Source organism: Chloroflexus islandicus, from assembly GCF_001650695.1.
GTDB lineage: Bacteria > Chloroflexota > Chloroflexia > Chloroflexales > Chloroflexaceae > Chloroflexus > Chloroflexus islandicus.
The window spans coordinates 1-115343 of record NZ_LWQS01000114.1 but is presented as its reverse complement, the minus strand read 5'-3'; the positions used below and the strand labels follow the sequence as shown (position 1 = coordinate 115343).

Annotated in this window: 85 protein-coding genes and 1 tRNA gene; 45 read left to right on the top strand and 41 right to left on the bottom strand. The window is 61.4% G+C overall.

Going from position 1 to position 115343, the window contains the following annotated elements; genetic code table 11:
- Positions 1-603 precede the first annotated feature (603 nt).
- The 6 genes from alr to A6A03_RS19210 all read left to right on the top strand — a co-directional run bounded on the left by alr (position 604) and on the right by A6A03_RS19210 (position 8093).
- Positions 604-3036, top strand: a complete 2433-nt coding sequence (alr, locus tag A6A03_RS19235) for an alanine racemase (protein ID WP_066791490.1) — start codon at positions 604-606, stop codon at positions 3034-3036.
- Positions 3037-3326: 290 nt separating this feature from the next.
- On the top strand, positions 3327-3605 hold the full coding sequence (locus A6A03_RS19230) for a hypothetical protein (RefSeq protein WP_172812341.1): 279 nt from the start codon (positions 3327-3329) through the stop codon (positions 3603-3605).
- Positions 3606-3684: 79 nt separating this feature from the next.
- On the top strand, positions 3685-4050 hold the full coding sequence (locus tag A6A03_RS21125) for a PIN domain-containing protein (RefSeq protein ID WP_425394396.1): 366 nt from the start codon (positions 3685-3687) through the stop codon (positions 4048-4050).
- Between the two features lie 362 nt (positions 4051-4412).
- Complete coding sequence (gene rpsO / locus A6A03_RS19220; RefSeq protein ID WP_066791488.1) at positions 4413-4682, top strand: 30S ribosomal protein S15; 270 nt, start codon at positions 4413-4415, stop codon at positions 4680-4682.
- A gap of 237 nt (positions 4683-4919) precedes the next feature.
- Complete coding sequence (gene pnp, locus A6A03_RS19215) at positions 4920-7208, top strand: polyribonucleotide nucleotidyltransferase (protein ID WP_066791486.1); 2289 nt, start codon at positions 4920-4922, stop codon at positions 7206-7208.
- Positions 7209-7238: 30 nt separating this feature from the next.
- Positions 7239-8093 (top strand): alpha/beta fold hydrolase, encoded by an 855-nt coding sequence (locus A6A03_RS19210; protein WP_245669065.1) that lies wholly within the window; start codon positions 7239-7241, stop codon positions 8091-8093.
- A 6-nt stretch (positions 8094-8099) separates the two neighbouring features.
- Here A6A03_RS19210 and A6A03_RS19205 read toward each other — a convergent pair whose 3' ends face one another.
- The 5 genes from A6A03_RS19205 to A6A03_RS19180 form a co-directional block, all read right to left on the bottom strand.
- A complete protein-coding gene (locus A6A03_RS19205; RefSeq protein ID WP_066791481.1) occupies positions 8100-8975 on the bottom strand; it encodes an ABC transporter permease in 876 nt (291 codons plus the stop codon).
- Between the two features lie 413 nt (positions 8976-9388).
- Entirely contained in the window at positions 9389-10369 is a 981-nt protein-coding gene (locus A6A03_RS19200) for a 2-dehydropantoate 2-reductase (RefSeq protein WP_066791475.1), read from the bottom strand.
- A gap of 421 nt (positions 10370-10790) precedes the next feature.
- The gene (coaA, locus tag A6A03_RS19195; protein ID WP_066791474.1) at positions 10791-11747 is read right to left on the bottom strand and encodes a type I pantothenate kinase; all 957 of its coding nucleotides are present in this window, start codon (positions 11745-11747) and stop codon (positions 10791-10793) included.
- Positions 11748-12117: 370 nt separating this feature from the next.
- Positions 12118-13632, bottom strand: coding sequence for an acyl--CoA ligase (locus tag A6A03_RS19185; protein WP_066791472.1), 1515 nt, complete (start codon positions 13630-13632; stop codon positions 12118-12120).
- 37 nt (positions 13633-13669) lie between these two features.
- Positions 13670-15280, bottom strand: a complete 1611-nt coding sequence (locus tag A6A03_RS19180) for a gamma-glutamyltransferase family protein (protein ID WP_066791471.1) — start codon at positions 15278-15280, stop codon at positions 13670-13672.
- 449 nt (positions 15281-15729) lie between these two features.
- On the opposite strand from A6A03_RS19180, the gene A6A03_RS19175 reads away from it, so the two are divergent.
- The 3 genes from A6A03_RS19175 to A6A03_RS19165 all read left to right on the top strand — a co-directional run bounded on the left by A6A03_RS19175 (position 15730) and on the right by A6A03_RS19165 (position 21689).
- Complete coding sequence (locus tag A6A03_RS19175) at positions 15730-18102, top strand: RelA/SpoT family protein (protein ID WP_066791464.1); 2373 nt, start codon at positions 15730-15732, stop codon at positions 18100-18102.
- A 17-nt stretch (positions 18103-18119) separates the two neighbouring features.
- Positions 18120-19046 carry an A/G-specific adenine glycosylase gene (locus tag A6A03_RS19170; protein WP_066791462.1) on the top strand — a complete coding sequence of 309 codons (927 nt, stop codon included), beginning with the start codon at positions 18120-18122 and terminating at the stop codon, positions 19044-19046.
- A 246-nt stretch (positions 19047-19292) separates the two neighbouring features.
- Positions 19293-21689, top strand: a complete 2397-nt coding sequence (locus A6A03_RS19165) for a hybrid sensor histidine kinase/response regulator (RefSeq protein ID WP_066791460.1) — start codon at positions 19293-19295, stop codon at positions 21687-21689.
- 877 nt (positions 21690-22566) lie between these two features.
- On the opposite strand, the gene A6A03_RS19160 is transcribed toward A6A03_RS19165, so the two are convergent.
- Genes A6A03_RS19160 through A6A03_RS19145 form a run of 4 tightly spaced genes read right to left on the bottom strand, consistent with a single transcriptional unit; the run spans position 22567 to position 25230 of the window.
- Positions 22567-23298 (bottom strand): ABC transporter permease subunit, encoded by a 732-nt coding sequence (locus tag A6A03_RS19160; RefSeq protein ID WP_066791455.1) that lies wholly within the window; start codon positions 23296-23298, stop codon positions 22567-22569.
- Positions 23288-24229, bottom strand: a complete 942-nt coding sequence (locus A6A03_RS19155) for an ABC transporter ATP-binding protein (protein ID WP_066791454.1) — start codon at positions 24227-24229, stop codon at positions 23288-23290. The genes A6A03_RS19160 and A6A03_RS19155 overlap by 11 nt, the downstream gene beginning before the upstream one ends.
- Before the next feature lie 42 nt (positions 24230-24271).
- Positions 24272-24622 carry a winged helix-turn-helix domain-containing protein gene (locus A6A03_RS19150; RefSeq protein WP_066791453.1) on the bottom strand — a complete coding sequence of 117 codons (351 nt, stop codon included), beginning with the start codon at positions 24620-24622 and terminating at the stop codon, positions 24272-24274.
- 2 nt (positions 24623-24624) lie between these two features.
- Complete coding sequence (locus A6A03_RS19145) at positions 24625-25230, bottom strand: hypothetical protein (RefSeq protein WP_066791452.1); 606 nt, start codon at positions 25228-25230, stop codon at positions 24625-24627.
- A gap of 594 nt (positions 25231-25824) precedes the next feature.
- On the opposite strand from A6A03_RS19145, the gene A6A03_RS19140 reads away from it, so the two are divergent.
- A complete protein-coding gene (locus tag A6A03_RS19140; RefSeq protein ID WP_066791451.1) occupies positions 25825-26994 on the top strand; it encodes a radical SAM protein in 1170 nt (389 codons plus the stop codon).
- A gap of 51 nt (positions 26995-27045) precedes the next feature.
- Here A6A03_RS19140 and A6A03_RS19135 read toward each other — a convergent pair whose 3' ends face one another.
- The 7 genes from A6A03_RS19135 to A6A03_RS19100 all read right to left on the bottom strand — a co-directional run bounded on the left by A6A03_RS19135 (position 27046) and on the right by A6A03_RS19100 (position 36828).
- Positions 27046-28275 (bottom strand): zinc-ribbon domain-containing protein, encoded by a 1230-nt coding sequence (locus A6A03_RS19135; RefSeq protein ID WP_066791450.1) that lies wholly within the window; start codon positions 28273-28275, stop codon positions 27046-27048.
- Positions 28276-28434: 159 nt separating this feature from the next.
- Positions 28435-29511: a histidinol-phosphate transaminase gene (hisC, locus tag A6A03_RS19130; RefSeq protein ID WP_066791449.1), complete on the bottom strand. Its 1077-nt coding sequence runs from the start codon at positions 29509-29511 to the stop codon at positions 28435-28437.
- Positions 29512-29895: 384 nt separating this feature from the next.
- On the bottom strand, positions 29896-32091 hold the full coding sequence (locus A6A03_RS19120; protein WP_066791442.1) for a GAF domain-containing sensor histidine kinase: 2196 nt from the start codon (positions 32089-32091) through the stop codon (positions 29896-29898).
- Entirely contained in the window at positions 32088-33032 is a 945-nt protein-coding gene (locus A6A03_RS19115) for an NAD-dependent epimerase/dehydratase family protein (protein WP_066791520.1), read from the bottom strand. The genes A6A03_RS19120 and A6A03_RS19115 overlap by 4 nt, the downstream gene beginning before the upstream one ends.
- A gap of 61 nt (positions 33033-33093) precedes the next feature.
- On the bottom strand, positions 33094-34341 hold the full coding sequence (locus tag A6A03_RS19110; RefSeq protein ID WP_066791441.1) for an ABC transporter permease: 1248 nt from the start codon (positions 34339-34341) through the stop codon (positions 33094-33096).
- An 18-nt stretch (positions 34342-34359) separates the two neighbouring features.
- Complete coding sequence (locus A6A03_RS19105) at positions 34360-36186, bottom strand: efflux RND transporter periplasmic adaptor subunit (protein WP_066791439.1); 1827 nt, start codon at positions 36184-36186, stop codon at positions 34360-34362.
- 120 nt (positions 36187-36306) lie between these two features.
- Positions 36307-36828, bottom strand: coding sequence for a MarR family winged helix-turn-helix transcriptional regulator (locus tag A6A03_RS19100; RefSeq protein WP_066791438.1), 522 nt, complete (start codon positions 36826-36828; stop codon positions 36307-36309).
- Between the two features lie 206 nt (positions 36829-37034).
- Here A6A03_RS19100 and purB point away from each other — a divergent pair, with 206 nt between their 5' ends.
- Entirely contained in the window at positions 37035-38435 is a 1401-nt protein-coding gene (gene purB, locus A6A03_RS19095) for an adenylosuccinate lyase (protein WP_066791437.1), read from the top strand.
- Positions 38436-38901: 466 nt separating this feature from the next.
- A complete protein-coding gene (locus A6A03_RS19090) occupies positions 38902-39144 on the top strand; it encodes an NAD(P)H-dependent oxidoreductase subunit E (protein WP_066791435.1) in 243 nt (80 codons plus the stop codon).
- Positions 39145-39823: 679 nt separating this feature from the next.
- Here the strand turns inward: A6A03_RS19090 and A6A03_RS19085 are convergent.
- The 10 genes from A6A03_RS19085 to A6A03_RS19040 all read right to left on the bottom strand — a co-directional run bounded on the left by A6A03_RS19085 (position 39824) and on the right by A6A03_RS19040 (position 53551).
- The gene (locus tag A6A03_RS19085) at positions 39824-40771 is read right to left on the bottom strand and encodes an ABC transporter ATP-binding protein (protein ID WP_066791433.1); all 948 of its coding nucleotides are present in this window, start codon (positions 40769-40771) and stop codon (positions 39824-39826) included.
- Positions 40772-40787: 16 nt separating this feature from the next.
- Complete coding sequence (locus A6A03_RS19080; protein ID WP_066791430.1) at positions 40788-42659, bottom strand: hypothetical protein; 1872 nt, start codon at positions 42657-42659, stop codon at positions 40788-40790.
- Positions 42656-44347, bottom strand: a complete 1692-nt coding sequence (locus A6A03_RS19075) for a PH domain-containing protein (RefSeq protein ID WP_082909018.1) — start codon at positions 44345-44347, stop codon at positions 42656-42658. Before A6A03_RS19075 ends, A6A03_RS19080 begins: the two co-directional genes overlap by 4 nt.
- Before the next feature lie 258 nt (positions 44348-44605).
- Positions 44606-45298 (bottom strand): (d)CMP kinase, encoded by a 693-nt coding sequence (cmk, locus tag A6A03_RS19070; RefSeq protein WP_066791427.1) that lies wholly within the window; start codon positions 45296-45298, stop codon positions 44606-44608.
- 33 nt (positions 45299-45331) lie between these two features.
- Positions 45332-46873, bottom strand: coding sequence for a glutamine-hydrolyzing GMP synthase (gene guaA, locus A6A03_RS19065; protein WP_066791424.1), 1542 nt, complete (start codon positions 46871-46873; stop codon positions 45332-45334).
- 119 nt (positions 46874-46992) lie between these two features.
- Positions 46993-47388 (bottom strand): isoamylase early set domain-containing protein, encoded by a 396-nt coding sequence (locus A6A03_RS19060; protein ID WP_066791423.1) that lies wholly within the window; start codon positions 47386-47388, stop codon positions 46993-46995.
- Positions 47389-47537: 149 nt separating this feature from the next.
- Complete coding sequence (locus A6A03_RS19055) at positions 47538-49124, bottom strand: histidine kinase N-terminal 7TM domain-containing diguanylate cyclase (protein ID WP_066791421.1); 1587 nt, start codon at positions 49122-49124, stop codon at positions 47538-47540.
- A 423-nt stretch (positions 49125-49547) separates the two neighbouring features.
- Positions 49548-50471 carry a branched-chain amino acid transaminase gene (locus tag A6A03_RS19050; RefSeq protein WP_066791420.1) on the bottom strand — a complete coding sequence of 308 codons (924 nt, stop codon included), beginning with the start codon at positions 50469-50471 and terminating at the stop codon, positions 49548-49550.
- Positions 50472-50565: 94 nt separating this feature from the next.
- A complete protein-coding gene (locus A6A03_RS19045) occupies positions 50566-51783 on the bottom strand; it encodes an MFS transporter (protein ID WP_066791418.1) in 1218 nt (405 codons plus the stop codon).
- A gap of 580 nt (positions 51784-52363) precedes the next feature.
- On the bottom strand, positions 52364-53551 hold the full coding sequence (locus A6A03_RS19040; protein ID WP_066791416.1) for a THUMP-like domain-containing protein: 1188 nt from the start codon (positions 53549-53551) through the stop codon (positions 52364-52366).
- A 127-nt stretch (positions 53552-53678) separates the two neighbouring features.
- Between A6A03_RS19040 and A6A03_RS19035 the strand changes: the two genes are divergently transcribed.
- The 5 genes from A6A03_RS19035 to hutH all read left to right on the top strand — a co-directional run bounded on the left by A6A03_RS19035 (position 53679) and on the right by hutH (position 62243).
- Complete coding sequence (locus A6A03_RS19035) at positions 53679-54932, top strand: hypothetical protein (protein WP_066791414.1); 1254 nt, start codon at positions 53679-53681, stop codon at positions 54930-54932.
- 867 nt (positions 54933-55799) lie between these two features.
- Entirely contained in the window at positions 55800-56525 is a 726-nt protein-coding gene (locus A6A03_RS19030; protein ID WP_066791413.1) for an MBL fold metallo-hydrolase, read from the top strand.
- 103 nt (positions 56526-56628) lie between these two features.
- Positions 56629-58281 (top strand): urocanate hydratase, encoded by a 1653-nt coding sequence (gene hutU / locus A6A03_RS19025; RefSeq protein ID WP_066791412.1) that lies wholly within the window; start codon positions 56629-56631, stop codon positions 58279-58281.
- A 13-nt stretch (positions 58282-58294) separates the two neighbouring features.
- On the top strand, positions 58295-59581 hold the full coding sequence (gene hutI, locus A6A03_RS19020) for an imidazolonepropionase (protein WP_172812340.1): 1287 nt from the start codon (positions 58295-58297) through the stop codon (positions 59579-59581).
- A gap of 1108 nt (positions 59582-60689) precedes the next feature.
- A complete protein-coding gene (hutH, locus tag A6A03_RS19015) occupies positions 60690-62243 on the top strand; it encodes a histidine ammonia-lyase (protein WP_066791411.1) in 1554 nt (517 codons plus the stop codon).
- A 1161-nt stretch (positions 62244-63404) separates the two neighbouring features.
- Here the strand turns inward: hutH and A6A03_RS19010 are convergent.
- Genes A6A03_RS19010 through A6A03_RS19000 form a run of 3 tightly spaced genes read right to left on the bottom strand, consistent with a single transcriptional unit; the run spans position 63405 to position 68029 of the window.
- Positions 63405-64481, bottom strand: coding sequence for a 2,5-dihydroxypyridine 5,6-dioxygenase NicX family protein (locus tag A6A03_RS19010; protein WP_066791410.1), 1077 nt, complete (start codon positions 64479-64481; stop codon positions 63405-63407).
- A gap of 11 nt (positions 64482-64492) precedes the next feature.
- Complete coding sequence (locus tag A6A03_RS19005; protein WP_066791408.1) at positions 64493-66994, bottom strand: U32 family peptidase; 2502 nt, start codon at positions 66992-66994, stop codon at positions 64493-64495.
- Positions 66995-67027: 33 nt separating this feature from the next.
- Entirely contained in the window at positions 67028-68029 is a 1002-nt protein-coding gene (locus A6A03_RS19000) for a radical SAM protein (protein ID WP_066791406.1), read from the bottom strand.
- A gap of 618 nt (positions 68030-68647) precedes the next feature.
- Between A6A03_RS19000 and lepB the strand changes: the two genes are divergently transcribed.
- The 6 genes from lepB to A6A03_RS18970 all read left to right on the top strand — a co-directional run bounded on the left by lepB (position 68648) and on the right by A6A03_RS18970 (position 74808).
- Positions 68648-69358: a signal peptidase I gene (gene lepB / locus A6A03_RS18995; protein WP_066791404.1), complete on the top strand. Its 711-nt coding sequence runs from the start codon at positions 68648-68650 to the stop codon at positions 69356-69358.
- A 15-nt stretch (positions 69359-69373) separates the two neighbouring features.
- A complete protein-coding gene (locus A6A03_RS18990; RefSeq protein ID WP_066791401.1) occupies positions 69374-70507 on the top strand; it encodes a glycosyltransferase family 4 protein in 1134 nt (377 codons plus the stop codon).
- 106 nt (positions 70508-70613) lie between these two features.
- Entirely contained in the window at positions 70614-70802 is a 189-nt protein-coding gene (gene tatA / locus A6A03_RS18985; protein WP_066791399.1) for a twin-arginine translocase TatA/TatE family subunit, read from the top strand.
- Between the two features lie 378 nt (positions 70803-71180).
- Complete coding sequence (obgE, locus tag A6A03_RS18980) at positions 71181-72500, top strand: GTPase ObgE (protein WP_066791397.1); 1320 nt, start codon at positions 71181-71183, stop codon at positions 72498-72500.
- Positions 72497-73981: a S10 family peptidase gene (locus A6A03_RS18975; RefSeq protein WP_066791395.1), complete on the top strand. Its 1485-nt coding sequence runs from the start codon at positions 72497-72499 to the stop codon at positions 73979-73981. The genes obgE and A6A03_RS18975 overlap by 4 nt, the downstream gene beginning before the upstream one ends.
- On the top strand, positions 73978-74808 hold the full coding sequence (locus A6A03_RS18970; protein ID WP_066791394.1) for an alpha/beta fold hydrolase: 831 nt from the start codon (positions 73978-73980) through the stop codon (positions 74806-74808). The genes A6A03_RS18975 and A6A03_RS18970 overlap by 4 nt, the downstream gene beginning before the upstream one ends.
- A 2-nt stretch (positions 74809-74810) precedes the next feature.
- On the opposite strand, the gene A6A03_RS18965 is transcribed toward A6A03_RS18970, so the two are convergent.
- Positions 74811-75764 (bottom strand): tyrosine-type recombinase/integrase, encoded by a 954-nt coding sequence (locus tag A6A03_RS18965; protein WP_066791392.1) that lies wholly within the window; start codon positions 75762-75764, stop codon positions 74811-74813.
- A gap of 945 nt (positions 75765-76709) precedes the next feature.
- Between A6A03_RS18965 and A6A03_RS18955 the strand changes: the two genes are divergently transcribed.
- Positions 76710-79025 (top strand): RNA-binding domain-containing protein, encoded by a 2316-nt coding sequence (locus tag A6A03_RS18955; protein WP_066791388.1) that lies wholly within the window; start codon positions 76710-76712, stop codon positions 79023-79025.
- A 235-nt stretch (positions 79026-79260) separates the two neighbouring features.
- Here the strand turns inward: A6A03_RS18955 and A6A03_RS18950 are convergent, their stop codons facing one another.
- From A6A03_RS18950 to A6A03_RS18940, 3 genes are all read right to left on the bottom strand, one after another.
- A complete protein-coding gene (locus A6A03_RS18950) occupies positions 79261-80019 on the bottom strand; it encodes a class I SAM-dependent methyltransferase (protein WP_066791386.1) in 759 nt (252 codons plus the stop codon).
- 29 nt (positions 80020-80048) lie between these two features.
- Positions 80049-81947, bottom strand: a complete 1899-nt coding sequence (locus A6A03_RS18945; RefSeq protein WP_066791384.1) for an ABC-F family ATP-binding cassette domain-containing protein — start codon at positions 81945-81947, stop codon at positions 80049-80051.
- Positions 81948-81998: 51 nt separating this feature from the next.
- A tRNA-Gly gene (locus tag A6A03_RS18940) sits at positions 81999-82074 on the bottom strand.
- Between the two features lie 89 nt (positions 82075-82163).
- Between A6A03_RS18940 and A6A03_RS18935 the strand changes: the two genes are divergently transcribed.
- Entirely contained in the window at positions 82164-82775 is a 612-nt protein-coding gene (locus tag A6A03_RS18935; RefSeq protein ID WP_066791516.1) for a hypothetical protein, read from the top strand.
- Between the two features lie 71 nt (positions 82776-82846).
- On the opposite strand, the gene pufM is transcribed toward A6A03_RS18935, so the two are convergent.
- Complete coding sequence (gene pufM / locus A6A03_RS18930; protein ID WP_066791382.1) at positions 82847-83761, bottom strand: photosynthetic reaction center subunit M; 915 nt, start codon at positions 83759-83761, stop codon at positions 82847-82849.
- Positions 83762-83777: 16 nt separating this feature from the next.
- Positions 83778-84713, bottom strand: a complete 936-nt coding sequence (locus A6A03_RS18925; RefSeq protein WP_066791380.1) for a photosynthetic reaction center family protein — start codon at positions 84711-84713, stop codon at positions 83778-83780.
- Between the two features lie 300 nt (positions 84714-85013).
- Between A6A03_RS18925 and A6A03_RS18920 the strand changes: the two genes are divergently transcribed.
- The 19 genes from A6A03_RS18920 (at position 85014) to A6A03_RS18830 (ending at position 105110) form a co-directional block, all read left to right on the top strand.
- Positions 85014-85913 carry a glycosyltransferase family 2 protein gene (locus tag A6A03_RS18920; protein WP_066791379.1) on the top strand — a complete coding sequence of 300 codons (900 nt, stop codon included), beginning with the start codon at positions 85014-85016 and terminating at the stop codon, positions 85911-85913.
- Positions 85867-87354: an undecaprenyl-phosphate glucose phosphotransferase gene (locus A6A03_RS18915; protein ID WP_245669064.1), complete on the top strand. Its 1488-nt coding sequence runs from the start codon at positions 85867-85869 to the stop codon at positions 87352-87354. Before A6A03_RS18920 ends, A6A03_RS18915 begins: the two co-directional genes overlap by 47 nt.
- Before the next feature lie 792 nt (positions 87355-88146).
- Complete coding sequence (locus A6A03_RS18910) at positions 88147-88512, top strand: hypothetical protein (RefSeq protein WP_066791375.1); 366 nt, start codon at positions 88147-88149, stop codon at positions 88510-88512.
- Positions 88513-88590: 78 nt separating this feature from the next.
- Positions 88591-89112, top strand: a complete 522-nt coding sequence (gene tsaE / locus A6A03_RS18905; protein WP_066791373.1) for a tRNA (adenosine(37)-N6)-threonylcarbamoyltransferase complex ATPase subunit type 1 TsaE — start codon at positions 88591-88593, stop codon at positions 89110-89112.
- On the top strand, positions 89112-89798 hold the full coding sequence (tsaB, locus tag A6A03_RS18900) for a tRNA (adenosine(37)-N6)-threonylcarbamoyltransferase complex dimerization subunit type 1 TsaB (RefSeq protein WP_066791372.1): 687 nt from the start codon (positions 89112-89114) through the stop codon (positions 89796-89798). The genes tsaE and tsaB overlap by 1 nt, the downstream gene beginning before the upstream one ends.
- Positions 89799-89817: 19 nt before the next feature.
- Positions 89818-90534 carry an FHA domain-containing protein gene (locus tag A6A03_RS18895; protein ID WP_066791514.1) on the top strand — a complete coding sequence of 239 codons (717 nt, stop codon included), beginning with the start codon at positions 89818-89820 and terminating at the stop codon, positions 90532-90534.
- A 3-nt stretch (positions 90535-90537) separates the two neighbouring features.
- Positions 90538-91002, top strand: coding sequence for an FHA domain-containing protein (locus tag A6A03_RS18890; RefSeq protein WP_066791371.1), 465 nt, complete (start codon positions 90538-90540; stop codon positions 91000-91002).
- 129 nt (positions 91003-91131) lie between these two features.
- Positions 91132-91488 (top strand): NADH-quinone oxidoreductase subunit A, encoded by a 357-nt coding sequence (locus A6A03_RS18885; RefSeq protein WP_066791367.1) that lies wholly within the window; start codon positions 91132-91134, stop codon positions 91486-91488.
- A 2-nt stretch (positions 91489-91490) separates the two neighbouring features.
- Positions 91491-92285, top strand: coding sequence for an NADH-quinone oxidoreductase subunit B (locus A6A03_RS18880; protein ID WP_066791513.1), 795 nt, complete (start codon positions 91491-91493; stop codon positions 92283-92285).
- Positions 92278-92805, top strand: coding sequence for an NADH-quinone oxidoreductase subunit C (locus tag A6A03_RS18875; protein WP_066791365.1), 528 nt, complete (start codon positions 92278-92280; stop codon positions 92803-92805). The genes A6A03_RS18880 and A6A03_RS18875 overlap by 8 nt, the downstream gene beginning before the upstream one ends.
- Before the next feature lie 229 nt (positions 92806-93034).
- The gene (locus A6A03_RS18870) at positions 93035-94144 is read left to right on the top strand and encodes an NADH-quinone oxidoreductase subunit D (RefSeq protein WP_066791364.1); all 1110 of its coding nucleotides are present in this window, start codon (positions 93035-93037) and stop codon (positions 94142-94144) included.
- Positions 94141-95001: a 4Fe-4S dicluster domain-containing protein gene (locus A6A03_RS18865; RefSeq protein WP_245669063.1), complete on the top strand. Its 861-nt coding sequence runs from the start codon at positions 94141-94143 to the stop codon at positions 94999-95001. The genes A6A03_RS18870 and A6A03_RS18865 overlap by 4 nt, the downstream gene beginning before the upstream one ends.
- Positions 95002-95120: 119 nt before the next feature.
- Positions 95121-96446, top strand: coding sequence for an NADH-quinone oxidoreductase subunit NuoH (gene nuoH, locus A6A03_RS18860; RefSeq protein WP_066791363.1), 1326 nt, complete (start codon positions 95121-95123; stop codon positions 96444-96446).
- 58 nt (positions 96447-96504) lie between these two features.
- Positions 96505-97158, top strand: coding sequence for an NADH-quinone oxidoreductase subunit J family protein (locus A6A03_RS18855; protein WP_066791362.1), 654 nt, complete (start codon positions 96505-96507; stop codon positions 97156-97158).
- A 3-nt stretch (positions 97159-97161) separates the two neighbouring features.
- Entirely contained in the window at positions 97162-97479 is a 318-nt protein-coding gene (gene nuoK / locus A6A03_RS18850; RefSeq protein ID WP_012257849.1) for an NADH-quinone oxidoreductase subunit NuoK, read from the top strand.
- Between the two features lie 48 nt (positions 97480-97527).
- Positions 97528-99729: an NADH-quinone oxidoreductase subunit L gene (gene nuoL / locus A6A03_RS18845; protein WP_066791361.1), complete on the top strand. Its 2202-nt coding sequence runs from the start codon at positions 97528-97530 to the stop codon at positions 99727-99729.
- A 3-nt stretch (positions 99730-99732) separates the two neighbouring features.
- Entirely contained in the window at positions 99733-101397 is a 1665-nt protein-coding gene (locus A6A03_RS18840; protein WP_066791359.1) for a complex I subunit 4 family protein, read from the top strand.
- Positions 101398-101466: 69 nt separating this feature from the next.
- Positions 101467-102978, top strand: a complete 1512-nt coding sequence (locus tag A6A03_RS18835; protein WP_066791357.1) for a complex I subunit 4 family protein — start codon at positions 101467-101469, stop codon at positions 102976-102978.
- A gap of 545 nt (positions 102979-103523) precedes the next feature.
- Positions 103524-105110 carry an NADH-quinone oxidoreductase subunit N gene (locus A6A03_RS18830; RefSeq protein WP_066791356.1) on the top strand — a complete coding sequence of 529 codons (1587 nt, stop codon included), beginning with the start codon at positions 103524-103526 and terminating at the stop codon, positions 105108-105110.
- Positions 105111-106240: 1130 nt separating this feature from the next.
- Here A6A03_RS18830 and A6A03_RS18825 read toward each other — a convergent pair.
- The 6 genes from A6A03_RS18825 to A6A03_RS18800 form a co-directional block, all read right to left on the bottom strand.
- Entirely contained in the window at positions 106241-107116 is an 876-nt protein-coding gene (locus tag A6A03_RS18825; protein WP_066791351.1) for a sulfurtransferase, read from the bottom strand.
- 614 nt (positions 107117-107730) lie between these two features.
- Complete coding sequence (locus A6A03_RS18820; protein WP_066791349.1) at positions 107731-109035, bottom strand: dihydrolipoamide acetyltransferase family protein; 1305 nt, start codon at positions 109033-109035, stop codon at positions 107731-107733.
- 120 nt (positions 109036-109155) lie between these two features.
- Positions 109156-110151, bottom strand: a complete 996-nt coding sequence (locus tag A6A03_RS18815) for a pyruvate dehydrogenase complex E1 component subunit beta (RefSeq protein WP_066791347.1) — start codon at positions 110149-110151, stop codon at positions 109156-109158.
- A gap of 61 nt (positions 110152-110212) precedes the next feature.
- Positions 110213-111280, bottom strand: coding sequence for a pyruvate dehydrogenase (acetyl-transferring) E1 component subunit alpha (pdhA, locus tag A6A03_RS18810; protein WP_066791346.1), 1068 nt, complete (start codon positions 111278-111280; stop codon positions 110213-110215).
- 282 nt (positions 111281-111562) lie between these two features.
- The gene (locus A6A03_RS18805; RefSeq protein WP_066791345.1) at positions 111563-112030 is read right to left on the bottom strand and encodes a CBS domain-containing protein; all 468 of its coding nucleotides are present in this window, start codon (positions 112028-112030) and stop codon (positions 111563-111565) included.
- A 136-nt stretch (positions 112031-112166) separates the two neighbouring features.
- On the bottom strand, positions 112167-113999 hold the full coding sequence (locus A6A03_RS18800) for a VanW family protein (RefSeq protein ID WP_066791343.1): 1833 nt from the start codon (positions 113997-113999) through the stop codon (positions 112167-112169).
- A 339-nt stretch (positions 114000-114338) separates the two neighbouring features.
- On the opposite strand from A6A03_RS18800, the gene A6A03_RS18795 reads away from it, so the two are divergent.
- Positions 114339-115310: a transposase gene (locus A6A03_RS18795; protein ID WP_156525395.1), complete on the top strand. Its 972-nt coding sequence runs from the start codon at positions 114339-114341 to the stop codon at positions 115308-115310.
- The last annotated feature ends 33 nt before the right edge of the window (positions 115311-115343 follow it).

The following is a 115343-nucleotide window of genomic DNA, read 5'->3' as shown; positions in this document are numbered from 1 at the left end:
GGAAAGGGTCGGTTTGTCATTGCGAGGGAGCGGCGTCCCCCAGCGCTGGGGGGCGCGCGACCGAAGCAATCTCCTGCTTCAGCGGAACTAACCGCTCAGGGCATCCCTCCCGTGCTCGTGGGGGATTGCTTCGCCGCCTGCGGCGGCTCGTAATGACAGTGAGGAGCGGGAACGGCGGCTGAGCGGGAGCGTCCCGTGCGCGGAGGAGATTGCTGCGCTGCGCTGCGCTCCGCTCGCAAGGACAGGGTCGGTTTGTCATTGCGAGGGAGCGGCGCTCCCCAGCAGCGCTGGGGGGCGCGCGACCGAAGCAATCTCCTGCTTCAGCGGAACAAACCGCTCAGGGCATCCCTCCCGTGCTCGTGGGGGATTGCTTCGCCGCCTGTGGCTCGCAAGGACAAAGGGGAGCGGGAACGGCGGCTGAGCGGGAGCGTCCCGTGCTCGTGGGGGATTGCTTCGCCGCCTGCGGCGGCTCGCAAGGACAAAGGGGAGCGGGAACGGCGGCTGAGTGGGAGCGTCCCGTGCTCGTGGGGGATTGCTTCGCCGCCTGCGGCGGCTCGCAATGTAATATTGGCACGTGCATTCGTTGACCTCAGGAGCATTGCTATGCCCATTGATCTCGCTGATCTGATCGCCGCCGGTGGCGCGCTGGCCGGCCCGACGTATACCGATACCTTCACCGATTGGAGTTACGACTCGCGTTTGACCAATGCCGGTGAGTGTTTTATCGCTCTCCGCACGGCACGGGCCGATGGCCACGACTATATTCCGGCGGCGATTGCTGCCGGCGCGCGGGGGGTGCTGTGCAGCCGTCCGCCCCACGATGCTGGCACTGCGACGGTGATCGTCTGCCCCGATCCGCAGGCGTTGTTGTTGCGCTGGGCTAGTGCCCGCTTGCGCGCGCTGCATCCCACTGTGATCGCTGTGACCGGCGGGATCGGCAAGACCCTTGCCCGGCGCACGATTGCCGCTGTGCTGAGCCAGCAGGCCGCTACCTTCCAAAGCCGGCGTAATTTCAATTCGCTGTTGGGGTTGCCGATTGCGCTCGCCCGCCTGCGTGACGGTGATCGCTATGCAGTGCTCGAATTCGCCGGCGAGCACCTTGCCCCGCTTGCGGTTGCGTTTCCGCCCCATCTTGCTGTGATCACGCCCGCCGCCGATCCAACAATGGCGGCATGGGTAGCTGAGCAAGGCGCCCAACTGCTCATTGCCGCCGAGCCGTTCCGCTACACTGGTGCGAACGGGATTGACGTGCGCGCGACGGCGATTGCTTACCGGCGTGATGGCGTCTCGTTCATTGCCCAGAGCAGCGAAGGCGAACTCGCGATCACTACCCCGCTGCTCGGCCCTCCCGGCGTGGCGGCGGCGCTGGCGGCGGTAGCCGTGGGCCGGGTGTACGGAGTGGCGCCGGAAGCGATTCAGCAGGCGTTGGCCCAGCTCGAAGCGCCGGCAGGACGCCTGCGGCCTTTGGCGGGAGCACAGGGCGAGACGATCCTCGACGATAGTTTCAATGCCACGCCGCTGGCGATGCGCGCCGCGTTGCAGACACTGGCCGCTTTGCCGGCGCGGCGACGGATTGCGGTGTTGGGTACGCCTACCGAACTGCCAGCCATTGACCCAACCCCGATCTTGACCGAACTCGGTGCGCAGGCGGCGCAGAGCGCCGATTACCTCGTGCTGAAGGGGAACGGCGCGGCGACGATGGCCCACGCCGCACGCCTTGCCAATCCGGCGGCGAGCATCCACGTCGTGGACACTAACGACGCGGCGCGGGCAGCGCTGCCCGCCGATCGAGGCAGTGACGATCTGGTGCTGGTGTCGGGCAGCGCCGGCGAACGGCTCGAACAGGTGATCGCGCCGCTGCTCGCCGCCGATCATCCGCCCGAACGTGCGCTGGTGCGGCAAGAACCGGCATGGCGCAGTGTGCGGATTGGCGATCCGGGCCGTCCGACGTGGGTGCATCTCGATTTATCCGCCATTGCCGATAACGTCCGCGCTCTCCGCACCCACGCCGGCGTGCCGCTGATGGTCGTGCTCAAGGGCGATGGGTATGGTCACGGCGCTGCGCGGGTAGCGCGGGCGGCGTTAGCTGCCGGAGCGGAAGCGCTGGCCGTCGCAACGCTCGGCGAAGGGCGCGCGTTACGCGCCCAAGGCATCAACGCGCCGATTCTGGTGTTGGGCTATACCCCGCCGTGGCAGGTTGCCGATGCGATCCGGCTTGATCTGATGATCACACTCTTTGACGACGACACCGCACAGGCGCTCAGCGCTGCGGCGGCGGAACTAGGCCGGCCTGCGCGGGTTCACATCAAAGCCGACACCGGCATGGCCCGGCTGGGACTGCCGTCTGCCGAAGTAGGCCCGTTTCTCCACCGGCTCCGCGATCGTCCCGGCATCGAGCCGGTTGGTCTCTACACCCACTTCGCCCGTGCCGACGAAGCCGATCCTGCGCCAACTACCCAACAACTGGCCCGCTTTCAGGCCATCCTCACCGCGATCACCAGCGCCGGCTTGCGCCCGCCAATCGTCCATGCTGCCAATAGCGCCGCCACGTTGCGCTTCCCAGCCGCGCGCTTCGACATGGTGAGACCCGGTCTCGCCTGCTACGGCCTCGCCCCTAGCCCGGATGCACCGCTCTTGCCCGGCATGCGCCCGGCCCTTAGCTTCTACAGCGAAGTCGCCCAAGTGCGTACCCACCCCGCCGGCACACCGATCTCGTACGGCGGCGTCTACGTCACCCCGCGTCCAGCGCGCATCGCCACCATCCCGGTTGGCTACGCCGACGGCCTCCGCCGGTCGCCGCCGTGGCGCGAGGTGCTGATTCGCGGTCGCCGCGCCCCCATCGTCGGGCGCATCTGCATGGACTACATCATGGTTGATGTCACTGATATTCCGGGAGTACAGCGCGGCGATACGGTGACGATCATCGGGCGGCAGGGTGATGATGCAATATGGGTGGATGAAATCGCCGGCTGGCTGGGCACAATCAGTTACGAAGTGTTGACCGGCATCTTGCCGCGTGTGCCGCGTGAGATTTAATATAGAGTGCGGCAGTCAAACTGCCGCACTCCATGCGGTACAGAAATAGCCACAAAGAAACGCAAAAAACACAAAAATGTATATTTTTATTTGTGTATTTTGTGTCTTTTTGTGGCTATCCCTGCAGTCGATCATATTCTGCGGAGGGAGGCTAGTGTCCTTTGCGGCCCTACGCCCTTCCCTTGCCCGCGGCATCGCCGCCAGCGCAGCGCTGGCAATGGCTGCACTGTTTCCCGGCAACGAGGAAGGGAACCGGCAAGGACCTGATACGGTATAATGATGAAAGAAGATTGCTCTGTTCCATTCATCAATCCGATGCGCGGGAAGGCATGGCGATGCGCTACCACGAGATTGTCAACGAGATCCGGCAGTGGCCGCTCGACCAACAACTGCTGTTGTTGGAAGAGATGACCCGGCTCTTGCGTGTGACACTGGCTCAACCGGCGCCGTCTGCGCCGCCAACAGCATCGCTCCTCTGGCGCGGCGTGCTGGCGAGCGATGCGCCGAGCCCGACTGATGCTGAGCTGCAGCAGGCGTATACCGAGTATCTTATGACCAAGTATCAGTGATGCACGTCTTGCTCGACACCAACGTCGTGTTAGACTTCCTCCTCAATCGCGCGCCGTTTGCCGAGGCGGCGGCCTAATTGTGGGAAGCGCAGCGTCAGAGCCGTTTCGTCGCGTATGTCTCGGCAATCACGCCGATCAATATCTTCTACATCGCACGCAAGCTGCGCGGGATTGCACTCCCCAACAAGTTGTGACGGGTTTGGTGCGCGAATGCCGGATTGCCACGATAGATGACGCGGTGTTGCGAACGGCGCTCACCCTGCCTACGCCCGATTTTGAAGATGCGGTGCAACTAGCGAGCGCATTGCATGCGCAGCTCGATACAATTGTGACCCGTGACCCTGCTGGATATCCGGAATCAGCGATCGCCATCCTCTCCCCAACAGCATTGCTTGCGCTCCTATCACAGCGCAACGGCGAGGAAGCCGGGCCAAGCGATGGGTGAATGCCACGGGAGCGTGAGCGTTGATACCGCGCCGGACGGCGCGCGGCGAGCCGGCGAATTTGCATGCCAGTGTGTTACCGCAGGGGACGCCGAGGACGCGGAGGATGAGAGACTTTCCGCCCTGCGCCCTCCGCGTTCTCTGCGGTAAAAAATTCCCCGTGGCCGGTTCCGCAACGCGGATACTATCGGCTCCGGCGGCGCAACCGGTGTGGCGGGTGGTTGCCATCATCTGCTGCGGAGATGCTCTCGTGTGCGCGACATAAGTTGGCAAAACGCAACGATCTATGTTATAATGACGGCGCTTATATCAGGAACGCCGGGCTGCGCCGGCCCGCGCGCGATTACACGAGGAGGAACTGCTCGTGGCGCTTGAAAAAGAGGAAAAGTCGCAAATTATCAACGGCTATCAGATCCACGAGACTGATACCGGTTCGCCCGAAGTTCAGGTCGCGCTCTTGACCGAGCGGATCAACCAGTTGATCGAGCATTTGCGCGTCCATATCCACGACCATCACTCGCGGCGCGGTCTGCTCAAGCTTGTCGGGCGGCGGCGGCGGCTGCTCAACTATCTGCAGTCCAAGGATCGCGAACGCTACCGCAATGTTATCAATCGCCTCGGTCTGCGCCGCTAGTATGATAGGGGCAACCGTCAGTGTAAGCTAAGGTCAACGAGGGCGCCAGCGGCATTCGCCGCCCGGCGCTCTTTGCTTGCAGTCGTCTGGCGCGGTGGTTCGGGATTGGCGCATGCGCGTGAGTCGCTCGCGCGTATCCGCCAGTGCCGAACTCCGCGCCCCGGCCGCTGTCGTGCGGCCGCCATGGTTTCAGTGGGGCGCACCGGCGCCCCAGTTAAGCAGGAGTTGTAAGGAAGTATGACAGAACGGAAAATTTACACCGTGAGCGCGGAGATTGCCGGCCGTACTTTGACCCTTGAAGCCGGTCGCTTCGCCGAACAGGCCGATGGCGCGGTGGTGGCGCGGTATGGCGATACGATGCTGCTGGCCACCGTGGTGTGCGCCAAAGAGGCGCGGGAAGGCGCCGATTTCTTCCCCCTCACCGTTGATTACGAAGAGAAGATGTACGCCGTGGGCAAGATTCCCGGCAATTTCTTCAAACGCGAAGGCCGCCCCACTACCACTGCGATTCTCATCTCGCGGCTGACCGACCGCCCGCTGCGCCCCCTCTTCCCCAAGGGGTTCTATAACGAAGTGCAGGTGATTATCACCACCTTCTCGATCGATATGGAGAACGACCCCGGCCCGCTGGCGATTATCGCCGCCTCGGCGGCGTTGTCGATCAGCGATATTCCTTTTGCTGGCCCGGTCGGCGCGGTGCAGATGGGCCATCTCAACGGCCAGTTGGTCGTTAACCCCAAGATGGGCGAGATGGAGCAGAGCCGGCTTGATCTGGTCGTCGCCGGCACCAAAGATGCGGTGCTGATGGTCGAGGCTGGCGCGCATGAGTTGACCGAAGATGAGATGTTGCAGGCGGTGATCGATGGCCACGCCGTTTGCAAGCAGATTTGCGATCTGCAAGAGCAGTTGGTGCAGCTCTGCGGCAAGCCTAAGCGCCCCTTCACCCCGCCGGTCGTCGATACCTCGCTCGAAGAGGCGATCAGCGCGTGGATGGGTGATCGCTTGCGCCAAGCGGTGCGCAGCCCGATTAAGCAGGAGCGTGAGGCGCAGACCGAGGCGCTGAAGGCTGAGGTGATTGCGCACTTTACCGCCGATGAGCCGGAGGAAGAGATTCCAAATCGCACCAAAGAGGTCAGCAAGGCGTTCGAGAAGCTGCTTAAGGATGAGGTGCGCAACGCGATCCTCGATGAAGGGATCCGCGTTGATGGCCGCGCCCTCGATGAGATCCGCCCGATTAGCATCGAGGTCGGCGTGGTGCCGCGCGTCCACGGTTCAGCCGTCTTTACCCGCGGCCAGACGCAGGTGCTCACAATTACCACGCTCGGTTCGCCCGGCGATGAGCAGAAGGTGGATGATCTCGGCATCGAGACGACCAAACGCTACATTCACCACTATAACTTCCCGCCGTTTAGCACCGGCGAGGTGCGCCGGCTCGGTACGCCGCGCCGCCGCGACATCGGCCACGGCGCGCTCGCTGAGCGATCGCTGTACGCGGTGCTGCCGAGCGAAGAGGAGTTTCCCTACACGATCCGGCTCGTCTCTGAGGTGCTCTCGTCGAATGGTTCGTCGTCGATGGCGTCGGTCTGCGGTTCGTCGCTCAGCCTGATGGATGCCGGTGTGCCGATTAAGGCCCCCGTGGCTGGGGTGGCGATGGGCTTGATTACCGATGAAGATGGGCGCTGGCGCGTGTTGACCGATATTCAGGGGCTTGAAGACGCGCTCGGTGATATGGACTTTAAGGTGGCCGGTACCGCGAAGGGTGTCACCGGGTTGCAGATGGATATCAAGACCACCGGGATTACCTACGAGATTATGCGGCAGGCGTTTGCGCAGGCCCGCGCCGGGCGGCTCTTTATTCTCGATAAGATGAATGCGGTGATTAGCGCGCCGCGGCCTGAGTTGTCGATCTATGCGCCGCGGATTATGACTATCCAGATTCCGGTCGAGAAGATCGGCGCGCTGATCGGCCCCGGCGGTAAGACGATCCGCAATATCTGCGATACCACCGGCGCCCAGATTGATATCGAAGACGACGGTCGCGTCTTTATCACCACGCCCGACGGCGAGGCGGCCAAGAAGGCGATCAGTATGATCGAGGGCCTGACCCGCGAGGCCAAGGTGGGCGATATCTTCCTTGGCAAAGTGGTGAGCATCAAGCCGTTCGGCGCGTTCGTCAATATCTTGCCCGGCAAAGACGGCATGGTGCATGTGTCAGAGCTTGACGACAAGCGGGTCGAGAATGTCGAAGATGTGGTCTCGCTCGGTGACGAGATCAATGTGATGGTGATCGACATTGACCGCACTACCGGCAAGATCAGTCTCAGCCGGCGGGCAGTGCTCACCGGCGAGACGCCGGAAGAGCGGAAGGCCGCCGGCGCTGCGCCTCGCCCCCGTCCCCGCGAAGAGTCGCGTGGCGGTCGGGAGGAGCCGCGCGGCGGGCGGGAAGAGCCGCGCAGTTTGCGCGAAGAATTGCGCGGGCCGCGCCGCGATGCCGATCGCCCGCGCCCGCGGCGGCGTGATGACTAAGCGACACTGAGCCTATCGCGCTGACCTGCATTGCCAACATCGATGATCGCGCTCAACGCCGCTGCCACTCATCGCGAGCTCGGGGGCCACGGCCCCCGTCTCATCCATATCGCGCCCGCCAATGGCTTTCCGCCAGAGGCGTATGTCCCCCTCGCCGCCGGTTTGGCGCCGTTTGGGCGCATCCTCGGCTACCGGCCACGTCCGTTGCGTGTCGATGGTGATGCGCAACCGGGGGGGACATGGCGCGATCTGGCGGCGGATCTGATCGCCGATCTACAGGCAGTCGCTCACGAGCCGGTGATCGGGATCGGCCATTCGCTTGGCGGGATTTTAACCCTCTACGCTGCGGTTGAACGGCCTGAGCTGTTTCGGGCGGTGGCGCTGATTGATCCGGTCTTCTTTCGCCGTCGCCTACAGGTGCTGATTTGGCTGCTGCGCCAAGCCGGGCAGGGCTACCGCTTCCCGCTAGCCCAAGGTGCGCTGCGCCGCCGCGACCATTTCGCCAGCATCGACGAGGCTCGCCAGCGTTGGCAAGGGCGCGGCGTGTTCGCCGATTTTACCCCTGCCGCGCTCGAAGGTTATCTCAGCGGTGGCTTGAAGCCGCACGGCAACGGCTACACGCTGGCGTGGCCGAAACTGTGGGAATCGCACATCTTCGCCTCATCGCCGCTCGACGCATGGCGCGACTTGCGTCGTTTGCAACGCCCGCTCTTGATCATTCGCGGCACGCGCTCCGAGCTGATCACCGATTCGGTCTGGCGCCGTTTCCGCCGGGTCGCGCCCCACGCCACCTTGGCTGAGGTCGAGGCCGGCCACATGTTGCCGATGGAAAAGCCGGATGAGGTAGCCGCAATCATCGCGCGCTGGATGCAGGGGATCGGATGATAGGGATTACCCCGCCGCCTCGTCGGGCTGCACCCCGCGAATCGCCAACCACAAACAAACGACGGCAATCATCACTGCAATGACCGAATAAACTAACCAAGTTCCCGGCACGGTCAAGTTGCCGGCTGATGACGGCACTTCCCAAAGCCACGGGTTTCCGCCCGTCTCAAGCGCGCCGGCGGTGATGCCGAGCGCAATGAACGGGTGCAGGCAGAGAAACGTGCCCATGGTATAGACGTAGAGCGGGGTGGGTTGGCCGTCAAAGGCATCTATCAGCAACGAAATCACAAAAAACAGAAACGGCACCAGCAACAGAATCGCGATCACCGTCCCTTGCGCCATGACCGTCGCCCCCAACGTTGAGCGCATGACGGTTGACCAAAACAACCCGATTGCGGCGTAACTCACCGCTGTCACTAGTAGCCCCACCACCCCAATCAGCACCTCTTGAGCGGTGACGCCGCCGAAGATCAGGGCTAGCCCAGCGATCGGCAGCGAGGCCATGATCAACAGCAGGGCAAAGGCAATCGCCGACACCAGCTTGCCGGTCACAATCTGCACCGGCGACAAGAGCGACGCTAGCAAGAGATCGTAGGTCTGCCGCTCTTTCTCGCCGACGATGGCGCCAGCGGTAAGCGACGGCGAGAGAAAGCAAACCTGCACAAGGGCTGCTGTCATCACGGTAAAGAAGATCGCTTTACCGATCGAACGCGCGGTATTCGGGTCATTCATGCTGGCCGAATTGGCGAAAACGGCGTAGATCAGCAGCGTGATCGCGCCGATGATGGTCAAATAGCCAGTCAAAATCAGCCACGCATTGCGCCCGCGAATCCGGCCAAACAGTTCGCGGGTCAGCACTGGGTTGGCAAGCAGGTCACGCATTGGCACTCCTTTGCGGTACGGCATGGAAACAGTTGCGCTTGCTTATATTATCCGATATCAAGGATAGCTCGCGCTGGGCACTCTCGCGATGACCGGGTGCGGCAGTTTCACTGCCGCACTCCATATTGGCGCATACCTATCACTGCCCGCAGTGTACCCGATCGCGAGTATAAGAGCGCAATGGCTCCCTTGCAGATGTGGCTCGCGCTTGAGCGGGAGATTGCTTCGGGCGCGGTGCGCTCTCGCAATGACAGTGTTTCTATTGGCGCATCGCCCTCACTGGCCGCAGTGTACCCGTCGAGGGTATAAGAGCGCAATGGCTCCCTTGCAGATGTGGCTCGCGCTTGAGCGGGAGATTGCTTCGGGCGCGGTGCGCCCTCGCAATGACAGTGTTTCTATTGGCGCATACCTAATCACTGGCCGCAGTTGACCCGATCGAGCAGCGAGGTGACGGCGTATATCGCGCGCATGGTTGGCGCCGGGACGCCGGTCAGATCGGCGAGTTCGACCACTGCCCCCAGCAAGGCATCGATCTCGGTCGGACGTTTGGCCTCGATATCTTGCAGCATCGAGGTCTTGTGCGCGCCGATCTCTTCGGCCATGCGGATGCGGCGCTCGATCGAGACCGGAAACCGCACCCCTAGCGTCTCAGCGACTTGTTGCGCCTCGGCCATCATCGTCGCCGCGAGTGCGTAGGTGCCCTGATCGGCGATGATCCGGTCGAGGGTGGCGCGGGTCAGGGCGCTAATCGGGTTGAACGAGAGATTACCCCACAGCTTGAGCCAAATCTCGTTGCGAATATCGGTTTTCACCGGTGCGCGCAAACCAACCGACTCGAGCAACTTGCTTAGCCGCAGTGTCCGCTCGCTCCGGCTGCCGTCGGGTTCGCCGAGCGTGAACCGGTTGCCTTCCAGATGCCGGATTACGCCGGGCCGCTCGATCGCCGCCGCGGGGTAGACGACACAGCCGATCACCCGCTCGATTTCGGTATTAGCCGCGATCACGCCACCGGGATCGACCGCCTCGATTTGGCGGCCTTCGTAGGGGCCGCCGTGGCGGAAGAAATACCACCACGGAATGCCGTTCTGGGCATAGACCACCGCCGTATCCGGGCCATAGAGCGCGCGCATCGGCGCGGCCAGCGCCGGCAATGATTGGGCTTTGACCGCCACGATGACCATATCGTGCGCGCCAGCGGCAGCCATATCGGCGGTGGCCAACGCTGGACGCACCACCTCTTGGCGGCCATCGCGGTATTCAATGGTTAACCCGTTGGCTTCGATCGCGGCCAAGTGCGCGCCGCGGGCAATCAAGGTCACGTCGGCGCCAGCCTGTATCAACTTCGCGCCAAGCCAGCCCCCGATCGCGCCGGCCCCGACAATGCAGATGCGCATAGCAATCCTCGCTGTGATGAACAATGGTATCTCATTTAGTTATCTGTTGCCCCCACCCCCAACCCCGCTGGGGGAGGGGCAAGGAAGGAAGGGGCACGAGCACGCTGGTACCCCTTCCTAAAAACCCTTTGCGCGCTTTGCGTTCTCTGCGCCTTTGCGTTTAAATTCTTCGCGCTCTTTGCGGAGCCGGACAGCCGTCCGGCTCTCCGGCGCCTTTGCGTTTCCCCCACCCCCAACCTCTCCCCCGCTGGGGGAGGGGCAAGGAAGGAAGGGGCACGAGCACGCTGGTACCCCTTCCTAAAAACCCTTTGCGCGCTTTGCGTTCTCTGCGCCTTTGCGTTTAAATTCTTCGCGCTCTTTGCGCCCTCTGCGCCTTTGCGTTTAGCATCCCTGCGCCTTTGCCCTCTCTGCGCCTCTACAGTTACAGTTTGCGCAGATACACCCGCTCAAGCTCGTGGCGCGGCCCTTTGACCAAAATCAGATCGGCGCTCCAGCGCGTTGGCTCGATGTTCTGTTTGAGGTTCACATAGTTGATCTCGCGCCAGATCCGGCGCGCGGTTGCAATCGCCTCAGCCTCGCTCAGCTCGGCGTAGCGACGGAAATACGATGACGGATCGCGGAACGCCGTCTTGCGCAGTTGCAAAAAGCGCTCGATGTACCACTGTTCGAGATCCCGCTCGTCGGCGTCAACATAAATCGCAAAATCAAAAAAATCCGACACGTAGAGCTGCGGTTCGCGCCGGGTATTGGCGCCGCGCTGCAACACATTCAGCCCTTCGACAATCAACACATCGGGGTGATCAACCACCTGAAACTGATCCGGCACAATATCGTACGTCAAGTGCGAATAAACCGGCGCGCTCACCGGGCCATACCCCGACTTGATATCAGCGATGAATTGCAACAGCCGGCGTCGATCATAACTTTCCGGGAAGCCTTTGCGGTGCATGATGCCCCGCTCTTGCAGCACCCGGTTCGGGTAGAGAAAGCCGTCAGTGGTCACCAGATCCACCTTGAGCTGGCCGGGGCCACGCGCCAACAGTGCCTGCAAAATACGCGCCGTGCTGCTCTTGCCCACTGCTACGCTACCGGCAATGCCGATCACGTAAGGCACCCGGGCCGTTGCCGAACCAAGAAACGCGCTCGTCGCCTGATACAGCCGGCAAGCGTTTTCGTAATAGAGCTGCAACAAGCGCACCAGCGGCAGGTAGATGTCGGCGACATCTTCCATCGAGACGCTATCGGTCAAGCTCACCAGTGAATCCAACTCGTCGGCGCTCAACGGCAAAGGTGTGCCATTCCGCAATGCCGACCATTCCGACCGCGAAAAACTCACGTAGGGCGAGAGACGCCGTTCGAGTTCAAGCTTGGGGATCATGCCGCTTCCTGTGTGTCAACGCCGGAGGTGGTGGCCGGCAGCGTCATTGCGACGATGAGCAGACAATGCGTTGTAACTTGCCAATAACACTATCATACCGCAATTTTGGTGCGGATTGTAAAGCTTTTCACAGGCGGGTTGCTAGCGGCAGGCGGTTCATCTCTCTATGGAGTGCGGCAGTGAAACTGCCGCACTCCATAGCAATACCTTGCCTCCGCCAATCCCAGCGTCTTGGCCATCGTAATCCGTTGTAGCTTGCCGGTCGCGCCGCTCAGTAACGCGCTGAGGGTGTCGGATTGCGAGTGTCAGATCGTTGATCTCCCGGTGGAATGCGGCAGTCTCCTGCCGCAATTCCATAGCAACACCTTGTCTACGCCAACCCCAGCGTCTTGGCCATCGTGATCCGTTGCAACTTGCCGGTCGCGCCCCGTGGCAACGCGCTCAGGATATGGATCGCGCGCGGCACTTTGAAATCGGCCAACCATTGGGCGCAGTGATCGCGCAGTTCGCGTTCGCTGGCCTGCATCCCCTCGCGCAAGACCACTGCGGCATGCACTTCTTCGCCTAAGGTCGGGTGGGGCGCCGCAAAGGCCAGCGCCTCGGCGACCGCCGGGTGGCGCAGCAGCACATCGTCAATCTCAAGCGGTGAAATCTTCTCGCCGCCGCGATTGATCAGCTCCTTGATCCGGCCGGTCAAGCACAGATAACCATCGTCATCGAGATAGCCTTGATCGCCGGTACGGAACCAGCCATGCACAAACGCCGCCGCGTTGGCTTCGGGGTTGTTCTCGTAGCCGTCAACCACGTTCGGCCCGCGCACCACCACCTCACCCTTCACCCCTGCCGGCAACAAATTGCCGTTTTCGTCCATGATGCCGACTTCCACCCCAAAACCGATCCCGACCGAGCCGGGTTTGTGCTGGCCGGGTGGCAGCGGGTTCGAGGTCATCTGGTGCGAGGCTTCGGTCATCCCGTAGCTCTCGATTACCGGTGCGCCAAACACTGTCTCCATCCGCTCCATGACCACCGGCGGCAGCGGTGCGCTCGACGAACGGATGAAGCGAAACGGGTTGGCGGCGATGATCGCGGCATTGCGCTCGGCGCGGGCCAGCAGCACCTGATGCATCGTCGGCACTGCCGAATACCACGTTGGCCGCGCTTGTTCAACCCAGCTCCAGAACTTGAGACCGTCGAAACCGGGAGGGCAGATGACCGCGCCGCCAGCCGCCAGTTGGCTGAGCAATGAGGCGACAATGCCGTGAATGTGGAACAGCGGCATCACGCAGAGCGAGCGGTCGGCAGGGCTGAGCTGGTAGGTGGCGATGATGTTGGCGGTCGAAGCGACCAAATTGCGATGGCGGATCGGCACCCGCTTGGGCCGGCTGGTCGTGCCGCTGGTGTGCAGGATCATCGCCACATCATCGGCTGCGGCCCAGCCATCGCGGCGCGGCGGGCCGGTCTCGCCAGCGGCGCTAAATGCCAAGCGGCCATCGGCGTCGAGCGTCGCCTCGATTAACAGCATCCCCGGACGCAACGCGGCCCGTGCTTCGTCGCCTTCGCCGGGAGCCACGATCAGCGCGCGGGCATTGGTGTCTTCGTAGTAGAAGGCAAACTCGTCGCGGCGGTACTTGGGGTTGAGCGGCGCAGCGGTGGCTGCCGTCGCCGCGGCGAGAAAGGCCATCGCCATCGCCGGGCCATTGCCGAGCGCGATCGCGATCCGGTCTCCCCGTCCCAAGCCGTGGGCTTGCAACCATTCGGCCAACTGGCCGACCTGCGCGCGCAGATCGGCAAATGTCCACACCGGCCCTCCCGGCGCGATCAAGGCCGGATCGCGCTCGGCGCCGGCGTGCAAGAGATCAAACAGCGTCGCTCTGCGTGTCGTCATAGCACGGCATTCCCTCTATCGCAATGCACTCTACTTGTTACCACCCAACCGCCAAGCCATCGCAACGCGGCTCGGTGCCGGCAACGTAGCAGCCGCTCGGCAAGCGCCAAATCACCTGCCCGCGGCCAAAGCCGCCCAACTCGCTTTCGACCGCCACCTGATGGCCGCGGGCCGCCAGCCCCTCGATCACGTGGCGCGGCGTTTCGAGTTCGAGCCGCAGCGTCCCGTCACGTTCCCAGCGCCAGCGCGGCGCATCGAGCGCCGCTTGCGGGTGCAGACCGTAATCGAGCGTATTGACGATCACTTGCGTATGGCCTTGCGGCTGCATATGCGCCCCCATCACGCCAAAGGGGCCGATCGGCGCGCCGTCTTTGCTGAGAAAGCCGGGAATGATGGTATGGAAAGGGCGCTTGCCCGGCGCCACGTGATTGGGATGGCTGGGATCGACCACAAACCCGCAGCCGCGGTTGTGCAACGCGATGCCATATTCAGGCACCACCACCCCCGACCCAAAACCCATGTAGGTCGATTGGATCATGCTCACCATCATACCATCACGGTCAGCCGTCGCAAAATAGACCGTGCCGCCTTTGGGCAACGCCGCCGGGCCATAGTCTTGGGCCCGTGCGCCGATCAGCCGGCTGCGCGCCGCCAGCCGGTCGCGGTCGAGCATCTGGGCAACCGGCACCGGCGCTTTGGCCGGATCGGCTACATAGGCAAAGGCATCGGCAAAAGCTAACTTCATCGCCTCAACCTGCCAATGAAAGGCGTCTGCCGACTCGCGGGGGAACCGGGCCAGATCAACGTGGTCAAGGATGCCGAGCGCCATCAACGCCGCAATCCCCTGCCCGTTCGGCGGGATCTCGTGAACGGTATAGCCGCGATACTGCATCGTGATCGGCGTCACCCACTCTGAACGATGGGTCGCCAAATCCTCGGCCCGCAGCAAACCGCCGGTAGCGCGGGCAAAGCGGTCAATCGCGGCGGCAATTTCCCCATGGTAAAACACATCAGCGCCATGACGGGCAATCAAGCGCAGAGTACGGGCATGGCCGGGGCTCACGAACCGCTCGCCGGGGCGTGGGGCGCGGCCATCGAGGCTAAAGGTGGGCAGAAAACCGGCGAACTCTGGGCCGGTGCGGGCATGGGCCGCCGCCACCCCCCGCGCCCAAAAATAGGCCACCATCGGCGGCGCCGGCGCACCCTCTTCGGCATACGCAATCGCTGGCGCCAGTACCTGCGCCAGCGGCAAGCGGCCAAACCGCTCGTGCATATCGCCCCACAACCGCACCACTCCCGGCACCGTCACCGGCCACCAACCATGCACCGGCATCTCGGCATGGCCAGCAGCGGCCAGCGCCTCGGCGGTCAAGGCGGCTGGCGCCGCGCCCGATCCATTAATGCCATGCAAGGTATTGCCGGCCCAGATCAGGGCAAAGCCATCGCCCCCCAACCCATTCGAGGTCGGTTCGAGCACCGTCAATGCCGCCGCCGTCGCAATCGCCGCATCAACCGCATTGCCGCCGGCTTGCAACACCTGCATCCCGGCCTGCGACGCCAGCGGGTGGCTGCTCGCCACCACGCCGCGCTCGGCCACGACCGGCACCCGCCGTCCGGGGTAGGGGAAATGGTGCAGGTTGAGATCCATGAATACAGCTCCTTCACATCACTGAGTCGCTATGGGTGAGATATTTGATTATACAATGAATCGTACATTCAAATGACGCAGCTTGACATTGCCGCCCGCGAGTGTTATCCTACATAACAAAGACATAATGTGCGTTACGATCGCGGATGATCGGCTCAGTGGTTGGATGCGGCCTGGCGTTGCACGCCGGGCGTTTTTGATCAACTACTTCGATCGCTATCAAGGTCGTATCATCAGTGATTATTTTGCTGTCGCCGGGCAAGCCGATTACGAACCTGCTTTCGCTTGAACTTGCCCGAAATGCTATTGAACGACGGTGGTGACATACCATCCGATGAATGCGATATACTGGCATTGCCGTCTCGGAGCTGCGCTGCTATCCGCACGTAATCTGGCCAGCCATGCGACAGATTGGCGGCACATAGCCTGCCTGAACAGGAGCGGCTACTATGGATGATGTAACTGCTACCGCTCATCCGGTTGAATTGATTGCCGATATGCCAGACGGTCCGGCGATGAGTGACGAACTTCCCCCTCTTGCCTCTGAATTGTTGAAGCACAAAGTCATGTTCACCATCGTCGAGCAGCAGCAGCGGCGTGGCTGCCAATCCTCGCTCGAGACGGTGCAAGATGCGTTCATCCATGCCTATTTCTCGCCCTCGGTCGAAGCCCTCATTGCCCGCCACCGCGAATATCTTCCCTCTGCCGATTTTGATCTGATTCGCCGCGCGTATGCGCTCGCTGCGGTTGCCCACGAAGGCCAGCGCCGCCAGTCAGGCCAACCCTACCTTGATCACCCGATTGAGGTTGCCCTGATTTTGCTCGATTTGAGCCTCGATACCGAATCGATCGCCGCGGCGCTGCTGCATGATGTGGTCGAAGATACCGGCGTGCCGATCGAGGTGATTGAGCGGTTCTTCGGCAAGCAAGTCGCTAATCTCGTTGATGGCGTGACCAAGCTCTCAGGGTACGAGAACAAGAGCAAAGAAGAGGTGCAGGCCGGTACCTACCGCAAACTGATTATCGCCTCGGCTGATGATCCGCGGGTGGTGTTGATCAAGCTGGCTGACCGCCTGCACAACATGCGCACCATTCACGCCACTCCGCCGCACAAACAGCAGCGCGTCGCGCGCGAGACGCTCGATATCTACGCACCGCTGGCCCACCGCCTCGGTATGTGGCAGATGAAGTCGGAACTCGAGGATCTCGCGTTTAAGACCCTCCACCCCGATCGCTACAAAGAGATTGCCCAAGGTCTGGCGATGCGGAAAGAAGCGCGCGACCGCATCGTTCAGCGCGTGATTGCCCAGTTGAAAGAGGCGCTGGCCCGCGAAGGCATCAAGGCCGAAGTGACTGGCCGCTCGAAGCATATCTATTCGATCTGGCGCAAGATGGAGCGCAAAGGGGTGCCGTTAGAGCGGATCTATGACCAGCTCGCGGTGCGGATTATTGTTGATGATCCTAACAACGAAGTGGGGGAATGTTACCGGGCGCTCGGCGTTGTCCATAGCAAGATGAACTGGACGCCGGTGACGCAAGAGTTCGATGATTACATTGCCGCCCCCAAAGAGAGTTCGTACCGCTCGATCCACACCACGGTCATTCTGCCCGAAGGCGTTCACTGCGAAGTGCAGATCCGCTCGCGGAAGATGCACGAAGAGGCCGAGCACGGCATTGCCGCTCACTGGCGTTACAAAGAAGGCTTCAACACCCGCAGCGACAAAGACTACGAGAACAAGATTCGCTGGTTACGCGAGCTGATTACATGGCGCAACGAGACGACCGACAGCGAATTTGTTGATATGCTGCGCGCTGAGTTTGAAGAGCGCGTCTTTGTTTTTACGCCCAAAGGCAAGATTATCGACCTGCCCGAAGGCTCGACGCCAATCGATTTCGCGTACCGCATCCACTCAGAGGTGGGGCATAATTGTATTGGCGCGAAAGTCAACGATCGCATGGTGCAGCTTACCTACGAGCTACGCAACGGCGAGATTGTCGAGATTCTGACCTCGAAGACGCCGCGCGGCCCTAGCCGTGACTGGCTGCGGATTGTTAAGACGCCTTCGGCCAAAAACCATATCAAACGCTACTTCCGCCGGCTCGAGCGCGAAGAGAATATCGCCGCCGGGCGCGAGATGCTTGAGAAAGAACTACGGCGCGTCGGTCTCACCCACGTGAGCTTTGAGAAGCTGGTTGAGCTGGCTGGACCCTCGGTACGCTCGGTAGAGGATCTCTTCTATCAGATCGGGGTTGATGATATCAACGAGCGCAAGCTGGTTGAGAAATTACTTGATAGTCAAGCGCCTCCCGCACCTGCGCCGGCGCCTGCACCCAGTCCCAGCCAACCAATGGCGCAGGTAAGCGCGAGCGGTGAGATTTATCTTGCCGGTACTGGCAAAATCCCATCGCGCATCGCTCGGTGTTGTAATCCGATCTTTGGCGAACCGATCGTAGGTTTTACCACTCGTGGTCGTGGTGTGACCGTCCATCGGGCCGATTGCCGTACCCTCCAACATCTGAGTGAAGCCGAACGAGACCGCCTCATGCCGGTGTGTTGGGGCAACGGTGCGGTGACAAACCAGACCTTCCCGGTGCCGTTACGGATTGAAGCGTGGGATCGGGTTGGTCTTTGGCGCGATATTTCCAATGTGATCGCAGAGGCCGGCATTAATATCACCGAAGTCAATCATGGCAAACCACGCGCCAATGGCCGGATGGTGTTGAATGTCACCGTCTCGCTCCAGTCAATGGCCCAGCTCTCGCCGTTAATCGAGAAGATCAACCGTATTCCCGATGTGCTTGATGTCTATCGCAAGACCTAGCCAAGCAACAATTGGAGATGATCGACGCGATCCGTGCTGACCTGCTCCAATGGTTTACCAACGATGCCCGCGACCTGCCATGGCGACGCACCCGCGATCCGTATGCGATCATGGTCGCCGAAGTGATGCTTCAGCAGACGCAGGTTGATCGGGTGATCCCGAAGTATCAGGCGTTTTTAGCTGCCTTTCCTACCATAGAAGCTCTGGCTGCCGCGCCAACTGCCGAGGTGATCCGGTTGTGGGCCGGGCTTGGCTACAACCGGCGCGCCGTCAATTTGCAACGAGCGGCGCAGGCGATTGTCACCCGCCACGGCGGGCGGGTGCCGGACTCGGTCGCCGCCTTGCGCGCGTTGCCCGGCATTGGCCCCTATACCGCTGGCGCGATCGCCTGTTTCGCCTTCGAGCAAGATGTCGCCTTTCTCGATACGAACATCCGGCGCGTGGTGCGCCGGCTTTGCGTTGGCCCTGACCACGCAGCAGCGGCGACCGAGGCCGAATTGCTGGCCCATGCCGAGGCGTTGATCCCGCCGGGGCAAGGCTGGGTGTGGAATCAGGCGATCATGGAGCTAGGCGCGCTGATTTGTACTGCCACTAACCCAGCGTGCTGGCGCTGCCCGTTGCGCCGGCATTGCCGCGCTTATGCTGCTGCGGTCGCCGCTGATACCGCTCTGGCTGAAACGATGGCTGCCCCTGCGCTCAAGCGCGTTGCCGAGCCGCGCCCGGCTGAACCGTTCGTCGGCTCGCGCCGCTGGTACCGGGGCCGGATTATCGCCGCGCTGCGCGCTTTGCCTGCCGATACAGCGTTACCCCTATCCGAACTAGGCCGGCAAGTGCGGCCTGATTTCACGGCTGACCATGCAGAATGGCTGCAACAGCTAGTGCGTGATCTCGCCCGTGATGGGTTGTTAGTGATTACGGAACAAGGCGTGCGCTTGCCCGCTTAACCTCAGTATAGGCCGTTAAGCGTTCGGCAAGCGCATCTTGTTCACAGCCAATAAAGAACGAGCTGTGTACATTTCTAGATGTATATGCCAATCTGGTCTTTGCCCTCGTTTAGTACGACAAAAGGTATAAAATGTCTTTAGAGACCGGCGATAGACGCAGGCAGCCTGCCAGCCGATAGCTGTCGTGCTGTTTCACTAGTGCCTCCTTTTTGGACAGGCAACGGCGCGCTACAAGGAGACGCCTTCATGCATACCATTCCGTCGCCCGTGCGCGGATCGCTGATCGGATTGTGGAGCGCTGCTATCCTAGTGGGGGCGATATCTTGGCTCTTAGCGCCGGCTACCCCGCTCGATGCGGGCACGTGGCTGGCTGCGATCCTCTTTGCGCTCGGTCTAACCATCTTTGAAGCCTTGACCATTGTGCGCCAGCATGATCGTCCACTTGCCGTAACGCTCGTCTTGCTCATTGCCGCGATGATCATCTTGCCGTGGCCGCTGTTTCTGCTTGCGGTTGCTATTGGCGCGGTGGCCGGCGCATTAGCGCGCGCGGCGCCATGGTGGCAGGCGCTCTCGTTGGCTGCGACGCGCTGGATCGCCTTAACCGCCGGCAGCGTGGTGTTGATGATCTTTGTCCAACAGCACACCTATGGCGCAACCATTGCTTCGCCATCGGCGCTTATTGGGTTGATCGGCAGCGGGTTGGTTATCTATCTGATCGAACGGGTGGCCAGCGCGAGTTTGATCGCGCCGATGATGGGGGAACCCTTGCCGGCGGCGCTGCACTGGCGTCTCGACGATGCGAGTTGGTATGCGCTCATCTTTGCCCCGCTGGGTGGGATGCTGGCTATTCTCTGGCAGCAGGAGGTGTGGGCCTTTGCCCTAGGCATCGCCCCGCTAGCAATGGTGCAGATTAGTTTGCGCCGCCAGCACAAACTCGAAGAGGCGTTAAGCATCGCTGATGCCCAACTGCGCACAGCCAACGCCCGGCTGTTATCCCTCTCACGCCAAAGCGAACATCTGCAAAGTCTGGTTGTCTCATTAATGGCGAGCCGTGATGTGCCAACGATGCTCAATCTGCTCGGCGAACGGTTAAGTGCGCTGATGGAAGCGGATAGCGCATGGGTGACGCTGTACGACGAGCATGGCAATCTGCAATTGGTTGCGTCGCACCATTTGCCGGCGCCGACCGAAGGTGTGGGGCCGCAACCCATTCCGTTGCCCCGTGACTACGATCTCGCCCTCGAACGACGGCGCGTCACGCTCTTTACCGACCGGCACGTGCAGACGCTGGCGCCAGTGGCTGCCTTGACCGAACACTCACCTTGGCAAGCGATCATTCTCTTGCCGCTGTTGGATGAGCAGCAACCGCTTGGCGCCGTCTGCCTAGCGTTTGAGCAGGTACGCGGCCTCAAAGAAGATGAGCAACGCCTCTTGGCCGCCTTTGCCCGCCACGCTGCCGCCGTGATTCAAAACGCGCGCCTCTTTCGCCGCTGGCAAGAAATGCAGATCGAGTTGGGCCGGTCAGCGAAGCTGGCTGCCGTTGGTACATTCGCTGCCAGTATTGCGCACGAATTTAACAACCTGCTCTCTGGGATGCTCGGCTATGCCCAATTAGGGTTAGCCGACGACGAGGTTGAAACGAAAAATGAGGCCCTAAAGGTGGTGCTCGATACTTGCAAGCGCGGGAGCAGCATTACCGGCAGTCTGCTGACCTTCGCCCGCCGGCGTGAATCACGGCGTGAGCTGTCGGATTTGCGTGAGGTGATTGATGGTACGCTCACCTTGATGGAGATTGAATTACGCAAACACAGCATTCAGGTGGTGCGCCAGATCGAGGTGGTGCCCCTGACGATCTGTGATGCCGGCCAGATCGCGCAGGTCTTCCTCAATCTGCTCACCAATGCTCGTGATGCGATGAAACCGCAGGGTGGCGTGTTGACTGTCACTCTGAAACCAGAACAAGGCTGGATTGTGTTGCAAGTTGAGGATACTGGCTGTGGCATTCCCGAAGCCATCCGTCGCCAGATCTTTCAGCCGTTTGTTACGACGAAAAATGCTACCGGCAACCAGTCGGGCACTGGTTTAGGGTTGGCAGTGTCGTATGGGATTATCCAAAATCACAACGGTCGCTTCGAGGTTGAGAGCGAGGTGGGTAAGGGAACGACGATGACCATCCGCTTGCCGATTGTGCAGGAAGAGCCAGCCGAGGCGGCGCCGGCGCCGATCCCTTCACTGCATCTGCTCGTTATCGATGATGATGAAGCGGCGGCGCGCGGATTAATTGAGTTGTTGGAAAGAGCCGGCCACCGTGTCACCTATTGCGCTCACAGCGCCGAGGCGGTCGCTATCTATACCGCTAACCAGTTTGATATGGTGCTGAGTGATGTGGTGATGCCTGAACTCGATGGGATCACGTTGCTCAATGTCTTGCGTTCTTACGATCCGGTCGCTAGTGTCATTCTCTTTACCGGCCATATTGAGCCGGATCAGGTAGCCGCAATGGCGGCGAGCGGCGCGTATGCGGTGCTCCGCAAGCCGTTTGCCGCCGATGAGCTGATGGCTGCCGTCCAAGCCGCCTACCACGACCGTGAACGCACCCGCCGCACCCTCGCCGGCATCACCGAACCGGCCTCGCTGCGGTGAAACGAGGGTAACGCCGAGGCGCAAAGCGAGCAAAGCCGCAGAGGTTTTAACGCAAAGACGCAAGAGAACGCAAAGGAAGCAGAGGGGGGAATGCTCCTCACCCTCGGCACACTTGACGTCCTCTGCGGTACACTATTCACCCCTCCCCCAGCGGGGGAGGGGTTGGGGGTGGGGGCCAATTCCCCCAGCAGGGAAGGGGTTGGGGGTGGGGGCCAATTCCCCCAGCGGGGGCCGGGGATGGGGGTGAGGGTCAGCAGCCCGCGCAGCGGGCTTCGTAAGCCTAGCCCGGCCCTTCAGGGCCGGGTGCTGGACAGATGTTCTGTCCGCCCTTGAACCCGCCGTGAGGTGGGAGCGGATCGGTGGGAGAGGGCTAACCCGAAGCCGCAGTGGAGTAGCCACAACAAGAAGCAAAAACCACAACGATTGTTTGTGCTGCTTGTGTCTTTTGGTGGCTATTCCGCCCCCCTCCCCCAGCGGGAGAGGGGCTGGGGGTGAGGGTCAGCAGCCCGCGCAGCGGGCTTCGTAAGCCTAGCCCGGCCCTTCAGGGCCGGGTACCAGACAGATGTTCTGTCCGCCCTTGAACCCGCTGTGAGGTGGGTGAGGGCTAACCCGAAGCAGCAGTGGAGTAGCCACAACAAGACGCAAAAACCACAACGATTGTTTGTGCTGCTTGTGTCTTTTGGTGGCTATTCCGCCCCCCTCTCCCGCGCCAGCGGGAGAGGGGCTGGGGGTGGGGCCAATTCCCCCAGCGGGGCAGGGGCAAGGGGTGGGGACAATTCCCCCCCAGCGGAGATGGGGGCCAATAATACTGACCGCAGAGGCGCAGAGAAAGTAGGGATCACTCCGCGCCCTCGGCGGTACCAGTCCCCCACCAGCCTCAGTCAGCGATCAGCCGCGCTCGCTGGAAACGGCGCATCGCTGCACCGATCAACACACTGTTGAGCACCGCCAATACCGCGATTGCAACCAGCACTGCCTGCGTCACATTCCAGCCGGAAACTATATTCCACAGCCGTTCTTGCCACGCTGCCGGCAATGCCTGTAGGCCAAACGTGGGTATGAAGATCAGCGCCATGATGGCGATGCTCAACACCTGCGTGGCTTGCTGCACGCTTTTTGCCCGCAGCGACACCAAGACTCCTGCGCCGGCAGCGAGACCGCCGCTAAGCAATGAGATACCGATCACGCCTAACGCTACCGCTGGCGGGTAGAAGAGCAAGCGTCCTTCGCCGTGAAAGAGGTTGATCGTGACCAGCCCTACCAGTAGGCTTGCCCATGTCAGCCCGACCCCATACGCTAACGCGGCCAGCAGTTTGCCGAATAAAATCGCCTGATCGGGCAGCCGGCTGGCGAGCAAGGTTTCTAGTGTGTGCCGTTCACGTTCGCCGGCGAATGAATCGGCCACGACCGCGTTGACCAGAAAGAGCGGCACCCAGCTCCAGTAAACGAGCGTGATTGGTGACTCGACCCACGATCTTCCCATTTGCCACGGCAATAAGATACCGAATGAGAACATCATGAAGAGCAGGCCAAACTTGCCGACCCGATCGCCGAGGTTGAACGCCTCTTGCAACTCTTTGCGCATGACCGTCCAGATGTCAGTGAGCATGGGCTTCCTCCTCTTCCATCAAGGTCAGGAAGACCTCTTCGAGGCTGGCGTTGCTGCGATGGACTTCTTCGACCTGCCCGCCGTGTTCGACCACAAGCTTCACCAGCGGCGCCGGATCGCTCGCGGCAGCGAGTTCGATGAGCAGGCGCGCGCCGTTGGCCTCCACTCGCTTCACAGCCGGTTGGGATTGGAGGGCCGTCACGACGTGCGGTGTGAAGGCGCGCCCGATCATTTCAAGGTGTAGCGCCTCGTGGCGGCGCAGCTCGGCAAGACTGCCTTGCGCCAAGAGCCGGCCCTGCCGGATAATCCCGACCCGATGGCAGAGCTTCTCAGCTTCGGCCAGATTGTGCGTGGTGAGGAAGACCGTCACCCCTTCCCGTTCAACCAGTGTGCGCAGATCGTCGCGGAGCGAGGCGGCGGCAATGGGGTCAAGGCCGGCGGTCGGTTCGTCGAGAAAGATAAGTTGGGGCCGGTGCAAGAGCGCGCGCGCAATCGCCAGCTTCTGCTTCATACCGCGGCTCCACGTCTTGACCTGTTCGTTGCGCCGTTCCCACAACCCCAGCGATGCCAGCAATTCGTGAATGCGTTGGTTGCGTTCGGCTGCCGGCATCCGCCAAATGCGCCCATAGTAATCAAGGTTGTCAGCGGCGCTCAGGCGTTCGTACAAGCCAGCGTGCTCAAGCAGCGCACCGGTGCGCTCGCGCACCTCGGCAGCTCGTTGCGGCACCGGCACGCCCAACACCTCGATCTGGCCGGCGTCGGGTTGCAATAAACCCAGTAACAGCCGGATCGTGGTCGTCTTGCCCGATCCGTTCGGGCCCAAAAAGCCGAAAATCTCACCCTGCCGGACTTCAAGCGTCAACTGGTCAACTGCTCGCACCGGGCCAAAGGTGCGGGTCAGTTGCTGGGTGCGGATGGCGAAAGTGTTCATCACGCGCCTCCGATCGGCTAGCTGCTCACCGGCCGCTACTCCCTACCCCGCTGGCGCTGGCGTCATAGCTGGCCGCTCATTATCATCGCCGGTGGCGGCCACCAGATGGTGCAAACTGCGCCGGTAGTGCTGAAACGCTTCCCTCCCGGTCTCGGTCAACGAACAGAGGGTCAATGGCAACTTGCCGCGATAGGTCTTCTCGATCTGCACGTAGCCGGCCTGTTCGAGCTTGGCGAGATGCACCGACAAATTCCCCTTGCTGAGGCCGGTCTCGCGTTGCAAGAAGAGAAAATCGGCGCTCTCAACGGTATAGAGCAGCGCCACGATCATCAGGCGCGCCGGCTCGTGGATAAGACGATCAAGGCTGGCCAATTGGTGCATCTGGAGTTTCATCGTTATGCCTCGATCTGGGTGTGTTGGAGATAGTGGTAGAGCGTGACACTGCCGGCAATCAGCATCCATACGCCTGCCGCTGCGATCACCAGACTCGCGCCGAGAAAACCGTCAATTGGCATCCAGTACATGAGGAGGCCAAGCGCCGCCACAAACGCAGCTAAGGCGTAGAAGCGCCGCATGCCGAGATACGCGCCGAGATAGCCCAAACCGGCGGCCAAGGTAAAACCGGTCAGCGCCGGCATCATTGCCGCCGCAAGCTGGGCATTAAAGGTAAGGTTGGCCAAGGCAATGCCTACCCCGATTCCTGCCAACCCGCCGAGTGCGCGTTGCCATCGTGGCGGTTGGTGATAGGCGACATAGCCGGTGCGCGGGTAGGTGATGCGCATCTTGAGCGCGTGAAGGATCCTTCTGCCCAACAGGATCAGCGGGAGCAGTACGAGCGGCAGCAAGAGATTGGCCCAGCCGGCGATGTTGGCCGGCGCAACCAGTGGCGCAAGCTGGGCCAAGCCGGTGAACAGAAAGATGCTGCCGATCAGCAGTTCCGGCAAACCGTCGATCATCCAGTAGCGCCGGGTGCGCTGGCTAAGATCAGGAACCGGGTTCATTGTTATACCTTTTGTAAACCAGTCTATGTCGTAAACCTGTTTTTAGTATAGGATGCCAGAATGAGCTTGTCAAGTGGTTATGGTGTTAGGAGGGAGACAGCAGCTCCCTCTCGCTCATTGTCAGACGCGCAAGAGAGCCGGGGAGGTGAGAGCTGCTGCAAGGCGCAAAGCGCGCAAAGCCGCAGAGGTTTTAACGCAAAGACGCAGGAGAACGCCAAGAACGCAGGGGAATGCTCCTCACCCTCTGCGCCCTCGGCGTTCTCTGCGGTACACTATTCACCCCTCCCCCAGCGGGGGAGGGGCAAGGGGTGGGGGCAATTCCCCCCAGCGGGGGAGGGGCAAGGGGTGGGGGCTAATCCCCCAGCGGGGGAGGGGGCTGGGGGTGATGGCCATCAGCCCGCGCAGCGGGCTTCGTAACCATAGCCCGGCTCTTCAGGGCCGGGTTCCCTGTTCGCTCTTGAATTCTCACCCGCTAGGCGAGGGAGTCGCACACCTCTCTAGGCAGCAGCAACCATATCTCAAGGCGCATAGCTTGCTTTCTTGCCAATATCAAACAAATGTTCTATAATGATAATACCTAGCAAGGAGGTGTCGATGCCGCCTGTAGTTGTCGTCGAGCCGGATCTGCAGCAAAAACTGGCTATCCTCAGCCAAGAAGCCACCGATGAGATCGCCGATCCGCCGCTGACCGCGAGTGTCCGGCAAGGGATCACGCATGCCACCGGTTTTCTCTACGACGCGCAACGGTCGGGTGGCGGTTCGATCCGGCTCTTCAAGGTGCTGCAAACCAATGCATGCCGGTTTAGTTGCCCGTACTGTTTTACCTCCTGCGCTATGCGCCGCCGCCGCACCACCTTCAAACCCGGCGAACTGGCGACAGTGTTTGTCCATCTACACCAGCAGCGGCGAGCTGAAGGCTTATTTCTCTCGTCGGGGATTGTGCCTGATGCCGGCGCCACGATGGAGCGGATGCTGGCCACGGTCGAGCAGTTGCGCTTGCGCGAGGGGTTTCGCGGTTATATCCACCTCAAGCTGATTCCGGGTGCGCAGTTTGAGTATATCGAGCGAGCGGTGGCATTGGCCGATCGGGTGAGCCTCAATCTCGAAGCGCCGAATCAAGACCGGTTGCGTGTGTTAGCCCCCGAAAAGGAGTTTGCCGAGGCAATGTGGCAACGGTTGGCGTGGGCGCGGCAAGTGATCGAGCAGCGGCGCGCTGCCGGCTTACCGGCGGCCCGCTCGATCACTACCCAATTCGTGGTCGGCGCCGCTGGCGAAAGCGATGCTGAGTTGCTCTATACTGTCGCATACGCTCAGCAGACGATCCAGCTCGGTCGCAGCTACTTCAGCGCTTTTCACCCCATCGAACGATCTCCGTTTAGTGATCTGCCCGCTGAGGATCCCATCCGCGCCGCCCGCCTCTATCAGGCTGAGGCAATGCTGCGCGAGTATGGCTTTACCGTAGCTGAGCTGCCGTTTGACGAGCGGGGTCATCTGCCGCGCGATTGTACACCCAAACAGGCTTGGGCAGCGCGCTATCTGCATGAACCGGTTGAAGTGAATACCGCCTCGCGCCAGCAACTGCTGCGTGTGCCCGGCATTGGCCCGCGCAGCGCTGCTCGCATCCTCACTGCTCGCCGCCAGCAGCGCTTGCGCGATCTCGGCGATTTGCGCCGGTTTGGCGTGAATATCAATTGGGCGGCGCCGTTTGTGTTGCTCGATGGTCGCGCCGCCGCTCGCCAATTGCCGTTGTGGCCGTTGCCGTAGGAGCGTTGCTCTGCCTTACCCCTACGGCGACGGCATTGCACCGCAATGTGGCTACCGCGCTCGAATTGTGATTTCGTCGAAGCGCACGATGATCCCGCTCTCATCGAAACTGGTCACCGCCAACCCAACCTCGCCCCGGGTAAAGGTCGGATCGCGCGTCTGCTCGAGCCGGCGGTCGTTGACGTACAGCGTAATCTCGTCGCCGCGCAGCTCAACCCGCATACGGTTGTTTTCCGGGTTGATGGCCTCGTGCTGCGTCCAGTCGATGATCGTCACCCACTGGTTGTCTTCCAGCAGTTCGAGCGCGTAGTAACCGTCGTTCGAGACGCTAAACAGGTAGAAGTTGTCTTCGTCTTGATAGCGAAAGATCAATCCGGCGGCGCCACCCGGACTATTGGCTGGGATTGAATAACTTGTCTCGATCACGACATTGCGATAACTGCCGTCAACCAATGCCCACACCAGCAGCTCCGGTTCCTTGACTTCGATAACGTAGTCTCCCTGCTCGTAAGCGTAGCGCGCGCTGCTGTCTTCACTCGCGCCTAAGTTGCTGTCCGCTGGGTTCTCGAAATCATCGCGGAAGACAATTTCGCCGCCAATCACGGAACCTACTGCGCCGCCGCCGCCCGTCGAAGGCTCTATGACAACCGGGGTCGATGTAGTGGTCACGTTGTTGATGTTAAACGAGGACAGTGAGATCACGATAAAGACGCATGCGCCAATAAAGATGAGCAGCAGCAAGCTGATACCGCCAATCAGTAACCAGACGAGCTTGTTGTTCGGAGGGGTGGCTTGGATCTCGGCGCTCGCTGGCATGTGGTACGGCGGAGAACTGCTGGCCGGTATCCCATACGATGGCGGTGGCGGTATAAATGGATCGGGTGGACTGCCGGCGCTTTGGGCGGGCGGGATGACCGGTGGGGTCGGCGGCGCAGCGGGGCGTTCCGGTGGGATGACAGTAGTCGGTGGCGCAGCGGGGCGTTCCGGTGGGATGATGGTCGTCGGCGGCGCAGCGGGGCGTTCCGGTGGGATGATGGTCGTCGGCGGCGCAGCGGCGGGACGGTCGGGCGGGATGATGGTGGTCGGCGGCGCAGCAGCAGGCTGGTCAGGCGGGATGATGGTGGTCGGCGGCGCAGCAGCAGGCTGGTCAGGCGGGATGATGGTGGTCGGCGGCGCGACCTTTTCTGGCACGCGCGCACCGCATTCCGGGCAAAAACGATCGTCCGCCGTTAGTTTGTGGCCGCATTGCGGGCAAAAAGATGGTCGTTGCGGTTCGCTCATATCTTCTCCTGATCAGTGCGTGACCTCTCGGTGTCAATAGATGGCCGGGAGCGTGGGCTGCCGGCTTGCCGGCGTAGGGCCTAGGAGTGCGGGCTGCCGCCCTGCGGTATGCCACCCTCGTGCATAGACGCACCAGCCGCAGCCAGCAGTGCATATCGTTCACTCATTGGCCAATATCTCACCCAACGCGGCAATACAAGCGCGATTTTCGTCGTCGGTGCCGAACGAAATCCGGATCCAACCCGGCAAACCCCAGCCACTGAGCGGTGTCACCAACACTCCACGTTGGGCCAACGCCGCCGCCAGCGCCTGATCGTCAGGCACTGCCACAGCCACAAAGTTCGTCTCGCCGGGAATGACGGTTAACCCTAATGCCCGCAAACCCTCGCTCAGCACCGTGCGGCTGTGCGCAGCGTGGGCCAACGATCGGGCGAGATGGTCGGTATCGTCAAGTGCAGCCAGACCGGCAATCTGCGCTAGCGCATTGACGTTGAAGACTGGCCGTGCCCGCTCTAGATAAGCGATCAGGTCGGGTGCGCCAAAGGCATATCCAAGCCGTAGGCCGGCTAAGCCGTGGATCTTGGCAAAGGTGCGCAACAACAGCAGATTATCGTGTCCGGCCCGGATGAGCGGCAGCAGATCGGGGAAATCGGGCCGGGTGACAAACTCGATATAGGCTTCATCAACCACCACCAGCACCTCATCCGGTACCTGATCGAGGAACGCCAGCAGTTCCGCCTCTCCGACCGTCGTGCCGGTGGGATTGTTGGGATTGCAGACGAAGACGAGCCGGGTGTTCGGCGTGATTGCCGTGGCCATGGCCGGCAAGTCATGAGTCATATCGCGCAGCGGAATCTGGCGTGCAATCGCACCCTGCGCCTGTATTCGCCGCGCATAGCTGATGAAGGAGCCTTGCGCCAGCACCGCTTCATCGCCTTCACCCAGCATGGCATGGCAGATCAACAGAATTAATTCGTCAGAGCCATTGCCCAGCATGACGCTTTCCGGAGCAAGGTTGGCGCGTGCGGCCAGTGCATGTTTGAGCGCCGCCCCGCCGGCATCAGGGTAGCGATGGAGTTCGGCCAACGCTGTTTGCACCGCCGCCACTGCCCGCGGTGATGGCCCTAGCGGGTTTTCGTTGGCCGCCATGCGGATCGGTGGCGGCCCTGCCGGCCCAAGTCGGGGCGGCGGCGCCGGTGAGAGTGCTTGGAGAAACGGCTTCTTTCGGATCGGCACAGGCAAGACTCCGGGTCATTGCAAATCTGTCGGATGGTTAATGATAAGCCGGTGTGTATGATGCTCTTCGTTGTATTGCGAGGGCGCGCAATGCCCGTAGCAATCTCTGGTCGGGGCGGGAAACTCCTGCTGTTCGCTGCCGTGCCGGCGCGAGCCACCTTTGGCGGCAACCCGCCGTCTGATCTATTGTCATTGCGAGGGCGCGCAGCGCCCGAAGCAATCTCCCGCGAGGGCGAGATGCAACCACTGGTCATCTGTTGCATTTGCGCACCATCCAACATCATGGTGCTTGAGGTGCAGGACGATACGCTATAGTGCCTCACCCCCTTACAATAACCAGATGATGTGGGAGCATCTCGCTGTTTGCCCCACTGTGTGTATCCCTTACTCCCTACTCCCCATCTCTCGTGGCCGCTCAACCGGCAACAGCACCATAAATGTGCTCCCCTGCCCTTCGCGGCTCTCGATCCAGATCTGGCCGCCGTGCAACTGCACAATTTCGCGGCTCAGATACAAACCGAGGCCCAATCCCTCGCCCCGCCGCCCCGGTGACCGGTAATAGCGTTGGAAGACCCGTTCTTGTTCGCTTGCCGGGATGCCCGGCCCTTGATCGCTGACGCTGATCAAGACGGCTGGCGCGCTGTTGGCCGGCAGCAGCGCGCTGCGCAGGCGCACACTGATCACGCTATCGGGCGGGCTGTATTTAATCGCGTTGTTGAGCAAGTTGGTCAACACTTGCCGGATGCGGACAGCATCGCAGGTGACGAGTAATTCGGTCGTTTCGGTTTCGAGCAAGAGTTCACGATTGCCGGCGCTGGGCCGCTGCTGGTCAATCACTTGCTGGGCAAGCATCACCAGATTGGTTGGCTGGTATTGGAGATCGAACTGGCCGGCATCGAGCCGTGACACATCGAGCAGGTTATCGACGAGACGCAGCATGTGGGCGACTTGTTGGGTGAGAATGGTTAACCCGTGAATATCACGTGGATCGCCGTCACGCTGCTGTTCGCGGCGGAGCAAGAGATCGGCGTAGCTGCGCACCGCTGCTAGCGGGCTGCGCAATTCGTGCGCTGCCACCGCCAGAAACTCGTCTTTGGCGCGTTGCACCTTCTGGTTGGCGGTGATGTCGCGGAACGTGATCACCGCCCCTTCCACTTCACCGTACTCATTCACCGCTGGCGCGCCGGTGAAGCTGAAAAAGCGTTCACTCCCATCTGCCCGCCGGCGCATCAACCGGTAATCGTAGAAGGTGTTGCCGCGCAAGGCGCGGGTAAACGGCAGATCGTCAGGCGTCAGCGGATTGCCGTCGAGATCGCGCAAATCGTATAAGTCAGGAATGGCGGCTAACGGCATCTCAAAGCTGAGGTTGTCTTGTTCGAGCAAGTCGTGTGCCGCCTGATTCGCCAAGGTCAAGCGTCCATACCGATCGCAGAGCAACACGCCCTCGGCAATCGACTCGACCACCGTATTCAGCTTGCGGCGCTCGCGCTGGCTGTCCTCATACAGCCGCACGTTGGCAATTGCAAAACCGACCTGATTGCAGATCGGCATCAGCAAGTCCTTATCGATCTGGCTCGTCAAGTCAAGATCGCCAAAGAGGGCTAACACACCGGTTACGGTGCCGCCGGCCAGCAAGGGCAAGTAGGCGGCGGCGGTCACGCCAGCCGAGATTAATGCCGTCTCGCCGCGCTCGCTCAGCAGGGGCCGGATCGCCGGCTGGCCGTAACGCACGACTTCGGCGCATGGACTAGCATCAACCGGTGCTTGATCGAAACAGGCCAGCGCAGCCACATCAATCGCGCGCCATGCGCCGATCTGCAGGCGTTCTTGCGCCGGATCGAAGATCAGGAGCGCGCCGCTGCGGGCCGGCGTCAATTCCAACACCACGGTGAGTACGCTCTGCACCAGATCGGGCAGATCGGCTGCGGTGCTGATCGAGGTGACGACGGCGTCAAACGCTTTCAACCGCTGATTGCTGCGCCGGATCTCGTCGTACAACTGGGCATTGCGGATGGCCGCTGCCACAATGCTGGCGATCATCTCTAAATCATCAGGCTCAAGCTCCAGCGACTCAGTCGCGACGCCGATTAATTCCAGCACGCCGGCAAACTGATTGCCGGCCCGCAATGGCGTGGCCGTAATCGTCAAACTGCGCGGCAGGAGATCGCTTAACTCTTGAAAAATGGTTTGGGCCTGCGCCGAGACCAACCCCTGCAATTCGCGGTAGCTATGCTCGCCGTGCTGTTGTACAATCGCGTCACGTTGCCACGCCAGACCGGCCACACCCTCGCCCATCCGCAATTTGATCTGCCGCCATTGCGCCGCGAGGTGTGGCGGCATCGCTAATCCAGCCTGCGCCACCGGTTGTAAGCCGCTGGGTGTGGCGAGCCAAAGAATCGCTGCCCGCAGCGCCGGTACAACCTCAACAAAGCCGGCGACCAATGCCGGAAAGAGCCGCTCTGGCTCTTGCAACGCCAGCCACGCGGTGCTCGCCTGCATCCAACGCCGCACCCGCTCGGTCGGAATGAAACGCATAGTGGGTTGGGCAATCGCTGCCAGCTCCTGCTGCGGTTCAGTCATGGCGCTTGCTCTCCATGCGACCATGCCACGGCGCGCTGGATCCCCTCGGCCAGTGGCACCTGTGGTTGATAGCCCAACAGCTCGCGCGCGCGCCGGATGTCGGCGACGTAGTAGCTCACTTCACCTACCCGCTTGGCCGGCTGGACGATAATCTCAGGCCGGCGACCAAGGGCAAGGCCGATCAATTCGGCGGCCCGGATGAGCGTGTTGCCTTCGCCGTAGGCTAGGTTAATCGTGCGGTTAACCACTTCTCCTCGAAATAAACGAGTGATCCCGCGCACAATTCCATCAACGCAGTCGTCAATATAGGTAAAATCGAGCACCTTATCGCCGCCGAATACCGTGACCGGCTCACCACGGCTGATCCGGTGAATGAACAGCGGAATGACCCGCTCCATCCGCGCTAGGTCGTTGTCGTAGCGGCCATAGACATTCGAGAAGCGGAAGACAATATAGCGCAGGCCGTAACAGCGCGCGTAGGCGTAGATCAGCGCCTCGCCGGCAATCTTCGAGGCCGAGTACGGGCTTTCGGTGAAGCTGAAGTCGGCCCGCGTCTCTTCGGTGATATAGCGGTGAATGTCACCGTAGACTTCGCGCGACGAGGCAAAAATGAGCGGCAAGTCGTGCGCGCGGCAATATTCGAGCACGTTGTAGGTAATATTGATGTTTTCGAGTGCGCGGTACGGCTCACTCACCAGCTCGTAGACCTTAGCGTTGGCCGCTAGGTGTACGACCAGATCGCACGGCGGATAGGGCGCGCCGCCGATCCCGGCCCGGAAGTCGCGCTGCGGCGTGGCAAGGTCTTGCAAGAGCGTTGGAATGCGATCAGTCCATGGATTGACCCGCCGGTCAATCCCAAAGACGTGATGCCCCTCCGCCAGTAAGCGCAGGCCGAGATTGGTGCCGATCATGCCTGACGAGCCGGTGATCAAGATGCGCATATCGCCGTACATGTTCTTTACTGTGGGATGATGCGGTGTATTGCTCTTCAGTATACCATGCTCACTCATACCGCAACGCCGCGATCGGATCAAGCCGCGCGGCCCGGTCGGCAGGATAGAGGCCGAAGAAAATACCGACTGCAATCGACGTGATCGTCGCCAGCAAAATGGCGTCAAGGCTGACTTCGGCGCGGGCATTGGGCGAGAAGTTAGCCAACAGGGCGGTGCCGATCGCGGCCAAGCCATACCCCAAGGCAATGCCCAGCACACCTCCCATCAGGCTCAACACCGTCGCTTCCACCAGAAACTGGAGGCGAATGTCGTTGCGCCGCGCGCCAACCGCTTTGCGCAGGCCAATCTCGCGGGTGCGTTCGGTCACGCTTACCAGCATAATGTTCATAATCCCAATGCCGCCTACTACCAACGAAATAGCGGCAATCGCCCCCAAAAAGATGGTGATCGCACCGGTGATGGTCGCAAACGAACTGACCAGATCTTGTTGGGTGACAATGGTAAAGTTGTTGTTTTGGTAAGTAAGGCCGTTGCGCTGGCGCAGCAAGGCGGTGATCTGGTCGATCAGCGCATCGATGCTGTCTTCATCGCGGGCCTGAATGTACACTACTGTCACTTCAACCCGGCGGGTGACATTCTGCGCTGGCGGGAAGAGCCGGTCTTGGGCAGTGGTGATCGGCACGAAGATCTGGTCGTCTTCGTTCGAGGCAAAACTGCCGCCGCGTTCTGCCATCACCCCGATCACCTGAAAGCCGATCCCGTTGATGCGGATGCGCTGCCCGATCGGATCGGCGCCGTCGGGGAAGAGACGTTTGGCCACCCGATGGCCGAGCACAGCTTCGCGTGATCGCAGTTCGATCGCCCGCTCATCAAAAAAGGTGCCTTCGGCTACCCGCGCATTGCGCACTTGCGGGTAGTTGGCGCTGACGCCGGCGATCAGCGCGTCGTAACTAGCCCCGCTATAGGTGGTGAGCGCGCGCCGGCTGAACTCGGCGCAGACCGCTGCGACCGCCGGCACATTGAGCGGATCGGCGATAGCGGCAATGTCTTCGTTTGTCAGACGTGGCGGCACCCGCCGGTTCGTTTCCGGGTCGTTGGTGCCGGCGAAGAGAAAGACCAGATTGCTGCCCAGTCCTTGCAATTCGCTGGTGACGAGCGTTTGGATCGCGCCGCCCAACGCTAGCAGCGCGATAACAGCCCCCACACCGATAATAATGCCGAGCATCGTGAGAATTGCCCGTAGCTTGTTGGCCAGCAGACTATTGAACGCAATGCGGATTGCTTCAAGGATGTTCATAGACGTTGCTCCGCGCCATCACCGGTTCCGCACGCCGGGAGGCGGCCCGCCGGCGTTAAACAGGTTGATCCGCGCGTCTACTCCCGGTACATAGATGCAACTGTTCAGGTCGATATTGCCAGAGACAATCTCGATCACTTGATCATTGCTCAAGCCCAACTGCACGGCGATAGCCTGCAACGCCGGTTGTGGCGGGCGCTGGGCAATGTCAACGTTGCACAAACCGGGATCAGCGGTGACATCAACGAAGAACTGGCCACTGGCGGCGCGCACTGCCCGGCGCGGCACGATCAGCGCATCGCTCTTCTCGGCCACGATAATATCGGCGCTGGCCGACATTCCCGGACGTACCGCCGCCGGCGGATTGTCGGTGACGATCCGTACCGTATACGCCGTAACCCCCGATTGCACAATCGAGAGCGGGTTGATCCGCGCCACTTTGCCCCGTAGATCGAGATTGGGCAGGGCATCAAGCACCAGTGTAACTGGTTGGCCTACTGCGATCTGGGCAACATCAATTTCATCAACAGTCACATCGACATAATAACCGCTCAGATCGGCCAGCACGACCGCTGGCCGGGCCGCGTTGTAGAATTCGCCGATCTCAAGGTTGACCTCGGCCACCACGCCGGCAATGGGGGCAGTGAGAGTGGCTCGCTCTAGCGCCAATTGCGCTTGGGCTAAACTGGCGCGGGCGCTGGCGACTTGGGCCTCGGCGCTGGCCAGATCAGCCTCGCTCGGCGGTGCGGTGATCCGTTGCAAGTTAGCCTCGGCGCTAGCGACCGCAGCCTGCGCTGCCGCCAAACTGCCGGCCCGCTGATCGCCGAGCAACTTGTTCAGATTGGCTTCAGCCTGCGCCAATTGGGCCCGCGCTGCCGCGACTTGATCGCGATCGGCCCCGGCCAAGATCCGCTCAAGGTTGGCCTGCGCGCTGCGCAATTGCGCTTCGGCTTGGGCAATGCCGGTAATCTCGGCTTGCTTGGCCTGCTCAAAAGCGACTTGGGCTTGCCGCATCTGCTCTTCCGCATTTTGCACGGCGCGCAGGGCCGCCGCTTCCGTATCGAGCGCCGATTGCGGCAGTGATTGGCCAAACCGCGCCAACTGCTGCTCGCGCTCGCGGTTGTCGTTGTAAATCCGGCTGTACTCAGCTTGGCGGTCGCGCAACGCATTCGCCGCCTGCAACAACTGCGACTCGGCTCGCGTCTTGGCCGCCGATAACGAGTCGCGTTGGGCTTGCAAGGCTGCTGCCGCCTGATCGACCTGCGCTTGCGCCTGCGCCACCTCGCTGGCTTTCGGCCCGCCCAAGAGCCGTTCGAGATTAGCCCGCGCCTGCTCGACCTGCGCACGCGCCGCTGCCAGATCCTTCTCGGTCACGTTGCCGGTCGTCTGGCGCAATTGGGCTTGGGCTTGGGCCAATTGCGCTTCCGCCGCGGCAATTTCGGCTTCGCGCGGCCCGGCCCGCAGCCGGTCGAGACTCGCTTGGGCCTGCGCCAGTTGCGCCGCTGCTTGCTCGACCCGCAATTCGAGATCGCGTGTGTCGAGCCGGGCTAACGCTTGCCCTGCCGTGACCTGATCGCCAACTTGCACCAACACTGCGCTGATTAACCCGCTATTGCCAAACGTCAGATCGAGCACCTGCTGCGGCTGGATCGCGCCGCTGGCGTTGACGGTGGCGCTAATCGGGCCTCGTTGCGGATTGGTAAGCGCATAGTTGAGCCGGACATTCGCGGGTTGGCCGCGGTTGAACCAGAAGAGACCGGCAACGATGCCTCCGACGATGAGCAACGCGCCGATCCCCCAGACCAGACGGTTCTGGCGGCGGCGGAGGCGGGTTGATTGACTCATAATGATCCTCAGTCGTGATGACACACACACTACCTACCAGCATCATCATACTACGAAGCTGGGATAGCGTTACTCCATTTGACGGGTGATAATGTAGAAGGTTGCGGAACGGTGCGTTGGTTAAGCGCTGCGCGAGAGTGATGATGGGTTGGTTTGACCATTGGCGGTGCGCGCGAGGTCGCGATCGCTAATCAATTCATTAATCCCATCGAGCAACAATTGCAGCAGATGCTCAAGGTCGCGTAGTTGCTCGAGGCTAAACCGGGCCAAAATCCGATCCATATCAGCGCGGCGGGCCGCCTCGACCAGCGCCAGCCGCTGCTCGCCTTGCCGGGTGAGCATCACTTGCACCACGCGCCGATCTTCGACATCGCGCACCCGCCCGACCAGATGTTCATCAATCAGCCGATCGACGATCCCGGTAAGCGTGCCTGCCGATTGCTGCGTGATCTCAGCCAGTTCGCTCATGCGGCAGACGCCTGCTTCGCGAATGGCGAACAGCGTGACCATCTGCGGCAGCGTCAGATTGATTTCAGGCCGGCTGAGCGTTTGCAATAACTGCTTCTGGCTTTGCCACGTAATCTGGCGGACAATATCGTCAATCGCGCTGGTATGATGAGAGCGGGTGTCGTGCTCGTGCATGCGCATCCTCACTGGCAAGTATGCTCAAGGTGTAAATTATTCTGGCAACAAATATTTAGACTTCTGATAACCATCGTAACCGATTGCTAGTGGAATGTCAATGTCTTGCACAGCTAATATCATGGCCTTTTCGCCACCGTGCCATGCCTGCTCCATTTTTGTGGTACCCTTCCGCACAGCAAGCAAACAATGATACGGAGGAATCGATGACCACTGAGGATATGGCTCGTTTGGCTGCGCTCGGCCCGCTCGATGGCCGTTACCGTAACGATGTAGCGGCGCTAGCCGGCTTTTTCAGCGAAGCGGCGCTCTTTCGCTATCGGGTGCGGGTTGAGGTTGAGTATCTGATCTTTCTCTCCCGAGCCCGCGGCATCACCTTTGTGCCGCCGCTGACCCCGCCGCAGCAAGCGGCGCTACGCGCGCTGTACCGCCAGTTTAGCGATGAAGATGCGCTGGCGATTGCCGCGTGGGATCGGCGGGTGAATCACGATGTCAAAGCGGTTGAGTATTGGTTGCGCGAACGGCTCACGGCGCTTGGCTTGACCAGCCACCTTGAGGCGGTGCATTTTGCGATCACGTCCGAAGATGTCAACAATTTGGCCTATGCGCTCATGGTGAAAGAAGCGCGGGAGCTGGTGTTGTTGCCGGCGCTAGAGGCGCTGCTCGAACCGTTACGCCAATTGGCCGACGCCGAGGCGGCTACGCCGATGTTGGCCCGCACCCATGGCCAACCCGCTACCCCCACCACCTTCGGCAAAGAGATGAACGTCTTCTACATGCGCTTGCGGCGCGCTATCAATGATGTCGCCGCTATCCGCATCACCGGCAAGCTCAATGGGGCTAGCGGCGTCTTCGCCGCCCATCAGGCGGCGTTGCCGCAGATCGACTGGCTCAAGTTTTCACGCGCCTTCGTTCGTTCGCTCGACCTTGAGCCGATCTTGCTGACAACCCAGATTGAGCCGCACGATACCTTGGCCGCGCTCTGCGATGCGCTCAAGCGGGTTGGAGCCATTCTGACCGACCTCAGCCAAGATTGCTGGCGCTACATCAGCGATGGCTATCTGGTGCAGGCAGCGCGTGCCGGTGAAGTCGGTTCGTCAACCATGCCGCATAAAGTCAACCCGATCGATTTCGAGAATGCCGAGGGTAATTTGGCCTTGGCCGGCGCGTTGCTCGAGCTGTTCAGCCGCAAGTTGCCTATTTCGCGCCTGCAACGCGATCTGTCTGATAGCACCGTGCTGCGCAATCTAGGGCTGGCCTTCGGCTATTGCCTGCTCGCGTACCGGCGCTTGTTACGCGGCTTGCAAAAGGTCGCCGTTGATCGCACCCGTCTGCGCCGCGATCTCGAAGCCCATCCCGAAGTGTTGGCCGAAGCGATTCAGACCATCCTGCGCCGTGAAGGCTTTGCCGAGCCATACGAGCTGCTCAAGGAGTTTACCCGTGGCCGCGCCCTCACCGCCGATGAGCTGGCCCGCTTTATCGCCAGCTTGCCGGTGAGCGATGCTGTGCGCGCTGAGTTGCAGGCGCTAGCGCCGGCAGCCTATATTGGATTGGCGGTGAAGCTTGCCCAACTTCGCGATGAGGCGACGGTCGGCAATTGGACGTGAGGCAACAGTCTTTATCACGGGGTATTACCGTTGCTAGCCGCTTGCGCCGAAGCATCGCGCCGCGATGCGCCCGTGCAAGCGGCATAGCGCCGTCACCGTCCTTCCGATGGGTGGAGGGAAGCTAATCTGCCAGATAATTCCGCGGCTGCGACCGAGAGGTTAGGGCCGCGCTGTTCGTTTTCCTCAACGTATGCACAATTTTGTATTTGCAATCTATTGACAAACCGTGTACACTAGAGAAGTACGTTGTGCTTGTTTGCACAGATATGACGTATCGGCCTCGACATTCATTGCAGCAACGGCGACTCGCTCAGTGTTGATGCGCTGCGCTCCTTTGCAATGTGCAGCGGTGGCCGTTCTGGCAGCTCTACGCGCATGAATGCATTGCACACATCTCACTGCACACAAGCAACCCAATGGCCTCTTGCCTTTGGCCCGGCGCTCAGATTAGAAAGGAAGGCAGAGGATGGCCGTGGTTGAACTGACCGTCTGCCGGCTTTGCGCGCGCAGCCGTCCCGATATTTGGCAGACGTTGGCCCGCCTGCGCACCGCCCATCCCAACGAGCTGCACATTGTTGAGCTCGATTGTATGGCCGCCTGCGATGACGTGCCGGCAATTATGATCGAGTACGATTATTACCCCCGTGTGACGCCCCAGCAACTAATTGAGTTGATCGAGAGCCGTTTGAAGGCAATTGCTGCGTCGTAGGGCTGGTGAGGTGCTGGTGTGCCCTCACCCCCAGCCCCTCTCCCACTGGCGCGGGAGAGGGGCGCTGCAGCCTACCGCTCCCGCAGTGCCGTACCTGCTCATCGCGCGGCGCCCCTGCTCCCACCGTCAGGTAGGAGCAGGGGCGGAGGGATGCGGGCCAGCAGCCCGCGCAGCGGGCTTTGTAAGCGTAGCCCGGCCCTTCAGGGCCGGGTTTGGGATCAGCCCCTGAACCGGAGCGCGTGAGAGCGGGCCAGCGGCAGCGACGGAGCGCGGGCGGCTCGCCCGCGGATGAGGGAGCGGGAAATCCACTATGAGAGGAGCGCGGGCGGCTCGCCCGCGGATGAGGGAGCGGGAAATCCACTATGAGAGGAGCGCGGGCGGCTCGCCCGCGGATGAGGGAGCGGGAAATCCACTATGAGAGGAGCGCGGGCGGCTCGCCCGCGGATGAGGAGCGGCGGGCAGCAGCCCGCGCAGCGGGCTTTGTAAGCGTAGCCCGGCCCTTCAGGGCCGGGTTCCTTAAGGTAGGGGAACACCAAGCTTACCGCCGAGGGCGTCAAGGATGCGAAGGATGGAGCCATGCTTCCCCATTCCTCTGCGCCTGAGTGTTTTACCATTGCGCCTTTGTGGAGCCGGCTAGCCGTCCGGCTCTACAGCGTCCTCTGCGGCTGGCTGATCGCGCTCACCCCACCACGCCTTCGGTCACTTTGAGGAAGATCTCTTCCAGATTGCTGGTTTGGGCGGCAAAATGGACAATCTCGACCTGATGGCTCACCAGCCGGGCCAGCAGGGCGCTGACCGCATGATCATCACCGTCAATGTCCACCTCAATCCGCGGTGGGCCATCGTCGTTGAGCACCCGCACTGCCAGCACGTGTTCAGCGGCAGCGGCCACCTCAGCCGCCGCTTGCGCATCGCTGATCACATGCGCCACAAAGGTGCGATGCGGGCGCAACGACCGCATAATCGTCTCGACATCACCCGATGCCAGCAGCGTGCCGCGCTCGATAATGCCGATATGGGTACACATCTCGGCCAGCTCGGTGAGGATGTGCGAGCTGATCATGATCGTCTTGCCCAACCGGCGCAACTCGCGCAGCAGTTCGCGCAATTCCACCCGCGCGCGCGGGTCAAGCCCGCTGGCCGGTTCATCCAAAATCAGCAATTGCGGGTCGTGGATGAGCGTGCGGGCCAGACTGAGCCGCTGTTTCATGCCGCGCGACAGCGACATGACATCGCTATCACGCTTGTGGCCGAGATCAACTAGCGCCAGCAAATCGTCGATCAGGGCGGGCCGGCGGGCCGGCGGCACGTGATAGGCGGCGGCAAAGAAGTCAAGGTACTCGGCGGCGGTCATGTTGTTGTAGAAGCCGAACGAGTCGGGCATAAACCCCACTGCGCGCCGCACCTCGGCACGCTGGTGCGTAACCGACAACCCTGCCACCCATGCTTCGCCGCCTGACGGGCGCAGCAGGGTCGTCAAAATCCGCATGGTGGTTGTCTTGCCAGCGCCATTCGGGCCAATAAACCCGTACACGGCTCCCGCCGGAATCTGCAAGTTCAAATGGTTGAGGGCCAGATGCTCGCCGTAGTAGCGGGTCAGATTTTTCGTTTCAACGATAGCGGTCATAAGCGATTCCAATGCGCTAACGCAGCGCAATGATATACAACGTTTCACCGCGGGCAGCCGCCGGTGCGCCATTGATCTGCACCAACGGCGCCGCCTGATCGCTCCACCCGATCAAGTAGATGTCATCGCCGGGCAGCGCCGGGCCATTCATAAACGGATCGAAGCGATTTGACACGTACCAAAACAAGTTTTCCAGCACAAAGGTATGGCTAAACAGACTGCCTTCCTCGGTGGGCATGAAATCGCGCAGAAAGTTGTCACTGTTAGTACTCAGATCGATTGCAACTTCAGCGCCGGGGGCCAGCGAGCCGATCCACTGCATATCATTCTGGTATACCACCATCACATCGCGCAAAGGAATGGAACTGGCGTTGGCGAGGGTTCCGCTCCAGCGTTGGCCATTCAGCGCGATTTGATGGCGGATCTGCACGGAGCTGGTTGTGATCTGTTCGACGATCAAGGTACGGAAGGCCGCCGCATCCAGCAAGAGGTCGGGCATGGCGAGGCCGGCATCGCTATGTTCGATCACTAGTCGCTCGTCCATCTGCAACGGCGCGACGAGGGCTGAATCGGCAAAGCTCAGGGTATAGCTTTGCCGTTGCGGCGCAAAGATGCCGGTAAAGGTCGTTGTCATCGCCTCGCCGCCGCTAGCGGCGCTTTGCACGATCGCCAATTGCAGCACTTGGGTTTGCGTGCCGCGCAGTGCAAAACTCATCCCGTATGATCCAGCCAGAAAGATGACGACAATGAGCGGTGTTGTCACCCATGCCCATTCTAACCGGCGCAACCGGCGCAGGGCGAGGAAGTTGGCTGGCCCGATCACGATGATATACACGCCGATCAAGGCCAGTAATGCTATCGTGGATGGAAGCGGGAAGAGACTGGTGTTTAAGCTGCCTTGCAGCAGGTCATTAAAGCCGAAGCGGAAGTTAGCGCCGATGTTCATCCGCGGTTGCGGATCGAGCACGGCTGCCCACAAGTTGCTCTCTCCCGGCCATGCCCGTAGTGCAGCGAGATCAAACGCGGCGAAGACGATCTTCCCGGTGCCGAGCGTCATTTGGCTGATCAACCCATCGTTGGTCAGCGCCTGTGCATTGGGCCGGAGCGTCACCGTCTGCGCAGTCAGCGACGGCACAAAATTGCTGATCCCGCTGAGGTTCGCCAGCCGTTCCAATTCGCTGACCGGTGCATCGCGGCGCAGCGGCCCAACCGTGACCGGCAAGACATCGGCGAACGCGCGGATCGCCGTCTCGCCAACCGCGCCGCCGCCGATTAACAACGTGCCGCCTTGTTGCACCCAAAGGAGGATAGCGTCACGTTGGGCTGGCCGTACATCCGTGGTCAATTCTCGCACCGCCACGGCGTCGAACGTGCTCAGCAAGAGCGGATCATCAGCCAGCACGGCTGGATCGAGTGGCAAGATCACCGCGCGCTTACCCGCGCCGAAATCCGCGGTCGCAAGACTGCTCAGCACAGCCGGGTCGGCGCTGAGCAACCCGATCGTCAGCAGATCGTTGCTCAGTTGATTGAGGTTGATCCGCTGGCGGAAGATCTCTTCCCCGTCGGCGGTAGCGATGAGCTGGGCCGATCGGCCCGACTGCACCACCGGGAAGGTGATCTGCTTGCGCGCGCCGCCGGGCAAGTCAATCACGTACCGTTGGCTGAGGACGGCATTGTTCAGGTCGCGCCATTCGAGTGTCACCCGGCGATCAGGCCCGTCATTGGCCAGTGTGACCTGTACCGGAAACCAGTGGTCAGAACGGAACGCTCCCTCGCCATCAATCCCGGCCTTTATCGAGATGGTAATCGGTGATGGTGGTTGGGCAGCAACAGGGAACGGCGCTACTAATAGCGCCAACAGCAGGATCAAAAGAAGATGCCGGATCATGTAGACTTCTGCTCCTCGGTAGCGCGCGGTTGCTGATCGTCGTTGCTTGGTGGCGTCCCATTCCCTTGCGGTGGGAGCAGTTCAACCGTTGCGGGCGGCGATTGGCCGGCAGAAGCGGGTGCTGTCTCATGGCCCGCTGGTAAGAGCAATTTGGTTGTCGCGTCTGGCGCTGGTTCAATCTGCGTAGCGCCATTGGGTTGCGCAGGGAGGATTTCGTTGTGCCGTTGCTGGGCCAGATGATAGTGCCGCAACAGTTCGAGCATATCATTCAGCGAGCGCTCTTTTTCAGCGCGCTTGAACATCACGTAGTAATCATTAATTTTGGTGACGACATCGCGCGGGTTGGGCACGTGCGTAAAGGTAAATTTACCGCCGCTGCCTGCCGTCTCAACCACGACGTTGCCGTAGCCGAGTAGGTTGCTGATAAACGTTGTCTCAAACGAGACATTGGTAATCGCGCCGAGACTGGCGGCGCGCCGATCTTCCGGGCCAATCGGTTTCTTCTCTACGTCGATGATGTTGGTGGGGGTGAGAATGTACATATCGTTGCGATAATCCTCCACCTCCCATGCCGACCATGCCAGAAATGCGAGCACGAGGGCAATACTCAGCACAGTCAGCCACACCGGCGGCAATAACCCCCAACTTCCCAGTAACACGATCAGGATCCATCCCACGAAGAGCATCACCAAGGGCGGAAAGATGCCTTGCAACAAAAACAGCCAATGCTGGCGCCAGATGATCGTCTCTTTTTCAGCTTGCACTTCCGGGTTTGGCGGTAAGATCCAGCTCAACCATCCCAAACTTGGCCGCGCTTCCGGCAGCGGGCGCTTGACCTTGGGCGGCGGTTCGTTATATACCCGCGTTTCGACCATCTTCTCTAAATCGGCTTCGCTCCGTTTGCGCCGGTTTTCGTTTACCTGCGTCATAATCCGGCGCTGCATCTCTTTCGGGTTGCGCGCGCCGTGAAACACGATGTTGCCGCCGATCCGGGCCGATTTCACTTCGATCGTGCCATACTTAAGCCAGTGTTGCGGGTAGGTCTTGGTCGCCGCCTGCACGTCTTGGATCTCTTCGATGAAAATCTGCTGCTGGACGCGCTGTTCAAGCAATTTGGGGATGAAGACTTGATCGTTATCGTACACCACGCGGCGGTTAGTGAGAATCAGCTCGTCGTTGAGCCAGTCGTAGACGACGAAGAAGATCGAGAAGAGGCTGATCGTCGCTAACCCAATCAACAGCAGGTTGAGCGGGTCGAAGGCTTGGCCAAAAAAACGACCGGGATCGATAAAGAAGATGCGTCCGCCATTGTAGCGGAAATAGATCAAGGCGAGCACGGCTAAATTGGCTGCCAGCAGCACCCGGCCCGGATTGGGATCTTTGCCGCCGCGCACCCACAACGCCACCCAGAAGAGCATCAACACTGCTTCGATCAAGACCAGAATAATGTTAAAGAGGTCGAAACCGGTTGGCTCGCCGGTTTCGGTGACGAGAAAGCCGCCGCCGATCGCGCGGTAGATCGCAATGCCGCCAAAAAAGCTGATTCCCAACAGCGGGATAATGAGACGTGACAGGAGAATCACCCAATGCCGGCCCGTCACGTAGAGAATCTGCTCATTTTCCGCCAGATCGAGGGCGGCATCGGCATCTTCATACAAAAGCTTGTCGATGAGATTGCCGAGCTTCACGGCGTGCTCCCCTTCTGCAACCCGTTGAGGGGCGGGCAGAACATCTGATTGAGTACAACCGTTGATCGCGGTGCAATGACTCAAAGCGTAGCTCTCCGCTCCCCTCTCCCCTCTCCCGCGCCAGTGGGAGAGGGGCCGGGGGTGAGGGCTAGCAGCCCGCGCAGCGGGCTTCGTAACCCTAGCCCGGCCCTTCAGGGCCGGGTTCCGGAGCAGATGTTCTGTCCGCCCTTGAACTGCAACCCGCAGCGGGGCGAGTGCTTAATGCCCGCTCTCTAGCGCCTGTTCGCCATGCACAAACTGGCGCAGCACCCATGCCACCTCTTCATCGGGCGATAACCCGTCGTTCACCAACACAATCGCATCGGCCGCCGGTTGCGATACGTGCGCATCGAGCGCGTCACGTTCGGCCAAGGCCGCGGCAATCTGTTCGAGCGGCAGCTCGATATTGCGCCGGCGCAGATCGGCCAAGCGCCGGCGGGCCCGTTCAGCCAGCGACGCCTGTAGGTAAATCTTGAGGTCGGCATCGGGCATGACCACCGTACCGATGTCGCGCCCGACCATCACCACCCGCCCGCGACGGCCAATGATCTGTTGTTGGCGCACCATCTCGCGCCGCACCGCTGGGAAGCGGGCCGCGCGTGAGACGATCCGTTCGACTTCCGGCTCCCGAATCGCCCACGTCACGTCCTCGCCATCAATCAGCACCGTGTATTGTCTCCCGTCGGCGACGGTGGGCGGGATCACATCAATCGCCAGCCGGTGCGCCAATTCCGTTAGTGCCGGTTCGTCATCAGGGTCGATGCCGGCGCGCAGGGCGGCCAACGCCAATGCGCGATACATCACGCCGGTATCGAAATACAGATAGCCGAGCGCATTCGCCAACAATGCGCCGAGCGTGCTCTTGCCTGCGGCTGAGGGGCCGTCGATTGCGATGGTTTGTGGTACGCGCATGGCTTCATTGTAGCATGTCAGCGGCGATTGTTGCTACTCCCACTCGATCGTTGCCGGCGGTTTGGACGAAATATCGTACACGACCCGATTCACGCCTTCGACCTCATTGACGATCCGGCTGCTGACGTGGGCCAGCAGTTCGTACGGCAAGCGCGCCCAATCCGCTGTCATATAATCTTCGGTTGTGATGGCCCGCAGCGCAATCGTTACCCCGTAGGTGCGGCCATCACCCATAACGCCGACGCTCTGCACCGGCAGCAGCACGGCGAACGCTTGCTGGGTGGCGCAATAATAGCCGCTCGCGCGCAGCTCATCGAGGAAAATCTTGTCGGCTTGGCGCAAGATCTCCAACCGCTCCCACGTCACCGCGCCGATGATCCGTACCGCCAAGCCGGGGCCGGGGAAGGGATGCCGCCAGACCCACTCTTCGGGCAGGCCGAGCTGTAAGCCGGCGGCGCGCACTTCGTCCTTAAACAGGTAGCGCAGCGGTTCGACCAGTTTCAACTGCATATCAGCGGGCAACCCGCCGACATTGTGGTGGGTCTTGATCTTAGCCGCCTTGGGCCGGTCAGGTGCGGTTGACTCGATCACGTCGGGGTAGAGGGTGCCTTGGGCCAGAAACTCGACCCCTTCCAGCGCACGCGCTTCGCGCTCGAAGATGCGGATAAACTTCTCGCCGATGATCTTGCGCTTCTGTTCAGGATCGACGACCCCCTCCAGCGCCGCCAGAAACTCTTCGCGGGCATCGACCGCGATCAGCGGCACGTGGAAATGTTCGCGGAAGGTGCTGATCACCTGCCCGGCTTCGCCGGCGCGCAAAAGACCGTTATCCACGAACACGCAGGTCAGCCGGTCGCCAATGGCGCGATGGATAATCAGCGCCGCCACCGCCGAATCGACCCCGCCCGAGAGGGCGCAGATCACGCGCCCGTGCGGGCCGACCTGCTCGCGCACCCGCTCGACCGCTTCGGCCACGAAACTGCCCGGTTGCCATTCGGGTTGGGCGCCGCACAGTTTGGCAAAGTTGGCCAGCAATGCTCGCCCGTACACCGTATGCACCACTTCGGGATGGAATTGGACGCCGTACCAGCGCCGTTGATCGTCGGCGATCGCGGCAAACGGCGTCGCCGGATTCGCGGCGATCGGGCTAAACCCAGCAGGCAACTGCTCGATCCGGTCGCCATGGCTCATCCAAACCGGCTGCTCGGTGGGAGTATCGGCGAAGAGCGGGTGCGGTTGGGTGACGGTAATCATCGCCGGGCCGTACTCGCGTCCGGCTGGCCGGTTGACGACCCCGCCGAGGGTGTGGCTAATCAACTGCATGCCGTAGCAGATGCCAAAGACTGGCAGATTGCTTTCAGCCAGCCATGCCGGCAAAGTAGGCGCACCCGGTTCGTAGACGCTGGCCGGCCCGCCGCTCAGCACGATCCCAACCGGGTTGAGTGCGCGCACCTGCGCTTCGGGCGCATCGTGCGGCAACAATTCGCTGTAGTAGCCCAATTCGCGCAGCCGGCGTACAATTAATTGCGCCGTCTGAGAACCAAAATCGAGCACCGGTATGCTATGGGTGGTCATGGTATGCCCTATGCTGGTAAAGGGGGTCTCCCAACATTCATCTGTCAATCAATATACGAAAGGGCGCAGGTCGCTGCGCCCCTCTCGCGTCGCTGCCAGCATTATAACAAACTTTTTTCTTAGCCGGTTGAGACGAGGCGCAAGCGGGTGTGGAACGCAGGGGCAGGGGTGGCAATTGGTTCGCCGACAGTGCGCGCCCCTTCTTGAGCGAGTTCGGCAAAAATGGTCGTATCGACAACCGAATTGTCGCCGCCGTATGGGTTTGGCGCATACCCGTCCGCGTTCCAGTCGTTATGCCATTCGTTGTCATTGATCAAATAGCGGTACTGGTAGGTGCGGCCAGCTTCGAGGTCGAGCGTGATCATCCATCCGTGTTCAGTGGCGCGTAACGGGGTAGCTCGGCGATCCCAACCGTTAAAATCGCCGACGAGGTAGATGGTGTCGGCCCACAATGCTGAGGGCAATGAAAAAGTAACGCGCACTTTACCGGCAGGGCCGAGACGTTTCGTGATCATGGCCAAACTCCTTTGTCGGGCCGTTGGTCTGACAACATTGTCACAGTTTGCTTGCCATTATAGCATGGCGACTGCGGTGAGTCGAGGGGAAGAATACTTGTCGCATGCCAACCATCGTTTGCTGGCTAAGTGAAGGAATGCCGGTTCACTCAGTGATTCGTGGCCGAGGGCAGTTCGGCGATGACGGTCTGGTTGCGCCCATTCTGCTTGGCCTGATAGAGCGCCAAATCGGCCCGTTGCACCAGTTGTTCGAGCGTCTCGCCGGGGGTATATGCGCTGATGCCGGCGCTAAACTTGATAGCTAGATGTTCGTTGCGAGCGGCTAGCGGTGTGGTCAGCGCCTTGGTTCTGACCCGTTCTACCAATTGCCGGGCCTGTTGCTGGTTCGTTTCTGGTAACAGCAAAATAAACTCTTCGCCACCCCAGCGGGCAAAGATGTCTTGAGCGCGCTTTGCCGCTGTCCAAACCGCCGCAAAGCACACTAGCGCTTCGTCGCCGGTGTGATGGCCGAACCGGTCGTTGATTGATTTAAAATGATCAATGTCGATCAAAATCAGCGCCAGATCGTGCCCATAGCGTTGCGCGCGCGCGAGTTCGAGCGTGGCTAGCCGCACGAATTCGCGCCGGTTGTACACTCCAGTGAGGGTGTCGTAATTGGCTAAATGCTGTAATTGGGCTTGCAGACGCTTGAAGTCGGTGATCTCGCGCCAGACGATTAAACGCCCGATCCGCCGCTGGCGGCGATCGTAAATCTGGGTCACGTGTAGATCGAGAACGTGCCCCGTTCGTTCGAGCGCAACTTCGAGACGCTGATCATGATCGAACGGAAGCTGTTGTAATGAGGCTGGTAATTGATCGCGCAGTTGCTGGAGCGAGACACCGATCTCGGCATGCGGCAACCATAGTTTCCCCGCTGGGTTGATGTCAACGATCCGGTTGTTGGCATCGAGCACTAATACGCCATCTTTCATCTGCTCAATCACCAAACTGCGCGCTATCGGTACAACATCGAACAGGCGGTAGCGGTAGAGGGCATACGCAAACAGGATGCTCGCGATTGAGAAGGCGAAGGGTGTGTTATCGGCTCCCGGCAGCGGATTGAGACCGGCGATGAAGATGATGCTGTTGGCCCACGTGATGGCAAAGCTCAGCAAGGCGATCAGAATCTGCTTGCGGAAGATGCCGTTGGCCCGCGCATAGCCAACGACGAGAATGATCAGGCTGAGTAACAAGAGCAGGTACGAGTAGACGACATTACTCCAGAAGAATAAACCGCCGCGCAAAACCACGCCTTGATAATTGGTGCGCAACCCGGCGAAAAAGAGGTTGTGCCACGGGTCAGTCCATAATGCTAGCAGGGTGATGGTTGGCTCAATCGCCATGACGAGAAAGAATGGCCAGCGCAGTAGCCGCGAGGTCTCGAACAGGCCGCTGATCTGCATCGCAAAGATGAGGACGAGGGTTGGCGCGCTGACGACGCCAAGGTAGGTCATATCAACCCAGAATTGGGCATTGGGCGCCGGTGCGTCAATCCAATACAACGCATAGGTGATGTCCCACCAACTCAGCGCTACAAGCAGCAATCCTAGCGCGATCGCTCCCGGCGATTGGCGTAGGAACAGGAAAATCTGTAAAGCCAAGATTAGGCACATCAGTCCGATCACAAACAGCGCTGTGCCGTACCAGAGCACCGGTGGAACGAAGGTGTCAGTTATTAGGAAGAAACGCTCTGGCACGAATCGGCTCCTTTGGGGATACAAGCGGTTAGGAGCGCAGAAACAACGTGGCGGATGAAATTTAGCCTCTATCATACCGCAGCTTGCGGGATGGAGGAACTATAACATGTGGAGTGTGGCAGGTTGACTGCCGCACTCCATAACGATGGCGTTCAGGCTGGATACACTGGTGGAAGGATAGATGCGGCAGTATCACTGCCGCACTCCATAACGATGGCGCTCAGGCTGGATACACTGGTGGAAGGGTGGATGCGGCAGTATCACTGCCGCACTCCATACGAAGGCGCTTAGGCTGGATACACTGGTGGAAGGAGAGATGCGGCAGTATCACTGCCGCACTCCATAACGATGACGTTCAGGCTGGATACACTGGTGGAAGGAGAGATGCGGCAGGTTGACTGCCGCACTCCATAACGATGGCGTTCAGGCTGGATACACCGGCGTACACCAGTGGCGGTAGGCGCCGATCCGTCCGCGCACCACGTCGGCGTACAAATTGACCAGCATCGTGCCAATGGGGCCGATCGCGCCGGTACCGATCGGACGGCGGTCGATCTCGATAATTGGCTTGATCTCGGCGCCGGTGCCGCAGAAGAAGGCTTCATCGGCGACGTAGAGTTCGGTGCGGTCGATCGGCGCTTCCCGCACCGGAATGCCCAACTGGTTGCGGGCCAGTTCCATCACCACCTGCCGGGTGATACCTTCGAGGATGTCGCCGCTGGTCGGCGGCGTGATCAGTACGCCATTGCGGACGATGAACAAGTTGGCTGCCGAGGCCTCGGCCACGTGGCCGTCGTTGCTCAGTACAATCGCTTCGTCGTAGCCATTGAGCAGCGCCTCGCTCTTGGCCAACGCCGAATTGAGGTACGAGCCGCAGGCTTTAGCGCGCGAAGGAATGATATTGTCATCGATCCGCCGCCACGACGAGATGCATGCTCTGATCGCCGAGCCGGCCAGATATTGGCCGAAGCCGACCGCGAACATGGTGAAGCTGTCAGTTAGATTGTGCATCTGCACTGCAATCGCCGGATCGCTCTTGTAGAGCAAGGGCCGGATGTAGACATCTTCGCGGAACGCTTCGCGCCGCAGCAGGTCTATCGTAATCTGGCACAGTTCATCAACGCTGTACGGCAATTTCATCAGCAAAATGCGGGCCGAGCGGTGCAGCCGCTCCATGTGTTCGCGCAGACAGAAGACGTAGAGCTGTTGGTGGTCAGGGTTCCAATAGCCGCGAATGCCTTCAAAGCAGCCGGTACCATAATTGAGCGCGTTGGTCATCACGCTGACCTGCGCTTGCTCGATCGGCACTATTTCTCCGTTAAAAAAGGCGAAACGATTATTGGGCACGATAGTTGTCCTTTCTAGGCCGGCAAGGTGTGGTGTCTATTGTAAAACATCGACGCCGCTACACGGCACCGTGCGGCGGGATGGATATACCCTATTACCGCTGTTGCGCCCCCACCAGATGGGCAGTGGCGCGGCGCTGTTGCAAGTAGTTGCCGAGGATCATCAGGCCAATGGCGCTGGCTAGCCCGATGTAGGCGAAGGCGATCCACGGCAGGGCCGGCGCTTGGAGGGCGTTGGCGAGGTCTACCAGCAGGCCGCCGCTGAAATTGCCCAACCCACCGCCGACGGCCAAGGCCAGTGCGTTGACGCCAAAGTACGAACCGAGCGCGCGCGGGTCGGCCAGCGCCGCCGTAACGCTCTGCTGTGCAGGGGTGGCGAGCAACGTACCGATGGTGAAGACAACGACGCAGCCGATCAAGAACGGGAATGAGTCAGCGAGCGCCACCATGCCCAACCCCAACGCCATCAATGCGATGCCAAGGATGAGAATGCTGAGCGGGCGCAGCCATCGTTCCATAAATCCAATCACCGGCAGTTGCAACGCCACCGTCATACCGGCGTTGACGCCGTAGATCCAGCGCACCGCATCGCCGGCGTTGGCCAGCCGTTCGCCGGCCAGCGGCAAGCTGATGGTCAGTTGCACCCACATAAACCAGAAACCCATCAGCAAGGCGGTGAAAATGAGGAAGGGCCAGTCGCGCAACGCCAGCCCCAAGCCAAAGCCGAGGCGGCTGCGGTCAGTGGCCGTCTCGATCGGGGGCAAGAGCAAACTAATCGCGCCGATCAGGGCGAAACAGGCTGCCGCGGCTAGCGCCACCGTGCTGAAGCCGAAATCGAGCAGCAGCGATCCCACAAAAGGGCCGATCACCATTCCCAACCCGCCGCCAACGCCGTTGATCGAAAAGGCCCGCGCCCGCTCATCTTCGGTGGTGAGAGCAGCGATCCCGGCCCGGCTCGGCGCTTCAAACAGCGCGCCGCCCAACGCCGAGAGCAGCATGGCGAAAAACAGCAGCGGCGGCGTGGTAGCGAACGCGAGACTGGCAAAGCCGGCAGCGCGCACCAACACGCCGGCAGTGATCAAGCCGCGCCCGCCAAACCGATCCGAGAGCACCCCGCCGCCAACACTGACCCCTTGCTGTACCAATTGGCGTAACGCCAGCGCCATCCCGACCGTTACCGCGGCAAAGCCGAGCGTTTGCACGTAATGCACCGACACCAGCGGGATGACCATGAAGAAACCGGCATACATCATGAAGTTGATGACGATCAAGAGAATCAAGCCCCGGTAACGGGTAGCACGCGAGAGGGTCATGGCGTCCAACTTTCTGATCCGTCAACTAATCTTGCTCTACAGTACCATAGCCGGTTGCGGTTTGCGATCAATCGTTAGTTGGATCGAGGCGATGCTTGCGTGCGGCTGAGGGTCATCGTATGGGTGCGGAAGTATCACTGCCGCATTGGCGACCGATCAAGCGCAAAGCGAGCCAAGGCGCAGAGGGGAAAAACGTAAAGGCGCGAAGATCGCAAAGGGCGCAAAGGGGTTTTTGTCGCCTCGCCTCCCCAGCGCAGCAGGTGGAAGAGGTGGGGGTAATTTATCCCGTGCGGAGGTGACGCACACTCATGTCATTGCGAGGGGGCGTAGCCCCCGAAGCAATCTCCTCCTTCAGCGGAAAGGGTACCTCTCCCGTGCTCGCGGGGGATTGCTTCGCTCCGCTGCGCTGCGCTCGCAATGACAACCGGAAAGCGGGTGCGGGGCGTGCCTGCTTGTCATTGCGAGGGAGTGGCGGCGACCCGCTGGCGGGGCGCCGTCCGACCGAAGCAATCTCCTCCTTCAGCGGAAAGAGTGCCTCTCCCTCTGCGTCCTCGGCGGTAAAATAACCATCCCCACCTCCCTACTCCCCACTCCCTATACCCTCCGCACACACCACCGCAATCGGCCCGCTCGGCATCTGGGTCAACACCACCACCAATGCCCGGCGGCCCTTCCCGCTCAGTTGGCGCGCCAGCGCATCGGTATCGAGCGGCGAACCGCGTTTCTTAACCGTCACCGGCCCGGCGTCGAGGTCGCGCAGTAATGCGCGCAGCCGTTTAAGTTGGAACGGAATCCACGCCACCACCGGCCATGCGCGGGCGAATGGCGTCGGGCGATAAGCCGGTGCGGTGAGGTAAGCGATATCATGCGCGAGTTGGGCCGCGCCGAGTTCGGCAGCCAAGGCGGCCACCAAGCCGGCCCGCATCACTGCTGGGTCAGGTTCGTAGAGGAAGGCCAGCGGCGCGCTCAACGGCGGCGGCGGTGCAGTAGCGTCTGCCATCGTCGCCGTTGCGCCATCGCTGCCCAGCACCGTCGCTCGCCGATTAGCCGTCGCCAACGGCCCGCACCAAAGCACCGCTTCCTTCAGTTCACCATCCAGCGAAACAAACTCAACCTCGGCATCAATGGGCAGGTAGGCCAGATCAATCCCCGGCGCCAGTTTCACCGCCAGCGCCGCGGTCTGTTGCCGCCAACCCAGCACGTGACTGAGCGGCGGCTGGAACGACTCGGGATCGAACACCCGCCGGTCGCCGGCGCGGCGGGCCGGATCGCAAAACAACGCCGGCGCCGGTGGCGGCGGTTCACGCAGCAGATCGCGTTCGAGGAACGTCACCCGTTCGCTCAACCCCAGCGCCGCCACGTTCGCCAGCGCCAGCGCCAGCCGCACCGGATCGCGATCAACGGCCACGACCTGCGCGCCGGCGGCGGCCAGCGCAATCGTGTCGCCGCCGATGCCGCAACCCAGATCAGCCACCAACCCGGCGCGCGCCAAGCGGATGGCGCGGTGGGCCGCCACCGGCGCCGCCGACGCCTGCTCAAGCGCCTCGCGGGTAAAGAGCATGCGATCGGCGTGGGGAAACTTCGCCGCTGCCTTGCGCCGCAACAGTGTCTGCTCAACCGCTGCTCGCGCCCGTTCGGCGGGCAGATGGCGGCGTAGCCGGTTTAGTTCGGCCAAGACATCGCTCTCCCGCAAGTTACGCCCGGCCAGCTCAGCTAAGAGCGCCGCCCCTTCGGCTGAACGCAGCCAGTTGATGAGGTCGAGATCCATAGCGTGATGGCGTTCATGCATGGCTTGCCCGCAACTTCTCGCGTTGCGCTGCGTAGTATATCCCAAACCTACGGTAAGCGCGGTACAATGAACAAGCGAGATCAAATGCTCTCTGGGAGGTTTTGTGATGCGCAGGATTAGCTGGCTCATCCTTGTTGCGTTTGTGTTGGCGGCTTGTACCACTCCAACCAGCCAATCGCCAACCGCTACCGTTGCCCCGCCGCCTACGGCAGCGCCGGCCACCAATACCCCGGCGCCAGCGCCGAGTGAGCCAACGCCGGTTACCGGCGGATTGACGCCGGAAGCGGTGGCGGCTGGCATCCAGCAGGCGCTCGATAGCTATGTCGAAGCGTACAACACCAACAACGTTGAACTGCTCCGGTCAGTCGTTGACCAGACCAACGCCCCCTTCCGGCGCTTGGTCGAAGAGCGCTTCAACACGTTTCAACAGTCGTCGTTCAGCGGTTCGCGGTTTGGCCGCATGCGTGTGCTCGAAGTCAAGCAACGCGAACACGGCTTCTGGCAGGCGGCGATTGATGATGGCGGCTACCGGCGCGACATTCTCTTCCGCCAGATGGAGGATGGGCGCTGGGTGATGAGCGAGCCGACCGAAGAGCAGCTCGGCGCGAAGATCAAGATTGACAACGAGTATTTCACGCTCAACACCTACGAATGGTCGGCGGAAGTGAATGAGGTGATCGAGGATATGGTGCTGCGGGCGCGCCAGCAGGTGATCGATACCCTTGGCCGCACGCCTGAAAACAAGTTCAACGTCTACTTGCGTCCCATCTTCGGGATCACGCCGCCGGTCAATCCCAACTCGTTGGCGTGGTATTCAGCCGGTTCGCGCCCGCGTAACGACCGGGTCGATATCTTTGCCCCCTTCTCGTACGCCTTCGGCTTCTACGATCCGCAGGCTGGTTGGGAGGAGGATTTGTACGGCACGATTGTGCATGAGCTGACCCACTGGGCCTATACCCGCGCCTTTGCCCAAGAGTACCGGATTACCGACTGGATGAGCGAAGGGTTGGCTGAGTATGTCTCGAACAATCCGCGTCGCAACGCGGTGAGCGCAGCAGTGCGCATGGGCCGGATCATCCCGCTAGTTGATCCGAACGGTGGCGTGCGCCCGCAAGATATGGATCACATGACCACGCTCGAAGTCGATCGGAGCCTTGCTTACGGGTTTGCCTACTCGTTGGTGGCCTATATCGTCGAAACGCAGGGCGGGCTTGATGGCTTCTGGCGTTTTGCCGCCGCGGTGCGCGATACGCCGGGCACCGGGATTGAGTTTTACGATAAGGCATTGCAGAAGGCGTTTGGCATGACCTACGCCGAATTCGATGCCGGCTGGCGGCAGTGGCTGCAAGAAAATTATTGACCTAGTAGAGACGGACGGCTGTCCGTCTCCGTGATGACAAACAAACCGCAACATCTCCCCCCAGCGGGGGAGGGGCAGCTTTCCTGTTGTCATTGCGAGGGAGGGGCGGCACCCAGCCGCGCTGGGAGCCGCCCGACCGAAGCAATCTCCTCGTAGCCCCCCTCCCAGCCTCCCCCCGCTGGGGGGAGGAGTCGGACGCCCCTCCCCCAGCGGGGGAGGGGTCGGGGGTGGGGGCAAGACCGATACCGCCGCGGGTGCGGATGAGCGTGGGCGCAAGCGCGTGGTATGTAGCAGCACCCCTCTCCCGCACCAGTGGGAGAGGGGCTGGGGGTGAGGGCTACTTCTCCCCCAGCGGGAGAGGGACAAGGGGTGAAGGCAACGCAGTGCATCCTTGCGCCATATCACCCGGCCCTAAAGGGCCGGGCTACGGTTACGAAGCCCGCTGCGCGGGCTGACTGCCGCAGCTCTGAACGGGTGTTGTCATGTCCTGTTATAGGGGGGCCTGTTGTCATTGCGAGGGCGCGTAGAGGCAGCGCGCCGCGCTGCCTGCGCGCCCGAAGCAATCTCCTCGTAGCCCCCCTCCCAGCCTCCCCCCGCTGGGGGAGGAGTCGGACGCCCCTCCCCCAGCGGGGGAGGTGTTGGGGGTGGGGGCAAGACCGATACCGCCGAGGACGCGGATGAGCGTGGGCGCAAGCGCGTGGTATGTAGCAGCACCCCTCTCCCGCGCCCGTGGGAGAGGGGGCGGGGGTGAGGGCTGTCTCTCCCCCAACGAGGTTGAGGGATCGAGGGTAGGGGCAACGCCAGCACACCAAATCGCCGTAGTGACGGACGTCTGTCCGTCTCCATCATTGAAAAAAGGAGCACTGTATGCCAGCGCCGCGCCTAATTCTGCCCGGATTGTACGAGCTGGCGTTGCCAATCCCGCTAGGATCGGTCAATGTCTTTTTCATGCTAACGGCTGGTGGTGTAACTCTGATCGATACCGGCTACCCCGATCGCGGCGCCGGGGTGCTGGCTGGGTTGGCTGCGCTGGGGCGCCGGCCAGAAGATGTGCAGCACATTATTGTCACCCATCATCACATCGATCACGCCGGCAATCTGGCCACGCTGCAAGAACGCACCGGCGCAGCGGTGTGGATGCATCCGCTCGATGCCGAGCAGGTCGGGCAAGGTCAGGCGCTGCGGCCAACCGCGCATAGCGCCGATGGTTGGTTTAACCGGCTGGCGTTTGGCGTGGGTAAGTTGCTGATGCCGGCGACGATCACGCCGGCTCGCGTTGATCGCATCGCCACCGATGGCGCGGTGATTCCGGTCGCTGGCGGTCTCGAAGTGATCCACATTCCCGGTCATAGCGCCGGCCAGATCGGGTTGCGCTGGCCGGCGCAGCAGGTGCTCTTCGCCGCCGATGCGGTGATGTATCGCGGCAAAGGCTTGCAGTCGCCGATCGTGCTCGAAGATGAAACGGCGGCGGCCCACAGTCTGGCCCGGCTCGATCGCTGCCAGTTTACGACCCTCTGCTTTGGTCATGGCCCGGCCCTGAGCGAGAATGCGGCAACCGTCTTTCATCGTTATGCGGCAGTGCAGGCAGGCTAACTGAGCGTTGCTGAGTTCGGCACACGCTTGCCTCACGCCTCATTTCACGGTACCATAGCGCCATACCGGCAACGCATGCCATCGCCGTACAAGGAGGTACGTTATGACTCGCACCATCCGCGCGCCGCGCGGTACGACCTTGACCTGCGCCAATTGGCAGATCGAGGCGGCATACCGCATGATCCAGAATAACCTCGACCCCGATGTGGCATTTGACCCTGATAACCTGATCGTTTATGGCGGGCGCGGGCGCGCGGCCCGCAATTGGGAATGCTTTGACGCCATCCTCGCTACGCTGCGCCGGCTCAAACCCGACGAGACGCTGCTCGTGCAGTCGGGCAAGCCGGTCGCCGTGTTCCGCACTCACCCCGATGCGCCGCGGGTGTTGCTAGCCAATTCCAATCTGGTGCCGGCATGGGCGACGCAGGCCAATTTCGATCGCTGGGAGACGGCGGGGTTGACGATGTACGGCCAGATGACGGCGGGGAGTTGGATCTATATCGGCACGCAGGGGATTTTGCAAGGCACCTACGAGACCTTTGGCGCGCTGGCGCGCTCGGCTGGCTGGGGGACGCTGCGTGGCAAGCTGGTGGTGACGGCTGGCTTGGGCGAGATGGGTGGCGCGCAACCGTTGGCGGTGACGCTGAATGAAGGCGTATTGATTGCTGTTGAGATCGACCGCTGGCGGGCTGAACGCCGGTTGCGTTTGCGCCAAGTTGACCGGCTGAGCGATGATCTCGAAGAGGCGATGACGTGGGCCGAAGAGGCCCGCGCTGCCGGTAAGCCGCTCTCGATTGCGTTGATCGGTAACGCCAGCGAGGTGTTGCCCGACATGCTCCGCCGGGGTGTCACCCCTGATGTGGCGACCGACCAGACCAGCGCCCACGATGTGCGTTATGGCTATATTCCCGCCGGCTTGTCGCTGGCCGAGGCTGCCGCGTTGCGCGAACGCGATCCTGCAGAATACGACCGCCGCGCTATGGCTTCGATGGCCGAGCACGTGCGCGTGTTGCTCGAATGGCAGCGGCGCGGTTGCATTGTGTTTGATTATGGCAACAATCTGCGCCAGCGCGCCTTTGATGCCGGCGTGAGCGATGCCTTTAGCTACCCCGGTTTCGTACCGGCCTACATTCGCCCGCTCTTCTGTGAAGGGAAGGGGCCGTTCCGTTGGGTAGCCCTCTCTGGCGACCCCGAAGATATCTATGTGACCGACCGCGCAATCAGTGAGTTGTTCCCCCACGACGAGCATCTTGGCCGCTGGTTGCGGTTGGCCCGCGACTACGTGGCCTTTCAGGGCCTACCCGCCCGAATCTGCTGGCTCGGCTATGGTGAGCGGGCCAAGGCCGGTTTGCTCCTCAACGATCTGGTTGCCAGCGGCGCCGTGAAAGCGCCGATTGTGATCGGGCGCGACCATCTCGATGCCGGCTCGGTGGCGAGTCCCAACCGCGAAACCGAAGGTATGCGCGACGGTTCCGATGCGATCGCCGATTGGCCGTTGCTCAACGCATTGATCAACGCGGTCGGCGGGGCGACGTGGGTCAGCATCCATCACGGTGGCGGGGTGGGGATTGGCTACAGCATCCATGCCGGGCAGGTAATTGTGGCCGACGGCACGCCCGAAGCGGCCCGCCGGATCGAGCGGGTGTTGACGACCGATCCCGGTATGGGGGTGGTGCGTCACGCCGACGCCGGCTACCCGGAAGCGATTGACTTTGCCCGCCGCCACGGCATCGACATGCCAATGCTCGCGCCATAGTCTGAGGAACATCATGGAACCCTGCGACCTGCTTATCCATTCCGCTGCGCAAGTGGTCACCTGCGCCGGCCCTCCCGGCCCGCGCCGGGGTGCGGCTATGCGCGAGCTTGGCATCATCAGCGACGGTGCAGTAGCAATCCGCGGCACAACGATTATCGCTGTGGGGCCGAGCGCCGAACTGCGCCGCCGGTTTCACCCGGCCCGTGAGATCAATGCCCGTGGCCGCGCCGTCTGCCCCGGTCTGGTCGATTGCCATACCCATATCGTCTATGCCGGCGATCGGGTAGCTGAGTTTGAACAACGCTGCGCCGGCGCGACCTACCAAGAGATCATGGCTGCCGGTGGCGGGATTCTGCGCACGATGCGCCTCACCCGCGCCGCCACGACCGCCGAGTTGGTTGAGGCGACGCTGCCCCGCCTGCAGCAGATGCTACGCCTCGGCACCACGACCGCCGAAGTCAAAACCGGCTATGGTCTCGCACGCGATGCTGAGTTGCGCCAGTTGGCGGCGATCGGGTTGCTGGCCGCTGCCCAACCGGTCGAACTCGTGCCGACCTTCTTGCCGGCCCACGCAGTGCCGCCGGAATTTGCCGGACGAGCCGATGCCTATATCGATCTCGTGATTGAAGAGATGTTGCCCCTCGCCCGCGACTGGTATCGCGTTTCATCGTTTGCCGCCCGCAGCATACCGCTCTTCGCCGATGTCTTCTGCGAGCGTGGCGCGTTCGATGTGGCCCAAAGCCGGCGGGTGTTGGCCGCGGCGCAGGCGTTGGGATTTTCACTCAAGGCGCACGTTGACGAGTTTGCCGAGTTGGGCGGGTTGGCGATGGCGCTCGAACTCGGTGCAACGTCAGTTGATCATCTTGACGTAACAAATCCGGTGATGTTCCCGGCGTTAGCCGTGAGCGCTACCGTCGCCGTCTTGTTGCCGTTGGTCTCGCTCAACCTCGGCCTGAGCCACTTTGCCGCTGCTCGCCAGATGATCGACGCCGGCGTCGCCGTGGCGCTCAGCACCGACGCCAACCCCGGTTCGGCGCCGTCGCTGTCGTTGCCATTGACGATGGCGATCGCCTGCCGCTACATGCGTATGCTCCCCGCCGAGGCATTGCTAGCGACGACAGTCAACGCTGCGCATGCGATCGGCTTGGGCGGGCGGGTTGGTGCAATCATGCCGGGCATGCAGGCCGATCTGCTGGTGCTGACCGAAGCGGATTATCGCTGGTTGATGTACGAATTGGGCGGATCGCCGGTTGAGCGGGTGATCAAGCGCGGGCAGGTCGTGGTCGGGGAGAGTGAGTAATGGTTTCTGCGTCATAACAGAGCGGGGCATACCCTAAATGTCATTGCGAGGGCGCGTCGCGCCCGCAGCAATCTCCTGCTTCAGCGGGAAGGATGCCGGAACGAACTGAATAAGACACCCCTCTCCCGCGCCAGCGGGAGAGGGGCCGGGGGTGAGGGAACATCGTTTTTTACCGCTGAGGGCGCGGAGGACGCAGGGGAATAGCCACAAAAAGACGCAAAAGCCACGACAATGATAGGTGTTGTTGCGCGTTCTCCTAGCGGGGAAGGGGGGATCTGTTGACCGCAGAGGGCGCTGAGGATGGTAACCATCTCAACTGCCTTTGCGCCCTCCGCGTCCGTTGCGCCTTTGCGTGTTCATCCTCTGCGGCTTTGCCTGCTCTGCGCCTTGAAGTTACCCCTCCCCCAGCGGGAGAGGGGTTGGGGGTGAGGGAACATCGTTTTTTACCGCTGAGGGTGCGGAGGACGCAGGGGAATAGCCACAAAAAGACGCAAAAGCCACGAAAATAACAGGTGTTGTTGCGCTTTTCCCGAAGAGGGAAGGGGCAAGTTGTTTACATGCGAGGGTGCGGAGATGATAACTATCCCAAAAGCCTTTGCGCCCTCCGCGTCCGTTGCGCCTTTGCGTGTTCATCCTCTGCGGCTTTGCCTCCTCTGCGCCTTGAAGTTGCCCCTCCCCCAGCGGGGGAGGGGTTGGGGTGGGGGCAACCGAGGGGCTGGGGGTGCGGGTTGCCCCTCCCCCAGCGGGAGAGGGGCCGGGGGTGAGGGAACATCGTTTTTTACCGCTGAGCGCGCGGAGGACGCAGGGGAATAGCCACAAAAAGACGCAAAAGCCACGACAATGATAGGTGTTGTTGCGCGTTCCTCCAGAGGGGAAAAGGGTAAGTTGTGTACCGCCGAGGGCGCGGAAGATGATAACTATCCCAAAAGCCTTTGCGCCCTCCGCGTCCGTTGCGCCTTTGCGTGTTCATCCTCTGCGGCTTTGCCTGCTCTGCGCCTTGAAGTTACCCCTCCCCCAGCGGGAGAGGGGTTGGGGTGGGGGCAATGCGATGTCTCACGCGGGTCGCCGGCCCGCGTTCCCAAGTGTGTGCATGAACGACCGAGGTGTTATGAACGACATTCTTCTCGACGGCGCCAGTCTGACGATCGAACAGGTATTGGCAGTTGCTTATGGCCAACCCGGCGCGCCGGCGGTGCGCTTGGCGCCGTCCGCCCGTGAGCGGGTGGAACGGGCGGCGCAGGCGGTGCAAGACCTGCTGGCGCGTGGGGTGGTAGCGTATGGCATTACCACCGGCTTCGGCGCGTTTAAGGATCGGGTGATTGCGCCTGAGCAGGTTGAGCAGTTGCAGTACAACATTCTGGTGAGCCACGCAGTGGGGGTGGGACCGATCTTCGATATTCCCACTACCCGCGCCATTATGCTGATCCGGGCTAACACGCTTGCCCGCGGCCATTCGGGTGTCCGCCTTGCAACGCTCGAACGGTTGATCGATCTGCTTAACGCCGGGGTGCATCCGCGCATCCCCAGCAAAGGCTCGCTCGGCGCGAGTGGCGATTTAGCGCCGTTGGCCCACATGGCGCTGCCACTGATCGGGTTGGGCGAGGTTGAATGGCAGGGTGCGGTGATGCCAGCCGCCGCTGCGCTCGAACGGCTCGGTTGGCAGCCGCTCACGCTGGCGGCCAAAGAGGGCTTGGCCTTGACGAACGGCACCGCAGTGATGTGCGCGCTCGGCGTGCTCGAAACCGCGCGCGCTGAGTTGCTCAACGCCACTGCTGATATTGCTGGCTGTCTCAGCCTTGAAGCGCTCTACGGCACGCCGGCGGCTTTTGATGAGCGTCTGCATGCGTTGCGTCCATTCCCCCGCCAGATCGAGTGCGCGGCGCATCTGCGCCAGTTGCTGGCCAGCAGCGAATTTGTCCGCAATAACGACCCGCGCCACGTGCAAGACGCCTACACCTTGCGCTGCATTCCGCAGGTGCATGGCGCGGTGCGCGACGCGATCGCTTATGCGCGGTGGGTGTTTGAGATTGAATTGAATGCTGTCACCGATAACCCGCTGCTCTTTGTGGACGATGATGGGACGGTTGAGGTCATCTCTGGCGGCAATTTTCACGGCGAGCCGCTCGCGATTGCGCTCGATTATTTGGGGTTGGCAGTGGCCGAGTTAGGCAATATCGCCGAGCGGCGGCTGATGCGGCTGACCGACGAAGCCTCGAATACGCACGTTTTGCCGGCCTTTCTTACCCGCGCTGGCGGCCTCAATTCCGGCTTTATGATTGTGCAGTATACGGCGGCGGCGCTGGCGACCGAAAATAAAGTACTGGCCCATCCGGCCAGCGTTGATAGCATTCCCACCTCGGCCAACGTCGAAGATCACGTCAGCATGGGCCTGACCGCCGGCCTCAAACTGCGCACGATTCTCGATAATGTCAGCCAGATTTTGGCGCTTGAGCTGTTTGCCGCAGCGCAGGGCATCGACTTTCGCCGCCAAGAACTAGGGGCGCAAGCCCGGCTGGGGCGCGGCACCGGCCCCGTCTACGAGCTGATCCGCCGCCATGTGCCGTTTGTGGCCGCGGATACGCTGCTGCATCCCTACATCACCGCCATCAGCGAACTGGTCGCGCAGGGCCGGATCGTGGCCGCTGCGCAGCAGGGCGGGTGAGCAAATAAAGAATAGCAACTCGTAGGGAGATGATGTATGGAGTGCGGCAGTTCAACTGCCGCATTCCTCCCTCTGAGCCTTTTGGAACAGATTCAACGACATTGATCGCGCTCCTGCGCCACACGGGGTTCTTCTTTCAGAAGGGCGGGCAGAACATTTGATTGATGACAACGGTTGATCGCTGTGCGAAGCCTCAAAGCCCGGTGCTGCGCACGCCATCACCCCTCCCCCAGCGGGGGAGGGGCAAGGGGTGGGGGCATCAGCCCGCGCAGCGGGCTTTGTAAGCCTAGCCCGGCCCTTCAGGGCCGGGTTCCGGGCGGCAGTTCAACTGCCGCATTCCTCCCTCTGAGCCTTTTGGAACAGATTCAACGACATTGATCGCGCTCCTGCGCCACACGGGGTTCTTCTTTCAGAAGGGCGGGCAGAACATTTGATTGATGACAACGGTTGATCGCTGTGCGAAGCCTCAAAGCCCGGTGCTGCGCACGCCATCACCCCTCCCCCAGCGGGGGAGGGGCAAGGGGTGGGGGCATCAGCCCGCGCAGCGGGCTTTGTAAGCCTAGCCCGGCCCTTCAGGGCCGGGTTCCGGGCGGCAGTTCAACTGCCGCATTCCCTCCCTCTGAGCCTTTTGGAACAGATTCAACGCCATTGACCGCGCTCCTGCGCCACACAGGCGACTCTTCTTTTAGAAGGGCGGACAAAACATTTGATTGATGACAATGGTTGATCGCTGTGCGATGCCTCAAAGGCCAGTTCTGCGCGCCCCTCTCCCACGCCAGTGGGAGAGGGGCTGGGGGTGAGGGCATCAGCCCGCACAGCGGGCTTCGTAAGCCTAGCCCGGCCCTTCAGGGCCGGGTTCTAGACAGATGTGCTGTCTGCCCTTGAACGCCGCGCAGTGGGAGAGGGGCAAGGGGTGAGGGCATCAGCCCGCGCAGCGGGGCGGGTAAGCCTAGCCCGGCCCTTCAGGGCCGGGTTCTAGACAGATGTGCTGTCTGCCCTTGAACGCCGCGCAGTGGGAGAGGGGCCGGGGGGTGAGGGCCAGCAGCTCGCGCAGCGGGCTTCGTAAGCCTAGCCCGGCCCTGAAAGTCCGGGTTCCGGACAGATGCTCTTTCCAACCTTGAAGCGTATAGGGAGAGGGTGCTGGGGGTGAGTGTCAATCACCTATACCACCAACCGGCCCCCATCCACAATCACCCGATCATCGGCGCGCAGGCTAGCGGCGGTGGTAGCGAAGTCAATCGCGAGCGACGAGACATTCACCCCGCCGAGATACCGGTTTTCACCCAACGAGACGCTGATCGCCCCCTGAATGTGCCGGTCAACCAGCGGCCAGCCAATCGGTTGGCGCAGGTGTGGGTTGAGGCCAATCCCGATCGCGCCGATCCGGCCCGATTCACCGCTGTGTTGGGCAAAGAGCGCGGCAAGCTGTTCGCCGCCACTGGCTGCTTCGATACGGGTAAGGCGGCCATTGTGGAATTGGAGATGGGCGGCACGCGCTGGGCCGGCCACCGGCAGGAAGAGATCACCCTCGGCACTCTCCTCAACGATCGTGGTGTAGAGCAAGCCAGCCGGCACGTTGCTCACAATCGCTCCTGCGGTTCCGCCGGTCGTTTCCAGCCGGCCCGCATCGCGCAGCCATGGCCGCTCGCCATGCTGCACGCGCAGTTCGTAATCCGGCCCGCTGGTGATAGTGATGGTCTTGGCCGTCGCCAGCGCGCTCTGCACCCGCTCGCTGTCCGCAACCAACACTGCTGGATCAACCAGCAGCGCCGGCATCATGCGCAATTCCAAGTCTTCGTGGCTGATGCCGAGCTGGGCCGCTTTGCCGATGGTTGGAATGGCGGCGATCACCTGCGGGATGCGGCGTTCGCGCCGGATCACTTCGAGCTGGTTGTACGTAGTCGTAAACGCGCGCAACGCTGCTTCCGGTGCGCGGCGCAGATCGGGTTGCGCGCCGATTAGGGCCAGCGAACGATCCACCTGCTGGAGCCACTCCACCCGCCGCTGGTCGCGGCCAGCGAGGATGTCGGGCGGTGTTGTCGCCAGCAACCGTTCGACATGCTGCGCCGGCAGAATAGCCACCAGCGGCTCAGCGCCGATGCTTTCCAACGCCAGCAAGACGGCGTGCAGCAGGCGTTGATTGCCCGCCTCATCGCGCACCTCGACCAATTCGCCGCGCTGCGCGCCGAGCGCATCAACTAGCCGCGCTGCCAGTTGATCCCACAAACTCTCGGCCATGGCTGATCTCCTTACATCAACGGAATGTACTGGTAATTCGCTGGCACAAAGAAGCTGCCTTCGGTCACGCCTTGCGGCGCGCTCTGCCGCCAGCGCCGGCCCAATTCAGCAGCGTCGATCTGCTGGTTAAGATAGGCGCGGAACGCTTCGGTGACGTTGGTGATCTGCGCTGCCGACTCATGCACGAATTCGAGCCGGTAGTGGGCAATGCCGGCGGCGCGCCAGCGATCGAGGTATTTGCTCGCCTCTTGCGCTTCAGCGCCGAACACGGTATTGCGGCAGCCGACGTCGGCGATCACCGGGTGGGCGCGGCCATGCGAGTCGCGCAACGCCACCCGGTGCCGTTCGCACGGGCGGCCACAATCTTTGTAGCTGGTGCCGTTCGACAAGAAGCGGCAGAAGACGCAGTGTTCAGTGTGGAAGACGGGCAGGTGGTGGTAGGCAATCGCTTCCAACCGGCTGCCGCCGATCCGCTCAGCCAGATGCGCGATCTGGTCGGCGTTGAGATCGTGCGTCAGGGTGAGCCGTTGCAAGCCTAGTCCTAACAGCAAATCGGCGGTGAGAATGTTGGCAGCGTTGAGGCTGAAATCGCCGGTCAACTCCACCGCCGGATCGTCGCGCAACATTTCGAGCAGGCCGGTCGAGCGCACCAAGAGCGGCGCGTCGAGTTTGCGTAAGAAGCGCACCACCCGCTCGTCTTCCGGCTTGAGCACGCGCGGCGCGGCGATGCGAACGGCGATGCCGGCGGCGCGCACTTGCGCCAGCGCCGGCTTTAGCCCTTCCAGATCGAGGTAGTCGAGCGTAATGCTGTCTGGCTGTAGCGCAATCGCCGCTGCGAGCTGGTCAGGCGAGCGGATAAGCAGATGGAGCTGGGTGGTGTCCGGCGGCGCTGCCGGCGCCACGGCGGCCAGCATCTCGTCGAGCGCGCGCACCGGGTCGTGGATGGTGATGGCCGGCGGTTGGCCTTGCAGTTCGGCGAAGGCGGCGACCGCTTGCCGGCGTAACTGGTTGAGCAGCGAAACCGGCACGAATGGGTTGCCCTCGATCACGGCAGCCAGTTCGGCTAACTGGTAGGCCGTGTCACCCAAGCGGCTCAACTGGTCGCGCAGCGTCGCTTCATCGAGCGGGCGGTTTTGGGCTGTCGTCAGCGGTTCGGAACTCTGCACCGTAACAGTGAGGTCTGGCCGGTCAACCAGCGTCCAGCGCAGTTTGAGCGGCGCGCCGGCGCGGGCGATAGCTTCCACCCGCACCGGCTGGCGGCGCACCGGCGCGGCTGGTTGCACGAATGGCCGCGCTACCCGTTCGGTCTGCGGATCGCTGGTGCGCCAGAGCAGATCGCCGGCCCGGATGCGGCGCGGGTTGATCGCGCCCTTGGCAAAGGTCAGCGCCAGCAGGCCATCGCCTACCGGGGTGACGGTAAAGATGCGCCCTCCCTCTTCTGGCTCTTCTGGACTGCGCCAATCGGCGGCATCAAACACCACCCCATCGCCGGGCTTGAGCGGCGCCGCCTCGCGGCCCGGTTCCGGCGCGATGAGAATGGCGTCGGACCTCACCCGCACCACCCGGCCCATCAACAAGCCGCGATGGCGCGGCGCGCGGCCCTCTACGACCGCCTGATGGTTGGTGCCGCGCAAGAAGTGCGGCCCTAACCCACGTGAATAGACCTGTTCGAGGTGCAACCGGTCGGTGCTGGTCAGATCGGGCGGCAGACCGGCCCACGCCGCGTCGAGCGCGCGGCGGTAGGCGTTGGTGGTAATCGCCACATATTCGGCGTCTTTGTAACGGCCCTCAATCTTAAGCGCGCTCACGCCGAGGCGCGCAATCGTCGCCATCTCATCAATCGCCGCCAAATCGCCGGGCGAGAGCAAGTAACGGGCTGCGCCGAGCGGACGATGCTGGCCGTCAACGATCAGATCGTACGGCAGCCGGCAGGCTTGGGCACACTGGCCGCGGTTGGCGCTGCGCCCGCCCCACGCCTCTGACGAGAAGCACTGGCCGGAATATGAGACACAGAGCGCGCCGTGGACAAAGATTTCCAGCTCGATCGGGCTGCGGGCGCGAATCGCCGCGACTTCGGCCAGTGAGAGCTCGCGAGCCAAAACCACCCGCGACACGCCGTAGCGAGCGGCCAAAGCTACCCCCTCGGCACTGGTAATGCTCATCTGCGTACTGCCGTGGATCGGCAGATCGGGCGCGATCCGGCGCGCCAGCGCTGCAATGCCTACATCTTGCACGATAATCGCATCGGCTCCGGCAGCGGCAATCTCGGCCAGTGCCGTCGCCGCCGCGCGCAACTCGTGGTCAAACACGAGCGTGTTAAAGGTGACATACCCCTTCACCCCCCGCCGGTGCAACGTCTTCATCACCTCTGGCAGTTCATCAAGCGTAAAACCTACCTTAGCGCGGGCAGTGAAATGGGTCAACCCAAAATAGACCGCGTCGGCGCCGGCTTCAATCGCGGCATGCAATTGCGGCCAGTAGCCAGCGGGACTCATAATCTCAGGCTTGCGCATGGCTCATTGTTCCATAGGATGATCGCGTTGCCATCATCCACGATGTACTTTAAAAATCGACAAATACAAATTCGCCGCGTAGCCGCAACTGGTGCAGCGATTGCCATCTAGCCCCACCTTCCGGCTCACCCCGTTCTGCCGGCTAATCAGGGTCGCTTGGCACGCTGGGCAACGGGTGGGTTGGTTGGGCTCCGGCCCATAGATAAACTGCAAACCGCTCTCGTGCCCGATCCGGCGCGCGCGCATAGTCGCCGCGGCGGTCTCACTACCGGCATCACCCGGCAAGACGTGCCATGGCGTGCCTTCGCCGAGGGTTGTCTTGATCCAACTGACCATCTCGCGCAGCTCGTCAGGATGATCATTGACGCCGTGGTGGATGCGGGTTGTCACCTCGATATGGCACTGCCAGCGTTGTTGCGCCTCTTCGGCGAAGCGCAAAATCTGCCGCCAGTTGCTGATCCCGCCTAGCCGTTGGTAGGCATTATCCGAAAAGCCGCGCAGATCAAGACTGACACCGTGCAGATACGGCCCTAATTCGCTCAGCGCCTCGCTGCTCAGCATACCGCTCGTGACAATAGCGGTATAGCGGCTGGCGGCGCGGCTCAGTTGCAGTAAGGCCAGCAGGTATTCAAAGTTAACCGCCGGCTCGCCAAACGCCCACACTACGCCACGGCAGAGCCGTTCGAGCGCGAAGTCGGCAGCGCGCTGTGGGTCAAGCCGTCGTTGTTTGGCTGGGTCAGAGGGCAACGCGCCGTATTGGCCGCGTTGTTGATCAACCGGCAACGCATAGCCCCAGCCACCGATGGCCAACGCAGTGGTATCGGGAAAGAAGTGCCAGAGCCGGTGATCTTCGATTGGGCCGATAGCGGCGCCGCTGATCATACCGTGATTCAGCAGCTCGATCCCATCGGCGCTTCCGACGCGCATCTGGCAGCGCCCAACCTCTCCCGGCGCGAGTGTGCAACGCCATTGGCAGGCTAGACACTGAAAACTTCCCTCGCCAAGCGGCTGTACTAAGGTGGCCAGCGATGACATAATCTCAGCTTTCCTCTATCTTCAATCTAAGGTGCGCAAGTGCCAAACGAGCGCTTATGCTCGCTCCTCACCCCAGCGGGGTTGAGAGGTAGGCAGAACCTCTGATCGAGTGCAACCGTTGAGCGCTGTGCAATGCCCCAACGCCCAGCGCTGCACCCCACTCTCTCGCCAGTTGAGGAACGGACAGAGCACGTGTTCGACCACACCCATTGATCGCTGTGTGATGCCTCAAATCCCGGCTCTCCGCTCCCCTCTCCCGCCGTTAGGTGAGAGAGGGGCTGGGGGTGAGGGCCAGCAGCCCGCGCAGCGGGCTTCGTAACCCTAGCCCGGCCCTTGAGGGCCGGGTACCGGACAGATGTTCTGTCCGCCCCTGAACCCGCCCCAGTGGGAGCGGGGCTGGGGGTGAGGGCGAACCGGCGCCTCATCATCGCTCCTCAAGACCTTCCCCGCGTTGCGTTGGTTGCGGCGCTTCATGCTATTACCTATTGGTATGGGCTGGCAATTTGCCCCGCGTTCGAGTATAATGCCAGCGATTGCGGAGGGAAACCTTCCCTCCGCGCGCCATTCTCGCCTTGCGCTCTACCCTGTAGTGTAGCATAGAGCGTGCAAAACGGTGCTATGAGCGATAGTCATTCGTCACCCGATCCATTGGCTCCTTCCCTTGAGGCTGAGCCGGTGCGCCATCCGCGTGCGCCGTTGCGCTATGTGGTGCGCGAATTGCTCGAGACGGCGATCTTTATTCTGTTGGTCTTTCTGATCGTGCGCGGCGTGGTGCAAAATTTTAAGATCGAAGGCTCAAGTATGGAGCCGACGCTCCATACGGGTCAGTATATTCTGGTCAATAAACTGATCTATTTTCATTTTGACCTGAATGCGCCGCTGCGCCTGCTTCCCGGCCAAGCTGATTTGCCGCCGCGGGTGGTCTATCCCTTCCGCCCGCCGCAACGCGGTGACATTGTGGTCTTTGAGTATCCGCGTGATGTGCGGAAAGATTATATCAAGCGCGTGATCGGTTTGCCCGGCGATGTGCTCGAATTCCGCGAGGGCCGGGTCTATGTCAATGGCGAGCTGCTCGACGAGCCGTACTTGCGCGGCGCGTTTACCTATTGTCTTGGCGGGTATCCCTGCGCGCAGGGGCCGATCACCGTGCCGCCCGGTTCGATCTTTGTGATGGGAGACAATCGCGGCAATAGCTCCGATTCGCGAGAATGGGATGCGCTGCCGCTCGATCGCGTGGTCGGGCAGGCGTGGTTGATCTATTTTCCCTTCAGCGATTGGGGCTTGGTGCCGCACCATCGCTACGATACTGTTACCGCTGCTACGCCGTAAGCATTGTTTGTTGCTATGCGCATTGCCGTTAACGCTCATCTCCTTGCTCATACCCGTTCGTTTCGCCGGGCCGGCGTTTCGCACTATATCGAGCAAGTGTTGCTCCATTTGGCGCAGATCGATCGCGCCAATCACTATACCGTGTATACCACCCGCGGTCTTGATCAGGCGGCGCTGGGGTTGCCAGCCAATTTTGTCGTGAAGCCGTCCCGGTTGCCGACGATCAATCCACGGGTGCGGATTCCGTGGGAACAGGGGATTGCGCCGCTGATTTTGCGCGGCACAGCCGATCTCTACCACGGTTGCCTCAATGTGGCCCCCTTGCTCAGTCCGGTGCCGACGGTGATCACGATCCACGATCTGGCTTTTATCCGCTTCCCGCAGACGTTTCGCGCCTATAACCGCATTTACCTCGATCTGGCGACCCGGCTGAGCGCTCGCCGCGCTAGCCGGATTTTGGCGGTTTCCGAACATACCAAGCGCGAGGTGGTTGGGTTGCTCGGCATTCCGTCCGAGCGGGTGATCGTGACGCCGAACGCTGCCCGCAGCCACTTCCACCCGCCGGCGCCGGCGGCCATCGAACAATTGCGCGCCCGCCATGGCTTGCCTGAGCGGTTTGTGCTCTATGTCGGCACGCTGGAGCCGCGCAAGAATCTGACCACGCTGCTCGAGGCGTTCGCGTTGGTGAGCCAGAGCGTGCCTGATGTGCCGTTGCTAATCGGCGGCGGCAAGGGTTGGATGTACGAGCCGATCTTCGCCCGGCTGGAACAGTTGAATCTGCGTGATCGGGTGAAGTTTGCCGGCTATATTCCCGAAGAGGAGTTACCGCTCTGGTATGCGGCAGCTACCGTCTTCGTCTTTCCGTCGATCTATGAGGGGTTTGGCATGCCGCCGCTTGAGGCGATGGCCTGCGGCACGCCGGTGATTACTTCCAATACGTCGAGCCTGCCCGAAGTGGTCGGTGATGCCGGGTTGATGGTCGCGCCTACCGACCCGATCGCGCTAGCCGAGGCGATCCGGCGCGTGTTGGTTGATGCCGATCTCCGTGCCGAATTGCGCCAACGGGGTTTGGCCCGCGCCCGCCGCTTTTCATGGGCGGATACCGCCGCCAAGACGCTGGCGGCTTATCGCGAGGCTGTGGCGGTATAGGGATGGCGCCGTAAGGTTTGCGTTGACACACCCCCGCGCTGGGGTATAATGATTCGGGACGCGCATCGCTGGTGCGCGCCGGTTGCACGAGGAAGGAGTGCAGGTTATGATTGGCGGTCTTGGCTGGGGTGAGCTGTTAATTATCCTCGTGATCGTGATTGCGATCTTTGGTGCTGGCAAGCTGGCCGGCCTCGGCGGCGCGCTCGGCAGCAGCATCCGCGAGTTTCGCAAGGCGGTGAAGGGCGACGAAGAGCCGCGCAATGACGCCAAAACCGAGGGCGAAACCAAAGCGTAGCGGTGGGTTGGTAACTACCCGCTGCAACAGCGCGGCGCATGTGGCGATTGCGTGCGCATCTATGAGAAGCGACTCCTCTATGGAGTGCGGCAGTTGAACTGCCGCACTCCATAATGGCTTGATCGAGAGAGTAGCTTTTGTCCGATATTGCGTATCTCCTGTCAGGCTTGTTGCGTCATTGTGATTGTGAACAACGCCTGCTGGCTTGGCGCTGGTAACGGTTTGCTTATTCCCTTGGCATTGCGCGGTATCGCGAGACTTGCGCCCCCTTGCGCCAATCCCCTGTGAAGGGGCAGCCTGTCGAAAGCAGCCGGATTGGTGATATTGTTGATGGAAAGATTAAGGAACGGGGCGCGTTGATCTGCGCCCTCGTGCTGTTTGCGTATGACGACCGATTTTTTTGATCAGGCAACCATTGTGGTGCGGGCCGGCAATGGCGGCAACGGTGCGGCGACCTTTCGCCGCGAGAAGTATGTGCCGCGCGGCGGCCCCAATGGCGGCGATGGCGGGCGCGGCGGCCACGTCTATCTCGTCGCCGACCCTGAATACAATACCCTGCTGCATTTTCGCTATCAGCGCAAGTTTGTCGCCGAGAATGGCGGTCACGGCGGCAAGAATGCGATGCATGGCCGCAATGGCGCCGATGTCGTTGTGCCGGTGCCTCCCGGGACGGTGGTGCGGGCCACGATCGATGGCGTGACCTATACCGTCGATCTTGCCCGGCCCGGCCAGCGCCTGCTCGCTGCCCGCGGCGGGCGCGGCGGTTTGGGTAATATCCATTTTGCCACCCCAACCCGCCAAGCACCGCGGCTCGCCGAGTTGGGCGAACCCGGCCAAGAGTTGACGCTTGAGCTCGAACTGAAGATGCTGGCGGATGTGGGGTTGGTTGGCTTTCCGAATGCCGGCAAATCGACTCTGCTCTCGGTGATCAGCGCTGCCCGGCCCAAGATTGCCGCCTACCCGTTTACCACTCTCACCCCTAATCTCGGCATTGTCGAAGTTGGCTTGCAGCGGTTTGTGGTGGCCGATATTCCCGGTTTGATCGAAGGGGCGCATGCCGGCGTCGGTCTCGGTCACGATTTTCTCCGCCATGTCGAGCGCACGCGCTTGCTGATCCACATCATCGATGCCGCCGGGGTTGATGGCCGTGCGCCGTGGGATGACTACGAGCAGATTAATACCGAACTACGCCTGTACCAGCCTGAATTGGCCCTGCGCAAGCAGGTGGTGGCGCTCAATAAGGCCGATTTGCCGGCGGCTCAAGAAAACCTGCCCATCTTGCGCTCTCGCCTGCCGGTGGCGCCAGAGGATCTGTTTGTGATTTCGGCGGCAACCGGCGCCGGCATCGAACCGCTCTTGCAGCGGGTGGCCGAGCTGTTGCGCGCCGATCCGCCACCCCAGCGCGAGCCGGTCGATCCCGATGAGCCGCCGCTCGAATGGCCGCTGCCGCCGGTTGATGAGAATGCCTTTACCATCGAACGTGAAGGCGATGCCTTCCGGGTGCGCGGGGTCAAGATCGAGCGCCTGATCGCGATGAGCAATCTCGACCAAGACGAGGCGCTCGACCGGATCCAGCGCGTGCTCGAAGCGAGCGGCATTAACGAGGCCCTGATAGCGGCTGGCGTTCAAGATGGTGATCTGGTGCGCATTGGGCGCGCCGAATTGGTGTGGGATGATAGCGGACGGCATATCGCATGACAACAACCCAACCTGCTGCTGCTCCGGCGATGCCACCCGCCGATCAGCTTGTGCAGACCCAGCACACGGTGGTGATCAATGGCGTTGAGATCGCGTATACGGCCACCGCCGGCGTGATCATTATGAAGGAGGAGGCGGAGAAGGATGGCGTCAGCGCCGGTGAGCAGGCGCGGGCCGGGATCTTCTTCGTCGCCTATACCCGCGATGATGTGAGTGATGCTAGCCGGCGTCCGCTTACCTTTGCCTTCAACGGCGGCCCCGGCTCGTCGTCGGTCTGGCTGCACCTCGGTTTGCTTGGCCCCCAGCGGGTGCTGATGACTGAAGAGGGGTGGCCGTTGCCGCCTCCCGGTCGTCTCGCGCCTAACCCGTACTCGTTGCTCGATGTGAGCGATCTGGTCTTTATCGATCCGGTCAGCACCGGCTATAGCCGTCCCGTCGCCGGCGAGTCGGCCAAGCAGTTTCACGATTTCCGCAAAGACATCGAGTCGGTGGGTGATTTTATCCGGCTGTACACCAGCCGCTACGGGCGCTGGCTGTCACCCAAGTATCTGGCCGGCGAGAGCTACGGCACCACCCGCGCCGCCGGTTTGGCTGGCTATTTGCAAGAACGGCACGGCCTCTACCTCAATGGCCTGATGCTGATCTCGGCGGTGTTGCACTTTCAGACCCTCTCGTTCGATCACGGCAACGATCTGCCCTACATGCTCTTTTTGCCAGCCTATACCGCCACCGCCTTCTACCACCGCCGGCTCGAACCGGAGTTGCAGCGCGATCTGGTCGCGACCCTGCGCGCTGCGGAAGCATTTGCGTTCGGCGACTATGCGCTGGCCTTGTTGCAGGGCGATCAGCTCGATCCGGCCACCTTCGAGCGTATCGCCACCCAATTGGCCCGCTACACCGGTCTCAGCCGCGACTATATTGCCCGCTCGCGCTTGCGGATTCGCGACGACCGGTTTGTGAAGGAGTTGCTGCGCGATCAGCACCGCACGGTGGGCCGGCTCGACAGCCGGTTTACCGGCAGCGATCGCGACGCAGTAGGCGAGACGGTCGAGCTTGATCCGAGCCTCGCCGCGATTACCGGCCCCTACACTGCCGCGCTCAACCATTATGTGCGCGAGCAGTTGGGCTTTAGCAGCGATCTGCCCTACGAAATCCTTACCGAGCGGGTGTGGCCGTGGAGTTTCAACGATCACCAAAACCGCTACGTTGATGTCGCCGAGACGCTGCGGCGGGCGATGCACCGTAATCCGGCGCTGCGCGTGCATGTCGCGAGCGGTTACTACGATCTGGCGACACCCTACTTTGCCACTCGCTATACGCTCAACCATCTCGCCCTCGATCCGGCGTTGCGCCGCCAGATCAGCGAGAGCTTCTACCCTGCCGGCCACATGATGTACATTCAGGAAACATCATTAGCGGCGCTCAAGGCAGTGCTGGCCGATTTCGTCGCTGTTGCCCCAGAGGAGGGAGCAAGCCAATGACCGAACCATGCCACATCAACGCCCAACGCCACTTCGTCCACCTTGGTCATGGCCGGGTCAGTGTTCTCGAATGGCCAAACGCCGGCCCCACCGCGCTGCTCTGCCACGGTATCACCAGCAGCGCCGTTACCCTCTGGCGGTTGGGGGCGGATTTGGCCGCCGAAGGTTGGCGGGTGATCGCGATTGATATGCCCGGCCACGGCCAGAGCGATCTGAGCCCGGCCTACGATATTGATACGGTGGCGAACATTGTGGGTGATCTGATCCAGACCTTGGGCCTGAGCGACATAGCGTTGATTGGCCATTCGTGGGGCGGGGCGACGACGCTGGCTTTGCTGAGCGGCGACCATCCGGCGCGGGCCACTGTGCGGCGGGCCGTGCTGGTCGATCCGCTGATCCGGCAAGAAGCGGCTGTGGCCCCGTCGTGGTTGCCGCAGTTTAGCCGGGGAGTAGGCGAGCCGCCGGAAGTGACCTTGCCAATGTTGCGCGAGACCAACCCGGATTGGCATCCGTGCGATTACTATTGGAAGGCGCAGGCGTTGGTCGAGTGCCGCTACGAGCAAGTGGCCGGCTTATTCCTCATGCCGGAAGACTGGACACTAGCGCCGCGGATTGGGCGGGTGCGGGCGCCGCTGCTGATCTTGCTGGCCGAACCGGAGTACACAATCGTACCGCCAGAGGTGCAAGCCGAACTACAGGCCGCCGCGCCGCCGGGTCTCGTGCAGATGCAGCTCATCCCCGGTACCAATCACAATATGCTGCGCGGGCCGGGCTATGGCCCGACGTATGCGGCCATCCGCGCCTTCCTTGCCGCACCGTCGTTGTAACCTCACATCGCCTCGCGCCGGGGTGGCGTGTGCAGATTGGCCGTCCGCTCGGCGGCGCGGGGCTGGTTGCGCACCAGCTCGGTGTAGCGGCGAGTCGAGCGTGGATCGCGATGGCCCAAAATCCGGCGCACTACCTGCTCTGGGTAAAACGTGATCAGCTCGGCGGCAGCGGTGTGGCGGAGGTGGTGCAACGTGTAGCGTGGCTGCTCGCGCCCATCGACAATATCGATCAGCCGGGCCGCCTTGCACACCGCCACCCAGCGCCGGTGCAGCGTGTCGTACGATGCGCGCGTGCCACGCGACGACCGGAAGAGCGGCGTGTCGGGCGGCAAATGCTCCATCTCGCGCACCCAACTGCGCAACCCGCGCAACGAACGCGGCATTGCATCAGGGGTCAGCGCAATCATCCGCTTATTCCCGCTCTTGCTGTCGCGCACCAGCAACATCTCGCGCCCCGGCTCAAGGATCACATCGCCAAGGTTGAGGTTGAGCACCTCGTCGGTGCGAATGCCGATCTCGCGCAATAGAGTGAAGATCAGCCGGTAGGGTTGCGGCGCAGTTGCGATCGCCTGATCTAGCGCGCGCAGTTCGGCCTCGTTGGCAATCGGCTGCGGATGGTGTTCGGTCGGAATCCGGCTGTTGATCTGCTCGATCGGATTATGGCTGACATACCCGCGTGCCAGCGCCCAGCGGAAAAACCGGCCCAGACTCGCAATCCGCCGGTTCGTCGTGCCCGGCTGTTCTTGCCGGCTAGCCAGAAAGTGTTGGATATCGCTGGCGGTAATGGCCGTGAGATCTTGGCTCAAGGCGGTTCCTGCCGTGCGCAAATCGCAACGGTACGAGGTGATGGTGTTTTCGCTCAACCCATCTTCCTGCTTCAGATCGGCCAGAAACTGCTCTAACTCGCTGATGATGGTGCGCGCCTGCTGCAGGCCGAATCCGCTTGCATTAGACATAGGACTCTCCTCTCTCCTGCCGCGATGACAGCGCTCGGCAATCGATGTCATCCGCAGCGAGCTGCTCGCGGCGCCAGATGATGCGCCCGCCGGCGAGCGGTAGGGTTGCGATCCTGTCGCTTCTGCGATGAAGCGCAAGTGTGTGTTGTGGTATGGCGCGGGTCGCGATCCGTGTAGTACCGCGACCACTCGCCGCAATCTTCCCAATCGCGTAAAGTATCTGCGCTGTGCGGAGCCACCTCAGTGCATAACCATTGACGCAAACTGATACCGGCTCATCCATCTTCCCGCCTGCCGGTATGCCGACCATTTTGCTTGCGCGCTCCCGTCCGCAGCATTTGCTGAGCGAGCCGGTGGGAAGACGGCTTGCTTGCCAGAGGCAAGCCGCGCGTAGCGGCCACCCATTGCTTGCCGATCACAGCCATCATGGTGCGGCCTCGGCGCGCAAAAGCGTTACATCAACGTCATATTCAGCGTTGCTTGCATTATAGCAAATACTTTGACATCATGCTAGTTCTAGAAATGAATATTTTTGCTATTGATTAAATGTTGGCAATGGCTTTGAATCGAGTTTGCAACCAAATTAATGACCGCAACAGATTGTTGGGATGCGCTAGCGGTCATGGGCTAGCTATGCTGCATTCAAGCAACGGCTGCGTCCCAACGCCAGCGAGCGTGTTCAATTTCGCCGTCGCCGTTGGCCAACAGGCGCCGCGTTGCCGGACTCTGCTGCGCGAGCAGCGGTTGGTGTCATCAACCTCGCGTTGATCTGGTATACTATCAGTACATGGTGAAAAGTGTGTCTATGACCCTATGTGGTCGGCTCACTCTATCGTTAGGAAGGAGGAGCTTCCTATCGTTTGATCACAAGAAGAGCCAAGATAAAAACAAAAAAGACAGAAAAACATGGCTAAAAAAGATCTGAATATCTAAGGTTTTCATAATATGAATACAATGGGAGAAGCGCGCAACGGGATGCGCTGGATCCGGGTTGATTTGCATCTGCACACGCCTGCGTCTGAGGATTACGCCGAACCAAACGTTTCTTACCTTGATATTCTACAGGAAGCTGAACGGCGCGGCCTTGAAATCATCGCCTTTACCGATCACAATACCGTCGCCGGCTACGAGCAGTTTCAACGCGAGATTGAGTTTCTGACCACGCTCGAAAAGGCTGGGCGGCTCACGGGTGAGGAAGAGGCGCGTTTGGCCGAGTACCGCCGTTTGCTGGCCAAGATCACCGTATTGCCCGGCTTTGAGTTTACGTCACACTTTGGCGCGCATATTCTTGGCATCTTTCCGCCCAATCGCCCGCTGAGCCTGATCGAAGCCACGTTGCTCCAACTCGGCATTCCCGCCGAGTCGCTGAAGGGTGGGGTGTGCAGCGTGGCCAATACCCGCCACGTCACCGAGGCCTACGAGATTATTCATCGCGCCGGCGGGATTGTGATCGCTGCCCATGCCAATGGCCCCAACGGCGTGATTACCGAGACCTTGCGCATGGGTACCAGCGGTCAAGCGCGCGTGGCGGTGACGCAAAGCCCCTATCTCCACGCGCTGGAGTTTATCAATTTCTATACCGATCACGAGAAGTTTACTTCACCCGGCTTCTACAACGGCAAGACCGAGCATTACGAGCGGCGCATGTTCTGCATCCAAGGCAGTGACGCGCATCGTCTGCGCCGCTTGGCCGAGTCTGACGCGCAGGCGACTCACCGCCACGGCATCGGTGATCGCTATTTCGAGGCCCTCTTGCCCGACCGTAGTTTCGAGGCGCTCAAGGCGCTCTTTTCTAGCCAAGATTTCGATCGGGTGCGCGTGCCTAAGCGCGATCAGAAGCAGTGGTCGCTCGATGTTGCCCGCTTTAGCGGCAGCACCGATCGCCAATTGCTGCGCGCAGTGGCCGATCCATCCGCGGCGGCGGCGCTCTGGCCCGATGTGGCGGCGTTGGCGAATATTGGCGGCGGGGTGTTGATCGTGGGCTGCGATCCCGGCGGCAAGGTGATTGGCGTCGAACGGCCCGACCAGATTACCGAGGCGCTCCGCCAGAGTGTGGTTGATCATCTGACCCCCGCACCCTATTTGTCGTTCGAGCTGATGCACTATGAGGGCCGTGATGTGATCCGGGTTGAGGTGAAGGCGAATGAGCCGCCGCCGTATGTCGGCAGCAACGGCACGGTGTATGTCCGCCGCGATAGCGAGACGGTGGCCGCTAATCGCAGCGAGATTATCCAGCTTTGCCGGCAGGCGATCGCCGCCGGCGAGCCGTCGCCGCTCGATAATGGCGAGACGCTCGAACTGCCCCGCTCTGGCGTCGAGATTGTCGCCAGCCAGCGCCGTGGCGGGACGTGGGTCTACGAGGTGCGCGATCTCCGCACCACTGCCGGCGTGACCCGTGACCGCGCGCAGGGGTTGTGGGCCTATGCGATTGGTCGCCACGAGGATTTGCGCGAAGGCCGGATCGATCTGCAAAGCCAAGTCCGCTGGCGGGGCCGGCTTGGTCTCTGGCGCGCTTACCGGCAGGGTTCGCGCGTGAAGTACGATCTGGTGCATCGCGACCAGAATGGTGTGATCGACCATATCTTCTATGGGGTGAGCGATTGGGGCTTGGGTGAAGCGTGGATGAGCCTGCTCAACGAGGCCGGTACCCGCGTTGAGACCGATACCGCCGATTTCGATCAGGAAGAGACGGTCGAAGCGCCGCCGCCGCCGTCTGAAATCGAGACGTGGGGTGAACGCCGCGTCCGCTGGCGTGGCAGAGGCGGGTTGGTGCGGATTTCGGTTGATAACGAGGGCCAGCCGCGCTTCGATCTGGTCATGAAGGATAAAGAGACTGGCGTGGTGCAAGAGTATAACAATGTGCCCCGCGAGAAGCTCTCTGACGCATGGCTGGCGCTGATCCGGGTCGCTCGTCCTCGCACCGGCATCGAGGTCGTGAGCGCCACTCGCAACGAAGAGGGTGAGTGGCTGTACGTCTTCCGCAATTTGCGCACCGGTGATGTCAGCAGCGCGCCATGGCGCTTGCAAGATATCGAACCCGGCACCGTGCGCGAGTATGCTGCTCGTATGTTCCACCAAGATATGCCGCTCGATCACGAGAAGGTGCGTTGGTGGGGCAATATCGGCTACCTCCGCCCGATGCGCTCGCAAGTCGATCTGGTCTATGTTGACGAACAGGGGGTCACTCACGTCTACTACGCTGCCCGCCGCGAAGAGTTGACCGGCGAGTGGCGCGAGTTGCTCCAACTCTACGGCGAGTGATTCTATATATGGAGTGCGGCAGTTCAACTGCCGCATGGGATATGCTGAGCACGGCTAAGCGCCGGCGTGGGGCAATGTTATGGCGTGCGGCAGTTCAACTGCCGCATCCGGTATGTTTGGCGTGCAAGCGCCGGCGTGGGGCAGCATTATGGCGTGCGGCAGTCCCCCTGCCGCACGTTATTGTTGGTTGGCGCGCTAGCCCCAACCGGCGGCACGCTGCCGAGCAATCGCCTGCCTATGCTATCTCAATCCTGCCTCGCTCAGCCACATACACCACCCGCGGTGCATCGTCCGCTGCCGGCGTCCAGTCCGGGGTGAGGCGCGCTGCCAAGCGCAAACCGCCGCTCGCCAGCGCCATGGCGATCTCATCGTCGCTCCATGGCCGTTCGCAATGAGTCTCTTCGCTGCGCCACCACCGCTCGCCGCGGCGCTGGAACCAGACGAAGCGGCCATACGCGCGCTGTTGCGCGTGGTCAAAGTGGAGCCGGTTGACGACCAGTAGCTCAGGCCCGTCAAAGAGCACCTGATCGTATTCGTGCCACGTGCGAAAGCCGGCGAGGGTGTTGAGGTCGAAGATGAATTGCCCGCCGGGGCGCAATAATCGGCCTACTGACCGGCAGACCTTGGCCAGATCATCATCATCAGTGAGATGGTTGAGGCTATCAAAGAGGCAGGTGCAGAGGTCGAAGCTCGCTGGCGGCAATCGCGGGTCATCCGGCAGCGCGCGGATGTCGGCTTCGATCCATTCGATCGCTAGCCCGCGCTGGCGTGCTTGTTCGCGGGCAATGGCCAGCATCGCCGGCGAGCCGTCAACTCCCACCACCGTCGCGCCGGCAGCCGCCAGTACTATCGCCGCCGCGCCGGTGCCGCAGGCGAGATCAAGCGCGCGCTGCGGCGGTGCCGGCAGTTGGGCAAGGATGATCTGCGCCAGCGCCGTGCCAAATGCCGCTTGGCCGGCGGCATGGTAGATCGGAGCGTAGTCGTGGTAGATCATAGGCTCTCTGAGCGGTTCGCCGTGCCCGCTCACGCCGCCAGTTGCTCCCACTGGGCGTATTTTTCGGCCAGCAACCGCTCCAGTTCGGCGTACTGCGCTCCCAGCGCCGTCAGCCGGGATACGTCCCGCGCTTGGCTGGCCGCGTCGAGTTCGCTGCTGAGGCGGGCAAGGTCTTGTTCCAGCGCGGTCACTTCGGCTTCCAACGCAGCCAGCCGGCGCTGCTTGGCCCGCTCGGCGTCGTCGGGCCGGGCCGGTTTGGCCGGCGCTGCCTTCGGCTCGGCGGCTTTGGGCGCCGGTGCAGGCGGCGCGGCGTTCTGCGCCGCCATATACTCGCTGTAGTTGCCGGCGAACTGCTTGATCCGGCCTTGCTCGACGATCCACAACTTGTCGGCCAGCGTGTCGATGAAGTAGCGGTCGTGCGAGACAAACAGGATCGAGCCGGTGTACTCTTTCAACACCGCTTCGAGCGCCTCACGGGCATCAATGTCGAGGTGGTTGGTCGGCTCGTCGAGCAAGAGCAGATTGCCCGGCAGCAGCGTCAATTGGGCCAACGCCACCCGCGATCGTTCGCCGCCGCTGAGGTCGGCGATCCGCTTGAACACATCGTCGCCGGTAAAGAGAAACCGGGCGAGCAGGTTGCGGGCCGGCCCTTCGCCGAGGCTCGGCGCGACCCGCAGCACCTCATCCAGTACGGTGTTGTTCCATTCCAGTACGTCATGGCCTTGGGCGTAGTACCCCACCCGCACTTCGTGGCCAAAGCGGGCCGCGCCTTGCAGCGGAGGCAATTGGCCGATTAGCGTGCGGAGCAGCGTCGTCTTGCCGCAGCCGTTTGGCCCTAGCAACCCGACCCGCTCGCCGCGCCGGATGGTCAAGTCATCGGCTCGCAGCAGCGTCTTGCCCTCGCCGCGCGGCCCCTGATAGCCGACTACCAACCCGTCAAGGCGTAAGACCAGCTCCCCCGACCGCAATTGGCTATCGAGCGCAACCCGCAGTTTGGCCGCCTCTTTTGGCCGGTCGAGCAACTGCTCGCGTTTGAGCCGCTCTAACCGCTTTTCGCGCCCTTTAGCCTCGCGTGCGCGCTGGCCGGCCTTGTAGCGCCGGATGAACTCTTCGGTACGGGCAATGAATGCTTGCTGGGCTTGGTACTCTTTCAGCCGCCGTTCCATGCGCTCGGCCTTCAGCGCCAGATACTTTTCGTAGCTGCCGGGGTAATCTTCGAGCCGGTTAAAACTGATCTCCAGCGTGCGCTTCGTCACCCGCTCAAGGAAGTAGCGGTCGTGTGAAACCACTACCAGCGTGCCGTCCCACGTGCGCAAGAACTGTTCGAGCCATTCGAGCGCCTGCATATCGAGATGGTTGGTCGGCTCGTCGAGCAGCAGCAAATCGGGATCGCTGAGCAGAGCGGCGGCCAGCGCGGCCCGCGTCTTTTGCCCGCCGGAAAACTGGCCCATACGCTGGTGGAACTGTTCAGGCCGGAAGCCGAGGCCGTGCAGGGTGCGCTCGATGCGATGCTCGATCTCATAGCCGCCGGCGTGCTCAAACCGCGCGCTCAGTTCGCCGTAGCGTTCCATCACCGCTTCCCAATCGGGGGCGGACGTATCGGCCAGCCGGGTCTCAAGGGCGGCCAGCTCGGCGCGCCAGTGATGGATCTCGGCCAGCGCCGCTTCCATCTCTTGCCAGAGGGTCAGATCGCCGCTGAAGCGCGTCTCTTGGGCCAGATAGGCGACGCGGGTGCCGCGGGCAAGGCTGAGACTGCCGCTATCCGGCGTCTCATAGCCAGCGATCATGCGCAGCAAGGTGCTCTTGCCAGCGCCATTCATGCCGACGATCGCCACCTTCTCACCGCGCGCAATTTGGAAGCTGACATCGTGGAAGATCAGCTCAGCGCCGTAGTATTTGCTGAGATTGGTTGCGTTGAGCAGGGTCATAGGTTTGGTTCTTACAATAGAAAAGACCAGCGCGCCGGCGCCGGTCTTAATTGGAGCGGGAGACGGGATTCGAACCCGCGACCTACACCTTGGCAAGGTGTCGCTCTACCAACTGAGCCACTCCCGCATCGCGCTTAGAGTATAGCACGATCTGCCGATTTGTGCAAGTGTGGTAGGATCGGTGCAAGGAAGCCTTGATCGTTCATGTGGAATGCTATGACATCACCGTCCCTGCGCCAACGTCTCGGTCGCCGTCTCGGCCTCACCCCGTACTATCAAGTTATTGTTGCTGAACCTGATCGCGTGCATTTACGGTCGTACCCGCAAGCGAATCGGGCCGCGGCGCTCCCGCTCTTTGTCGGTGGCGGGGTGTTGATGGCCATTGCTGTGGTCGCGTTACTCGCTGGCGTGTTAGCATCGCTGCAAGAGTTGGGGTTTGCCACGGCTGGTCTCAGCGCCGCTGCCGGCGGGTTGTTTGGCGGTTTGGCGATCCAGCGGTTGATTGGTGGTTATGCGATTGCTACCACCGCCAATGAAATTACGCTCGACGCCGAGACCTTCACCATCCGCCAAACCAGCCGGGTCGGGCGGCCACGCGAGCAGCAGATCGATCGCGCCGCGATCACGGGGTTGCGTTTGCGCCCCTACCGGATTGTCGCCGGTGGTCTGGTTCGCCGTCTGCAGCCGGTGCTCGCATTTGAGCTGCTGGTTGGCGATGAAGTGTGGATTATTGATAGCGCCGCCGTGCCGGCGGCGTTGCAACCGCTGGTCAATGCGATGGCGTTAGCATTGGGAATGCCGGTCGAGCGGGTCAATGAAATACGCTAGTTTACGTTGCTAAAACCTCACGCCCGCCAACTGGCGGGCGTGAGGTGGGAGGAAGGTGGAAGGTGTACGGGTTAGGGTAAGGGGGTTGGCCCTTGCGGATAGGCAATGCCGGCCTCGACACCCCACTGGAACCAGTTATTCACGAAATCGGGCATCGAGAAGAAGACACCTAGCGCGCCGGTGATGCCGCACAGCCATGCGAACCAGAAGGCCCACAGGTGGATCGAGTAAGCATTGGCGTTGAAGCCCATGCACCAGCGCCAGAAGAGTTGTGCCCGCTCGGTGCCGGTGCCGGGAGCCTGAATCTCATTCCATTCCTCGTGAGCGGCATACTTCTCAAGGGCCCAAATCGTGCCGGCGTGCATCGCCAACAAGACGGTCGAGCCTAGCAGGAAGAAGATCGAGAGCATGTGGAACGGGTTGTAGTAGAAGTTGCCGTAGCGCACGCTCACGTTATTCGTCCAGTCGAGCAGAGCCTTGATCCCGTGGGCGGGCGCCTCCGACCAATCACCCATCCACATCGGGCGGATGATATAGATCACCAGATAGAGCGCGATGGCACCGGTGAAGCCGTAGGCCAGATAGGGTTTGATGCCGAGCGCCTTAGCGCGGGTATAGATGTGCATATACCACGCAAAGATCGACACCGTGAGGAAGAAGGTGGCAATCAACCACCAACCGCCCTCGTTCAGCGGCGGGAAGCTCAACCCATAACGCGCCGGCGGCGGGTCGATCTGCAACACTACAAAATACTTGATAAACGCGACCGGGTTATAGTTCACCTGCGCCAGCATCACCACCAGCCAGATAAAGGTGAAGATACCGCCGGTGATGTAGGCCACTGCATTCCAAAAGCCAAGGTAGAACGGGCCAAGCTGGCTATCGAACCCAAAGTTCTCAAGCAGCGGAATCTCGATCGGTTTGCCGATGCGACCGCGATTACGGCCTAGTTCCAGATCGCCCGGCATCATGTCGATTGTCGCCATACCAATGCGCTCCTCTCTAGACGCCGCTCCAGAAGGGGAGGTTGTTCCAGAAGTTCCAGAAGCTCACCCAGTCTTGCACCGGCCAACCCGACAACAAGATGCACAGATCGGCTGACAAGACGCCGCCGCAGGCGAAGATAAAGCCAAGGCGGTGGACGCCGGCTTCGCCGACCGAGTAGTACTGCACATCACGGAAGAAGACGTTCTCGATGTCGCCGCCTTCGGGGCCGCGGTACTGCGCCGCGCTCAGGATCAGTGAGCCGTGGCAAGCCAGCAGCCATGTGGAGGCGAAGAGACCTGTGATCCCTATCGCGTGGAAGGGGTTGTAGAAGAAGTTGTTGTAGCGGTAGCCGAAGTTCGACACCCAGTCGAGGTGCGGCATCACGCCGAGCACAAAGCCTTCGTGCCACATCCCCAGCGCGATCGGGCGGATCACTTGCAACACCAGCCACGCCGAGAAGACCACGCCGTAGGCCACCGCGATATGGTAGCCCATATCGAGCTTCATGCTGATGTCAACCTGCCGCATCATCCAGCCGAAGAAGGCGATCGTGGCAAAGAACACGGTCATCTGCCACTCAAACCCTTGCTGGCCCGGCATTGCAAACCCAAGCCCAAGTTCAGCCGGCGGCGGATCGATGCGCCCAGCGAAGAAGTTTTGCGGAATGGAGTAGGGGCCGTTCAAGATGGCTGCATTGACGTAAAAGTATGTCCCAAAAATGATGCCAATGACCGAGATGAAGCCCCAGAAGCCGACGTAGAACGGGCCTACCCAGAAATCGAAGGGATCGTAGCGGAAGAGTGCGCTAAACGTTGTGCGCCCTTTGATCTTGTACTCCGGTTCGATTTCTTCGATCGTGCGCCCTCCCGGTACCCGTGTCGATCGCGCACCTTCAACCACGGTGAACGAAAAGTCGGGAAAGCGGGGGTCTTTCGCTTTTGCACTGCTCATAGCGACTCCCTCTGCTGGCGGCTGGCGCGGCGACCGCCTTCTTCATCGCGCCTTTCCACTGCCCTGACAGCGACAGCGTGTAATGATAAGCAAAATCTCGCGCCCTTTTCGGCCAGTATAATACGCTTGACAGGCATTGTCAAGCTACGGGTGTCGATATTTAATTTTGCATTATAAAGCCTCAAAACACGTTACTTGCACCTTGAACATCTCTTGTTCACTTCTTGCATATAAAACAAGAGGGACTTATGGTATACTGAGGGTGCGTCAGCAAGCCAAAACTGACCGAACGGGCGTGCAATGACCAGTCTTGCCGTTGTCATTCTGAACTATAACCGGGCCGATCTGCTCGCTGATTGTTTGGCCTCGATCGCCGCCGCTCCCACCCGTTGTACGCTGTCGGTATGGGTGGTTGATAATGCTTCGACCGATGGCAGTGCGGCGCTGGTGCGCGAGCGGTTTCCATGGGTGCATTTAATTGAAAGTCCGGTCAATGGTGGCTTTTCTGCCGGCAATAATCTGGCCTTGCGCCAAATTCTGGCCTTGCCCGATCCGCCGGCCTATATCTTGTTGCTGAATAACGATACGATTGTGCCGCCGGGTGCGCTTGACGGCTTGGTTGATTATCTCGAACGCCATCCGGCAGTCGGTGCAGTGGGGCCAAAGTTGCTCTTGCCCGATGGCTCGCTCGATCTGGCCTGCCGGCGGAGCTTTCCTACCCCGGCCATCGCTTTCTACCGCCTGTTCGGTCTATCTCGCCTCTTCCCGCGCAGCCGCCGTTTCGCCGCCTACAACATGACCTACCTCGATCCTGATGTTGAAACCGAGGTCGATTCGGTGGTGGGGGCCTGCATGATGGTGCGCACAGCGGTGGTGCGCGAAGTTGGCCTGCTCGACGAGACGTTTTTTATGTATGGCGAAGATCTCGATTGGGCCTACCGGATCAAGCAGTACGGCTGGAAGATTGTCTATTATCCCGCAGTGACGGTCTACCACTACAAGCGGGCCGCTTCCAGCCGCCGCCCGATCCCGTCGATCCGCGCCTTTTACGATGCGATGCGGCTGTTTCATCGCAAACATTACGCCGCCACCACGCCGGCGCCGCTCAATGGCCTGATCGAGCTGGGTATTACGATAAAGGAGCTGTGGGCGCTTGGCCGCAATCTCCTCCTCCCATCCAACGCGCGTCGCGCCAGTTAAAGCGCGGTCGTTGCTGCGCCCGCGTTCATGGCGTGCGCTGCTGCGCTTGCTGTTAGTCGCAATTGATGTGGCGGCGCTGAATCTGGCGGCGCAGCTTGCCTATGCCTTCGGCGCCGACTCGCTCGCTGCCGCCGGCTTTCGTATGCCTGCCGATCCGTTGACTCCCCTCCGCCTGAGTGTGATCGGCAGTGTGACCGCCCTAATCGTGTTTGCTAGCCATGGCCTCTACGAGATGAAACGCGGCGCCTCACGCCTCGATGAAGCGGTGAAGGTGGTGACGGCGGTCTCGTTTACGATGGTCTTGGTCATTTTCATCAATGCCCTCATCGGCGAGTTCGGCGGCGAAGAGATGCCATGGACGCGCGATATTCTCTTTCAGGGTTGGGGTCTGGCAGTGGCGGCCTGCCTGTTGGGCCGCTTCTCTCATCGTGCGCTGGTCTATGTGTTGCGCCGCTATTTCGACATCGATACCCGCCGGGTATTGATCGTCGGCGCGCGCGAACCCGGTCGCTTGGTGTGGAATACCATCCGCCGCCGGCCCGAATTGGGCTATCGGGTGCAGGGCTTTCTGTCCGATACCGTCCCGATTGGCGAGATCGTCGATGGCTTGCCGGTGCTCGGTCGCGCCGAACATATCTGCCGCGTGATCCGGGCAACCCGCGCCGATGAGGTGATTATCGCTCTCTCTGGCCGTTCCTCGCAGGATCTGGTGGAAGTGATTGCGCTGGCCGAAGATGAGTCAGTCGAAATCAAGGTCTATCCTGATACCTTCCAACTGATCACCAATAACGAGGTGTCGATCGGCGATCTCCGCGATTTGCCGCTGGTCAGCGTCAAGAATGCCGCGCTCGATAATCCGTGGAATCGGGCGCTTAAGCGCGGTCTCGATCTGGTGGTGGCGTCGCTGGTGTTGTTGTTTGCAGCGCCGGTGATGCTGTTGATTGCCCTCGCTATCCGGCTTGAGTCGCGTGGCCCGGTCTTCTTTTTGCAAGAGCGCGTCGGTCTCGATGGCAAGCCATTCTGGATGATTAAGTTTCGCACTATGCGCCCCGATGCTGAACGGTTTAGTACGTGGACGGTGCAGAACGATCCGCGGGTGACGCGCGTCGGGCGCTGGTTGCGCCGCACCAGCCTCGATGAGCTACCGCAGTTGATCAATGTCTTAATCGGTGAGATGTCGATCGTCGGCCCCCGTCCCGAACAGGCGCGTTGGGTTGAGCAGTTCCGCCAGCAGATTCCGCGCTACATGCGCCGCCATAAAGAGAAGGCCGGTCTGACCGGTTGGGCGCAGGTGAATGGCTTGCGTGGCGATACCAGCATCGAAGAACGTACCCGCTACGATCTGTATTACGTGGAAAATTGGTCGCTGCTCTTCGATATTAAGATTATTTTGCGCACTATCATTAACTTCATCACTGGCCGGCAAGAGAATGCGTATTGAGGGACGCCCTCCCGCCCCCCGTCTGTCATTGCGAGCCACCACCGGCGGCGCGCCCACCATGCCGGCACCTTCCTCCCCTCCCCCAGCGGGGGAGGGGTCAGGGGTGGGGGCATCTCTCCCCTCCCCCAGCGGGGGAGGGGTTGGGGGTGGGGGCAACAACGACGCCATCCCCCGCTGCCCTATTGTCATTGCGAGCCGCCTCCGGCGGCGAAGCAATCTCCTGCTTCAGCGGAAGCGCTACCTGCACGCCATTGGTCTGCGCCAAAGGGGGAGATTGCTTCGGGGGCTACGCCCCCTCGCAATGACAGACGGCCCCCCCTCGCAATGACAGACAGCACTGCGCGCCCTCGCAATGACAGACGGGCGCGCGCCCACCATGCCGGCACCTTCCTCCCCTCCCCCAGCGGGGGAGGGGTTGGGGGTGGGGGCAACAACGACGCCCTCCCGCCCCCGTCTGTCATTACGAGCCGCCTCCGGCGGCGAAGCAATCTCCTGCTTCAGCGGAAGCGCTACCTGCACGCCATTGGTCTGCGCCAAAGGGGGAGATTGCTTCGGGCGCTGCGCGCCCTCGCAATGACAGACGGCCCCCCCTCGCAATGACAGGAGGGGCGGCGCGCTCTCGCAATGACGGACGGCGCTGCGCCCCCTCGCAATGACAACAGGTCATCATCATCAAGCGAGCTTGCCAAAATCTGCGTAAAGTATGGTATACTGAGTGTTGAATATCTCCCCCATCAGCGTAATGCCCCGTCGCCCGCGCGAGGCCAGTGTCCTCAATGGAGGAGGATAACGATGGATGTAGTCGCTCGTGAAGCCGCCGCCCATGCTCGCCGGCTTGGCTATCAGGTTATCACTGCCGAACAGTTGCGCGCGACGCGCTGTTTGTTGGTCTTGGCCGAACCATCTGGCCAACCGTTTGCGGTGCTGGTTCAGCGCCGCGCGCTCATTACCGCCGCTAATGTGCAAGACTTTGCCGAAATCCTCTTCCTCCGCCGCCTGACTCGTGGCCTGCTGATTGCGGTTGATGGCGTCTTTAGCAATGAAGCTCGCCGCACCGCCCAAGAGTTGCGCCATGTTTCGATGACGCTCGCCACTGATCTTCCCCCAGCCAGTACGATCGCGGCTGCCGGTCTCAATCCGGCGGTTGATCTTGGATGATAGCAAGTACGGGCGGGTTGGCAACCCGCCCGTACTTGCTGCGCTGCTCCACGCGCTCCCCTATGGTACAATAGTGCCATGACCGAACCATTGTTACCGGCGGCGCAAACGCCGCACGAGCTCGATTTTATCAGCCATAGCCCGGCGCAAACCGAACGGATCGGCGCCCGGCTTGGCCATTTGTTGCGCGCTGGCGATGTGGTGCTGTTGTCGGGGCCGCTCGGCGCCGGCAAGACGCACCTGATCAAGGGCATTGCGCGCGGGTTGGGGTATGACGGCCCGGTGACCAGCCCTACCTTTGTGCTGATCAATGAGTATCGCGCCGATGCCGCGCATGGCCGGTTGCCGATCTATCACGTTGATCTCTACCGCGTCAGCGGCGTGACCGAATTAGCTACGATTGGCCTCGATGAACTCTGGCTGGCCGATGGCGTATGCCTGATCGAATGGCCGGAACGCGCGGCAGCAGCGTTGCCGCCCGACCATGTGCATATTACCCTGAGTTATGTGAGCGAGACCAAGCGGCGGTTGCGGTTGGCGCCGCACGGCGCTCGTTACCGTGAGCTGCTGGCAATGTTTAAGGAGGCGACGTTCGGCTAATGTTGCTCGCGATCGATACCGCTACCGCTCTCACCGGTCTGGCACTCTATGGCCCCCATGGCCCGCTCGCCGAAAGCGTGTGGGAATCAGGGCGGAACCATACTGCCCAACTGTTGCCGCAAATCGATGCGTTGTTACGCTATGCCGGCGCGGCGCCGGCTGATCTTACCGTGCTCGCCGTGGGGTTAGGGCCGGAGAGCTGGAGCGGCTTGCGGGTCGGGTTGAGTCTGGCGAAGGGGATGGCTTTGGCCGCTGATCTGCCGTTGATCGGCATCCCGACGCTCGATGCGCTGGCGTATCAGTATCTGCCCACGACGTTGCCGATCTATCCGCTGATCCGGTTGGGCCGGGAACGTTACGCGACCGCGCCATTTGCTGCGCGTGACCGGCTCGAACGTCTTGCGCCTGACCGTAATCTGACGCTCAGCGAGTTGTGCGCCGAGGTGAACGGCCCGGCGTTGTTTTGCGGCGATCTCGACGCAGCCACGATCGCTGGTTTGCAACGCGGCTTGGGCGATCGGGCGCTGTTGCCGCTACCCGCCGCTCGGCTGCGCCGGCCCGCCTTTTTGGCCGAGCTGGCATGGCACCGCCACCTCGAACAGCGTTACGACGATCTGGCCACGCTTGAACCCATCTACCTTGGCGAACCGGTGCGCGCGCCTGCCGCCGGTGCGCGGCCAAGCTGATCTTCTGCGGGGGGAAGCTATGTCTGCCCTACGTCGCTTTGAACAGTTTATGGAGCAGATGGTCGAAGGATCGGTGGCGCGGATGTTCCGCAGCCCGATCCAACCTGTCGAAATTGCCCGCCGGCTTGAGCGGGCCATGGAGAGCAATCAGAAGATTAGTATCAAGCGGGTGATTGTGCCGAGTTTCTACCGCGCCTATCTGCATCCGCAAGATTTTGCCGCGTTCCAACCGGTGCGCCAGCAGCTCGAACAAGAGATGGCGACCTACCTGAGCGAGCTGGCCGCTGAACGCAACTTTACCCTGCTTGACCAGCCGCGGGTCGTGCTGGCTGAAGACCCCTCGGTGCCGCGCCGTTCGATACAGGTGGTGGCCGAAATGAGCGATAGCCAAGCCGAACAGCCGAATATGACGATGATTATGCAGGCTGATCGAGGTGTTGGCCGCTCGTCGGGGGCGTTTCTACTCTTGCATACTGGCCACGAACCGCAGGCGCTGCCGATCGAGACGACTACAGTGACGATTGGCCGCGGCCTCGATAATGATATTATCCTCGAAGACACGCGCGTGTCGCGCAAGCATGCCCAGTTGCGCTATCGCCAACGCCAGTTTTGGCTGTTTGATCTTGGCAGCACCAACGGGACGTTTGTGAATGGCGAACGGATTGCTGAACGCGCGCTGCGCGATGGTGATGTCGTCTCGTTGGGCGGGCTTGAGTTGACCTTTCGCGAGGGCTAGCCGATGTTTTTCGATATCGCCAGCATCTCGATCGGCATTATCTTGCTCTTGCTACGGGTAGCGGTTGTCTTTCTGCTGTACTTCTTTCTCTGGCAGGTCGTGCAGGTGATCCGGCGCGATCTGTCTCGTCCCGCCGTAGCTACCACTGTCGCGAGCCCGTATGGCCAGTTGGTGGTAACAATTTCTGGCCAGAGCGGGGTAGCGGTTGGCAAGACTTTTCCGCTCAATCCCGATACCTTGATCGGGCGGAGCCCGCACTGTGATATTGTGCTGAATGATACCTTTCTCTCTAGCGAGCACGCGCGACTCAAGCGCCGCGGCAATGTCTGGATCCTCGAAGACCTCAATAGCACCAACGGCACCTTCCTCAATGGCTTTGAAGTGACCGAGCCGACCGAAGTTCATCCCGGCGATGCGATTCGGGTGGGCCGGGTCGAACTGCGCTTCGAGCCGTCAGCCGGCAGATAGTTGTCATTTCGCTACCAACTATGATAAATACTCATTACAATTCTGGCCGGAAGGTTGCGCCGGTTGGTACGCATTTGTGATATACTTCTCATCGCCTTTTTGTTTCACCCGCCCAACGGAGGATAGGCAATGCTTGCCGATTATGCTCTGATAGGCATCTTTCTGCTTGCTGCGATCAGCTTCCCGCTGATCCCGCTCGTGCTCGCCTTCTTCCTGCGCCCCAAACGCCCGACGCCGCTGAAAACCAGCACCTACGAGTGCGGGTTGGAAGCGCTCGGCGATGTCCACGTCCAATTCAAAGTGCAGTATTACCTCTATGCGCTTGCCTTCGTGATTTTTGATATTGAAGTGATCTTCTTGTATCCGTGGGCGGTAGCATTCAATGCAGTGGGTCTCTATGGCCTGATTGCGGCGACGATTTTCCTCCTCATGCTGTTTGCCGGCTTGCTCTACGAATGGCGCAAAGGCGCTCTAGAGTGGGTGTGATTATGGCTGATGTCGATCCGACCCAGCTCGAACTTGAGCGGCAGGGGATTTTGTTAACCACCGTCAATCGGTTTTACAACTGGGGCCGCCGTTCGTCGATCTGGCCAATGGCGTTTGGGTTGGCCTGTTGCGCGATCGAGATGATGGCGTTTGGTCTGAGCCGCTACGATGTCGCTCGCTTCGGCGCTGAGCTGTTTCGCGCGTCGCCGCGCCAAGCCGATCTAATGATCGTGGCCGGCACTGTGACCAAGAAGATGGCCCCGCAAGTGGTGCGGCTGTATAACCAGATGGCCGAGCCGCGCTATGTGATTTCGATGGGGGCGTGCGCGACGTCCGGCGGCCCGTTTCGCGACGGCTACAACGTGTTGCGCGGGATCGATTTGCTCATCCCGGTTGATGTGTACGTTCCCGGTTGCCCGCCGCGTCCCGAAGCCCTTCTCCATGCGCTGATGACCTTGCAAGAGCAGATCGATCAGCAGAAGCTTGGCCGGGTGCGCTGGTACGGCAGTGGCGAGAAACCGCAAACGGACGATTTTCCGGTGCCGACCTTCGGCGCGAAAGGGCTTGAGATTGACGGCAAGCTGGTCGATCCGGTCGGCGGCTTACCGTTGCTCAGCTCGTATACCTCACCGAGCCACGGCGAACGGCGGTCGGGCCATATCGAGCATCCCGAAGTGGTGCGCCAGTTCCCGATTATGGATCCGGAAGTTGAATTGGAGCATGCCTTGAAGGCGCGCGGGATCTCGCCTGAGATTGCCGCAGATGATTTGAAGCGGAGCGGGGTGAGCGATGCCTGAGATGACTCCTGCCGAGCTGCGCGCCCGCCTTGCCGAGGCATTGCCGGCTGCGTTGGTCGAGGCGGAACCGCTGGCGATCACGCCGCCGCCCGCCCACGGCCCCCAACCCGGCCTGTTTAACCCGCCCGATCCGGTGGTGCGGCCCGATCAGTTGGTCGCCGCGGCGCTCTTTGTGCGCGACACGCTCGGCTATGCCTATCTGTCCGATATTGCCGTGGTCGATTACCTGCACGCCGGTTGCTTCGAGCTGGTCTACCGCTTCTACCATCCATCCGGCGGCCCCAGTATCGTATTGCGCGTGCGCGTGCCGCGTGATGAGCCGGTCGTGCCGTCGCTGACGCCGCACTGGCCTGCTGCCAACTTCCACGAGCGCGAGGCGTTCGATCTGTTTGGGATCGAGTTTACCGGCCATCCCTTCCTGCGCCGCATCTATATGTGGGATGAATTTGAAGGTTTCCCGATGCGCAAAGACTTTCCCCGGCAGGGTGATAAGTATTTGGGTGGTGAGAGCGAGGGGTGAGAGAGCAGTGATGGCGCTGTTAGTGGTTGGCTTTCTTGCCCGTGAACATCATCGTGGATGTATTACGTGCGCCGAATGCAGACTGATATGGATGGAATGCGGCAGTTTCACTGCCGCATTCGCGAAAAGATCTGCGACGCTCGTCGATCGTTTGACGCTCAATCAATCAACGTAGCCTGATCTCGCCCCAAGCGAATGGGCTATCAGCATAGAAAAAACCGGTGCTGCTATGCTTCAGACCCAAGAGCTGCAAGTCAATATCGGCCCGCAACACCCGTCCACTCACGGCGTGTTTCGCATGCTGGTGACGGTCGACGGTGAGACGGTGATTGATCTGAAGCCGGTGTTTGGTTATCTGCATCGCAACCACGAGCAGATCGCCGAGGCGAATTCGTATTTGCAGAACATGCCCTACACCGACCGGCTCGATTACTTCAATTCGATGGCCAATAATCACGCCTACGCGATGGCGGTCGAACGGCTGGCCGGGATTGAAGTGCCCGAACGGGCCGAGTATATCCGGGTGTTGATGGTCGAGCTGACCCGCATCCTTAATCATGCTAGCGCGGTCGGCTTTATGATCAACGACATGGGTGCGTGGCAGACGCCGCTGGCGTTTGGGATGCGCGAGCGCGAGAAGATTCTCGATCTGTTCGAGATGGCGAGCGGCGCGCGCTTGATGTGCAATTATTTCCGGTTCGGCGGTGTGGTGCGCGATCTACCCCCTGAATTTATTCCCAATTTGCGCGAGTTGCTGCGCGCGCTGCCGGCGTATATCGATGAACTGGAGCGGTTGCTGCGCGATAACGAGATTTTGCTGCAACGGGCGATCGGGATCGGCATTCTGCCGCCGGAAGTTGCCCTGTCGTATGGCGTCAGCGGCCCGGTGCTGCGCGGTTCCGGCATTCCCTACGATGTGCGCAAAGCCGAGCCGTACAGTGTCTACGACCGGTTTGATTTTGATGTGCCGGTCGGCAAGGTCGGCGATGTGTACGACCGCTTTCTGGTGCGGATCGAGGAGATGCGCCAGAGCAAGCGGATTATCGAGCAGGTGCTTGAGCAGTTGCCCGACGCGAAAGGCGGCCACATCAACCCCAAGGCCCGCCAGAACGTGCGCCCGCCGGTGGGTGATGCCTACGCCCGCATTGAATCGCCCAAAGGCGAACTCGGCTTCTATCTGGTCAGCGATGGCAGCACCCGGCCATACCGCTACAAAGTGCGCGCGCCGTCGTTCATCAATCTCACCCCGCTGGCCGATATGTGCCGCGGCTATAAGGTGGCCGATATTGTGGTCATCCTTGGCAGTATTGACATCGTGATGGGGGAGGTGGATCGATGACAGCCTCGCCGTTTGAGATAGAGATTCCGCGTGGGCGGGTGATCGAAGTGCAGCGCGACGATACCCGCGTGCGGCGCGGCACTGGTCTGCTGCGCGGGATGGCGGTGATCTGGAAGCACTGGAAGGAGTCGTTTAAGCTCAATCGTAGCTACAGCCAGATCCACGGCACGTTTACGATCGAGTACCCGGAAGAGCGTCCACGCATCCCGGAAGCCTACCGCAACATGCCGATCCTGCTCTACGATGACGAGACGGGTCACGAACTCTGCACCTCGTGCTTCCAATGCGAACGGATCTGCCCGCCGCAGGTGATCCACATGACGCAGGCCAAAGATCCGGCCACCGGCAAACCGGTGCCGGCAGTGGCCGAGTTTATCATCGAGTACGATGCCTGCATGAGCTGCGGCTTTTGCGCTGAAGTCTGCCCGTTCGACGCGATCAAGATGGATCACGAGTTTGAGCTGTCAACTGACGATCACCTTCGGTTGACCGTGCATAAAGAGCAGTTACTCCGGCCAATCAGCTATTACGCCCACATCGCACCCACAATGTGGGCCGAGGTGCGTGAGGGTGCATTGAAGAAGTTGCAGGGCAACATCCGCCGCCGGCCCGATGTCATTGGCTTGGCGCCGCAGTTGACCGAGAAGATCGCGGCGCGGCGGGCTGAGTTGGCGGCGCAAGCGGCGCAGGCGGCCCAAGCAGCGGCGGCTACGCCGGCTCCACCGGCAGCGCCGGCAGCGGCTGCGCCGGCCCCGGCGGAAGGCCGCAAGTTGACGCCAGAAGAGAAGGCGGCGAAGCTGGCGGCTATCCGCGCCGCCAATGCGGCTAAGAAACAACAATCCGGCGACGGCTCGTAGCGCCGCACGGACGTGCGGCTCCTATGGAGAGAGGGATGTGCAGCCGCACGGCGGTGCGGCTCCTATAGAGAGAGGGATGTACAGCCGCACGGCGTGCGGCTCCATAGATGGAGACATCCATGTACGACATGCTCGCTGCCTTAATCAACGGCACGCTGGGTTGGGGATGGCCGGAATGGGCGCTGAACCTGCTCAGCTATATCTTGGTCGTCACGATCGTGCTGGTGGTGGCGCCGCTCCAGATGCTCTTCTTCACCTACTACGAGCGCCGCGTGATTGCGCGCATGCAAGACCGGGTCGGCCCGAACCGGGTCGGCCCCGAAGGCATTTGGCAACCGATTGCCGACGGCGTCAAGATGTTTACCAAAGAAGACATCGTGCCGCAGGCTGCCGACCGGATCGTGCATTTCCTCGCGCCATGCGTGGTTGTGGCGCCGACAGTGTTGATGTTTGCGGTGGTGCCATGGGGGCCGGGGATGGTACCGGTTGATCTGCCGACCGGCCTGCTCTTCTTTTTTGCGATCTCGTCGATCAGCGCGGTGGGATTGATGATGGCCGGTTGGGCCAGCAACAACAAGTTTTCGCTGTTGGGGGCGATGCGGGCCGTGGCCCAGATGGTGTCATACGAGATTCCGGCAGTCCTCTCGCTGATCGCAATTGTGATCGTTGTGGGATCGCTCTCGATTAATGATATTATCGCGTATCAAACTGGCTTGATTGTGAGCAACCGCGACTTGCCCGGCATTCCCGATCTTGGGTTGGGTTGGTTTGTGTTTACGCCGGTTGGCTTTGTCGCCTTTATCGCCTTCTTTATTGCCGCTTTAGCTGAAGGCGAACGCACCCCGTTTGATATTCCCGAAGCTGACTCAGAGATTGTCGCCGGCTATATGACCGAGTATAGCGGCATGAAGTTCGGTCTCTTCTACCTTGCCCAATATGTGTTGAATTTCCTGCTCTGCGCGATCACGGCGATCATCTTCTTTGGCGGCTGGCAAGGGCCGGGGGTCGGCTGGCTCTACGCGCAAGGGATTACGCCGGAAAATCCCAACGGGAACGGCTTGTTCAATGTGCTGGCCGGGGTGCTGGGAGTGTTCTACTTCTTGCTCAAGACCTACCTCTTCTTCTTTGTGATGGTCTGGCTGCGCGGTGCGCTGCCCCGGCTGCGTATCGACCAGTTGATGGATTTTGGCTGGAAGTTTCTCATTCCGTTGACGCTGGCCAATCTGTTTAGCGCTGCGTTGTGGGTCGCTTTCACCCGCTGGGGCCCCGCCGAAGGCATGCTGATCACGGTTGGCTGGTCGCCGGTGTTGCGCTGGCTGGCGGCGTTTGTGGTGACGTTGGCGATCAATCTGGGTGTCTATCTGTGGCTGACGCGAGTCTACGCGGCGTCGCAGGCTGAACGGCGCCGGGCCGAGCTGGAAGAGTTGATTGCGGCGGGGTCGTGATGGTATCGCTGCGCCTTCGCGTCGTTGCGTTTCGCAATTCAGACAGCAGGAACGTGTGATGGAAGTCGTTGTTCAAGTTGTCTTTGGGCTGATAGCCCTCTTTATTCTAGTCGCGGCGGCGATGGTGGTCTCGGTGCGCAATGTCATCCACTCGGCGCTGTGGCTGATCGCCTGTTTCTTCGGCGTTGGCGCGCTCTATCTGTTGCTCCAAGCCGAGTTTTTGGCGGTAGTGCAGGTGCTGGTCTACGTCGGCGCGGTATCGGTGCTGATCTTGTTTGCGATTATGCTCACCCGCCAGATCAGTGGCGAAGGGGTGCGCCAACTGACCTCGCGCTGGCCGGTGGTGCTCGTCGTCACTGTGCTGCTCTTTGCGACGGTGATGGCGCCGACTTTGATCAACCAGCAGTGGAATGTACCGCCGGCCCCGCCGTTGGGCACGCCGGAACCGATCGCTGGACCCGCCGAGTTGGGCCGCGGGTTTGTGAACGAGTTCCTGATCCAGTTTCAAGTGGTTGGCGTGCTGTTGACCGTGGCCCTGATCGGCGCGATCGTGATTGCGTTTGAAGAGCGAGCGCGGCGGCGCAGAGTGTTGACGTTGGCGGAAGAGTTGGAATTGAAGCGCCTGCGTGAACGCGCAACCCAGACCGAAACGCCTGAACCGGTAGAGGCCGAGCCGGTGGCGCGCGAGACGCGCCCCGCCAGTGAGGGGTGACAGATGCTGAATGCAGTGCCATTGCCGGCGGTGCTGACGCTGGCCGCCGCCCTCTTTTGCATTGGGTTGTTTGGCGCGCTCTCGCGCCGCAATCTGATTGGGGTGTTGATGGGGGTTGAGTTGATGCTCAATGCTGTCAACATCAATTTGGTCGCGTTTTGGCGCTATTTCGAGCCGCGCTACATCACCGGCCAGACCTTTGCCATCTTTATTATTGCGGTGGCCGCTGCCGAAGCGGCGGTCGGCTTGGCGATGGTGATTGCGGTCTATCGCCATTATGTGACCGTCAATGCCGATGAAGTGGATCAATTACGTGGGTAACGGTACGAGCGAATGAGTGTGGTGGTGTTGATCTAACCCGGAGCGCGTATGGCATTTTTCTTGCAAAATGCTTGGCTGATTCCGCTGTTGCCGTTATTGGCTAGCGCCATCATTACGCTCACGCCGATCCGGCGGCAGGCGATGGCGAGCGCGTGGCTGGCCACCGGCTTGATGATGGTGGCGACGGTGCTGGCGCTCGGCTTGTTGGCGGCGGTGGCCGGCGGGTGGGCATTGCACCACGGTGAGCTGGTGCAGCTTGCGGCCCATCACGGCGAGCACGGCGCGTTTGCCTTCCCCGAACCGAATGTGGTGCAGCGGCTGGTGTGGGCGCCGGCTGGCGATACGGTGTTGCAGATGGGGATCTACATTGATGGCGCAGCAGCAGCGATGCTGGCCATGGTGACGATCACCTCGACCTGCATTCACCTCTTCTCGATCGGGTATATGGCCGCGCACCCGCGCCAGAGCCGCTTCTTCAGCTTTATCGCGCTCTTTACGGCGGCGATGTTGCTGATGAGCATGGCCGATAACCTGCTCCTCTTCTTTATGGCGTGGGAGATTATGGGCCTCTGCTCGTACCTGTTGATCGGCTTCCTCTACGAGCGGCCCAGTGCGGCCCGCGCTGCGGTGAAGGCGTTTATCACCACCCGCATCGGCGATGTCTTGTTGCTGTTGGGGATTGTCTATCTCTATGCGCAGGCTGGCGGGATCGGTTTTGGCAATGAGGAAGGCGGCATCTTCTATCCGCCGCTGCTTGAGCGACTGGCGAGCGAAACCGGCGCGCTCGGTCTGAGCCACGCCGCGGGGATTGCGCTGCTGATCTTTGGCGGTACGGTCGGCAAATCGGCCCAGTTCCCGCTGCACGTCTGGTTGCCGGACGCGATGGAAGGCCCAACGCCGGTGTCGGCCCTCATTCACGCTGCAACGATGGTGGCTGCCGGTGTCTTTCTGGTGGCACGCACCTTCCCCATCTTTGCCGCCGACCCGACCTCGTTGGGAGTGGTGGCCTTTATCGGCGCGTTTACCGCTCTCTTTGCGGCGACGATTGCCTTGGCCCAGTTCGATATCAAGCGCATTCTGGCCTATAGCACCCTCTCACAGCTCGGCTTTATGGTGGCGGCGCTCGGTGTGGGCGGTTGGGTGGCGGCGATGTTCCACCTGATAACCCATGCCTTCTTTAAGGCCCTGCTCTTCCTTGGGTCGGGATCGATTATTCACGCCATGGAGCAGCAGCCGGCGATCCAGCGCATCCATCACGACGACGAATACGCCGCCCAACAGACGGCCCAAGACATTCGCAATATGGGCGGGTTGCGCACCCGCTTGCCGTGGACGTTCTGGACGTATACCGCCGGCTATCTGGCGCTGGCCGGCATCGTGCCGTTTGCCGGCTTCTGGAGCAAAGACGAGATTTTGCTCGACGCCTTTAAGCACAATCTGGCCGTATATCTGACCCTGAGCGCAGCGGCGTTCTTGACCGCGGTCTATATGACCCGCCAGTGGTGGCTGGTCTTCTTTGGCGAGTATCGCGGCGCGCATCCGGTGGTGTTCCAGAACCCCGACGCTCCGGCTGGCCATGCTGAGCACGGGCACGATGATCTCCACCACGACGACCATCACCACGATCACGGCGAGCACTGGCACGAAGACCCGCGCATGATCGCGGCGTTGGTGGTGCTGGCTAGCTTTGCCGTTACTGCCGGCGCATTCAACCTGCCGTTCGACGGCCCCGGCGGGCATTGGCTGGCGAGCCTGTGGGGGCAAGAGGCGGCGAAGCTGAATCCACTGGTGGCTGGGTTATCGTTGCTGATCGCGCTGGCCGGGATTGGGTTGGGCTGGTATGGCTACCGCAACGCCTTCGCGACTGCGACGGAGACCGATCCACTGGCGGCGCGCGCGCCGAGGTTGTTTGCCATCCTCAATGCCAAGTACCGGATCGATGAGCTGTACGCGGCGACAGTGGGCCGGTTGACCGCGAGCCTCGCAACGGCATGGTCGCTGATCGACCGCTCGGTGATTGACCGGCTGGTTGATGGGATGGGCCGCTTTACCTTCGGCTTGGGCAAGGTCAATTTCATCATTGACGACACCTTGCTCAACGACGGGCCGGATGGCTTGGCGAGCGGCACTCAAGGCACTGGCCGCCAAGCGCGCCGGTTGCAGACCGGCAAGGCCCAAGATTACTTGATCTATGTCTTTAGCGGTCTCTTGGCGCTGGCTGTGTTCTGGCTGTATGTGATTGGGCGATAGCGTATGAATCTGCCAGAGTATCTTCTTCCTGCCGCCGATGGCGTGCCGTGGCTGACCTTGCTGGTGCTGTCGCCGCTGGTTGGCATTGCCTTGATCGGACTGTCATGGCTGCTGAAGCTCGATGAGCGGACGATCAAGACCGGTGTGCTGGCGTGGACGGGGGTGCCGCTGTTGTTGGCCGGCCTGATCTGGGCGCGGTTTGATCCGAATGCGGTGGCGAGCGGGCAAGGCGTGGTGCAGTTGGTCGAGCGGGTACCGTGGATTCAGGCCATCCGGGTTGACTATTTTCTCGGCGTTGATGGCCTGAGTCTGCCGCTGGTGCTGCTAACCGCAGTGATGACACCGGTGGCGGTGATCGCCAGTTGGGGCGTCAGCGAGCGGGTGCGGGCGCATCTAGCGTTGCTGCTCTTGCTTGAAGCGGCCATGCTCGGCTACTTTGTTGCGCTCGATTTCTTCTTCTTCTTCATCTTCTGGGAATTCAGTCTGGTGCCGGCCTTCTTCCTGATTCAAAACTGGGGCCGCGAACAGCGCCGCTACGCCGCCTTCAAGTTCTTTGTCTACACGATGGCCGGCTCGCTCGGCATGCTGCTGCTCTTCCAATTGATCTATCTGTCGGTGCGGCAGGCCGGCTATCCGACCTTCGATCTGATCGCGCTGGGCCGGTTGGGGCAAGGCTTGCCGGTAGCCGGGGTCGAAGGCAATCTGCGCGACATTCTCTTTGCCTACCTTGAGCAGATCGGCGTGACCAATGCGCTGGGCCGCTATCCGCTGCTCTACAGCAGCATCGCGATGTGGGCGATTTTCATTGCCTTTGCGATCAAGCTGGCGGTATGGCCATTCCATACTTGGTTGCCCGACGCCTACGCCGAAGGGCCGACCGCAGCCAGCATCTTGCTCTCGGCGGTGATGAGCAAGATGGGGGCGTATGGCATGCTGCGGCTGTTGCTGCCGTTCACTCCCGACGCAGCACAGTATTTCGCGCCGGCGCTGGCCGCGCTAGCGGTGGTTGGCGTGGTCGCCGGAGCCTTCGGTGCGTTGAACCACGTCAATGGCGATATCAAACGCCTGATCGGCTACACCTCGATCAACCACATGGGTTACGTGATGCTGGCGATTGCCGGCGCAGCGGCGGCGGGCGAAGCTGGGGTGGCGGCGCGGGCTAGTGCGATCAACGGTGCCTTAGTGCAGATGGTGGCCCACGGCCTCAGCACCGGTGCGCTGTTCTATCTGGCGGGGGCCTTGTACGAGCGCACCGGACGCTGGGAGCTGAGCGGCTTGGGTGGCTTGCGCGCGAGCGCGCCAACCTTTGCCGGCGTGATGGGGATTGCCCTCTTTGCCAACCTCGGCTTGCCGGGATTGGCCGGTTTCGTCGGCGAATTCTTCATCTTCCGCGGCGCGTGGGCGACCCTGCCCTTCTTCACCGCGCTGGCGGTGATTGGGTTGGTGGTGACGGCGCTGGCCTTGCTGCTCATGTTTCAGCGCATCTTCCTCGGCCCGGCCACTGGCAACCCGCGCGCGATCGCCGATCTGCGTCCGCAGGAATTCTGGACGATGGCGCCGATCTTGCTCTTGTCACTGTTGATTGGCGTCTATCCAGCGCCGTTGATGAATTTGGGCAATGCTGCCGCCGGGCAATTGGTCGCTATCTTTACGCGGGTGTTGGGGTAGGTCTGAAGCCGGCACAGTGGTTGGCTGCAAACTCCTCCAACCACTGCCGGATTGCGCAAAGGTGATTGCATGGGGTTGATAACACTTCCCGCCGATGTGCCGTGGCTAAGCCTGATCTGGCTGAGCATGCTGGTACCGGCGATCATCATCGCCGTCATTCCCGATCGCTACCCCGACCTCATGCGGTGGGTGGGAGCGGGATTCGCGCTGCTGTCGCTCATCTTGTCGCTGTTGGTCTTTTTGGCCTACGATCCGGTGAAGGGCGGCTTCCAGTTCATCGAGCAGCTCGACTGGATTCCGCAACTCGGCATCAGCTACTTGCTCGGCGTTGATGGGATCAACTTGCCGATGCTGCTGCTCAACGGGATCGTGATCTTTACCGGTGCGTTGATGAGCTGGAACATCGAAGAGCGCACCAAAGAGTATTGGGTCTGGTTGTTGCTGCTCACCACCGGCGTGTATGGCGTCTTTAGCGCGCTCGATCTGTTCCTCTTCTTCGTCTTCTACGAGCTGGCGGTCTTGCCGATGTATTTGCTGATCGGCATTTGGGGCAGCACGCGCAAAGAGTACGGCGCGATGAAGCTGACCCTGTTTTTGATGGCCGGCAGCGCGTTGGTAATCATCGGCATGATCGGGCTCTACTTTGGCAGCGGCTTGCGCACCTTCAATATGCTGGTGCTGGCCGAGCAAGGCTTCATCTCCGGCAACCTGCAATGGCTGCTCTTCCCAGCGTTGTTCGTTGGGTTCGGCGTGCTGGCCGGTATGTTCCCCTTCCACACGTGGAGCCCGACCGGTCACGTGGCGGCGCCGACGGCGGTGAGTATGTTGCACGCTGGGGTGTTGATGAAGCTGGGTGCGTATGGTTGTCTGCGGGCGGCGATGTGGCTGATGCCGGTCGGAGCGCGTGATTGGCTGCCGATTATTGCCGTGCTCACCATCTTTAACGTTGTCTATGGCGCCAGCATCGCGATGGTGCAACGCGACGCTAAGTTCATCATCGGCTATTCGTCGGTGAGCCACATGGGCTTGGTGGTGATGGCGCTGGCCGCCGGCACCCAGATAGCGCTGTTGGGAGCCGTGTTGCAAATGTTTGCCCACGGCATTATGACGGCCCTCTTCTTTGCGGTGGTGGGGCGGATGATCTACGACCGCACCCACACCCGCCAATTGCCCGAATTGGGCGGGTTGGGCCGGGTGATGCCGTTTGCGGCGGCGATGTTCATTCTCGGCGGTCTCTCCTCGATGGGTATGCCGGGGTTGGCCGGCTTCTGGGCCGAATTCAACATCTTCATCGGCGTCTGGGAACGCTACCCGTTGGTGGCGGTGATTGCCGCGTTGAGCATCCCGATCACCGGCGCGTACATTCTGCGCGCGGTGTGGTCGGTGTTTTACGATGAGGTGAAGAATCCCGAATTTTTGCACCTGCCCAAGCTGACGTGGCAAGAGTACACCGGGGCGCTGATTTTGGCAGTAGTGCTGGTTGGGTTGGGGTTGTACCCGGCGTGGATGACCGAGTTGATCGATACCGCGGTGCGTCCGCTGGCGGCGCGGTTGAGTGAAGTGGCGGTGGCGCTGCGGTGATCAACGCCAAGACGCAGAGGGGGCAAAGGCGCAGAGGGTTACACGCAAAGGCGCAGAGGGCGCAGAGGTGCGCAAAGGGAAAATAGGTAGAGACGGACGGATGTCCGTCTCCAACCAGTCACAGTGGGCAAATATCTGTAGCGACGGACGTCCGTTCGTCTCCTGCCCCATATCGGTCAACGCCAAGGCGCAGAGGGGGCAAAGGCGCAGAGGGTTACACGCAAAGGCGCAGAGGGCGCAGAGGTGCGCAAAGGGAAAATAGGTAGAGACGGACGGATGTCCGTCTCCAACCAGTCACAGTGGGCAAATATCTGTAGCGACGGACGTCCGTTCGTCTCCTTCCCCATATCGGTCAACGCCAAGACGCAGAGGGGGCAGAGGCGCAGAGGGTTACACGCAAAGGCGCAAAGGGCGCAGAGGGACGCAAAGCGAAAACAATGGTAGCGACGGACGGATGTCCGTCTCCTGCCCCATTAAAACGCATGTTAGATTGCATTGTTCAGCATCAACACGGCTGGGTGTGAGCGCATCACAACGAGGGACGTATGTTTCAACTAACCGACATCCCGCGCCTCTTGCCAGAAATTTTGCTGCTGGTGCTGGCGCTGTTGGTGCTAGGGTCGGATATTCTCGAAAAATGGGGGCGCACGCCGCAAGCGCAGCTTGAACGGGTTAAGTCATCGGCGTCGCTCACCTCAATCGGGTTGGGGATGGTGCTGGCAGTGGCGCTCTTGCAGAGCGGCTACATCTACCAGTTGCCGGAGACAGCGCCGGTCAATTTCTTCACCAACATCATCCGCAACTTGCAGAGCGGCGGGCCGGGTGGCGATCCGGTAGCCGGCGTGTTTGTGGTCGATCATCTGACCATGATCGCACGGTTACTGCTCATCGGCGCGGCTCTGCTTACGAGCTTGCTCTGTCTCGATGTGCGGCCCAATGCCCACCCCGGCGAATTCTACGCACTGATTGTTTTCGCCACCCTCGGCATGTGCCTGATGGTGGGGGCCAACGAGCTGTTGCTAGCCTATTTGGCAATTGAGCTGACCTCGATCCCGCTCTACCTGCTGGCCGGTTATTTCCACAATCAAGCGCGCTCGGCGGAAGCGGGGTTGAAATACTTCTTGTTTGGGGCGATCTCGTCGGCGATCTTGCTCTACGGGATGAGTATGGCCTTTGGCGCGGCGCTGAATGGGGTGGGTGGAGCGACGAACCTGAACGACCTCACCCGCTTTGACCGCATCGGCGCACTCACCCCGTCGAGCGGCGGCCTGATCACGTTGGCAATGTTGTTTATTGTCGCCGGGATGGGCTACAAACTGGCGGTCGTGCCGTTCCACGCTTGGTCGCCGGACGTGTACGAAGGCGCGCCGACGCCAATCACGGCCTTTATCTCGACTGCCTCGAAGGCGGCGGGGTTCATCCTGCTCTTCCGTCTGCTGACCGAGACCTTCCCGGCGATGGCTGGCGCGCCGGTGTTGGGTGAGGCAGCGGGCGGTTGGACGGGAGTGCTGGCGGTGCTGGCCTTGCTGACGGTGGTGTTCGGCAATCTGGCGGCGCTGCCGCAGAATAATGCCAAGCGTCTGCTAGCCTATTCGAGCATTGCCCATGCTGGGTTTGTGGTGTTGGGTTTGCTGGCGTGGGCGGCGGCGCAGCAATTCGACCGCGAGCAGGGCTTGGTTGCGCTGCTCTACTACCTGATCATCTATAGCCTCACGAATATCGGCGCGTTTGGCGCGCTGGCGCTGATCGGCCAGCAAGTGGGAGGCGACGATTTCGAGCATCTGCGCGGTCTGGCGCGGCGCAACTTGCCGCTGGCGCTGCTCTTTACCGTCTGCATCCTTTCACTGGCTGGCATCCCGCCGCTCGGCGGCTTCTTCGCCAAGTTCTACATCTTTATGGCCGGCTGGCAAAGCGGCGCAACGTGGCTCGTCGTCATCGCGGTGGTGATGACGATTGTCAGCCTCTACTACTACCTGCGCTTGCTGAAGGTGATGTTCATCGAACCGGCGGTTGACACGACGCCGCTGCCGATGTCGCGCGGGGTGGCGGCAGCGTTGACGATTGCGGCGCTGGGAGTGCTGGCGTTGGGTATCTTCCCGAACGTGATTTTGAGTGTGTTAGAACGGGCGTAACAGCCAGTCGCAAAGCGAACCAAGACGGTCAACGCAAAGCCGCAAAGCGAGCAAAGGCGCAGAGAGACAAAACGCAAAGGCGCAACGGACGCAGAGGGCGCAGAGAGGTTTTGGGGGAAATAGCCACGAAAAGACACAAGAGTGTAACATCATACGTTTGTGGCTTTTGCGTGTTTTTGTGGCTATTTCCTTCCTCGGCGTCCTCTGCGGTAAACAGACCCTCACCCCCTCCCTCTCTCCCGTAACACGGGAGAGGGGCGCTGCGGTCTCGCGTGCCACGATGCCTTGCCCGCAAACTACGCGGCTCCCCCTCTCCCGCCGTGAGGTGGGAGAGGGGGCCGGGGGATGAGGGAGTCAACGCAAAGGCGCAAAGTGAGCCAAGGCGCAGTAGAGCCGGACGGCTGTCCAGCTCCGCAAAGACGCAAAGAACGCAGAGGGCGCAGAGGGGGATGGGGAAACGCCGCTAGAAGCCATAAGCGTTTCCTGTCATTTTTTTGTGGCTTTTGCGAGTTTTTGTGGCTATTTCCTTCCTCAGCGGTAAACAGACCCTCACCCCCTCCCCCTCTCCCGTAACACGGGAGAGGGGCGCTGCGGTCTCGCGTGCCACGATGCCTTTCCCGCAAACTACGCGGCTCCCCCTCTCCCGCCGTAAGGTGGGAGAGGGGCCGGGGGGTGAGGGAGTCAACGCAAAGCCGCCAAGCAAGCAAAGGCGCAGTAGAGCCGGACGGCTGTCCAGCTCCGCAAAGACGCAAAGAACGCAGAGGGCGCAGAGGGGGATGGGGAAACGCCGCTAGAAGCCATAAGCGTTTCCTGTCATTTTTTTGTGGCTTTTGCGAGTTTTTGTGGCTATTTCCTGCTTCTGCGTCCTCGGCGATCTTTGCAGTGAACTGTTTGCCCCCACCCCGTGCCCCTCCCCCGCTGGGGGAGGGGTAAAGGCGTGCTGGTGATGGGGAATGCGGCAGTGAACTGCCGCACTCCATATACCTTCTTTCGTGGCTTTTGCGTGTTTTTGTGGCTATTTCTTTCTTTGGCGACCTCAGCGGTACATAGCTTGCCCCGCTGGGGGAGGGGTAAAGGCGTGCTGGTGATGGGGAATGCGGCAGTGAACTGCCGCACTCCAGCAGGCATGATTACCGCTCCAGCGGTTTTGCGGGATCGTTGCCCCATTCATTCCACGAGCCATCGTAGATCGCGACGCGGCGACCGCTGACGATCTCGAAAGCGATAGCGGTCGGGGTGGCTGAGACGCCGCCGTTGCAGTAGGCGACCACTTCCCGATCGGCGGCGGCATCAGGATCAATCCCGGCGGCGAGGAAGCGTTCGCGGAGCTGATCGGGTGAGAGATAGGTTTGGTGCGGCCCGCTGACCAGACTCTGGTAGAAGACGTTGCGCGCGCCGGGGATGTGGCCGCCGCGGGCAGCGCGTGACTCGAAGCCGCGATACTCTTGTTCGTTGCGAGCATCGATCAAGAGCAGGTCGCTGCCTAGCGCCTGCAACATCTGATCGGCGGTCTTGCGCAGATGCGGTTGCGGGCGCGGGGTGAAGGTCGCCGGCGGATAGTTGGGCACTTCGGTGGTGAGAGGACGGCCTTCGGCCAGCCACTTGACCAAGCCGCCATTCAAAATCCGCACCTGCTCGAAGCCGTAATAGCGCAGCACCCACATCAGGCGGCCAGCGAACATCGAATACCAGTCATCGTAAGCGACAACTACCGTATCATCGCCAATCCCGCGTTGGCCAAGCTCGTGAGCGATTTTGGCGGGTGGCGCGACCTGCACCAGCACCGGATCGTCGAGATCGACAATGTCCCGCGTCCAATCAATATAGACCGCGCCGGGGATGTGACCGGCGGCGTAGTCTTCGTGGCGGGCAAAGTAGTGGGGTTTGGGAGCGGTCGGCGGCAAGACGGTGCCGCGCATATCGACGATGCGCAGGCTGGGATGGCCGAGGTGAGCAGCCAGCCAGTCAGTTTCAACTAACGGGCCGGGTGGCAGTTCGAGCGTCATAGCAATACTCCTCTCACGGCAAAGACGCTAAGGAAGCAAAGGCGCTAAGGGTGTAAACGCAAAGACGCAAAGTGCGCAAAGAGCGCAGAGGGTTTTGAATGGGGACTCGGTAACAGAGACGTTCATCCCAAAACCTTGGCGAACTCTGCGTCCTTTGCGCCTTTGCGTTTTCCTGATCAGACGATGATATGCATGTTCAACCAACAGGCCAGAGAACGCAAAGGGATCGTAACGCAAAGACGCAGCGTGCGCAAAGCTCGCAGAGGGTTTTGAAAGGGGCCTCGATAGCAGAGACGTTCATCCAAAAAACCTTTGCGAACTCCGCGTCCTTAGCGCCTTTGCGTTTTATCTCATTGCGTTTTCAAGATCAGACGATGATCGTCATCGGCGCAGCAGCTTACGCAGCTCTTGCAGATACTGCGCAGCCACGGCGCAGAGAGATCGTAACGTAAAGACGCAGCGTGCGCAAAGGGATCGTAACGCAAAGACGCAAAGTGCGCAAAGAGCGCAGAGGGTTTTGAATGGGGACTCGGTAACAGAGACGTTCATCCCAAAACCTTGGCGAACTCTGCGTCCTTTGCGCCTTTGCGTTTTATCTCATTGCGTTTTCAAGATCAGACGATGATCGTCATCGGCGCTTCCAGCAGCTTACGCAGCTCTTGCAGATACTGCGCAGCCACGGCGCCATCAACGATGCGGTGATCGGCGCTGAGAGTCAGATTCATCACCTGCCCGATCACGATCTGATCATCACGCACCACTGGCACTTTGCGCACCGCGCCGACGGCCAGCGAAGCGGCCTGCGGCACCGAAATGATCGATCCGAACTCGACAATGCCGAACATACCGAGATTAGTGACTTGGAAGGTCGCGCCTTCCAGTTCGTTCTGCTTGATCTTGCCCTCGCGGGCGCGCAGGGCCATATCGCGGATTTCGGCGCTGATCACGCTAATGCTCTTCTTGTCAGCGTCGCGCACGACCGGCGCCACCAATCCATCATCGAGGGCAACGGCCACGCCGATATTGATCTGGCTGTGGCGCACGATTCCCGGCTGGCCGTCGGCAGTCTGGCTAAAGCTGGTGTTGACGGCGGGCACCTTGGCGAGCGCCTTAGCTGCCGCCTTCACGATCAGATCATTAACCGAGACGCGGGTGCCGCTGGCGGCGATCTGCTCGCGCAGCGCCATCAACGCATCGGCATCAACCTCAATCGTGAGGTAGATATGGGGCACGCCGGGCTTGCTCTCGTTCATCGCGCGCGCGATCGCCTTGCGCATACGGCTCATTGGCTCAGCGCCGGCCAGCGTGGGAGCGGGGGCGGGAGCTGGTGCGCGGGTTGGTGCGGGCACAGGTGCGGGGGCCGGCGCGGGCACAGGTGCGGGGGCCGGCGCGGGCGCAGCGACTGGCGCCGGAGCTGCCGTACCACGGCGGGCCGCGAATTCCTCGACATTCTCCTTGATAATCCGGCCACCGGGGCCAGTGCCGGTGACTTGGCGCAGATCGATCCCCAACTCTTCGGCGAGACGGCGGGCCACCGGCGAGGCCTTAATCCGCCCGTTCTCGTCACTGGTAGCGACGGTGACTGTCGCAGGCGGTGCAGTCACTGCGGCAGGCGCAGCCGGGGCAGGGGCGGGAGCCGCCGCAGCGGGGGTTGGTGCAGCCGGGGCAGCCGCCACCGTCGCTGAGCCGTCGCCGATAATCGCAATCGGCTGCCCGATCGGCACGGTCTGCCCTTCGGGTACCAAAATCTGCTGGAGCACGCCGACCTCAAACGCTTCCAATTCCATCGTGGCCTTATCGGTCTCGATCTCAGCGATAATATCGCCCACGGCGATCGAATCGCCGATCTTCTTCAACCAACGGCCCACCGTACCTTCCGACATCGTGTCGGAGAGACGAGGCATGGTTACTTCACCCATGGAGCCTCCCATGATTGATACTATGAGTGTGCATCTTGCGGATGGCGGGGTTGTGACCCCTCACCCTAGCCCCTCTCCCTGTTTGCGGGGAGAGGGGCTTATACTCGCCGATAACCGGGTTCAGCGCGTACGTTTCGTACCGCTCATAACCTGCCGGATGGCGTAGATCAAGCTATTGGCATTCGGTTTCGAGGCCGCCGACAGCTCTTTGGCGTAGGGCAGCGGCACCTCAAGCCCGGCAACGCGCTGCACCGGCGCATCGAGATAATCAAATGCCTCTTCCTGAATGGTGGCCGCAATCTCGGCGGTCACGCCATACGAATACCAATCTTCGGCGATGACCACGGCGCGATTGGTCTTCTTGACCGACTCGATAATGGTGGGGCGGTCGAGCGGGCGCAGCGAGCGCAAGTCTACCACCTCGACGCTAATCCCCTCTTGCTCCATACGCTGGGCGACTTGCAAGGCGACCGCGGTCATGCGAGAGTATGAAACAACGGTGACATCAGTTCCCTTCCGCTTCACTTCAGCGATCCCAATCGGTACCACGTAGTCATCATCTTCGGGTACCTCACCCTTGGTATCGTAGAGGGCCAGCGACTCGATAAAGATCACCGGATCGTCGTCGCGAATGGCGGCGCGGAGCAAGCCCTTGGCATCGTAGGGCGTTGCCGGGGCGACAACCTTGAGGCCGGGGCAATAGGCAAACCAATTCTCGAACGACTGCGAGTGGGTGGCCGCTAGTTGGCCGGTGCCGCCGGATGGCGTGCGAATCACCAGTGGCACACTCACTTGCCCGCCGAACATATAGTGAATTTTCGAGGCATGGTTCACGATCTGGTCAATCGCGACCAGAATAAAATTGATGGTCATAATCTCGACCACCGGGCGCAGGCCGAGCATCGCCGCGCCGATGGCCACGCCGACGAACCCTTCTTCAGCGATCGGAGTGTCAACGACCCGCTTGGGGCCGAATTCGGCCAACAGGCCCTCGGTCACGCGGTACGAACCTTGAAAGACCCCGATCTCCTCGCCCATCAAGAGCACATTCGGATCGCGGGCCAACTCCTCGCCCAGCGTATCGTTCAACGCTTGGCGGTACGTAATCACAGGCATAACAACCTCTTACTTGTTCAGACACGCCGTATTGTAGGCGTTGCTGCGCTGCACCTCACCGCTAGAACTCGCCGTGATTAATCTTCACAGCGCGGATGGCATCCTCAGCGGTCGGCGTATTTGGCACCGGCGTCGCGTACATATACTTATAGAGATCTTCAAACTTGGGATCGGGGCTATTGTTGGCGAAGTCAATCGCCTCTTGCACTTCGCGCTCGACCCGATCGGCCACGCTCTTCAGCCATGCGTCATCAACAACGCCGTGATCGAGCAAGAGGGCGGCAAACTTACGGATCGGATCGTACAGCTCGCGCCCGCGGCGCACCGCTTCCGGATCGCGGTAGCGGTCAGAGTCGATCACCGAGTGGCCGCGGAAGCGGAAGCTGACCGCGTCGATAATCGCCGGTTCGCCTTCGGCCTCGGCGCGGACGCGCAAGCGGCGCACCACATCGCGCACTGCCAGCACATCGGTGCCATCGACCCGTTCGCCATAGACGCGGAACGAAGCGCCCTTCTTCCACAAATCCGGTTCGGATGAACCGGCCTCCACCGAGGTGCCCATCCCGTAGCCATTATTGACGATAAAGAAGAGCACCGGGCACTTCCAGATTTTGGCTAGATTCAATGACTCGTAGAACGCGCCAATGTTGGTGGTGCCATCACCCATCTGGGCAATGACCACCCCCGGCTTGCCCTGATAGCGCAGCGCATACGCCGCGCCGACGGCAAGCGGCACCTGCCCGCCGACGATCGCGTAGCCACCCATAAAGTTGGTTTTGCGATCGAACAGGTGCATCGAACCGCCGCGCCCGCCGGAAACGCCGGTCTCTTTGCCGAACAGTTCGGCCATCACCGGGCCGGGGGGCACGCCGCGCGCAATAATGTAACCGTGCTCGCGATAATTGGTGAAGATGTAGTCGTCGGGAGTGAGGGCGGCCATGAGGCCGACGATAGTGGCTTCTTCGCCGAGATTGAGGTGGCAGTATCCGCCAATTTTCGCTTTCACGTACATTTCGCCGGCGCGCTCTTCAAATCGCCGCAACAGCAGCATCTGATAGTAGTAATGCTTCAATTCATCGGCGGTAGCGCGCTCAAGGAGGGGCTGAGCCGCTTCGGCTACTTCGGCCATAGTTGAGACTCCTCTCGTATGCTGGGCGCTTCGCTCCGGCAGGATGAGTGTTCCCAAGTGTCGAAGCGACGCGCCATCTGGTATGTTCGCCACGCCCCCGCGGGCGGGTGACGCGCTTGGGATGGGCCAGACCCACAACTGATCTGGCAGCACGCAATTGTTTGGTGAAGGCAGATCGACAGTCTGCTGCGTGATGGCACAGCAGCAGCTTGGCGATCGATCAACCGGTTGCAAGCATAGCGTTAGCGCAACGGCCAGTGCTGCCCCAACGCCCTATTATTGTTACATGCCCGGCGGCACCACTTCGTGGGTGAAGGCGCTGGCGTCAGCGCCGCACCGTGGGCAATGTTTGGGTGATTCGAGTGAGCGCACGATCTCGCCGCAGACGCCGCACACCCAACGCATCGCAATCTGGCGCACAAGATCTGACCGGCTGACAATCCCGACCACTTTGCCGTTTTCCACCACCGGTACCCGCCGGATGCGCTGGTTGGTCAGCAGGTGCTGGATCTGCTCGACTTCGGTGTCGGCACTGACGCTGATCACGCTGCGGGTCATAATCTCTTTGACCGTGCGCCCCTCTTTGGCGATCAGATCGTGCTCGGTGACGAGACCAACCAAGATGCCGTGACCGTTAATTACCGGCAAGCCGCTGATCCGGTTGCGCGCCATCAGGCGGGCGGCATCTTCGACCGAGGCGTCATCAGTGATGCAAATCACATCACGGGTCATGATCTCGCGCGCTTTCATTCCGCTACACCTTTCGTTTCGCTATGTTGTATTCGTGATATTCTTCACGAGAGTAGTTGCACGAACAACTCTTCCTTAGTATAGCAGAGATTGGCAAGCTGGCGGCGTGGCAGGAATGTTAGGCGCAGCGGTGCGGTTAGCGACCAGTGCCGCGCACGAAGATGTCGGGCCATGGTTGGAAGGTGGTGGGGATCGTATCGCGCCGGCTGATTTCGCCATTGGTATAGACGGTGCGATAGACTTCGACCCGCAACCCGCCGCGCGCGGTATCGGTCTGCCGGATGACGCCAGCCGGCAGGGTGGGATCATCAACGTAGACTGGCTGGGTCGGGGCCGGGGTGCGTTCGAGAATGCGGTAAGCGTATTCAACCCGGCGGTTGCTTGGCGGGCCATAGAGGATCATCGTCAATTGTTGGCGTTGCAGATCAACTTTGCTGGTCAAGAGCAGCCAGCCGCCGGTATCGTTGACAAACCGTAGATCGTGGACGCCGGTAAAGATGGCGGCATCGAGGCCGGGAGGTTCGCCAAGCTCTTCATACCAGCCGATGCGGAACGAGTGTTCGTGGCGTTCGGTGATTGGTAAGCCGGCGAAGAAGGCGGCGCGGAAGACGGTGGTGCTGACTTGGCAGAGACCGCCTCCCCATTCCTTTTGGGTGCGGTTGGCGACGATAGCCAGCCCCTCGACGAAGCCACGCTCCGGGGTGACCGGGCCGAGGGTCGTGTTGAACGAGAAGGCAGCGCCGGGCGGAATGAGCACGCCATCCATTTGGCGCGCGCCGGCTTGAATGTTGGTAATGCGATACTCAGCCGAGTTGCGAAATGAGCTGACCCCCACGCCAACCGGTTCGGTAATGCCCAATGCGGCGAGGTTATCGGCAGTGACCGGCGGCGGCAATTCGCGCAAGGGCAAGGTTACGGTGCGCTCGTGGCTGTAGAGTGCGCCATTAATGCGGGCTAGCGCCTCTTCGACCGCAAGGCCGCGACCGGGTGTGCCGGGGGTGCGGATACGCAGGTTGCCGTTATTCCAATCCACCCGCGGCAAACCGCCCTCTTCGCGCAGTGCAGCGGCGATCGGGGTCAACGCAGCGCGGATCGCGGCCTGATCGATCATGACAGCCATTGCCGGGCGGCCATCAATCGCGGTGAGACTGCGGAGCTTGATCCACGCGGCGATTTGGGGTACCGGCCATTCCCAGCGGCAACCGGCTGGGCACTGGCCGCCCCGCCCTTCGAGCCGGATTGGGCCGTGCAGCAGTAATTGCAGCTCGGCGACGGTGGGGGCGAGGTCTGCATCGCGCACGCGCGGTTCGAGCAGGCGAGTGCGGATCGTTACCTCTTGCGGTTGCAGACTCTGCACGGCAGCGGCAATATCGGCGATTGTGTCATCGATCAGCGTCTGCCGGCCCCACTGCTCTGCACCAACGACGATCACCCCATTGCGCAGGTCAACGCTCGCCTCAACCGGCGCGCGGTCGATCTCGGCGGCGATGGTGCGCAGTGTTTGCTGCGCGATGCGCTGGTCGAAGCGCAGGCGCAGCGGCAGATCAACGCCGTATTGCCATGTGGCGGCGGCGATGCGGGTATTGGCTTGCCAATTGAGATCGTGACCGAGGGCAAACGCCGCGTCGAGCGCCTCGTCAATCGCCAAACTGAGGCCAAGGTCTTCAGCCGCCGGTCGCCAGAGCTGGCCCTCGAAGCTCAGCGTTACCGGCGCGGCAAGGAAATCGGCGTAGCGACGGAGGAGCATAGCGCGGGCTTCGGCGCGGGTCAGACCGCCGATCGGCAAGCCACGCACGCTAATGTTAGGATAGATCCGTTCGGCTAGCAGCCGTTCGCCAAGCAAGATCGCGCCATAGCCAAGCAGCACCGCCAACCCGGCCAGTGCGGTGAGCACGAGCAACCATTCTATAACGCGCCACGGCCATGAACGGCGGGCGCGGGGCATCCGGGCTGGCAGCGGACGATCCATGATAGTCTCGCAATGGCATTCCAATGCGCAAAACAGCGATGACGTCTTCAGTCTAACGCGCCGTGGTAGCGGTGTCAAGTAGCCGCGCACGGCAGTGCTCGGCCCGGCAAAGGCCTGCCCCGGCGGGTTGAAGGGCGGACAGCACCCATGCGCGCAGATGGCTGCAATGCCCCCACCCCCAACCCCTCCCCCGCTGGGGGAGGGGCGGCCCTCACCCCTGACCCCTCCCCCGCTGGGGGAGGGGAGAGATGCTTTCGGGGGTAGGTATTTTGAGGTGAGCCAGCCTACCTCGTAGCATGGAATGGAGGTACCAATTCCACCATGATTCGGAGGTGCAGCATGACTCACCAAGAGGCAGTATCGGAATGGACAGCATGCGTGTCAAGCACCGTGCCCCACCTCAGCGCCCCGCAGGCGACGGTACTCGCGTGGTGGAGTTTCGGGATCGCGTGTACCCGGTCGTGTGGTCGCTTGACGGTGGCCACCTTTCTCGCGTTGCTCCGCACCCAGCAGGTGGCGACCATCGAGCAACGGTGGTACGAATGGTGTGTCGAGGCCCCACGCAAGGCCGGTACGCAGCGCCAAACCCTCGCTGTGACCACCTGTTTTGCCCCTCTCCTCGCGTGGATCGTGCGCGTGTGGCACGGGAAGCAGATCGCGCTCGCGCTCGATGCTACCACCCTGCACGACCGGTTCGTGGTGCTGACCAGCTCGGTCGTCGCTCGCGGAACCGGTATTCCCGTGGCGTGGACGGTGCTTCCGGCCGGTCAATCGCAGTCGTGGCGGCGCGCATGGCTGCGGATGCTCCGGATGCTCCGCCCGGCCATTCCGCCCGATGGGATGGTCATCGTGCTGGCCGACCGTGGCGTGGATGCGCGGTGGTTGGTTCGCCGGATCGTCCGCCTCGGCTGGCATCCCTTCTTGCGCAGCAACGCCGGTGCGAAGGTTCGCCCCGCGGGACAGGCACGGTGGTATTGGCTCCGCGAACTCGTGTCACCCGATGGGCAACCCCGGCAGGACGCCGGCACCTGTTTCAAGCATCCAGCCAGTCGCCTCCCCTGCACGCTGCTGGTGTGGGCCGTTGGTTCCCGAACCGTGGCCAATGATCCCGTCCCCGCGCGCACGGGATCACCTATGTTCGTCAGCTCGCGCAATGCCCACACCCCACCCCGTCCCCGCGCGACGGGATCACCCTTCCGCACCGATGGCATCCGGCAACTGGTTCTCGCCGCAGGAGGTGAGCCGATGAAATACCTACCCCCGAAAGGGGGCAAGGGGTGGGGGCATCAGCCCGCGCAGCGGGCTTCGTAAACCCAGCCCGGCCCTTCAGGGCCGGGTGCGGGA

What these genes read in the sequence shown, in the direction of transcription:
- alr (WP_066791490.1), top strand. Translation starts at nt 604, where the DNA reads ATGCCCATTGATCTCGCTGATCTGATCGCCGCCGGTGGCGCGCTGGCC.
- pnp (WP_066791486.1), top strand. Translation starts at nt 4,920, where the DNA reads ATGACAGAACGGAAAATTTACACCGTGAGCGCGGAGATTGCCGGCCGT.
- A6A03_RS19205 (WP_066791481.1), bottom strand. Translation starts at nt 8,975, where the DNA reads ATGCGTGACCTGCTTGCCAACCCAGTGCTGACCCGCGAACTGTTTGGC.
- A6A03_RS19200 (WP_066791475.1), bottom strand. Translation starts at nt 10,369, where the DNA reads ATGCGCATCTGCATTGTCGGGGCCGGCGCGATCGGGGGCTGGCTTGGC.
- coaA (WP_066791474.1), bottom strand. Translation starts at nt 11,747, where the DNA reads ATGATCCCCAAGCTTGAACTCGAACGGCGTCTCTCGCCCTACGTGAGT.
- A6A03_RS19185 (WP_066791472.1), bottom strand. Translation starts at nt 13,632, where the DNA reads ATGACGACACGCAGAGCGACGCTGTTTGATCTCTTGCACGCCGGCGCC.
- A6A03_RS19180 (WP_066791471.1), bottom strand. Translation starts at nt 15,280, where the DNA reads ATGGATCTCAACCTGCACCATTTCCCCTACCCCGGACGGCGGGTGCCG.
- A6A03_RS19175 (WP_066791464.1), top strand. Translation starts at nt 15,730, where the DNA reads ATGGATGATGTAACTGCTACCGCTCATCCGGTTGAATTGATTGCCGAT.
- A6A03_RS19170 (WP_066791462.1), top strand. Translation starts at nt 18,120, where the DNA reads ATGATCGACGCGATCCGTGCTGACCTGCTCCAATGGTTTACCAACGAT.
- A6A03_RS19165 (WP_066791460.1), top strand. Translation starts at nt 19,293, where the DNA reads ATGCATACCATTCCGTCGCCCGTGCGCGGATCGCTGATCGGATTGTGG.
- A6A03_RS19160 (WP_066791455.1), bottom strand. Translation starts at nt 23,298, where the DNA reads ATGCTCACTGACATCTGGACGGTCATGCGCAAAGAGTTGCAAGAGGCG.
- A6A03_RS19155 (WP_066791454.1), bottom strand. Translation starts at nt 24,229, where the DNA reads ATGAACACTTTCGCCATCCGCACCCAGCAACTGACCCGCACCTTTGGC.
- A6A03_RS19150 (WP_066791453.1), bottom strand. Translation starts at nt 24,622, where the DNA reads ATGAAACTCCAGATGCACCAATTGGCCAGCCTTGATCGTCTTATCCAC.
- A6A03_RS19145 (WP_066791452.1), bottom strand. Translation starts at nt 25,230, where the DNA reads ATGAACCCGGTTCCTGATCTTAGCCAGCGCACCCGGCGCTACTGGATG.
- A6A03_RS19140 (WP_066791451.1), top strand. Translation starts at nt 25,825, where the DNA reads ATGCCGCCTGTAGTTGTCGTCGAGCCGGATCTGCAGCAAAAACTGGCT.
- A6A03_RS19135 (WP_066791450.1), bottom strand. Translation starts at nt 28,275, where the DNA reads ATGAGCGAACCGCAACGACCATCTTTTTGCCCGCAATGCGGCCACAAA.
- A6A03_RS19120 (WP_066791442.1), bottom strand. Translation starts at nt 32,091, where the DNA reads ATGACTGAACCGCAGCAGGAGCTGGCAGCGATTGCCCAACCCACTATG.
- A6A03_RS19115 (WP_066791520.1), bottom strand. Translation starts at nt 33,032, where the DNA reads ATGCGCATCTTGATCACCGGCTCGTCAGGCATGATCGGCACCAATCTC.
- A6A03_RS19110 (WP_066791441.1), bottom strand. Translation starts at nt 34,341, where the DNA reads ATGAACATCCTTGAAGCAATCCGCATTGCGTTCAATAGTCTGCTGGCC.
- A6A03_RS19105 (WP_066791439.1), bottom strand. Translation starts at nt 36,186, where the DNA reads ATGAGTCAATCAACCCGCCTCCGCCGCCGCCAGAACCGTCTGGTCTGG.
- A6A03_RS19100 (WP_066791438.1), bottom strand. Translation starts at nt 36,828, where the DNA reads ATGCACGAGCACGACACCCGCTCTCATCATACCAGCGCGATTGACGAT.
- purB (WP_066791437.1), top strand. Translation starts at nt 37,035, where the DNA reads ATGACCACTGAGGATATGGCTCGTTTGGCTGCGCTCGGCCCGCTCGAT.
- A6A03_RS19090 (WP_066791435.1), top strand. Translation starts at nt 38,902, where the DNA reads ATGGCCGTGGTTGAACTGACCGTCTGCCGGCTTTGCGCGCGCAGCCGT.
- A6A03_RS19085 (WP_066791433.1), bottom strand. Translation starts at nt 40,771, where the DNA reads ATGACCGCTATCGTTGAAACGAAAAATCTGACCCGCTACTACGGCGAG.
- A6A03_RS19080 (WP_066791430.1), bottom strand. Translation starts at nt 42,659, where the DNA reads ATGATCCGGCATCTTCTTTTGATCCTGCTGTTGGCGCTATTAGTAGCG.
- cmk (WP_066791427.1), bottom strand. Translation starts at nt 45,298, where the DNA reads ATGCGCGTACCACAAACCATCGCAATCGACGGCCCCTCAGCCGCAGGC.
- guaA (WP_066791424.1), bottom strand. Translation starts at nt 46,873, where the DNA reads ATGACCACCCATAGCATACCGGTGCTCGATTTTGGTTCTCAGACGGCG.
- A6A03_RS19060 (WP_066791423.1), bottom strand. Translation starts at nt 47,388, where the DNA reads ATGATCACGAAACGTCTCGGCCCTGCCGGTAAAGTGCGCGTTACTTTT.
- A6A03_RS19045 (WP_066791418.1), bottom strand. Translation starts at nt 51,783, where the DNA reads ATGACCCTCTCGCGTGCTACCCGTTACCGGGGCTTGATTCTCTTGATC.
- A6A03_RS19040 (WP_066791416.1), bottom strand. Translation starts at nt 53,551, where the DNA reads ATGGATCTCGACCTCATCAACTGGCTGCGTTCAGCCGAAGGGGCGGCG.
- A6A03_RS19035 (WP_066791414.1), top strand. Translation starts at nt 53,679, where the DNA reads ATGCGCAGGATTAGCTGGCTCATCCTTGTTGCGTTTGTGTTGGCGGCT.
- A6A03_RS19030 (WP_066791413.1), top strand. Translation starts at nt 55,800, where the DNA reads ATGCCAGCGCCGCGCCTAATTCTGCCCGGATTGTACGAGCTGGCGTTG.
- hutU (WP_066791412.1), top strand. Translation starts at nt 56,629, where the DNA reads ATGACTCGCACCATCCGCGCGCCGCGCGGTACGACCTTGACCTGCGCC.
- hutI (WP_172812340.1), top strand. Translation starts at nt 58,295, where the DNA reads ATGGAACCCTGCGACCTGCTTATCCATTCCGCTGCGCAAGTGGTCACC.
- hutH (WP_066791411.1), top strand. Translation starts at nt 60,690, where the DNA reads ATGAACGACATTCTTCTCGACGGCGCCAGTCTGACGATCGAACAGGTA.
- A6A03_RS19010 (WP_066791410.1), bottom strand. Translation starts at nt 64,481, where the DNA reads ATGGCCGAGAGTTTGTGGGATCAACTGGCAGCGCGGCTAGTTGATGCG.
- A6A03_RS19005 (WP_066791408.1), bottom strand. Translation starts at nt 66,994, where the DNA reads ATGCGCAAGCCTGAGATTATGAGTCCCGCTGGCTACTGGCCGCAATTG.
- A6A03_RS19000 (WP_066791406.1), bottom strand. Translation starts at nt 68,029, where the DNA reads ATGTCATCGCTGGCCACCTTAGTACAGCCGCTTGGCGAGGGAAGTTTT.
- lepB (WP_066791404.1), top strand. Translation starts at nt 68,648, where the DNA reads ATGAGCGATAGTCATTCGTCACCCGATCCATTGGCTCCTTCCCTTGAG.
- A6A03_RS18990 (WP_066791401.1), top strand. Translation starts at nt 69,374, where the DNA reads ATGCGCATTGCCGTTAACGCTCATCTCCTTGCTCATACCCGTTCGTTT.
- tatA (WP_066791399.1), top strand. Translation starts at nt 70,614, where the DNA reads ATGATTGGCGGTCTTGGCTGGGGTGAGCTGTTAATTATCCTCGTGATC.
- A6A03_RS18975 (WP_066791395.1), top strand. Translation starts at nt 72,497, where the DNA reads ATGACAACAACCCAACCTGCTGCTGCTCCGGCGATGCCACCCGCCGAT.
- A6A03_RS18970 (WP_066791394.1), top strand. Translation starts at nt 73,978, where the DNA reads ATGACCGAACCATGCCACATCAACGCCCAACGCCACTTCGTCCACCTT.
- A6A03_RS18965 (WP_066791392.1), bottom strand. Translation starts at nt 75,764, where the DNA reads ATGTCTAATGCAAGCGGATTCGGCCTGCAGCAGGCGCGCACCATCATC.
- A6A03_RS18955 (WP_066791388.1), top strand. Translation starts at nt 76,710, where the DNA reads ATGAATACAATGGGAGAAGCGCGCAACGGGATGCGCTGGATCCGGGTT.
- A6A03_RS18950 (WP_066791386.1), bottom strand. Translation starts at nt 80,019, where the DNA reads ATGATCTACCACGACTACGCTCCGATCTACCATGCCGCCGGCCAAGCG.
- A6A03_RS18945 (WP_066791384.1), bottom strand. Translation starts at nt 81,947, where the DNA reads ATGACCCTGCTCAACGCAACCAATCTCAGCAAATACTACGGCGCTGAG.
- A6A03_RS18935 (WP_066791516.1), top strand. Translation starts at nt 82,164, where the DNA reads ATGACATCACCGTCCCTGCGCCAACGTCTCGGTCGCCGTCTCGGCCTC.
- pufM (WP_066791382.1), bottom strand. Translation starts at nt 83,761, where the DNA reads ATGGCGACAATCGACATGATGCCGGGCGATCTGGAACTAGGCCGTAAT.
- A6A03_RS18925 (WP_066791380.1), bottom strand. Translation starts at nt 84,713, where the DNA reads ATGAGCAGTGCAAAAGCGAAAGACCCCCGCTTTCCCGACTTTTCGTTC.
- A6A03_RS18920 (WP_066791379.1), top strand. Translation starts at nt 85,014, where the DNA reads ATGACCAGTCTTGCCGTTGTCATTCTGAACTATAACCGGGCCGATCTG.
- A6A03_RS18910 (WP_066791375.1), top strand. Translation starts at nt 88,147, where the DNA reads ATGGATGTAGTCGCTCGTGAAGCCGCCGCCCATGCTCGCCGGCTTGGC.
- tsaE (WP_066791373.1), top strand. Translation starts at nt 88,591, where the DNA reads ATGACCGAACCATTGTTACCGGCGGCGCAAACGCCGCACGAGCTCGAT.
- tsaB (WP_066791372.1), top strand. Translation starts at nt 89,112, where the DNA reads ATGTTGCTCGCGATCGATACCGCTACCGCTCTCACCGGTCTGGCACTC.
- A6A03_RS18895 (WP_066791514.1), top strand. Translation starts at nt 89,818, where the DNA reads ATGTCTGCCCTACGTCGCTTTGAACAGTTTATGGAGCAGATGGTCGAA.
- A6A03_RS18890 (WP_066791371.1), top strand. Translation starts at nt 90,538, where the DNA reads ATGTTTTTCGATATCGCCAGCATCTCGATCGGCATTATCTTGCTCTTG.
- A6A03_RS18885 (WP_066791367.1), top strand. Translation starts at nt 91,132, where the DNA reads ATGCTTGCCGATTATGCTCTGATAGGCATCTTTCTGCTTGCTGCGATC.
- A6A03_RS18880 (WP_066791513.1), top strand. Translation starts at nt 91,491, where the DNA reads ATGGCTGATGTCGATCCGACCCAGCTCGAACTTGAGCGGCAGGGGATT.
- A6A03_RS18875 (WP_066791365.1), top strand. Translation starts at nt 92,278, where the DNA reads ATGCCTGAGATGACTCCTGCCGAGCTGCGCGCCCGCCTTGCCGAGGCA.
- A6A03_RS18870 (WP_066791364.1), top strand. Translation starts at nt 93,035, where the DNA reads ATGCTTCAGACCCAAGAGCTGCAAGTCAATATCGGCCCGCAACACCCG.
- A6A03_RS18865 (WP_245669063.1), top strand. Translation starts at nt 94,141, where the DNA reads ATGACAGCCTCGCCGTTTGAGATAGAGATTCCGCGTGGGCGGGTGATC.
- nuoH (WP_066791363.1), top strand. Translation starts at nt 95,121, where the DNA reads ATGTACGACATGCTCGCTGCCTTAATCAACGGCACGCTGGGTTGGGGA.
- A6A03_RS18855 (WP_066791362.1), top strand. Translation starts at nt 96,505, where the DNA reads ATGGAAGTCGTTGTTCAAGTTGTCTTTGGGCTGATAGCCCTCTTTATT.
- nuoK (WP_012257849.1), top strand. Translation starts at nt 97,162, where the DNA reads ATGCTGAATGCAGTGCCATTGCCGGCGGTGCTGACGCTGGCCGCCGCC.
- nuoL (WP_066791361.1), top strand. Translation starts at nt 97,528, where the DNA reads ATGGCATTTTTCTTGCAAAATGCTTGGCTGATTCCGCTGTTGCCGTTA.
- A6A03_RS18840 (WP_066791359.1), top strand. Translation starts at nt 99,733, where the DNA reads ATGAATCTGCCAGAGTATCTTCTTCCTGCCGCCGATGGCGTGCCGTGG.
- A6A03_RS18835 (WP_066791357.1), top strand. Translation starts at nt 101,467, where the DNA reads ATGGGGTTGATAACACTTCCCGCCGATGTGCCGTGGCTAAGCCTGATC.
- A6A03_RS18830 (WP_066791356.1), top strand. Translation starts at nt 103,524, where the DNA reads ATGTTTCAACTAACCGACATCCCGCGCCTCTTGCCAGAAATTTTGCTG.
- A6A03_RS18825 (WP_066791351.1), bottom strand. Translation starts at nt 107,116, where the DNA reads ATGACGCTCGAACTGCCACCCGGCCCGTTAGTTGAAACTGACTGGCTG.
- A6A03_RS18820 (WP_066791349.1), bottom strand. Translation starts at nt 109,035, where the DNA reads ATGGGTGAAGTAACCATGCCTCGTCTCTCCGACACGATGTCGGAAGGT.
- A6A03_RS18815 (WP_066791347.1), bottom strand. Translation starts at nt 110,151, where the DNA reads ATGCCTGTGATTACGTACCGCCAAGCGTTGAACGATACGCTGGGCGAG.
- pdhA (WP_066791346.1), bottom strand. Translation starts at nt 111,280, where the DNA reads ATGGCCGAAGTAGCCGAAGCGGCTCAGCCCCTCCTTGAGCGCGCTACC.
- A6A03_RS18805 (WP_066791345.1), bottom strand. Translation starts at nt 112,030, where the DNA reads ATGAAAGCGCGCGAGATCATGACCCGTGATGTGATTTGCATCACTGAT.
- A6A03_RS18800 (WP_066791343.1), bottom strand. Translation starts at nt 113,999, where the DNA reads ATGGATCGTCCGCTGCCAGCCCGGATGCCCCGCGCCCGCCGTTCATGG.
- A6A03_RS18795 (WP_156525395.1), top strand. Translation starts at nt 114,339, where the DNA reads ATGACTCACCAAGAGGCAGTATCGGAATGGACAGCATGCGTGTCAAGC.